The organism is Enterococcus sp. DIV0174 (genome assembly GCF_050529065.1).
Classification (GTDB): domain Bacteria; phylum Bacillota; class Bacilli; order Lactobacillales; family Enterococcaceae; genus Enterococcus_B; species Enterococcus_B thailandicus.
Genome location: NZ_CP172881.1, coordinates 1,152,575 through 1,267,917, shown reverse-complemented (window position 1 = coordinate 1,267,917; position 115,343 = coordinate 1,152,575). Strand labels below are relative to the sequence as shown.

General features: G+C 36.8%; 105 protein-coding genes, 2 pseudogenes, 1 CRISPR repeat array and 1 riboswitch (1 of these 109 cut by a window edge). Of the genes and pseudogenes, 13 read left to right on the top strand and 94 right to left on the bottom strand.

Annotation, left to right across the window (positions count from 1 at the left end; all coding sequences use genetic code 11):
* Positions 1-323: 323 nt before the first annotated feature.
* Entirely contained in the window at positions 324-581 is a 258-nt protein-coding gene (locus tag IGJ93_RS06110) for a hypothetical protein (RefSeq protein WP_071868327.1), read from the bottom strand.
* A 133-nt stretch (positions 582-714) separates the two neighbouring features.
* Positions 715-1,939: a CRISPR direct-repeat array (repeat unit 36 nt; unit sequence GTTTTGGAAGCATTCAAAACAGCATAGCTCTAAAAC).
* Positions 1,940-2,279: 340 nt separating this feature from the next.
* On the opposite strand from IGJ93_RS06110, the gene IGJ93_RS06105 reads away from it, so the two are divergent.
* Positions 2,280-3,023 carry a TraX family protein gene (locus IGJ93_RS06105; protein ID WP_071868427.1) on the top strand — a complete coding sequence of 248 codons (744 nt, stop codon included), beginning with the start codon at positions 2,280-2,282 and terminating at the stop codon, positions 3,021-3,023.
* A 50-nt stretch (positions 3,024-3,073) separates the two neighbouring features.
* On the opposite strand, the gene IGJ93_RS06100 is transcribed toward IGJ93_RS06105, so the two are convergent.
* From IGJ93_RS06100 to IGJ93_RS06065, 8 genes are all read right to left on the bottom strand, one after another.
* The gene (locus tag IGJ93_RS06100) at positions 3,074-4,597 is read right to left on the bottom strand and encodes a zinc ABC transporter substrate-binding protein AdcA (protein ID WP_285700351.1); all 1,524 of its coding nucleotides are present in this window, start codon (positions 4,595-4,597) and stop codon (positions 3,074-3,076) included.
* A 39-nt stretch (positions 4,598-4,636) separates the two neighbouring features.
* On the bottom strand, positions 4,637-4,735 hold the full coding sequence (locus IGJ93_RS06095) for a putative metal homeostasis protein (RefSeq protein ID WP_285700348.1): 99 nt from the start codon (positions 4,733-4,735) through the stop codon (positions 4,637-4,639).
* A 13-nt stretch (positions 4,736-4,748) separates the two neighbouring features.
* Positions 4,749-5,795, bottom strand: a complete 1,047-nt coding sequence (locus IGJ93_RS06090; protein WP_071868325.1) for a CobW family GTP-binding protein — start codon at positions 5,793-5,795, stop codon at positions 4,749-4,751.
* A 28-nt stretch (positions 5,796-5,823) separates the two neighbouring features.
* Positions 5,824-5,988 carry a 50S ribosomal protein L33 gene (rpmG, locus tag IGJ93_RS06085; protein ID WP_256869270.1) on the bottom strand — a complete coding sequence of 55 codons (165 nt, stop codon included), beginning with the start codon at positions 5,986-5,988 and terminating at the stop codon, positions 5,824-5,826.
* A 7-nt stretch (positions 5,989-5,995) separates the two neighbouring features.
* Positions 5,996-6,373 (bottom strand): hypothetical protein, encoded by a 378-nt coding sequence (locus tag IGJ93_RS06080; RefSeq protein ID WP_067481878.1) that lies wholly within the window; start codon positions 6,371-6,373, stop codon positions 5,996-5,998.
* 12 nt (positions 6,374-6,385) lie between these two features.
* Positions 6,386-6,559, bottom strand: a complete 174-nt coding sequence (gene rpmF / locus IGJ93_RS06075) for a 50S ribosomal protein L32 (RefSeq protein ID WP_067481876.1) — start codon at positions 6,557-6,559, stop codon at positions 6,386-6,388.
* Between the two features lie 32 nt (positions 6,560-6,591).
* The gene (rpsN, locus tag IGJ93_RS06070) at positions 6,592-6,861 is read right to left on the bottom strand and encodes a 30S ribosomal protein S14 (RefSeq protein ID WP_071868324.1); all 270 of its coding nucleotides are present in this window, start codon (positions 6,859-6,861) and stop codon (positions 6,592-6,594) included.
* A 325-nt stretch (positions 6,862-7,186) separates the two neighbouring features.
* Positions 7,187-7,570, bottom strand: a complete 384-nt coding sequence (locus IGJ93_RS06065) for a VOC family protein (protein ID WP_067481872.1) — start codon at positions 7,568-7,570, stop codon at positions 7,187-7,189.
* A 347-nt stretch (positions 7,571-7,917) separates the two neighbouring features.
* Here IGJ93_RS06065 and IGJ93_RS06060 point away from each other — a divergent pair, with 347 nt between their 5' ends.
* A complete protein-coding gene (locus tag IGJ93_RS06060) occupies positions 7,918-8,943 on the top strand; it encodes an NADP-dependent oxidoreductase (protein WP_176694884.1) in 1,026 nt (341 codons plus the stop codon).
* A 167-nt stretch (positions 8,944-9,110) separates the two neighbouring features.
* Here IGJ93_RS06060 and IGJ93_RS06055 read toward each other — a convergent pair whose 3' ends face one another.
* From IGJ93_RS06055 to IGJ93_RS06015, 9 genes are all read right to left on the bottom strand, one after another.
* Positions 9,111-10,145 (bottom strand): amidase family protein, encoded by a 1,035-nt coding sequence (locus IGJ93_RS06055; protein WP_075491494.1) that lies wholly within the window; start codon positions 10,143-10,145, stop codon positions 9,111-9,113.
* A gap of 159 nt (positions 10,146-10,304) precedes the next feature.
* Positions 10,305-11,534, bottom strand: a complete 1,230-nt coding sequence (locus tag IGJ93_RS06050; RefSeq protein ID WP_071868321.1) for a phosphopentomutase — start codon at positions 11,532-11,534, stop codon at positions 10,305-10,307.
* 7 nt (positions 11,535-11,541) lie between these two features.
* Positions 11,542-12,696 (bottom strand): YhfX family PLP-dependent enzyme, encoded by a 1,155-nt coding sequence (locus IGJ93_RS06045; RefSeq protein WP_393968564.1) that lies wholly within the window; start codon positions 12,694-12,696, stop codon positions 11,542-11,544.
* A gap of 1 nt (position 12,697) precedes the next feature.
* On the bottom strand, positions 12,698-13,051 hold the full coding sequence (locus IGJ93_RS06040; RefSeq protein ID WP_071868319.1) for a hypothetical protein: 354 nt from the start codon (positions 13,049-13,051) through the stop codon (positions 12,698-12,700).
* A 61-nt stretch (positions 13,052-13,112) separates the two neighbouring features.
* On the bottom strand, positions 13,113-14,036 hold the full coding sequence (gene yhfZ / locus IGJ93_RS06035) for a GntR family transcriptional regulator YhfZ (protein ID WP_284591135.1): 924 nt from the start codon (positions 14,034-14,036) through the stop codon (positions 13,113-13,115).
* 10 nt (positions 14,037-14,046) lie between these two features.
* Positions 14,047-15,144: an aminotransferase class I/II-fold pyridoxal phosphate-dependent enzyme gene (locus IGJ93_RS06030; protein ID WP_284591134.1), complete on the bottom strand. Its 1,098-nt coding sequence runs from the start codon at positions 15,142-15,144 to the stop codon at positions 14,047-14,049.
* A 12-nt stretch (positions 15,145-15,156) separates the two neighbouring features.
* A complete protein-coding gene (locus IGJ93_RS06025; protein WP_430597036.1) occupies positions 15,157-16,029 on the bottom strand; it encodes a phosphotriesterase family protein in 873 nt (290 codons plus the stop codon).
* 15 nt (positions 16,030-16,044) lie between these two features.
* Complete coding sequence (locus IGJ93_RS06020; protein ID WP_071868315.1) at positions 16,045-17,361, bottom strand: YhfT family protein; 1,317 nt, start codon at positions 17,359-17,361, stop codon at positions 16,045-16,047.
* Between the two features lie 21 nt (positions 17,362-17,382).
* Positions 17,383-17,745: a DUF2620 domain-containing protein gene (locus IGJ93_RS06015; protein ID WP_071868314.1), complete on the bottom strand. Its 363-nt coding sequence runs from the start codon at positions 17,743-17,745 to the stop codon at positions 17,383-17,385.
* Between the two features lie 495 nt (positions 17,746-18,240).
* On the opposite strand from IGJ93_RS06015, the gene IGJ93_RS06010 reads away from it, so the two are divergent.
* Positions 18,241-18,723: a MepB family protein gene (locus IGJ93_RS06010; RefSeq protein ID WP_284591132.1), complete on the top strand. Its 483-nt coding sequence runs from the start codon at positions 18,241-18,243 to the stop codon at positions 18,721-18,723.
* 116 nt (positions 18,724-18,839) lie between these two features.
* On the opposite strand, the gene IGJ93_RS06005 is transcribed toward IGJ93_RS06010, so the two are convergent.
* The 12 genes from IGJ93_RS06005 to IGJ93_RS05950 all read right to left on the bottom strand — a co-directional run bounded on the left by IGJ93_RS06005 (position 18,840) and on the right by IGJ93_RS05950 (position 36,869).
* Positions 18,840-19,199 carry a YxeA family protein gene (locus IGJ93_RS06005; protein ID WP_067481871.1) on the bottom strand — a complete coding sequence of 120 codons (360 nt, stop codon included), beginning with the start codon at positions 19,197-19,199 and terminating at the stop codon, positions 18,840-18,842.
* A gap of 556 nt (positions 19,200-19,755) precedes the next feature.
* Positions 19,756-20,457 carry a YcjF family protein gene (locus IGJ93_RS06000; RefSeq protein ID WP_284590720.1) on the bottom strand — a complete coding sequence of 234 codons (702 nt, stop codon included), beginning with the start codon at positions 20,455-20,457 and terminating at the stop codon, positions 19,756-19,758.
* Between the two features lie 539 nt (positions 20,458-20,996).
* Positions 20,997-22,388 (bottom strand): hypothetical protein, encoded by a 1,392-nt coding sequence (locus tag IGJ93_RS05995; protein WP_284590719.1) that lies wholly within the window; start codon positions 22,386-22,388, stop codon positions 20,997-20,999.
* Entirely contained in the window at positions 22,385-22,954 is a 570-nt protein-coding gene (locus tag IGJ93_RS05990) for an RNA polymerase sigma factor (protein ID WP_270660058.1), read from the bottom strand. The genes IGJ93_RS05995 and IGJ93_RS05990 overlap by 4 nt, the downstream gene beginning before the upstream one ends.
* A 585-nt stretch (positions 22,955-23,539) precedes the next feature.
* Complete coding sequence (locus IGJ93_RS05985; RefSeq protein ID WP_086270966.1) at positions 23,540-24,925, bottom strand: glycoside hydrolase family 32 protein; 1,386 nt, start codon at positions 24,923-24,925, stop codon at positions 23,540-23,542.
* 32 nt (positions 24,926-24,957) lie between these two features.
* Positions 24,958-26,361 carry a sucrose-specific PTS transporter subunit IIBC gene (locus IGJ93_RS05980; RefSeq protein WP_067481864.1) on the bottom strand — a complete coding sequence of 468 codons (1,404 nt, stop codon included), beginning with the start codon at positions 26,359-26,361 and terminating at the stop codon, positions 24,958-24,960.
* A gap of 135 nt (positions 26,362-26,496) precedes the next feature.
* On the bottom strand, positions 26,497-27,480 hold the full coding sequence (locus IGJ93_RS05975) for a LacI family DNA-binding transcriptional regulator (protein WP_270344537.1): 984 nt from the start codon (positions 27,478-27,480) through the stop codon (positions 26,497-26,499).
* A 181-nt stretch (positions 27,481-27,661) separates the two neighbouring features.
* The gene (locus IGJ93_RS05970; RefSeq protein WP_430597035.1) at positions 27,662-29,380 is read right to left on the bottom strand and encodes a class I mannose-6-phosphate isomerase; all 1,719 of its coding nucleotides are present in this window, start codon (positions 29,378-29,380) and stop codon (positions 27,662-27,664) included.
* 19 nt (positions 29,381-29,399) lie between these two features.
* Positions 29,400-32,051: a glycoside hydrolase family 38 C-terminal domain-containing protein gene (locus IGJ93_RS05965; RefSeq protein ID WP_430597034.1), complete on the bottom strand. Its 2,652-nt coding sequence runs from the start codon at positions 32,049-32,051 to the stop codon at positions 29,400-29,402.
* 15 nt (positions 32,052-32,066) lie between these two features.
* Positions 32,067-34,043: a fructose-specific PTS transporter subunit EIIC gene (locus IGJ93_RS05960; RefSeq protein ID WP_430597033.1), complete on the bottom strand. Its 1,977-nt coding sequence runs from the start codon at positions 34,041-34,043 to the stop codon at positions 32,067-32,069.
* On the bottom strand, positions 34,030-35,187 hold the full coding sequence (locus tag IGJ93_RS05955; RefSeq protein WP_218658230.1) for a glycerate kinase family protein: 1,158 nt from the start codon (positions 35,185-35,187) through the stop codon (positions 34,030-34,032). Before IGJ93_RS05955 ends, IGJ93_RS05960 begins: the two co-directional genes overlap by 14 nt.
* Entirely contained in the window at positions 35,184-36,869 is a 1,686-nt protein-coding gene (locus tag IGJ93_RS05950) for a sugar phosphorylase (protein ID WP_067481852.1), read from the bottom strand. The genes IGJ93_RS05955 and IGJ93_RS05950 overlap by 4 nt, the downstream gene beginning before the upstream one ends.
* 120 nt (positions 36,870-36,989) lie before the next feature.
* Here IGJ93_RS05950 and IGJ93_RS05945 point away from each other — a divergent pair, with 120 nt between their 5' ends.
* Entirely contained in the window at positions 36,990-37,739 is a 750-nt protein-coding gene (locus IGJ93_RS05945) for a MurR/RpiR family transcriptional regulator (RefSeq protein WP_067481850.1), read from the top strand.
* Between the two features lie 150 nt (positions 37,740-37,889).
* On the opposite strand, the gene IGJ93_RS05940 is transcribed toward IGJ93_RS05945, so the two are convergent.
* The 5 genes from IGJ93_RS05940 to IGJ93_RS05920 form a co-directional block, all read right to left on the bottom strand.
* On the bottom strand, positions 37,890-39,455 hold the full coding sequence (locus IGJ93_RS05940) for a phosphatase PAP2/LCP family protein (protein ID WP_067481846.1): 1,566 nt from the start codon (positions 39,453-39,455) through the stop codon (positions 37,890-37,892).
* Positions 39,456-39,471: 16 nt separating this feature from the next.
* The gene (locus IGJ93_RS05935; protein ID WP_071869335.1) at positions 39,472-40,650 is read right to left on the bottom strand and encodes an FtsW/RodA/SpoVE family cell cycle protein; all 1,179 of its coding nucleotides are present in this window, start codon (positions 40,648-40,650) and stop codon (positions 39,472-39,474) included.
* Positions 40,622-41,770: an FtsW/RodA/SpoVE family cell cycle protein gene (locus IGJ93_RS05930; RefSeq protein WP_071869336.1), complete on the bottom strand. Its 1,149-nt coding sequence runs from the start codon at positions 41,768-41,770 to the stop codon at positions 40,622-40,624. Before IGJ93_RS05930 ends, IGJ93_RS05935 begins: the two co-directional genes overlap by 29 nt.
* Before the next feature lie 115 nt (positions 41,771-41,885).
* Positions 41,886-42,053, bottom strand: a riboswitch (M-box (ykoK) riboswitch).
* Between the two features lie 479 nt (positions 42,054-42,532).
* A complete protein-coding gene (locus IGJ93_RS05925) occupies positions 42,533-45,271 on the bottom strand; it encodes an FtsX-like permease family protein (protein ID WP_311798155.1) in 2,739 nt (912 codons plus the stop codon).
* A 10-nt stretch (positions 45,272-45,281) separates the two neighbouring features.
* Positions 45,282-45,983: an ABC transporter ATP-binding protein gene (locus IGJ93_RS05920; RefSeq protein WP_071869338.1), complete on the bottom strand. Its 702-nt coding sequence runs from the start codon at positions 45,981-45,983 to the stop codon at positions 45,282-45,284.
* Between the two features lie 166 nt (positions 45,984-46,149).
* Here IGJ93_RS05920 and IGJ93_RS05915 point away from each other — a divergent pair, with 166 nt between their 5' ends.
* Entirely contained in the window at positions 46,150-46,701 is a 552-nt protein-coding gene (locus IGJ93_RS05915) for a TetR/AcrR family transcriptional regulator (protein WP_067481836.1), read from the top strand.
* A 1,199-nt stretch (positions 46,702-47,900) separates the two neighbouring features.
* A complete protein-coding gene (locus tag IGJ93_RS05910; RefSeq protein ID WP_071869339.1) occupies positions 47,901-48,491 on the top strand; it encodes a DUF4352 domain-containing protein in 591 nt (196 codons plus the stop codon).
* 179 nt (positions 48,492-48,670) lie between these two features.
* Here the strand turns inward: IGJ93_RS05910 and IGJ93_RS05905 are convergent, their stop codons facing one another.
* From IGJ93_RS05905 to IGJ93_RS05845, 13 genes and pseudogenes are all read right to left on the bottom strand, one after another.
* Positions 48,671-49,528 (bottom strand): aldo/keto reductase, encoded by an 858-nt coding sequence (locus IGJ93_RS05905; RefSeq protein WP_067481832.1) that lies wholly within the window; start codon positions 49,526-49,528, stop codon positions 48,671-48,673.
* A gap of 44 nt (positions 49,529-49,572) precedes the next feature.
* Positions 49,573-49,887, bottom strand: coding sequence for a carboxymuconolactone decarboxylase family protein (locus IGJ93_RS05900; protein ID WP_071869340.1), 315 nt, complete (start codon positions 49,885-49,887; stop codon positions 49,573-49,575).
* 15 nt (positions 49,888-49,902) lie between these two features.
* Positions 49,903-50,316, bottom strand: coding sequence for a cupin domain-containing protein (locus IGJ93_RS05895; RefSeq protein ID WP_086270972.1), 414 nt, complete (start codon positions 50,314-50,316; stop codon positions 49,903-49,905).
* A 160-nt stretch (positions 50,317-50,476) separates the two neighbouring features.
* On the bottom strand, positions 50,477-51,358 hold the full coding sequence (locus IGJ93_RS05890; protein WP_218658226.1) for a LysR family transcriptional regulator: 882 nt from the start codon (positions 51,356-51,358) through the stop codon (positions 50,477-50,479).
* Between the two features lie 455 nt (positions 51,359-51,813).
* Complete coding sequence (locus IGJ93_RS05885; protein ID WP_071869341.1) at positions 51,814-52,590, bottom strand: NAD(P)H-dependent flavin oxidoreductase; 777 nt, start codon at positions 52,588-52,590, stop codon at positions 51,814-51,816.
* The gene (locus IGJ93_RS05880) at positions 52,583-53,377 is read right to left on the bottom strand and encodes an SDR family NAD(P)-dependent oxidoreductase (protein WP_311798154.1); all 795 of its coding nucleotides are present in this window, start codon (positions 53,375-53,377) and stop codon (positions 52,583-52,585) included. Before IGJ93_RS05880 ends, IGJ93_RS05885 begins: the two co-directional genes overlap by 8 nt.
* Positions 53,370-53,696, bottom strand: coding sequence for a hypothetical protein (locus IGJ93_RS05875; RefSeq protein ID WP_270492546.1), 327 nt, complete (start codon positions 53,694-53,696; stop codon positions 53,370-53,372). Before IGJ93_RS05875 ends, IGJ93_RS05880 begins: the two co-directional genes overlap by 8 nt.
* Positions 53,647-53,994 (bottom strand): hypothetical protein, encoded by a 348-nt coding sequence (locus IGJ93_RS05870; protein ID WP_067481818.1) that lies wholly within the window; start codon positions 53,992-53,994, stop codon positions 53,647-53,649. Before IGJ93_RS05870 ends, IGJ93_RS05875 begins: the two co-directional genes overlap by 50 nt.
* The gene (locus IGJ93_RS05865; RefSeq protein WP_430597032.1) at positions 53,991-54,356 is read right to left on the bottom strand and encodes a hypothetical protein; all 366 of its coding nucleotides are present in this window, start codon (positions 54,354-54,356) and stop codon (positions 53,991-53,993) included. The genes IGJ93_RS05870 and IGJ93_RS05865 overlap by 4 nt, the downstream gene beginning before the upstream one ends.
* Complete coding sequence (locus IGJ93_RS05860) at positions 54,311-55,099, bottom strand: beta-ketoacyl synthase N-terminal-like domain-containing protein (protein ID WP_430597031.1); 789 nt, start codon at positions 55,097-55,099, stop codon at positions 54,311-54,313. The genes IGJ93_RS05865 and IGJ93_RS05860 overlap by 46 nt, the downstream gene beginning before the upstream one ends.
* Before the next feature lies 1 nt (position 55,100).
* Positions 55,101-56,411: an AMP-binding protein gene (locus IGJ93_RS05855; RefSeq protein WP_311798153.1), complete on the bottom strand. Its 1,311-nt coding sequence runs from the start codon at positions 56,409-56,411 to the stop codon at positions 55,101-55,103.
* Positions 56,408-56,977 carry a biotin transporter BioY gene (locus IGJ93_RS05850; RefSeq protein ID WP_082294073.1) on the bottom strand — a complete coding sequence of 190 codons (570 nt, stop codon included), beginning with the start codon at positions 56,975-56,977 and terminating at the stop codon, positions 56,408-56,410. The genes IGJ93_RS05855 and IGJ93_RS05850 overlap by 4 nt, the downstream gene beginning before the upstream one ends.
* A 695-nt stretch (positions 56,978-57,672) precedes the next feature.
* Positions 57,673-58,782: pseudogene (locus IGJ93_RS05845) on the bottom strand (type I restriction endonuclease); the annotation flags it as partial.
* A gap of 647 nt (positions 58,783-59,429) precedes the next feature.
* Here IGJ93_RS05845 and IGJ93_RS05840 point away from each other — a divergent pair.
* Positions 59,430-59,768, top strand: a pseudogene (locus IGJ93_RS05840) (tyrosine-type recombinase/integrase); the annotation flags it as partial.
* A 64-nt stretch (positions 59,769-59,832) separates the two neighbouring features.
* Here IGJ93_RS05840 and lepA read toward each other — a convergent pair.
* A complete protein-coding gene (gene lepA / locus IGJ93_RS05835) occupies positions 59,833-61,668 on the bottom strand; it encodes a translation elongation factor 4 (protein ID WP_071868438.1) in 1,836 nt (611 codons plus the stop codon).
* A 147-nt stretch (positions 61,669-61,815) separates the two neighbouring features.
* Between lepA and IGJ93_RS05830 the strand changes: the two genes are divergently transcribed.
* From IGJ93_RS05830 to IGJ93_RS05820, 3 genes are read left to right on the top strand one after another with little or no spacing between them, the layout of a single operon-like run.
* Positions 61,816-63,036 carry a GNAT family N-acetyltransferase gene (locus IGJ93_RS05830; RefSeq protein WP_067481808.1) on the top strand — a complete coding sequence of 407 codons (1,221 nt, stop codon included), beginning with the start codon at positions 61,816-61,818 and terminating at the stop codon, positions 63,034-63,036.
* Between the two features lie 26 nt (positions 63,037-63,062).
* The gene (locus tag IGJ93_RS05825) at positions 63,063-63,554 is read left to right on the top strand and encodes a nucleoside 2-deoxyribosyltransferase (RefSeq protein WP_071868439.1); all 492 of its coding nucleotides are present in this window, start codon (positions 63,063-63,065) and stop codon (positions 63,552-63,554) included.
* Complete coding sequence (locus IGJ93_RS05820) at positions 63,551-64,222, top strand: hypothetical protein (RefSeq protein ID WP_430597030.1); 672 nt, start codon at positions 63,551-63,553, stop codon at positions 64,220-64,222. The genes IGJ93_RS05825 and IGJ93_RS05820 overlap by 4 nt, the downstream gene beginning before the upstream one ends.
* 77 nt (positions 64,223-64,299) lie before the next feature.
* Here IGJ93_RS05820 and clpB read toward each other — a convergent pair whose 3' ends face one another.
* From clpB to IGJ93_RS05635, 37 genes are all read right to left on the bottom strand, one after another.
* Complete coding sequence (clpB, locus tag IGJ93_RS05815) at positions 64,300-66,909, bottom strand: ATP-dependent chaperone ClpB (protein WP_071868441.1); 2,610 nt, start codon at positions 66,907-66,909, stop codon at positions 64,300-64,302.
* Between the two features lie 172 nt (positions 66,910-67,081).
* Complete coding sequence (locus tag IGJ93_RS05810) at positions 67,082-68,140, bottom strand: lysylphosphatidylglycerol synthase transmembrane domain-containing protein (protein WP_271027372.1); 1,059 nt, start codon at positions 68,138-68,140, stop codon at positions 67,082-67,084.
* 10 nt (positions 68,141-68,150) lie between these two features.
* Positions 68,151-68,423 (bottom strand): DUF1294 domain-containing protein, encoded by a 273-nt coding sequence (locus IGJ93_RS05805; RefSeq protein ID WP_067481798.1) that lies wholly within the window; start codon positions 68,421-68,423, stop codon positions 68,151-68,153.
* A 61-nt stretch (positions 68,424-68,484) separates the two neighbouring features.
* Positions 68,485-69,381 (bottom strand): diacylglycerol/lipid kinase family protein, encoded by an 897-nt coding sequence (locus IGJ93_RS05800; protein WP_071868443.1) that lies wholly within the window; start codon positions 69,379-69,381, stop codon positions 68,485-68,487.
* 197 nt (positions 69,382-69,578) lie between these two features.
* Positions 69,579-70,817 carry a peptidase T gene (gene pepT / locus IGJ93_RS05795; RefSeq protein ID WP_430597029.1) on the bottom strand — a complete coding sequence of 413 codons (1,239 nt, stop codon included), beginning with the start codon at positions 70,815-70,817 and terminating at the stop codon, positions 69,579-69,581.
* 15 nt (positions 70,818-70,832) lie between these two features.
* Entirely contained in the window at positions 70,833-71,954 is a 1,122-nt protein-coding gene (locus tag IGJ93_RS05790) for a Nif3-like dinuclear metal center hexameric protein (protein WP_270660303.1), read from the bottom strand.
* Positions 71,951-72,652: a tRNA (adenine(22)-N(1))-methyltransferase gene (locus IGJ93_RS05785; RefSeq protein ID WP_285700207.1), complete on the bottom strand. Its 702-nt coding sequence runs from the start codon at positions 72,650-72,652 to the stop codon at positions 71,951-71,953. Before IGJ93_RS05785 ends, IGJ93_RS05790 begins: the two co-directional genes overlap by 4 nt.
* Positions 72,653-73,248: 596 nt before the next feature.
* Positions 73,249-73,668, bottom strand: coding sequence for a hypothetical protein (locus IGJ93_RS05780; protein ID WP_067481788.1), 420 nt, complete (start codon positions 73,666-73,668; stop codon positions 73,249-73,251).
* Positions 73,669-73,697: 29 nt separating this feature from the next.
* Positions 73,698-74,624, bottom strand: coding sequence for a primosomal protein DnaI (gene dnaI / locus IGJ93_RS05775; RefSeq protein ID WP_067481786.1), 927 nt, complete (start codon positions 74,622-74,624; stop codon positions 73,698-73,700).
* The gene (locus tag IGJ93_RS05770; RefSeq protein ID WP_071868447.1) at positions 74,624-76,006 is read right to left on the bottom strand and encodes a replication initiation and membrane attachment family protein; all 1,383 of its coding nucleotides are present in this window, start codon (positions 76,004-76,006) and stop codon (positions 74,624-74,626) included. The genes dnaI and IGJ93_RS05770 overlap by 1 nt, the downstream gene beginning before the upstream one ends.
* A gap of 13 nt (positions 76,007-76,019) precedes the next feature.
* Complete coding sequence (gene nrdR, locus IGJ93_RS05765; protein ID WP_067481782.1) at positions 76,020-76,520, bottom strand: transcriptional regulator NrdR; 501 nt, start codon at positions 76,518-76,520, stop codon at positions 76,020-76,022.
* A gap of 269 nt (positions 76,521-76,789) precedes the next feature.
* Positions 76,790-77,122: a hypothetical protein gene (locus IGJ93_RS05760; RefSeq protein WP_067481780.1), complete on the bottom strand. Its 333-nt coding sequence runs from the start codon at positions 77,120-77,122 to the stop codon at positions 76,790-76,792.
* A 191-nt stretch (positions 77,123-77,313) separates the two neighbouring features.
* Positions 77,314-77,955 carry a dephospho-CoA kinase gene (gene coaE / locus IGJ93_RS05755; protein ID WP_086271013.1) on the bottom strand — a complete coding sequence of 214 codons (642 nt, stop codon included), beginning with the start codon at positions 77,953-77,955 and terminating at the stop codon, positions 77,314-77,316.
* Positions 77,919-78,755 (bottom strand): DNA-formamidopyrimidine glycosylase, encoded by an 837-nt coding sequence (mutM, locus tag IGJ93_RS05750; protein ID WP_067481778.1) that lies wholly within the window; start codon positions 78,753-78,755, stop codon positions 77,919-77,921. Before mutM ends, coaE begins: the two co-directional genes overlap by 37 nt.
* A gap of 24 nt (positions 78,756-78,779) precedes the next feature.
* On the bottom strand, positions 78,780-81,425 hold the full coding sequence (gene polA / locus IGJ93_RS05745) for a DNA polymerase I (RefSeq protein ID WP_067481776.1): 2,646 nt from the start codon (positions 81,423-81,425) through the stop codon (positions 78,780-78,782).
* Positions 81,426-81,544: 119 nt separating this feature from the next.
* Positions 81,545-82,228 carry a Bax inhibitor-1/YccA family protein gene (locus tag IGJ93_RS05740; protein WP_071868449.1) on the bottom strand — a complete coding sequence of 228 codons (684 nt, stop codon included), beginning with the start codon at positions 82,226-82,228 and terminating at the stop codon, positions 81,545-81,547.
* Entirely contained in the window at positions 82,221-82,706 is a 486-nt protein-coding gene (locus tag IGJ93_RS05735) for a MaoC family dehydratase (protein ID WP_071868450.1), read from the bottom strand. The genes IGJ93_RS05740 and IGJ93_RS05735 overlap by 8 nt, the downstream gene beginning before the upstream one ends.
* Positions 82,707-82,863: 157 nt before the next feature.
* Positions 82,864-84,198, bottom strand: coding sequence for a UDP-N-acetylmuramate--L-alanine ligase (gene murC / locus IGJ93_RS05730; protein ID WP_067481770.1), 1,335 nt, complete (start codon positions 84,196-84,198; stop codon positions 82,864-82,866).
* Positions 84,199-84,327: 129 nt separating this feature from the next.
* Entirely contained in the window at positions 84,328-85,089 is a 762-nt protein-coding gene (locus tag IGJ93_RS05725; RefSeq protein WP_071868451.1) for a YdcF family protein, read from the bottom strand.
* 27 nt (positions 85,090-85,116) lie between these two features.
* Positions 85,117-85,587 carry a SprT family protein gene (locus tag IGJ93_RS05720; RefSeq protein WP_071868452.1) on the bottom strand — a complete coding sequence of 157 codons (471 nt, stop codon included), beginning with the start codon at positions 85,585-85,587 and terminating at the stop codon, positions 85,117-85,119.
* 3 nt (positions 85,588-85,590) lie between these two features.
* Complete coding sequence (locus IGJ93_RS05715; RefSeq protein ID WP_071868453.1) at positions 85,591-87,771, bottom strand: Tex family protein; 2,181 nt, start codon at positions 87,769-87,771, stop codon at positions 85,591-85,593.
* Between the two features lie 159 nt (positions 87,772-87,930).
* Entirely contained in the window at positions 87,931-88,665 is a 735-nt protein-coding gene (locus tag IGJ93_RS05710; RefSeq protein WP_067482418.1) for a metallophosphoesterase, read from the bottom strand.
* Between the two features lie 115 nt (positions 88,666-88,780).
* Positions 88,781-89,722: a rhodanese-related sulfurtransferase gene (locus IGJ93_RS05705; protein ID WP_071868454.1), complete on the bottom strand. Its 942-nt coding sequence runs from the start codon at positions 89,720-89,722 to the stop codon at positions 88,781-88,783.
* A gap of 193 nt (positions 89,723-89,915) precedes the next feature.
* The gene (locus IGJ93_RS05700) at positions 89,916-90,287 is read right to left on the bottom strand and encodes a VOC family protein (RefSeq protein WP_067481760.1); all 372 of its coding nucleotides are present in this window, start codon (positions 90,285-90,287) and stop codon (positions 89,916-89,918) included.
* A 304-nt stretch (positions 90,288-90,591) separates the two neighbouring features.
* A complete protein-coding gene (locus tag IGJ93_RS05695) occupies positions 90,592-91,983 on the bottom strand; it encodes an L-cystine transporter (RefSeq protein ID WP_067481758.1) in 1,392 nt (463 codons plus the stop codon).
* 216 nt (positions 91,984-92,199) lie between these two features.
* Entirely contained in the window at positions 92,200-92,586 is a 387-nt protein-coding gene (locus IGJ93_RS05690) for a DUF1149 family protein (protein WP_067481756.1), read from the bottom strand.
* Positions 92,587-92,641: 55 nt separating this feature from the next.
* The gene (locus IGJ93_RS05685; RefSeq protein WP_067482417.1) at positions 92,642-93,259 is read right to left on the bottom strand and encodes an HAD-IA family hydrolase; all 618 of its coding nucleotides are present in this window, start codon (positions 93,257-93,259) and stop codon (positions 92,642-92,644) included.
* A 42-nt stretch (positions 93,260-93,301) separates the two neighbouring features.
* A complete protein-coding gene (locus IGJ93_RS05680) occupies positions 93,302-93,970 on the bottom strand; it encodes a 2,3-bisphosphoglycerate-dependent phosphoglycerate mutase (RefSeq protein WP_067481754.1) in 669 nt (222 codons plus the stop codon).
* A 12-nt stretch (positions 93,971-93,982) separates the two neighbouring features.
* Positions 93,983-94,432 (bottom strand): hypothetical protein, encoded by a 450-nt coding sequence (locus tag IGJ93_RS05675; protein ID WP_067481752.1) that lies wholly within the window; start codon positions 94,430-94,432, stop codon positions 93,983-93,985.
* A gap of 51 nt (positions 94,433-94,483) precedes the next feature.
* Positions 94,484-95,155 (bottom strand): hypothetical protein, encoded by a 672-nt coding sequence (locus tag IGJ93_RS05670; protein ID WP_067481749.1) that lies wholly within the window; start codon positions 95,153-95,155, stop codon positions 94,484-94,486.
* Between the two features lie 247 nt (positions 95,156-95,402).
* Positions 95,403-96,065, bottom strand: a complete 663-nt coding sequence (locus IGJ93_RS05665) for a DUF624 domain-containing protein (protein ID WP_067481747.1) — start codon at positions 96,063-96,065, stop codon at positions 95,403-95,405.
* Between the two features lie 34 nt (positions 96,066-96,099).
* Positions 96,100-96,840 (bottom strand): carbohydrate ABC transporter permease, encoded by a 741-nt coding sequence (locus tag IGJ93_RS05660; protein WP_370629930.1) that lies wholly within the window; start codon positions 96,838-96,840, stop codon positions 96,100-96,102.
* 122 nt (positions 96,841-96,962) lie between these two features.
* Complete coding sequence (locus IGJ93_RS05655; protein ID WP_067481743.1) at positions 96,963-97,859, bottom strand: carbohydrate ABC transporter permease; 897 nt, start codon at positions 97,857-97,859, stop codon at positions 96,963-96,965.
* A gap of 103 nt (positions 97,860-97,962) precedes the next feature.
* A complete protein-coding gene (locus IGJ93_RS05650) occupies positions 97,963-99,240 on the bottom strand; it encodes an ABC transporter substrate-binding protein (RefSeq protein WP_071868458.1) in 1,278 nt (425 codons plus the stop codon).
* Between the two features lie 36 nt (positions 99,241-99,276).
* Positions 99,277-100,410 carry a glycoside hydrolase family 88 protein gene (locus tag IGJ93_RS05645; protein ID WP_075491048.1) on the bottom strand — a complete coding sequence of 378 codons (1,134 nt, stop codon included), beginning with the start codon at positions 100,408-100,410 and terminating at the stop codon, positions 99,277-99,279.
* A complete protein-coding gene (locus tag IGJ93_RS05640; RefSeq protein WP_075491046.1) occupies positions 100,398-102,212 on the bottom strand; it encodes a DUF2264 domain-containing protein in 1,815 nt (604 codons plus the stop codon). The genes IGJ93_RS05645 and IGJ93_RS05640 overlap by 13 nt, the downstream gene beginning before the upstream one ends.
* Before the next feature lie 4 nt (positions 102,213-102,216).
* On the bottom strand, positions 102,217-102,558 hold the full coding sequence (locus tag IGJ93_RS05635; protein WP_095803558.1) for a hypothetical protein: 342 nt from the start codon (positions 102,556-102,558) through the stop codon (positions 102,217-102,219).
* A 205-nt stretch (positions 102,559-102,763) separates the two neighbouring features.
* Between IGJ93_RS05635 and IGJ93_RS05630 the strand changes: the two genes are divergently transcribed.
* A complete protein-coding gene (locus tag IGJ93_RS05630; protein WP_067481733.1) occupies positions 102,764-103,843 on the top strand; it encodes a LacI family DNA-binding transcriptional regulator in 1,080 nt (359 codons plus the stop codon).
* Between the two features lie 160 nt (positions 103,844-104,003).
* Here IGJ93_RS05630 and IGJ93_RS05625 read toward each other — a convergent pair whose 3' ends face one another.
* The 3 genes from IGJ93_RS05625 to IGJ93_RS05615 form a co-directional block, all read right to left on the bottom strand.
* Positions 104,004-105,677 carry a hypothetical protein gene (locus IGJ93_RS05625; RefSeq protein WP_430597028.1) on the bottom strand — a complete coding sequence of 558 codons (1,674 nt, stop codon included), beginning with the start codon at positions 105,675-105,677 and terminating at the stop codon, positions 104,004-104,006.
* A gap of 2 nt (positions 105,678-105,679) precedes the next feature.
* Positions 105,680-106,528, bottom strand: coding sequence for a hypothetical protein (locus IGJ93_RS05620; protein ID WP_067481729.1), 849 nt, complete (start codon positions 106,526-106,528; stop codon positions 105,680-105,682).
* Between the two features lie 170 nt (positions 106,529-106,698).
* Positions 106,699-108,705 carry a beta-galactosidase gene (locus tag IGJ93_RS05615; protein WP_430597027.1) on the bottom strand — a complete coding sequence of 669 codons (2,007 nt, stop codon included), beginning with the start codon at positions 108,703-108,705 and terminating at the stop codon, positions 106,699-106,701.
* Between the two features lie 111 nt (positions 108,706-108,816).
* On the opposite strand from IGJ93_RS05615, the gene IGJ93_RS05610 reads away from it, so the two are divergent.
* Positions 108,817-109,500, top strand: coding sequence for an AraC family transcriptional regulator (locus tag IGJ93_RS05610; RefSeq protein ID WP_430597026.1), 684 nt, complete (start codon positions 108,817-108,819; stop codon positions 109,498-109,500).
* Entirely contained in the window at positions 109,487-109,615 is a 129-nt protein-coding gene (locus IGJ93_RS05605; RefSeq protein WP_430597047.1) for a helix-turn-helix domain-containing protein, read from the top strand. Before IGJ93_RS05610 ends, IGJ93_RS05605 begins: the two co-directional genes overlap by 14 nt.
* A gap of 180 nt (positions 109,616-109,795) precedes the next feature.
* Here the strand turns inward: IGJ93_RS05605 and IGJ93_RS05600 are convergent, their stop codons facing one another.
* The 5 genes from IGJ93_RS05600 to IGJ93_RS05580 all read right to left on the bottom strand — a co-directional run.
* Positions 109,796-109,924: a hypothetical protein gene (locus IGJ93_RS05600; RefSeq protein WP_067481724.1), complete on the bottom strand. Its 129-nt coding sequence runs from the start codon at positions 109,922-109,924 to the stop codon at positions 109,796-109,798.
* Between the two features lie 115 nt (positions 109,925-110,039).
* Positions 110,040-110,168, bottom strand: a complete 129-nt coding sequence (locus IGJ93_RS05595) for a hypothetical protein (protein ID WP_269446956.1) — start codon at positions 110,166-110,168, stop codon at positions 110,040-110,042.
* Positions 110,169-110,390: 222 nt separating this feature from the next.
* Entirely contained in the window at positions 110,391-112,013 is a 1,623-nt protein-coding gene (locus tag IGJ93_RS05590; protein ID WP_430597025.1) for a glycoside hydrolase family 13 protein, read from the bottom strand.
* A 9-nt stretch (positions 112,014-112,022) separates the two neighbouring features.
* Positions 112,023-115,190 (bottom strand): TIM-barrel domain-containing protein, encoded by a 3,168-nt coding sequence (locus tag IGJ93_RS05585; RefSeq protein ID WP_285700843.1) that lies wholly within the window; start codon positions 115,188-115,190, stop codon positions 112,023-112,025.
* Between the two features lie 57 nt (positions 115,191-115,247).
* Positions 115,248-115,343 carry the 3' end of an ABC transporter substrate-binding protein gene (locus IGJ93_RS05580; RefSeq protein WP_067484414.1) on the bottom strand. It continues 1,149 nt past the right edge of the window, so only the last 96 of its 1,245 coding nucleotides appear in the window; its start codon lies off the right edge, out of view; the stop codon is at positions 115,248-115,250.

The following is a 115,343-nucleotide window of genomic DNA, read 5'->3' as shown; positions in this document are numbered from 1 at the left end:
TATAGCAAAAACAAATTATAAAAGCGTTTTTAATACGTTATAATAATATTGTACGAATAAATTATCCCTATCTTCCAATTCAATTTATTCGTATGATATCTTCTCATGTTAGTTATTCCCAAATATTTACCCAACAAAAAAACCACCAACTAGTTGGTGGTTTTTTGTTGAAATTGGTATCAAAAAATCAGTTGATACTTTTCTGACGAATATTGGATAATTACTGCAAACTCTTTTCCTTCAAATGGCTCAGTTGGGTACCATTGATAAACACAGCTATTATTATTTGGGAAGCATTCAAAACAGCATAGCACTAAAACAAATCATGAAAAAAATATTACCAATAATAGCACGCCTATTGTTATGACTAAATCCATAATATTTTCAATCCATACTGGAAATAATAGGCCTTTATAAGGTGACCAAAAAGGGAAACGATATTTTTGGGGGACAGTGAAACTTAACCCACCAGATAGCGCCCAGATAAACAAAGCTAACAATAAATTGTGTTTCATAGCAAAAAAAAGACTTGCAATTAAAAGAAAAAATTGAAAAAGTCTAATAAAACCCAAAGATTTCATCGCCCATCTCCTCATTATATTAAAAACAATCTCTGTTATTCTATTTATTGCAACAATAAATGAAGACAGAGATTGTTTTCCAGTTTAAATTATCAATTTACCAACGATGATCATATTGTGAAGACCATCTTGATTTTTGGAAGCATTCAAAACAGCATAGCTCTAAAACTTATTACTGTAAATACATAATTTAATGTCAGTTTTGGAAGCATTCAAAACAGCATAGCTCTAAAACGTGCAACTTATATAATAGTGGTTTGTCACAGTTTTGGAAGCATTCAAAACAGCATAGCTCTAAAACCACTAGGTAACGACACAATGGAAATGATTAGTTTTGGAAGCATTCAAAACAGCATAGCTCTAAAACTTATTTTAAATAATTTTGAAATTTGTGAATGTTTTGGAAGCATTCAAAACAGCATAGCTCTAAAACTATCTGCCTTAGTCCTAATGCCTTTGCGTAGTTTTGGAAGCATTCAAAACAGCATAGCTCTAAAACAATGAAGCTATGTTTCTGTATAACGAGTTTGTTTTGGAAGCATTCAAAACAGCATAGCTCTAAAACGTCATTTGCATAAGCTTTTCTTTCAGCACGGTTTTGGAAGCATTCAAAACAGCATAGCTCTAAAACCTTATATGCCCGCTTGGTTTGACGCAGACCGTTTTGGAAGCATTCAAAACAGCATAGCTCTAAAACAAAACGCCCTCATTAGAAAGATAATAACCTGTTTTGGAAGCATTCAAAACAGCATAGCTCTAAAACTTATAAATGAATTTAATCGGGTACAAGCATGTTTTGGAAGCATTCAAAACAGCATAGCTCTAAAACGCAACACCATCCTTATTTTTCATGTGCCAGTGTTTTGGAAGCATTCAAAACAGCATAGCTCTAAAACTTTCGTCTACAATCTACAATGTGACCACCAGTTTTGGAAGCATTCAAAACAGCATAGCTCTAAAACAAATTCCACAGAGCCCCGTTTTCTTTTTCCGTTTTGGAAGCATTCAAAACAGCATAGCTCTAAAACCATATCAAATAGATATGATAAAGCTTTTACGTTTTGGAAGCATTCAAAACAGCATAGCTCTAAAACTAGCAAATTCTATCTCAGGAATTTGGGACGGTTTTGGAAGCATTCAAAACAGCATAGCTCTAAAACAGATTTGTCGATAAACGTGCGTTGGTACGGGTTTTGGAAGCATTCAAAACAGCATAGCTCTAAAACACTTCCACACAGTTAAAACCATTCAATTCAGTTTTGGAAGCATTCAAAACAGCATAGCTCTAAAACAGCGATTTGAAAATTATGCGATCACTCATTGTTTTGGAAGCATTCAAAACAGCATAGCTCTAAAACCTCGGCTCAAAATTTTTGAGGTTCCGTACTCGCACTATTTGCCCATAGCAAGGCTTCAGTTTGGATGCTTCTATTGGTATCTATTTATTTAGATTTCAAGGATCTTTTTTATTAGTATACCATGAATTCACTAGCCCAACTACCCAACTCTTTCCTCATAAAGACCAGTATATGATCGATAACAAAAAAATCTCTTGTGACAAAATTGTTCGCTCGTTCTATATTACTTCACTAGCCTTTCAATCAATCATATTGTTAACATATAGTTATTATTAGTTAGGAGGAATTATTTTTGACGATTGATACACCCAAAAAAGGCCTATCAACATTTGATTTAAAGATGTTAGGCATTGTCTTAATGTTTATTGATCATATCCATCAGATGTTTGTTCCATTTGGAGCACCTAACTGGCTAGACTGGTTTGGTAGACCTGTCGCAACAATTTTCTTTTTTGTCAGTGTTATTGGCTTTAGTCATACGCACAACAAGAAAAAATATATGTCAAGACTCTACCTGTCGATGGTTCTGATGACCTTATTTACCTTTACTCTCGAAAAACTTGTGGGATATGATCAAGTTGTTTTGATGAACAATATTTTTAGAGATCTTTTTATAGGTACACTGATGATGTTCGCTATTGATCTTTTTGTCGAAGGGAAACATGCAACTAATTTGAAAAAAATGCTTGGTGGGACGATTCTATTTATTCTTCCAATCCTGTTTTCTTTCTTATTACCACTATTAATGGAAAGCCCCATGATTATCCAAAATCAATTTGTTTTTTTAACAATTACTGCGACTTTACCAGCGTTACTTTTGGCAGAAAACAATGTCATGGTACTGCTGATTCCTTTACTGTATCTCGCTAGAAATAATCGGCAAATCCAGTGTTTAATGATCGTAGTAGTTGCAACCATTTACTTTTTCTTAGGTTCTACGCAATGGATGATGATTTTTGCAATCGTTCCGATTTTGCTCTACAACGGTCAAAAAGGAAAAGGAATGAAGTATTTCTTCTATATTTTCTACCCTGCACATATTGCTATTTTGTATCTCTTATCTGCTTTCTTATACGCACACTAAAACAAAAACGAGGACCTCAAAAGTCCTCGTTTATTTGTCATAAATAGGTCTTAATGTGCAATCATTTCCTGTGCGATTTCTTGCGAAGTCAAATCAGCTGGATAAAAAGTGGGCCAGTTAGTTAGTTCATTGAAAAGCTTTTGCTGACTCTCTCCACCAAAAAAGACATGGAAATGTTCCGCTTTAACTGGTGCAATATTGTGATCGCTAAATTGCACATATTTAAATTCCCCAGCATCCTTGTCAGCCGTTTCAAAAAGGAAACGTACACCACGATTTCCCTTTTCATAATTTAAAATCTTGTAACCAGCATAGTTATATTCATATTGATGGTGCTCGCCATCGACAACAAAGTCAATCGTATGATCTGTGATCGTCATTTTATCAACAGTTGTTTTATAACCAGCTGTATAATAAGACTTATATTCTTTCGCAGTTTTATCTTTGTTTAATTTTTCTTTATAGTCGAAAACTTGATCTAAAGCGCCCTCTTTTAACAAAGGATAAAGTGATTGCCACTCACCTGCATAATCAGCTAGTGTTCGGTCTTTGACTGCCTCATCTTTGAAGTAACCATTGGCAACCGTCTTAGTCGATTCTGTTACGTTTTCTGGTTTGATTTCTTTGCCTGCAACGCTTGTTGTTTTTTCTAAAGCCGTCAGATTTTCTTTCATCACCGAGAGATAATCTTCTCCATTTGCTATTTGTTCTTTAGTTAAACTTTCGACAGGGTTTAGTACTTCGAGTTTAACTTTCGCTTCATCTGCTAACGTCTTTGCAATTTTATCCTCAGCATTTTCTTCAAAGTAGATGTATTTAATCTCATTTTCTTGAACATATTCTTTTAGCTCAGCTAGTCGACTTGGTGAAGGCTCTTGGTCTGGAGACAAACCTGCTATAGGAACTTGATTCAATCCGTAATCTAAGGCTAAGTAGCCAAAGGCAGCATGTTGCGTAACAAAGTTTTTTTGCTTAGCTACACTTAATTTTTCTGTGTACTCTTCATCTAGTGCTTTTAATTTTGTTAGATACTTTTCTGCATTTGTTTCAAAAGTTTTCTTTTTCTCGGGATAAAGTTGTTCTAACTGTTCCTTGATTGATGTCACTTCTTTAATTGCCATCTTGGGGGAAACCCACGTGTGCGGATCTAACTCATGATGATGCTCTTCTTCGCCGTGGTCATGATCGTGTTCTTCTTCACTTCCAGGTAATAACACCATCCCATTTGTTCCTTTAATTACATTGGGTGAACCTTTTTTCCAACTTTTCTCGGCTTGTGGCACCCAAGTTTCCATATTTTCATTATGATAAACAAAAACATCTGCATCATGAATACTTGCAATTTCTTTAGCAGATGGTTCATAATCATGTGGCTCCGTTCCAGCTGGAATCAGCAACTTGACTTCACCTTCATCACCTACAATGTTCTTCGTGAAATCATACATGGGATAAAAAGTTGTGATAACTGATAGCTTTTCTTTTCCGGTTTCTTTACTAGTTTGACCATTCGTACTGCACGCACCCAGCACGCTTACCAATAGTAGGCTAAATAAACCAACTTTCCATTTTTTCATTCAATTTCTCCTTTTCATTCAACTAGCTCGCTGTTTATTTCATTTATATTCTTTGATAATCTTTAATGCTCGTTTTCTTGTCTTGATGTTTGGACTTTTTAATCGTCGATACGCACTTGAAATGTCTGTTTTTTCCATTGATTTCTCCTTTTTACTGTTTATAAGCAATGCACAATTGATTAAAGGTTTCTTCTATTTCTTTTGATGCTAAATTTTTTCCAATGAGTACGATTTTTGTCGTTGATTTTTCTAGTGGAGTCAGTTGAAAGCGAACTTGCTGATTAACGCCTTGTACAGCAACTGCCAATTCACGATTTTCTAGCACAACAATTCCTTTGAAACGATACAACTCTTGATTAAAAAATAATAACCAATCAATCCAACGTATTAATGCGGCTTCATTTAATTCGCTATTTGCAGTCAACAAAACGGTTTGAAAACCATGATTGTTCTGTTGATGAACAGTTGTTGCATGTGTGTGACCCTGTAAATGAACTTTGTGGTGATGTTCTCTGTGATGCGACTCATTCGTCAATTCCATTTCAGTTTGGGTTGCTACCGGCTCGTTTAACACTTCGGTCGCCTGAAATTTGTCTAAGTGAAAAAAGTCGGTTGCAGAAATCGGCGCTGTTTCCGAAAAATAAATAAAATCAGCTAATGGATTGATTTCGATCAATCTTGCTAGTATTTCTGAACAATTGCTGACAGTATCTCCTTCTTTTAAAGCAAAGAAAATTCGATCCGCCAATGCGATTTGTTTCAGACTGACAGGTTCATTTTGATACATCGAACTATTTTGACTATCCACAACAGTTAAAAGACTATCAATATAATAGGTATTTCGCAGAACAGGTGTAGTTAAAATAGTTTGAATAATTGGCTGAGGATCAGCAATTCCTGTTGTTTCAACAATAATTTGTGACAAAGGAACTTGCCATTCTTTGGTTACTTCTTCAATACTTGCTAACGTTGTTATCAAATCTTCTCTCAGGCTACAACACATGCAACCGTTGTTTAATTGCAGGACATGTTCCTTGGTGTGCAGTAAGAGTTCGTGGTCGATTCCTGTTTGGCCAACCTCATTTTCAATAATAATTATTTCTTCTCTTGGTAGCTCAGTCGCGTTTAATGCCTGATTAATCAAGGTTGTTTTTCCAGCTCCTAAAAAGCCGGATACGATTGTTATCGGTATTCCCAAAGAAATCACCTCTCTTCTTCAAAAATGCTTACTTCATCTCTTTAAAAATTGCACGCCGACGTAATTTAGGTGAATATTTTTTTAGTACTAAACGTTCAGGTGTATTTCGTTTATTTTTACTTGTTAAATAAATTCGTTCACCTGTTTCTTCGCATGCTAGAATAATTGTTTGTCTCAATCGTTTCACCTTCATTTCTGATTTATCTTTCTGATAAAAACTGTTCAACTTGAACCTGTTCATCATAGTTAAATTTCCCTTGCTCAAGTTGGATCATCAATTCATTTTTCAATGAAACTGGTATCTCCCAAAAACCATCAATTTTTTGAAAAAGTTCTGTTTCATACGTAGTAAAAATTGGATAAATTGCTAAAAATTCTTCAAACGAAAGATCCTGTTCCTCATAAAAATCTCGAACAAGTCCTCTTTCAATTGCTTCGACTGTTGGATTACCATTCTCAGTAATAATCTGATTAGCGACCATTGAACGATAAAGATCCGTTTTACTGAAGTCTTCGTTACTATTTTTCTGATAAAATTGGAAGCTTTGTTCAACTAGTGGTGGATAAATAATGTTCATTCTAATCCTCCCTTATTCTTTGCCGCTTACTTTACGTCCTTTATAATAACCTTTAAGTGAAACATGGTGGCTACGACGATAATCGCCTAATTCTTCATCAAATGAAATTTCAGGTTTTGCTATTTTTAAATGCGCTCTGCGCAATTTTTTCTTTGCTTTTGATGTTTTTCTTGCTGGAACTGCCATTTTTTATTCCTCCAGATTTCTTTTCTTCTTTTTTACCAACTTGCTTTTTTTACTCCAGGTATCAAACCTTGAAGCGCTAATTCTCGGAACTTTATCCTGGACATACCAAATTTTTGCATGTACCCCCGAGATCTGCCATCTATTTGATCGCGTCGTTTCAAACGATTTGGGTTCGCATTTTTGGGTAGCTTTGCCAAACCTTCATAATCATTGGCAGTCTTTAACTGAAGTCGGATTTCTGCATACTGCTCAATCAACTCTTGTTGTTTCCTTGCTCGCGCGATTTTTGCTTTTTTAGCCATAAGTGGTGACACTCCTTTTTTTCGATTTGTCTATAGCAAAACGCAATCGTTACGATTTGACAACGACACTTTATCAAGTAAGTTTTACTTTGTCAACATAAAAATAACATGAAAATTTATTCAAATGAAGATTCGCACATGTATATGCCCATCTTGATAGTTATTTTTATCAAGATACAAGAAATAGAAAAACATTGTTTGCTGATGATTTGATAAACTTTATACAATTAGTCCAAAAAAAGTGTGGATTTTTACTTTGAATAAACAAAAAACAACCTTAGCACTGAACTAAAGTTGTTTTTTTATTTCTATTCTTTTTCGTTCACTATTTTGTCGGAAAATTCGCAAATAAACTGAGGAGATTTCCGTCAGGATCTTTAATAATTGCATAGCGTTGACCCCAAAAAGCATCCCATGGTTCTTTAAAAGTCTCATAGCCAGCATCACTTACTTTTCGATACATCTCATCAACATCTGCCACAGAGTCGCACAAAAAAGCTAATTCGATTTTGTCTCCAATTGTCTGCGGTTCGTATCCATAAATACCAGCAATCATTTTGCTAGTGTTTAAAGAAATTCGAATACCTTCATGTGCTAGCTCAACGTATTCTTCGGTAGTAGCTCCATTCGCGATGAACCCTAACAACGCATAAAATTCAATTGATTTTTCCATGTCTTTAGTAATGATGCCAATCATATCTAATTTCATCTTTCGCCCTCCTAAAAAACTTTTTTTGCTGAATCTATTGCCACTGTTCCCCTCAATTAGTCATCGCAAGCTCCTCTCTCTTGATAAGTATAAAGGGGAATCTTTTTCTTTCAAAATAGTTTCCTTCAAAACGTTCATAAGCCTTAAAAAAAACTAACTATCTAACGAAACAAGCCACCTAGATGAAAATTGTATAGGTGGCTCGTTTTTTTGGTCTCTTAGTTGTCGATAATTATTGGTTGACATTTTTAAACCAATGAACTAAACTCGTGAAAGTGATTCGTTCAAAAAATTGAACGATTAAATGAAACACGTATAAATTGGAGGAAATAACCATGAAAAACACAATGAAAGCCGCTGTTATTGATACTTACAAACAACCGACGCCTAAAATAAAAGAAGTTCCTATCCCAGACATTCGCTCGAATGATGTCTTAGTAAAAATCGTTGCTGCGAGCATCAATCCAATTGATATCAAAACCAAAGACGGTGGACTTAAGATGCTGCTTAGCTACGATATGCCTATTATTATGGGAAGTGACTTTGCTGGAATCATCACTGCCGTTGGCGAAAAAGTGACCAACTATTCAATTGGAGATGCTGTCTATGGTCGCGTTCAAAAAAATCGAATTGGAACCTTTGCCGAATACATTGCTGTCGATCAAGGAGCTATCGCCCTCAAACCTAAAAATATCAATTTTGAAGGAGCTGCTTCTATCCCCTTGGTTGGACTGACAAGTTACCAAGCGCTACATGATATTATGCAGATTCAGCCTGGACAAAAAGTCATGATTCAAGGTGGATCTGGTGGGATTGGAACGATTGCGATCCAACTTGCAAAATACTTAGGCGCCTATGTTGCGACGACTACTTCTGCAAATAATTTTGATCTCGTGAAATCATTAGGTGCTGATTATCCAATTAATTATCAAACAACAAACTTTGCAGAAGTTTTGCAAGATTACGATTATGTATTTGATACACGTGGTGGTGCAACATTAGAAGCTGCCTTCAAAATTATCAAGCCTGGTGGAAAAGTCGTCAGCATCGCAGGATTACCTAACTATCGCTTTGGTAAAGAATACGGTGTCCCTCTTTGGAAACAGTTTGCTTTCAAAATGGTGACACATAACCTAACAAAATTAGAAAAGCAAACACAAGCCTCTTATACTTTTCTTTTCATGAAACCAAGTGGTACACAGCTGGATGTCTTACGGCACTTGATTGAAGCAAAAATAATTAAACCGGTGATTGATCGAATTGTTCCATTGTCTGAAGTAGAAGAAGCTCTCAGCTATTCGCAATCTGGTCGCGCTACTGGAAAAATCATTTTGCAGATGACCGGTGATTCTGAAAATGAGATCCGTTCATGACTCGACTTATTTTTTGCAAAGGTAATTATCATCCAAGACATCACTGAAGAATCACTTTTTAAACAGCTAGTTAAGCTGCTTCTAAATTAGCATGTACAAAAAAAGATGGAAACAATCACTTGTTTCCATCTTTTTCGTTTTAGTAAAGCAACATTCTTGACCCATTGTTATGAACTATACCCCTCTTCAAAATAGGCATGATGATCTAAAAAATAATTAGCAACCAACGGATCTTCTTTTGCAATCAGCAGTTCAGCCAACTGAAAGACCGTTTTTTCTAGCCCATGTTGTGGTCTAGCGATAATTAGATACCCTGTTGCCAATTCGCCAGCAGGGACAATCAACCCTATAGCGTTGCACATATTTATGACGCGAACAAAGCCTTTTTTCCCTTGGACTTGTGTCGCTCTTGTCTGGGTATCAAAATGGCCAAAAAGGGTTTCACCCATACCATCAACATCAATTGGCCCCTCTTTTGAAACAATAATATCTACCTCAGTAAAAAGTGCCTCCACCTCATCAATCAGTTCTTCCCTACTTGCTTCGTATTTATACGCAAAATTTCTTGAACGAATGTCTGCGACTATTTCCCACGATGCCCACTTTTCTTTCTCGATATTAGCATCAATCGCTACTTTCACTTCTTTTTTTTCCATTTCTGTTTCAACAAATAAAGTGGCGACTTCTTCAACCAACTGTAATTTTCGACTGATAAAGCCAATGGACGGCGTGAAAACAACGTTATCTGTTGAAACTTTTTTATACATTTGAAAATCGACCCAGTTTGCGCCAAATGCTGGGTGAATCATTCCTATTAAATTCAACGTCGCTGCAGGTGAAAGCACAGAGCCACCACCATCTGTTCCTATACCAATATCATTGATACCTAAAAAAACATTCAATGCTGTTCCGCTAGAAGAACCCGTCATTGCTTTCCCCGTTAGTGGATTTTTCAACTGAAAATCAATTCCTCGTCCTTTGTGGCTTGCTTTATCTAATGTATGAAAATGAAAACCATTTTCTCCTAAAAATGCTAGCAAGGCAGGCGAAATCAATGTGGCTTGTTTGACACCAAGATAATAATCCTTATCAGAATTGATGTCAGAAATGCAGTTGGGGTAAACTTTCATTACAGAGTGATAAACATTTGCCATTGCCAGACTGGTCTTACTTGAATATTCTTGAATTCTTTTCATTTCCATACCTGAACCTCCATAAAATAGGAATAACCGGTGACCTAGCATCAAAAATAAACTACTGGCTTCGAAATTATTGCTCACATTTTTGTTAAATATTCATTTCTTCTTTTGCAAATGCTACTTATCGATCAATCATTAAAAGAAGACTGGCATTTAACTTTTTTAGTCAGATTTATGCTCAGTTGACATTAACTCTTTTAAAAATGAGTGACCGTTTTGTGGTGCATCCACTTGAAAATACTCGGATACTGTCGCTCCAACATCTGCTAAAGTCGTTCGTTCACCAATCGTTTTTCCTTGCATTTCTGGACTATAAATCAGTAACGGCACACGTTCTCGCGTATGGTTACTATGACCAATCGTTGGATCATTCCCATGATCGGCCATCACAATCAATATATCCTCCTGATTCAAGTAAGAAAGTAATTCGTTGATTCGTCGATCACTGACCTCTAGACGATCCGAATATTTTTCTACATCTTCAGCATGACCCGCCAAATCGGTTTCTTGAATATTCAGAGCAATAAAACCATGAGTTATTGCTTTCACTTCGTTAATCAAGGAATCAAACAGCATCTCTGTATCCACACCAGGAGATAAGCGCTTACTATTTGTCTGAATAATATCAGCAACTTTACCAAGAAAGGATACTGGGATTCCAGCTTTATCTAAAATCGTTGGTGTTTGGACATTCTTATCTATCCCATAACCTAAATGAACAACTTGATAACCATGATTATAAACACCTGATTCAGGTGCATCTACACCTGCAATTTCATTATTCTTGATTTTTCTTGCTCGTAACAAATCTGCTAAAGTAATTTGCTGACCACCAAAGGTAATTACTCGTGAAACTTGGACAACCTCTCGAACAGCATGACCCAACTCAGTCAAAGCTTCAAAAGAAATCAAATCCAAGCAAGCGGATACATTGTAAACTTGCCCATAATCTGTTTCTAAATTATCGCCCACTGTAGCAACTTCATTGACTACTAAGATCTGCGCTCCCAGCTCGCCTACTCGTCTGACGTTGTACCCGTGTTTTCGAAGATTTTCTTCAACAACATCGATTTTTTGATTGAACGGCTGAATCAATGGAACTTTTGGTGTTGTTCCCATAATTTCTTGGTGTCCTAAAAAAGAATCTGCTCCATAATGTGCTAAATTACTGGTTCCGTAGTTTGCAGTTTTTGAAAACTTATGATGCTCTATTTCATACCCCAACGCATTCATTAAACCAAGTTTCTCTAATGTTGGAAGATGGATTTTTTCGTTTTTTTCAATAATATGACCAGCGGTATTACTACCCAAATCTCTAGGGCGGACTTTTGCCACATCAGCCATTGCACCTACACCAAAACTATCTAATACAATTACGATAAATCTTCCCATTCTTCTTTCACCTTCTAATTAAATTTCCCAAGCTATCATAAATCCCTTCGATTTTTGGCATCCCCTTTTGGATACCAGAAACCACGGCAACGTCACTTCGGGTAACAAAAATTTGTGTGCGAAAAGCGGCGATGACGGTCGAACCAACTGCATGTTCTTGAGCAGTTGCTAAATAGTAATCAATGTTTTCATTACTAAAAGGTATCACGTCATCTTTTAGTAACTCGTCTTCCTCGGTAATCAGCACGGAGCCCAAATTTCCTCGTCGATAATAACCTCCACCATAAAAGTATGCTTGGCCATCCAGATTATGAGAAATCTCACTGACATATACCATCGCTGGTAGTTCAGGCAAATCCAACTTTGCATGCAAAGGCGTTGTCCCTGTCAAGGCATGTCCAGGTTCTCCCTGTGTTCCGCCCATTTTTTTAATCAAAGGAATGGTCTTATGACAAGTTGCGGATGGAATATTCACTTCTGTGATAACTACTCCTTCATGTTGTAAAATTTCTTTTGCTGCTCGAATGGTTCCGCTATTTTTTGTTGGGACTAATTGCGAAACACCATCAAATAAAAAACAAGGAAATGAAGTAACTCCTGCAATTTCAACTAAATCGGTTTCATTTGCTAGTTCAGCAACACTAGCCAGCTCAGCTAGATGAAAACCTCCAAACTGCCCCTCGTAAATTTGGTCATCGGGTTCAATCACTTTGATTAAAATTTTTTGTTTGATGACTAATTCAGTTGCTATAACAATAATTTGGCGTAAGGCTTCCAGTGAGTAAATCGTGATAAACTCTGTTCCATAGCTCATGATTTTTTTTAACAATTGTTGTGGTATTTGGACAAGATGACCAACATTTCCTAAGGGTAATCCTTGTTCCATCATAACTAGCGCCTCTTTGAAATCTACAACAACTGCTTTTTCAATTCCTGCATCATGGATTTTTTGTGCAACGTAAGGATTTCGACCAAATTGTTTCGTCATATAAAACAGTTCGATTTCCTGTTCCTTGGCATCACGTGCTAAACTTTTCGTATTTTTTTCAATCGTATCGAGATCCAAAATATACGTATCAGGAAGTATCAGTCCTTCTTGATGTAAGTTAACTGCTGCTTCAATTAATTTGGGATTTCTTCGGGTAGTAACATCTAAAAACATCCTACTCCTCCCTCAACATATTAATGATATGAAGGTAAAAATAGTCCAACTCAGCATTGGTAAACTGCTTTTCCTTAGCCATTTTTTGTAAATCCTGCCATAACTCTTTTGAATGAAGATATTTCGTATCTGCTTCGATTTCTACTCGAATAAAAGATTCCAAATCATTGATTGTTTCACTTGTTTTCCGACGCATGTCAGCCATTGCCAGATGTGTCAAAAACACATCTGCTCTTTGTTCATTTTGAATGATTTCATTTTTTAATAGGTAATCTAACACATGTAAGACATACTCATGTGTTTCTTGGTCGATGACATTTGAACTTAGCAATATCGTTAATTTCTCTCGAATCATGTTACGCCCCCTAAATTTCAACAAAGTTTTTATTTTTTGATGCTTTTTTTAGTAAGAAGAATTAGTATTGTGGAATGATTTTTCCAGCACAAACATCTTTTTGAATGGACAAGATTTTTTCTTTGTCTACACTTTTCTGGAAAAAAGCATTCATTGAAGCGTCATCTACATGTGTAATGATGACAGAAGTGCTCATATCTCTTTCCATCTGGCTGTCTTCCAATAAAACATGATGTAATCCCTGATGATTTTTATCACGTATTTCATCGTAATTCCAGATTCCCGCATCGATTTGACCATTTTGTAGTGCAGAGATAATCTGATGTCCTTGCATTTCAACGTATTCGACTTGCTCGTCTTTAATAATAGATTTGGTTAATAATTGTTGGTCAATTGAGCTATAATCAATAGCAATCTTCATATTTTTTTCGATTTGGTTTTGATTCTTATCTCGGAACAAGAGAACATGTTTGCTTAAGTAAGAACGGCTCCCGAAGTCCAGACTAATCTCAATTGGTTCACCTGTTGAGATTGCTTGCTCTGCCGCAAATTTTGAAATAACTGCAAAGCGATAGGTTTTATTAACGATTGAACGTACTCTTTCTTTCGAACCACGGATATAGGCGAGATTTAATTTGATATTATTTTCTTTAAACACATCGTAAATACCCGTCGCTAAACCTTCATACAGTCTCGAATACGGTAATGTCATCGTTCCTAAAATCGTATCGGACAACGCATACTCCTGTAAAATGCTATAGTTGATTTCTTCAATGAAGGTACCAAGGTGTCCATGACTTTTTACTTTGATTGCTTCTCTGTCCTTTAAGAAAGACAACGCATTTTGAATCGTCCCTCGTGCTACTTCATATTTGGTTTGATAGTCAGTCACGCTCGGTACTCGATCACCCTTTTTCTTCTGTAATAAATCAGAAGCTAAAAAATTCACGATAATTCCTTTTTTCTTTAAAAATTCTTCTCCCATAGTAAACTCCTTACTGTTGAACACTAGCCATTGCTTTTTTCAAAATACGGATAATCGTTTCTGCTCCTGCTCGATTTGGATTGATACGGATCATGGTGTCTTCTGCATCTGGATCAGCCTTCCTAAAAGTACCTGATACACGGTAAATCAACGGGGCAAATTCATATTTTGACTCTGCTCCAACTGGATTTGGCAAGGCACCATATTGGGTTGCTGATTCAATGACCTTTTTTGCAATGGGACTTGCTAGCTTCACTACGACTACTTTCGATTGTGCATTAACGACAAATGCCTCTTTCAATCCGACAACTTCTTGTTGATTGATTCGTTGGCAGACTTCTTCACCTACTTGAGCGGAAATGGCTAATGAAACAGGTGCGTAAACCATTCCTCTTATTACATCAATTGCTTCGTGACCTTGAACTTGTCCACCACCTGAATAATTTTCAGTTTTCAGTTGGTCAATCAGTGACTTTTCACCGACAATACAGCCAATTCCTTCGGGGCCTAATAATTTGAATGTCGAAAAACAAGCTAAGTTGCCACCGAATTGGCACCCAATGCCATTCGTTTTTAAAGCAGCATAATTATCATCCGTTAGAATCTTCACTTTTTGATCCAGCGAACGAATTTGGGTAATCAATGTACGCAGATCATAGGAATCAGCCATCTTTTGTCGTGTTACTTGAATTAATATACCATCTATTTGGTTTTCTTTTAATGCTGCTTCAACGTTAACCCAGTCATTAAAATCAGCATATACTAGCTTAATTCCTAGCATATCAATTGAAACTTGTGTTGTCGGGTAAACAGGTGCATCGTGAACGAGCAACGTTTTCCCCGTACCCACACTCGCGTGAAGTGCAAGTCGAATCGCATTCGTTCCTGATCCGCGAACCAGCATTGCAGCTTCTGCTTCGAAAAATTCTGCAAGAACTTTTTCAACTTTATTCGTTGTTTTTGGCTGATTCAAGCCTTTCACTACTCCAAGATCTCCACGAGTCAAGATCTCAGCGCCAGAAAAATGATTGGTCACAGCTTCAACTAGTTTGAATTGTAGCTCCATCGCTTCATCAAGCGATAAACTTGGTAAAGGAAATGTTTCCATTAAGTTTCACTCCTATTTCATAAAGGTTTGAGGATTGAAACGTAGCATCTTCTGGATGAATTGTTCAGAAACCCCATTTTCAAGTGCCAATGGAACAAATTGATCCAACAAGTAGGAATAACCAATTCCACCCTGATAGGTTAAATTTGATTTGCGAGTAATATCCATTGAAAGAAACACTTTGTCTTCGTATCCTCGTCTTTCGATTTCTTTTAACATTTTGGCTCTGACTAAATCTGGCTGATAGTTTTCTTTGCCAACCGTATCGAACTCAACATAGACTCCTTGATCCAACATCTCCAAAATATAATTAATATCTCCTGTTAAGTCTACATGACCAATAACGATTTTTTCTAAATTCGCATGTTGCTCTTTAAAAAAAGCTACTTGCTCATGACCATAAGTTCCTAATGTTGTATGGGTCGTAATCGGAACATTGGTTTGTTCTTGTGCGATGACTGAAGCGGTAAAAACTTTTTGTTCACGTGTAGTCATCAAGTTTTTACTTGTTCCTATCTCACCAATAATTTGTGCTTTGATTGAAGTGCCTGCAATTCCGTGTTCAATTTCATTCACCATAAATTCTGTCAACTCATCAATCGTTGCATCAGTGACAAATTCTGGAAGAAATTTATCTTGATAAAAACCCGTTGCTTGAACGACATTTATTCCAGATAATTCCGCAACCTTTTGTACATACGCTGGATTTCTTTTCATATCCATATTGGTCACGTCCACGATATTGCGTACACCTTTATTATACAATTTTTTGTATTCTGAAACAGTTTCTTCAAAACAATTCAGATTTGTATCATCAATATTCTTTAAGCGAGACAAATCAATTGTCGTGTGCTCATGCATATAAGTAATTCCATCAAGTAACATCTAATCTGATTCCTCCTAATTTGCAACGACTGGCACAAATAGACCAAGTAAGTAAAGAATATTAACAATCACGCCTAAACTAATTGCGGCAATTGGACCAACTGCTAACTCTACTACTGGTTTTTTTGCTTTTCTGTTCAACAGCATCAAGCCAATCACCCAGAAATAGCCAATGCCGGGAGCAATTTGTTCGGATGCCATTGCCCCACCAATTAGTAAAGCAACCTCTAAAACTTTGTTCATTGCTGTTCGAATGTATTCACCCATTTCGCGAATTCCCGGGAATTTATCCAAAGCTTTTGCCATCAATGTCAAAAGTTGTACTTCGACAAACATCAATAACGCACCAACGATAAACGCAAGGATTGGCTTATCATGTAATAATATTCCTGCTACAAAAACAAAAGTTGTTCCAGCCGGACTATAAACGCCGGTAACGATTGCTGTTGAGAAAACCAATGGAATAAAGCCAATTCCTCTAGCAAATGCGGCTAAAGCTGCTTCACTCATTTTTCCTTCAGAAAGTAAATTCAATGAAATTGGATCACCAGCGATAATCATTAAACTAGTCGCAGCCGCTACAGAACCACCTGTAATGGATAGCCAAATCCAATTTTTCTTGATACGATTCACACGTTCCAAAAAGACACTGACTAAACTTTCGTTTGAATTACTACCATCACTCTTGACCTGAATTGCGTAAACAATCATAAAAATCATTCCGACAAGTAAAGACATACCTTCTGCGCTAAGCGTCAAAGTTGCTCCATTTCCTAAGTTGAATGTACCGAAACGTTTAACAACAAATAAAGTTAATAATGTCGCACCAAAAGAGATTGCGCCTTTTTTAAATCCATGTTGGCTTGTAATCGCTACTGCCGGGAAAATACTAAAGGAAATGACTACAGGTGCCCCGACCGAAGAAAGTGCATCCATAAAGTTGACCGGCATCATCGCGAATAAATCAACGACCGCTTGAAGTCCTAAAACTAAACCAACCCCATAAAGTGCACCCACCACTGCCGAAATGATTACGCCTGTTTTTCCTTCGGGTGCCCAAGAGCCGATAATATCTGTCATCAATAACACACTATGAACTAATAAAATTGATGCACCAATCGACACTGGTATCCCAAATCCGATAACCAAACCAAAACTTAACGCAAAACTTGTCGCAGCAATTTCTTTTTTCCCAATTTTTCCCTCTAAAAACTCTGGTACGATTGGGCGCAAGCCATCATTAAAGACAGCAATTCCCTTGTTCGCTAATACCGCACATAAACCACCCAATGATGCGATAGCAATTAATTCAATTATTCTTGACGAATCCATCTTCTTTCCCCCACGATCATTCTATTGTTTTTTTAATTCATCCATAATGATTGGCACAACTACTTCTTTGTGTTGGGCAGTAAAGCCAAACGCTTGTTTACCAGAACGAACATTCTCGCGAATTTCTTCTTCAGCCATTACTTTCCCTGGCATTGAAACGGTTACACAATTGTCATGACCTAATAAAGCTAACGCCATTGCTAATGCTCCACCACCACCAGTATTGCAAGCCCCCACATAATAGTCGGCTTGACCATTTTTTACAGCCATCGCTGCATCCAAATCACTTTTCACAGTGATTTCGTACTTTCCATCACTGAATTTTTCAACTAATTCTTTCACTTCACTTTTATCAATTTGGCCACCTACTACGATTTTTTTCATCAAAAGTCCTCCTAAATGAATGTACATTTTTTTGTATATTGATACGTAATTAATAATTACAAACAGATTGTAACTGTGCCTGAACACAAATGCAAGCCCTTTCTTTTTAAATGTTTTTTATTTACTCACTTCTTTTCTACCTTTAAAATCGTTTTGAGTTATTTTACCTGAATCATTTTTCTTTATTCAAACCAAATTCATCACCTTCTTTTTTGCCGTTCATTAATGCTAGTTTCATTCATTTTTTCTTGAATTAACTAACGAATAAAGGACTTTGAATCTGGTTTCAGTTTGATAACCGTTGATTTTTTAAGCTCCTGAATCGGTCTTCTTGTGAATCCATTTGCTGATACTAGTTTTTATTTAATTAATGATACGTCATTTTCCTTGGTGAGCGAAAGAAAAAATAAAAGTTACACTCGAGGCATTAACATTGTAATGCCTTTCCCTCTATGAGAGAATTTCAGTTACAAAAACATTTAGGGAGGACCACCGTTGTATAAATCTTTGTGTTTCATCACTGAAAAATTGAATAACTTTTCTTTTGAAAATCTTCACTATGAAAGACAAAATGAAGAGTATGAAGGTACAACTTTTTCAATAAATACCCACACATTTCGTAGTCGACTCGCCAAATCAACCCCCAAGAAAAAAGGCTATTTTGTTGCGTTCTGGGAAAAGGACATTACTGATAAAAATCAACCATTCTTATACGAAAATAGCCCCGACAAACTGATTATTACTATTCTTGACGGACAACTATCCGGGCAATTTATTTTTCCGAAAGAGGTGTTACTAAAAAAAGGGATTCTCAAAAGCAAAACTTCAAATGGGAAAATCGCGATGCGAATTTATCCCACTTGGGTACACGATTTAAACAAGACTGCCGCTCGTACACAAGAATGGCAAATGAATCATTTTATTGATACTTCAATAACTGTTGACAAAAAAATGTTTAACTCTCTTTATTTTGAATGAGGAGAATTTTAAAAAAACTAAGTCAGCTCTATCTCAAAAAATAAGAGATAACTAACTTAGTTTTAGGTCATTTATCAATCAGAAATTAGTCCTAAATGTTTCATTGAATAGCTAATTCAAGGTTCATTTTTCTCTATAGTATCTAAAGCTTTGTCAGGAACCTTACTCTTTTCTACCTCTTCCCAACTTTTCACTCCGTCACTTTTTGTTACTTTTGCTTTCAAATAGGCGTCTTTTTTTAATGGTTTATTTCGATATTCTTTCATTTCTAAGTCGATTTTCTCACCATTTTTATTGACAAATACTTGATTATACTCAAAATATGAGCTACCTTCTTTATCTGTTTGTTTTTCAGGAGTTGTCGTGATTTTTGTATAGTAGACTTCTTTTTTTAATTCTCTATCATAAAACTGACATCCTGACATAACAAAAAGACTTGCTAACGCTAAAGTAAGTGTAATAAATATTTTTTTCAATGGCTTACTTCCTCCTATAGTTGATCTATTCAAATAATAATTCATTTTAGTTCAAGTAAACATTGAATCGAGAATGTAAGAGCTAACACTATTGAAAGAATAATATAACTATCATTATGTAATTGGTAATTTCTCGGTCAGATTTGTCTTCCAAGTTGATTACTCATCTCTTGAACCGGATGATCTCCAAAAATCAAATTTATTTAGCGATTGTTTCGATTATTCTCCAATTGAGAAAAAAAGACTATGACAAAAAATATTGACATAGTCTTTTCTTTTCGAAGCTGGACGCTTGGGGCCACAACCTCTATCTACGGTGCTCACCAAGCAACTTCTCGAAATAATTCTCAACTGTTCAAAAACATGAAAGGCTATTTTTGTCAGTTATTCTTTATTTTTTCGAAGCTGAACGCTTGGAGCCACAACCTTTATCTACGGTGCTCACCAAGCAACTTCTCGAAATAATTCTCAACTGTTCAAAAACATGAAAGGCTATTTTTGTCAGTTGTTCTTTATTATTTCGAAGCTGGACGCTTGGAGCCACAACCTCTTCTGGCTATTTTTTCTTATTTACTCCTTGAATCGCCTTGAACAAAGTATCAAACTGGCCTTTAAACGACATTACTTGATCAAAGATATCTTCCCCATCATTCAGCATTTTGACCGTCACCCAGCCAAGAGATTCTGTAATTGCCATCGCAACCACCGCATTGACCGCACCACCACTAATTGTTCCAACTACCGGAATAAATTTTAAGATATTGCCTACTGCACTACGGCCAAAGCTGACAACTACCAGTTCTTTAGTCAAACTTTTACCCAAACTTTCCGACCAAGATTGTCCAAATATTTTATGTAAACGTGCCATCATCGTTAACTGTACTGGAACTAATAAAAACGCGTCGGAAAACGGAATAGGTGATAAACCAATGATTGCTGCTGTTAAGGATGCCACATGAACCGTTGTATGACATTTTTTACGAGTTTCTTGATCGACATCTGTCAAAAATTCATCAAAAACGCCATCGAAACGACTTCGACTAGCAGCCGTCAACTTTAATGCTTTAGTCTTTGTACTATCAAAAGATTTCATGATGGCAGTAGAGATTTTACTTGGAAATTGTTTCAACACATCATTAAAGAACGATTGAAATTCTTCTTGTTCTTCCTGTGTATCCAACTCAGCTACTTCATTCCGTTTCTTTTCATTTGTTACCTCAAGCTGTTTCTTTTTTTGTTTATCCTTTTTCCCTAACATCTTTCATGACCCCTTTATCAAAAAATTACTAAAGAAATTGTAGCACGGAATACAATTTGGCAACAAGAAAACGTTCAGTACATGCCTGTTACGACCAAAAGTTTATCATTTATTTAAGTAAGCACACGTTTAACGTGCATTCCCGGAAGACTCATTTATATGGTAACTATATTCTTTGTAGATAAAGCTGAAACTGTTCACTCCTATCTTTTTCAAGCAACTCCTGTCTGAACACAAAAAAATCTCCCAGTCTTCATTTTTAAAATAAAAGCTGGGAGAACCATTCTTTAGCCGTAGCGTTTGTATCTTCTATTATTCCTTACTACGCTCCAAAGCACACTCATTAACTGACAGGAAAAGGAGCTGGAACATACATAAAAAAGTGCCTTCAATTTTCAAAAGTTAGACATTTGAAAGCACCTTTTATTTTGAAAAAATTTTTCGTAGTTAGCCTGAGCTAGTTGAATTATTTAAGGAACAATTGATCCGAGTGCCAATTAGTAGTTCGCTAATTAACACTTTTTCACATTAATTTTTCTTTACTTCTCTTCAGAAGTTGCTGAGTCCTTGGAATCTAAACTTAATTCACTCGCTCCAATTTTAATTGATTGGATTTCTTCGTTATCTTTTAATCCAAATTCATAACGAGAATGCATTTTTTTGCCTTCTTGGAAATGGCTCCTGTCTTCATCTAATCTGAAAGTTGTCCCATCTTTATAAGTCAATATAATCGGAACATTGATTAAACTCCCCGTATAGTCAAAGTCTAGTGCCAGCGGCGATAAAGTAATATTTTCTAAGAATACTTTATCCGTTGCCCCATCGATTTCTTGATCAGGCAAATTGGTGATTGGTAATTCTTTCGCCTCTTTCAATTGTATCAGCCAATTCCCTTCTTGATAGACACCCCAATTCCACCCGTTTAAAAGAAGTTTTGCTTGAGTTAAGTCTGCTTCTGAAATAGCAAAAACATATTCTTGATAATCAGATCTGCCAGTTTGATTATTATGCGTCCCCTCATCAATACTAAAGTCTACGATTGATTCTATTTCTTTTTCACCAATAGCCAAACTTGGAAAAACAGCTGCCATCTTAGGTTCATTTGGTATTTTTAGTTGGACATGTAATAAATTATCTTTGTAAGCAATATTGGAAATCGTAAAATTTCGGTCTAATTTTTCATTGACCTCCAATGGTTTTAATCCTTCCTTGATTATCTCGTCCCAAGTAACGCCTAGTTTTTTGGCTTCTTTTTCATCAAATCCACCACCTTGGCTTTCTTGTTTTGTTAAATCAATCCAAGTTTTAGCTGGTTTTACTATTTCTTCCCATTTTGGAGTAAAAGTTTTTATAAAGTTTTTTTCTTGACTTGCAAAAGAACGGATTTGAAACCCGGAAATTGGCGTAGTCTCTGCACCAATCGCGCTGGTAACTAATGTAGCAGTTTTCGTTCCTTCGTCATAATTGACCACTTGGGTATTCCCACCACTAAACATTTCCCAATCCTCGATGACTGTATCTTTTGCTAGCCGATCACCAGTTAAATCAGTTAGTTGGCTAACCAAGTATTGATTATTCCCATCTTTAAAAGAGGCAACAGCTTTTAGCCGTAATCCTTGATCCGTTACTTCTTGACTTAGCTTATCTGAATTTAACAATAAGATTTCTGTATCTGTACCAAACCTTTTTTTATAAGCTAACGACAAATCATCTCGAAAAGTAAATCCTACTAATAGTAAACCTAATGCTGCCGTTGATCCACCAATTATCCAACGTCTTTTTTGTTGTCTCTTTTTTCTAAACATATTCTTTTTTGTTACAAATTTATTCTTTATTTCTTTTTTATTTTTTTCGTGAAAGGGTTGATCAGTACATTTCAGTAATTCATCTAACTGTTCTTCAGTTAAATATTCTAAAGGATCTTTTTTCATCTATTTTCCACCTCTCTAAAAAAAGAATTTTCATTCACTAAGTGACGAAGCTTTTTACGCCCTCGATACAAATAATTATCAATTTCTTTACTCGTGAGTTTTGTGCGCTCTGCGATTTCCAGAGGAGATAAATCACAAAAGATTCGCCAAAACAATAATTGACGTGTGGGCTCGTCAAACGTCAAAATCAAGTTATACAGTTCTTGCCATGCTTCTTTCTCATCAAGTTCATCACTAATCAGTTGTTGTGCATCTTCATTTATTTCCGTCAATGGTTCTTGTTTAAATTTTTGGACTTTTTGCCATTTATTTCTGGTCATACTCTTTGTCATAATACACAAATAAGTTTTCAGACTACCTTTTTCTGGATTAAATTTTTCAGGATCTTGCCAAAATCGTAAGAAAACATCACTGATTATTTCTTCCAGATCCATGTTATTATGAACACCACTGCGAGCACCCACTGCCCATAATAATTTACTATAAGCTGTAATTAGATAATCGAATGCATCATCATCACGTTTTTTTAATCGTTGATAAAAAAGTTCATTTTCGATTTCTTCCATTTCTCCACCACCTACGCTAGTACTTTTCAAGAACACTATTAGCACACACTTCACTATCTTGTCCTATTCTCTCCTATAAAAAAACGAAATCAATCATTATTTTGATGAATACACTCGATGGAACTAGTTCTTTTTTCTATTAAGTTAACTGACTTTCTCAAAATATAACGCTTCACATAAAAGAGCTCTCCCAAATTCAACATATCTTCATCATCAACATTTTTGATTTCACATATAGTACAAATCATAAGGAACAATTTCCTCGCATAAAAATAAATTTTTCTAAATCATCGTCATTCACTTCTAATACTCATCATACCCAGTTATGTACAAAAATTCCCCAGTATATTTAAGTGCAATCATACGAATAAAAAGCCAACCAGGAATTACCATTCGCGCTAAAATTTCAACTACTACCTCTTAAAGAACATCCTCACTTCACACAAAAAGGGGCTGGGGCAAAAATAGTCTAAATAGAAAAAAAGCCTAAACTTCGTTTTTGAAAACGGTGATTTTAGGCTTTTTTGAATTGAAAAATGTGTTAAGAACAACTGGATTTTTCGTTTTGTCCCAATCCCTTTTCTTTTAACGGCAATCAAGCAAGCTGAAATGCACACCACGTCCTTGATTCTTTCCATTATATTTGAGTAATGGTTTCTCAAGGGCGAAAAAACGGGCTGAAGCTACTGCTACTCCATGGTTTACAAAAATTTCTACAGCGGATCCATCAATCATCAACTGAATTTCTTTCAATGGTTCATCTAAATGGTAATGACGAAATTCTTTTTTGCCGTCTTCCCAATTCGTTCGACTCAATTCCATCAGCGATTTTTTAGCATCAAATAGTAAAGAAAAACCAGTCGTTACTTCTACTTGGAAATCTTCAGCAAAAGAGTCAAAGGTCATAAGAATTTCTGAACCAAATTTCGCCAAAGGACATTTCCAGTCTCCCATCAACCCAAAAGTAGACTCTTCTCCGCGCAACTGTTGTAATTCTCGGATGGGTCTTTGATAAAGCCGACCTTCATGGAAGTTCAATTCACGAGGAATCGTTAAACAATGCACCCACTTTTCTGCAACTGTTGGTTGTGCTTGTTCCTTTTCAGGTGGCATTACGCCCATCCAACCATAGAGTATGCGTCGTTCATCAGCTGTTTCAAACGTTTGAGGTGCATAAAATTCAAATCCCCAATCCATTTCTACCAACTCATTTTCTGAAGCAATCTGCCATTCTTTCGTCAGTGGCAGATAGACCGTTTGATGAATATTTTGATACTGTTCTCTCTCCGCCGTCAATCCTTGTGGCGAATAAAGTAAGAGTTCTTGACCATCCACCTGAAAAAGATCAGGGCATTCCCACATGTAGCCTCTCTGAGAGATCTTATCCATTTCATTTGAATCAAAAAGTTCGCCATCAAATTGCCATTTTTTAAAGTCAGCGGACGAGTAACAGAGAATTGTTCCTTGCTCTGCTAAAGTTTGAGCCCCGAGCACTAAACGCCATCGATGTGTTTCATTATCAAACCAGACTTTTGGATCACGCACATGACGTGTATACCCTTGCGGATGTTCAAAAAGCGGGCCTAATTTTTTAAAATCTACACCGTTTTCTGAAACTGCCCAACACTGAAAACTACTTCGACTTCTATCAGGGTTAATCACATTTCCAGTATAGAATAAGTATAATTTGCCATCTTTTTCAATCGCTGATCCAGAATAAATTCCGTCTTTGTCATAAGGCTCGCTAGGAACCAATGCCACTGGCAAACGTTTCCAGTGAATCATGTCCTGAGAAACAACATGTCCCCAGGATTTATAATCATGTGAGCAGTCTTTGGAATTCCATTGATAAAAGAGATGATACGCTCCTTGATATTCAATCAATCCATTGGGATCATTCAGTAACCCTTCTTCTGGTGTACAATGGAAACTCAATGGATAACGGCTGTCCTTTACTCTACCATCTAACATCTAACTTTCACTTCCTTACTAAAGCCAATTGTCTATGCTTGTTCTAGCTCTTCTTCCATTTTTTCTTGGTAGCCAAACAAGTACGTCAAGACAAAAGCTACACTGATTGCTAAGATATTTACAAATAAATAAGGCAATAATTGACCGTTTAAATAAAGCAACGTTCCCGGAATAACTGTAATTGCCATTCCAGTACCAGCCAATTGCAACAAACTAGCTGCAAAACCACCCACAGCGCCACCAATCAGCCCCATGATAAATGGTTTTACATAACGTAAATTTACCCCGAAGATTGCAGGTTCTGTTATACCTAAAAAGGCTGATAAAGCAGAAGGAAAACATAATGCCTTTAATTTTTTCGATTTCGTTTTGAAGCCAACCGCTAAAGTTGCGCCACCTTGTGCTGCAATAGAACAAGTAATAATTGCATTAAATGGGTTCACACCTGTATTTGCCAATAGCTGGACTTCTAAGAAATTAAAGATGTGATGTACACCAGTTACGACGATTAATTGATTTAAAAAACCAATAATCAAACCAGCTAAACCAAATGGTAAAGCCAAAACAAATTCTGTGCCATTCAAGACCACCGTTTCAAAAGAATGAAAAATGGGGCCAATTACCATCAAGGATAGTAAGCTCATGACTAATAATGTAACAAAAGGTGTGACTAATAAATCAAAGGTATCTGGTACGGATTTATGCAATCTTTTTTCCAATTTTGAACCCAAGATGCCGGCAATAAAGGCTGGTAAAACAGTTCCTTGATACCCCACAATCGGAATAAAATTAAGTAACATAATCGGTGTAGCATCTCCAGAGGCTACTGCATAAGCGTTTGGTAAAGCAGGATTAACCAACATTAGTCCTAAAACTATCCCAATGATTGGACTACCACCAAAGACTTTAAATGTTGACCAAGCAACTAAAGCTGGTAGAAAGGCAAACGCTGTATCAGTTAAGACTTGCGTGTATAAAAGAAAGTCCGAATTGATTGCATCAGGTGTCATACCAAACAGTTGCAAAATTTGAGGCTGAGTAATCAATCCACGGAGTCCCATAAACAAACCAGTTGCAACTAAGACAGGAATAATCGGTACGAAGACATCTCCAAACGTACGAACCATTCGTTGAAAAGGATTTGCATTTTTTGTTGCTTCTGATTTCATTTCAGCTGTGGACGTTTCATGAGCGCCTAAACCGATAACCTCGTCATAAATTTTATTAACAGTTCCCGTTCCAAAAATAATCTGATATTGTCCGGAGTTAAAAAATGCTCCTTTGACTTTGGGAATGTCTTCTACCTTTTTTTTATCGATTTTACTTTCATCGTTGACCATCAATCGTAATCGAGTTGCACAATGCGCAACGCTTTGAATATTTTCTGCACCACCAACGGCATGAATCACTTCTGCTGCAATCTCTCGGTTTTCCATTTTGTTCTTCCTCCTCATTTTTATGGAACCGTTCCCGTTTTTGCTTAAAAAAATAATAAATAAAAACTCAATCCTTTGTGGAACCGTTCCCTTAATAACAAAAACAGCGTAACACGCAGATGTATGCGCTGTCAACTACTTTTTAACAGCACATACACTATTTCTGATAATCATTGTCGTATCAACAATTGTTTGTCGCGCAATCTCATTTCCTTGTAAAAGCTCAATCATTAAACACGCTGCTTTCTCGCCGACAAGTTGATGGTGAAAGTCAACTGTCGTTAACGGTGGATAGAGGTACTCACCAAAGGAGTAGCCGCCAAATCCAGCAACCGAAAGTTCGACACCAATAGCGATATTCAATTGGTTTGCAGCTTTGATTACCCCCATCGCCATACTATCTGTCGCACAGATAATCAAACTGGCATTCTTTTGAGGTAGCAATTCTAATCCTAACTGATAATTATCTTCTGGATAAAAAGTTGAAGGAACGATCTGAGGTGTGATTCCATTTTCAAGAAAAGTTGTCACAACCCCTTGTTTTCGATTGATTCCGACTGACAAATCATTTTCTGGTACACCGACATATAATACTTCTTTGTGACCATATTCCAACAAAGCTTGAGCAAGATTCACACCTGCTTGATAATTGTCATGGTCTACGGAATAGACCGCTTCATTAGATTGCCCGACAAATAAGATTGGCACGTCGATTGAATTCGCTACTTTGATGTGTTCTTCCGTAATTTCGGTTGCCAATAAAATAATACCAGCTACTTTGTTTTGCACTAGACTGTAGATACTCTCAATCTCGCGTTTGATTGCCAATTCAGTATTAGAAATCAGCATTTGAAATCCATTTTTCCGTGCAACCTCATCAATCCCATTCAAAATTGCCATGATTGATGGCGAAGTTAATCGCGGGGAAATTACTCCGATAAAATTACTTTTTTGAATCTTTAGATTACGGGCAAATTCATTAGGTGAATAATTATATTTACTGATGATTTTTTCGATTTTTTTTGCTGTTGCTTCACTAACATATCCGTTATTTAAATAACGAGAAACCGTGCTCTTCGAGACTCCGGATTCTTTAGCAATCTGTTTGATAGTAACCATTATTTCTCCTTATTCCTGTTTTTCTTTATGATACCATAAGAATGATCGATCAAATCACTTAGATTGTCATCTGTTTGCCTAAAAAATTTTATGCCAAACCTAAATAGTTTCCATCCGATACTATTTTTTTGTCCAGAGTAAATAAGAGAAGAGCCTACCGCATTTGCAATAGGCTCTTCTCTTATTTGATAAAAGCTTGAATTACTACTGAAGGATTTTTCCCGTTATTCTTAAAGGATACGTTCTGGCAATTATCTGGAATAATAAAGGTTTCACCGTAATGAATAGTGATTGGAACGAATTCACCATCATCACTGAATAACTCAATGGACTCCCCTTCAACCAAACAAAGCATATTTACCGAATCATGTGCTTCTAGCTTTATTTCACCTGTAAACGTATGTCGTCGAGTCTCAATAAATTCTAAGTCGCATAGCCCAGTTTTTTCGACAAGAGCTTGCTCGTTGCTTGAAAGAATCTCATTTAGTGAAAAAAGATTCGCTCGAACATAATCCTCATCAAATCGACGATCGACATTTTTTCGTCCATGTTCTAAATGAATTGGTCGAGGTTTACCGTCTAACCCCAAACGACCCCAATCCCAAAGTTTAAACGTGAAGATATATGGAGTAGCACTGATTTCAAGTACAACCGCGTTTGTGCCACCACAATGAATTGTTCCTGCAGGAATCGAAAAATGGTCGTGTTTTTGAACAGGAAAATGATTAATATACTTGGTATCATCAAATATATAGTTGCTATCTTTACTGGCCTTTTCTAGTTCGTTAAACAGCTCGTCTATGTCAGTATTATTTTTTAGCCCAAGATAGATTGAAGCATCTTCCTTCGCATCTAAAATATAATAGCTTTCGTTTTGCGTATAAACCATCCCAAACTTTTCTTGAATGTATTCCACCTTAGGATGAACTTGCAGGCTTAAATTTCCGCCGCCCATTGTATCAAGGTAGTCAAAGCGGATTGGAAATTCTGTGCCAAATAAAGCATATACGCGTTCACCCAACAGTTGGCTTGGGTAATTTCGTACGAGATTGATTGCCGGCATTTCATATTGCGCATTTTCTAATTCAAAAATTAAACTGTTTTCTTCTGGCACTCCATCAAATGCCCAGCCATAATTTGGGATTTCATCTGGAAGCTCAAATTTTTCTTTCATCCATTGCCCACCCCATGAACTTTGATCAAAGTATGGCACTAATCGAAATGGTCGCTGTACAGCTTTTTTTTGAATTGTTTCGTACGTCGCACGATCAATCATTGTCCACTTTTCATTTTTTGTACCATCAATATAAAAATCCGTTTGTGAACGCAACTGACTTTTTAGTTTGTCCGCAATTCGCCATTCAAAAAAATAGCCTCGTTTAAATTTCTTGAGCGCATCTGTTTCAGGCTCCGCCAACCAGTTGTTCAACCCTTTTCTGAATCGTTTTTGGATTTCCCAACGCGTGATGTCGAAATAAACAGTTATGTCAGGTGAAGAAGCTACCAAAGCAGCCCCTACACCCCATACGATAACTAATCCATTTGTTGCTTTGATTTCCTGTTGTACTTCAGTAATTGCGGAACAATCAAAATAATCGTTCATTTCTGCATGGGTCATCAAGCCGAAGACACGATCTTCTGTCAACTCTTTTGCCAACTCACAATTGATTTCTTTTCTTGGTCGAGTACATATTTCACTGTGAATCACCTTCTCTGGTACAAGTTCAGCCACCAGTTGATTTAAAAGTTGCTGATCTATTCCCGGGTATGTCTCGAAACAAATGATCTGTGCGTTTTTTTTAGTTATCTGTTCTTTTAAACTTGCAACAATCTCAGTGATTCCGACCGCTGCTGCAGCATGTTCTTGTACCTTGATTGTTGGTCTTAAATCGTAGGTCATGATTCCTTAACTCCCTTACTTATTTTAGACAAAGTGTTAGAAAATCTTTTGCTCCTAAAGTTTGTCCTTGAACGAAATCATTCAACACATTTTCTGCTAAATCGACAACCTTAACTGAGTCAAATCGATCCAAGTTCATTAATTTGATGGCTTCGTCTGTCTCATTTGGATTGAACAAGCGAATAATCATCCCATCCCCTGCCCACTCTTTTTTAGCAGTACTCATAAACAACTGTTTATTTTCTAATTTCAGCAATGAATCTTCGCTAGGAACAACGTTAGTTAGCGGTGGAATATTAAAACGATCTACCCGATTCAAATAAGAATTCAAGCTTTGTACTTGATAAAAATCTTGCGTTGTAAATAATTTTTTCGAAATTTCATAGGCTTCAGTTGGATCAAAGCGTCCTTCCCCAAAACTTACGAAATAGTCAAATGACATTTCCGTCAGCATCTGTCCATCTGGTGTTTCAACCACCATATTATTAATTCCAGAAGCACGTCCTGGACGCCATGCAAGATCATCTCGACCTAACAACCCATTGCTACGGAATAAAGTTACTGACAATCGTTCTTTTTCAGGTTCCACTTGATATTCTTTTATCATTCCTGTGTGGAAAGTAAAATGTGCCTTTTCATCAGATAGTGCAACAAAACTTTCTAATGGATAGATTGGCATTGGCTTTTCAACAAATCCTAATTCACGCCAATTTTCTTGATATGGATTAGTACTCAAACGTTCTAACGCTGAATACCCTTGATCTGCATGATGTTTTGCTAAATCTGTAACACCTGTTTTCCAGTTAACACGGACACGATGATCTAATACTTGATTATTCATTTGGTGAGTGATTCGGATAAAGTTTTCACCTGTGTAAAGCGAGACTTTCGTTTGGATAACAAACTCTACTTTTTCAGTTGACCGTTTTTCACCAGTTAGTTTTGCTGGCAATTTCACTGTATGCGTTAACTCCACAGATTGACACAAGTCATTCTTAGTTACAGTACCTCTCTCATAGTCACTAATGATGATTGCTTCATCACCACTTTTTAACGGTGAGTAATCAAAAGAATCTCCTGCATCCGCAGTATCATCAAAATGGAATGGGTCTTCTATTCTTTCTCCCGTTTGTAAATTTTCAATCACTAGGCGGTCAGCAAAATTAAATTTGAACGACTCGTTTTCAATGGAAGTTGTAGCTGATTTTTCCGTTGTACCGATTGTTACTCCTGATTGGTCCTCCATTAGGAGAGTAGTGTATCCCATCGCAGGAACTGAAACGTCTTTCAACAAAATAGTTGAGCGATAATACGGAAGGACCTCTTCTTCTTTCTCCCCTTTTGACGTCACAATGATTCTTTTACCTCCATCGAGACTGATTTGTTCTTTGACTACATATTCAATTGCTTCACCCGTCACCGTTCTGATACCAAAAGACGGTTTTGAACTAAACAGGACTAATTCACGTGTAAAAGTTTGTGTTTTGATATCTGTGTTAAATAACGTTACGACATCTTCTGTTCCTAATTGGCTACTGATAGCTCCTACCAGTTGACGCTTGACTAAATTGATCAAGTCTTTTACTTGACGTAAAGCACTGGTTAAGCGAACAACGATATCATGGTTCGCATCATCCGAATTTGATGCACCAATGCCGTTGTGGGCTTGACTATCAAAGATTTTTTTCCAAATTTGATCCAACCAATTTTGCGGGAACTTGATTCCGTGCTGTTGACCAATCAAACATAATGGTTCTAGTTCATGGATCAGCAGTTCCTCAACTTCAAAATTCAAACGTTTAATATCATAACGCTCGGAACGACATGTATTATGAATACGTGATTTTTGACAAGCGAGCAATTCCCCAGAAATCGTGTCAGGGAAATTATTATCATCCCAAGCAGCTGCCATAAAGGTTTCATAATCACTAAGTAGGAATTCATATGCTGAATCTAATTCATTTAATTGTTTCACTGTCTCAGGAAACGCTTGATTGATAATGACTTGGTCACCACCAGCCGGCAGCAAAATAGCATTGGTATCCTGATTTTTCCTTGCTAGCTCATCCAGAATAGGTAATAAACGTTGATTGACATAGTTCTCTTCTGTTGTTAAAAATTTTCCCGGACCGTAACCATAAAAAATATTATTTGTTTTAATTGTCTCTTTGTTAGGAGCTTCCCACAAAAAGTTCAAGTTCTTTGCAACCTGTTCGTTATAAACACCTCGTTGAAAAATGGAATAATCCATGCCAAAACGAGAGTAAATTGATGGTAAATAAGCATGTTGCCCAAAAATATCTGGTGCATAACCGATATTCATGGAATGGCCAAAGCTTTCTGCATATTTCACTCCATACAATAAATTACGAATAACGGACTCAGTCATCCCAAGCAATGCATCTGCCTGAGTGTACCAAGGCCCAATGAAAAGGCGCTTCTTTTCGACAAGAGCTAACAAACGCTCTTTATTTTCTGGACGAATTTTCAAATATTTTTCAACAATAGAAAATTGCCCATCAAAAGAGTAGCAAGTGAATGCCGGATCATTTTCTAACGTGTCAATTAAATAATCAAGATTTTCTACTAAAATAATATCGGAATCTTCTTGTGTGAAATACCACTCATGATCCCAATGTGAATGTGCCACTACGAATACTGTTTTTGTCATTAGTTTCCCCTACTTTTAAGCTTTTTTCGCTTCTTTTTTCTTAATCAAATAAAATCGAATAAAGATATTTCCTAAGGCGATGAATAAAACGCCGGCAATCAAACCGACAGCATATGCCCAAAAGTTCTCAACCAGTGGCCAACCCCAAACTGCAGGAAGCGGATACCACTGAACTGCTCCTAAAACAACAGCTAAAACTGCCCCAATCGATGCGCCAATCATATTGATAGGAATCGTGATCAATGGATTTTGCAAAGCAAACGGAATTGCGCCTTCACCAATTGCTAGAAAACCAAGAACCAATGATGTTCGGCCTGTTACGCGTAAATTATCATCAAATACACGACGACCAACGATATATTTATCTAAAATAGTTGCTAAACCAATACCGATTGGTGGAATTACGATCGCTAATACTCTTGGTGTCAATGGGAAAATTTGATCAGCTGCCATTCCGATTGCAACTGCACCGGCTGCTTTATTCACTGGCCCGCCTAAGTCAAACGCTGTTAAGCAAGCAATGATTGTTGAAAGCACTACTTTACCAGAATCTTGATATTGCATAACCATCTGCTGTAGCCAACCATTCAATCCACCAAATACTGGGTCGACCAAGAGATAATTGACAAAGAAGACTGCCAAAATGGATAGACCAGGAATAATCAACATTGGTTTCATCGCTTGTAAATTCTTGTGTAATTTCACATGTTCATTCAAGAATTTGCAAACATAGCCGGAAACTGCTCCTAAGATCAATGCGCCAAAGAAGCCAGAAGGAATGCCACCTTCTACACCCCATAAAGTTTGATGTAACCCTGCGGCAAATGCACCACCAATAAAACCAGAAGCTAGTGCTGGACGATCAGCAATTGAATACGCCATAAATGCTGTGAAAATTGGATACATAAAACGCATCGTCATGTTTCCCGTAAGCCCAATATAGTGAAGTAAGACAATGAGTTGATTTGCATTTGTAGCCATTTCGGCGTTACCGATTTCTTTACTCAATCCGAAGAAACTAGCACCAATTTGCGAAATCCCAATCATTACACCTGCCGCAACTAAGATTGGAATCATGTATGAAATACCAGTCATAACTGCTTGCATCAATGTACTCATTACGGAATCTTTTTTTGGTCCATAACTAGCATCACTACTAGACAGATCGTCGGCTGCTTTGACTCTACCGTCGGGTGTCGTAATCAATCGATCAATCATCGCAGGTCCATGTTTCAATGGTTCTGCAACTTTTGTTTGAATATAGGGAAGCCCCTTAAAACGTTCCTTACCTTTTGGTGCAATATCCGTTGCGAAAATTATGCCATCTGCAGCTTGAATCATCTCTGGTGTAATTCCGTCTTCGATGCCATTAGCACCTTGTTTCTCTACATGGATCGTGATTCCTTTTTCTTTAGCCGCTTTTTGTAATGCTTCAGCTGCCATATAAGTATGGGCAATGCCGGTCGCACACGCAGTTACAGCTAAGATGTTTTTCGCTGTCATTGGGACTACTTCCTCCATTTCGCTGTTTTGATTCGATAATAATTGCAGTATTTCTGTTTTTGTCCTTGCTTTTTTTAGTTGGTCTACTAAGACAGGATCCATTAATTTCACGCTTAGCTCAGATAAAATTTTCAAGTGAGTTTGTCCTTTTTCAGCGTCTGGAATGGCTAGCAAGAAAATCAGCTCAACTTGATTTGATGGGTCAATTGACGGCCAAGCTCCTGCCGGCATCGCTTTGTCCAAAGTAGCAATGGCTACGGCTGCTTTTGAAACAGTTGTTGATTTACCATGTGGAATAGCAAAACCATTCTCCATTCCAGTTTCAGAAATAGCCTCTCTTTCACGGACAGCTGCTAAAAAAGCTTCCTTATCAGTAACGATGTCATTACGAACAAAAGCATCAATCAAGTGATTGAAGACTTCCGCTTGTGTTTGCCAACTTTGATGAATAAAAATCAATGATTCATTTGTAATACTACTTAAATCCATGTCCTATTCCTCCATTTTTTGATAGTTGAAAAGCAGTAATAAAAATTTCAGATACCAATTCAGCAGCATTTTTCAAGGTTGTTGCTTTCTCCATCGCATCCGGTAAAGAAATTGGCTTTGTTTGAATCGAAAAAATTCCAGAAAATGGCGAAGATTCATTATTAGTTATACTTTTTTTTCCACAAATAGCAATCACTGGTTTCTGATACTTCTTAGCTAGTTCTGCGATAGCAAAAGGTACTTTACCAAACAAACTCTGTTGATCGATACTTCCCTCGCCGGTCACCACCACATCTGCTGTTTTCAGCCTGTCTTCAAAGTCAATCAACTCCGTAACCAATTTAAATCCTGCGTCCATTTTTGCTCCAAGAATAGCCAGTGCTCCTCCCAAGCCGCCGGCAGCTCCTGCACCTTGCAAAGTTGCTAAATCAATGTTTAATTCTTTGAGAATCGTTTGACTCAATTTTTCTGCATTTGCATCTAATTGCCGTATCTGTTCGGCTGTTGCGCCCTTTTGTTGAGAAAACACTTGAAATGCCCCTTGATTACCAAAATAAGGATTGGTTACATCATTTGCCACAATAATTGGTATGTTGGGGAATCTGATTGTTGAAATTTCAATTTCGCTGGCATCCAGTAATAAGTTTCCCTCTTCTAAATCGTTTTGTTGCCTGTCAAGAAATGTCGCACCAAATTCTTTCAGCAATCCCAAGCCACCATCAGTAACGCCCGATCCGCCCAATGTGATAATCACTTTTTGAAAACCACGTTGCTCTATTTCTTTAATCAGTAACCCGAGCCCTTTTGACGAAGCAGCTTTGACTGTTTCAGCACTTGGTTTAATCAAGTCCAAACCCATCGTATCAGCAGACTCAATTAGTGCCTGCCGTTTTCCCTCTGCTCTAAAGCTAAGCACTTTGGCATTGATTGGTTTTCCCATTAGATCAATCGTTGGTATTTCTAAAATTTTCCCGTTTAAAGAATGCTGAACACTTGCTAATGTACCTTCGCCACCATCTGCAATCGTAATTTCTGTTGTACTTTCCACAAAATCAAGTTGATTCAATTTTTCAGCAACAGCACGATTCAGTTCAATTGAGCTAGCACTTCCTTTGAAGCTATCAATAGCTATGAGAACCTTCATTGTTGTTCACCAACTTTGATCCAAGCAATGCCGTATGGTGCTAATCTAAAATTGTTGTCCACTTCTGTCTGAGTTAGAACATTGATTCCATTTAAGCCTTCGACTATTTTTTCAGTACCAGTTACATTGGTCAAAGAAATAATTTCAGAGCCATCTTTAGCCGTTCGTTTGAGTGCAAACACTTGCTCATCTAAATGTAGTACTTCCTGTTCCCCATACGGAGAAAATGCTTCATAATTCTGACGCTCTTTCAGCAGTCTCGTGATTCCTTCATAAACTGTTTTGCGATAAGAATCTATGTCTAATTCCGTAGCTAATTGTTTTGTCTCAATTTTTTGTCGATTGATTCGCCGATTAATACCTGATTCCTCAACACCTTGTAAATCCCCACGCGAACCAAAGATGGAATGATAATAAATTGCGGGGACGCCTACAAAGGAAAGCAAAATATTGTGTGCGGCAATCAACTTTTTGGCTGCGAGTTGATCTGTATCTTCTGACGAACGTAACGCATCGCCATAATTGATATTCAATTCATAAACTGTTTGTGACCCATCAGGATTACTCTTATACGAAACTTTCCCTTGATTGTTCAACACTCGTTCAACAATTGTTTCTCGCTCGGTATCATCTAGGATTCCTTCCACTGGTCGCATCCCAATCCCATCATGTGAAGCCAAAAAATTAAAGAACGTTGCTTCATCTGAAAGAGCATGGATTGTGCTCGCCCACTCAGCTAACTTTTGTGTATTCTCTTGAATAAACGAAAACAGAACTAACGGCGGCAATGGAAACTGATACACTTGATTCGCTTCATTATGACCATCACCTAGATACGAAATGTTCTCTTTGTGAGGGACATTTGTTTCAGTAATAATTTGTGTATTTGGTGAAAAGTGATTCAAGAGTGTTCGCCACATTTTTACGATTTCATGTGTTTTGGGTAAATGCATACAAGTCGTTCCCGAATCTTTCCATAAGAAACCAATGGCATCTAAACGAATGGACGACGCACCACGAAACGTATATTCAAGTAAGACTTCGGACAAACGTGCTAACATGATTGGATCTTTTGGATTGACATCCACTTGATCATCACTAAATGTGGTCCAAACCTTCTTCTTTTCTCCTTTATCAGTTGAATACTCATGGAACAACGGAGAAGTTCTTGGTCTAGTAACATTTGTGGTATCAAACTCTTCTTGATACTCAACAAAACTTTGTTCAAAACCTATGTCATTGTTTAAAAACTTTTTGAACCATTCACTCTTAGCTGACATATGGTTAGCAACAAAGTCATACATCAAACGTTTCTTCTGCGCTAACTTTTTGATGTCATCCCAATCACCCAGCGCTCGATTGATTGTTAAATAATCCGTCACAGAAAAACCATCATCTGAGGTAAATGGAAACATAGGTAGCAAATGAACATCTGTGATACTGTCATCCAGATATGTCTGGACTACCTCCCTTAACACTTTTAGTCCTTTTTCATTGCCATTTTGAAAACTATCACCATAAGTGATTAGGTATGCATTTGATTGATCGATTGCTGGATTTTCAGTAAATTCTTTCGTAGCGTATTTTTCTAATAAATCAGTAAAAAGTTGATTCGCTTGATCGAGATCTTGCTTACTTGTGTATATTTTTTCTAGATGTGTTGCTATTTTTTCTGTTATCATAAATCCACCTCAACAAATAATTAAAAGCCCTTTCATTCATTACAAACACAGTTATATCACAAAACCGTATTAAAAAAAGTTCAGAAAGCGTATAATTATACGCCAAGGGGGAGATACAAGATGGGTGCTATTGAAAATTATTTTGTAACTGATATTGGAAATCTATCTGAAACTGAGAAATATGTTTTTTATTATTTGGACGAACATCCTAATCTAGTAAAAAAACTTACTTTATCTGAAATTGCTGAGAAATTAAACACATCAAATACCACGATTATTCGAATGACCAAAAAGCTTGGGCTAGATGGCTTTTCCAATTTTAAATACTTAGTAGAAAGAATTGTCAGCGACACACAAATTGTTCCGCAAAAGGATCTGGCTGAACGATACCGCTCTTATCTAGATGCAGTGATAACCGGTACCGATTTAGACAAATTAACGTACATTGCGCAAAAAATCCACGGTGCTTCCACACTCTATGTTGCCGGCGTTGGCATAACAAAGCCGATTGCAGAGTACGTCGCCAAGCGATTTTTACAGCTAAATAAGTCCACACTTTATACCTATGAATCACATCTGATTGAGTTGATGCCAACGTTTACCAAAAAAGATGATATTGTTCTCTTTTTATCGATGAGCGGTGAAACAAAAACAATTATTCAAGCCGTAAAAAAGATGAACTACGTTGAACGAGTTGATCTATTTTCTATTACGAATAATGGTAATAGTACGCTAGCTAAGTTAACTGATGTTACGCTAAGCTCTTCCATGCCAACAAATATTTATGAAAACTATGACATTACTTCTCGCTCTGCACTAATGCTTCAAGCTGATTTATTGATTGAAACTTATTTGGGGCTTTATTTTTAATTATTGAGAGTTAGTCTAGATTCCTTTCATTAATCAATAAAGTTATCTACTGAATAAAATTCCCACGAAAAAGATAGGCGTTACCTAGCTTTTTCGTGGGGAATTTAAGAAATTACTTTTTATTCACTGACCTCTGCTAAAATTTCTTCCTTACATGTTCAATTGTTTATGCAATAAATCTTTTACTCTTTGGACTTCTTCTTCTGGTATTCTTTGATAAGATATTCCATCATTTCCAGTGATTCCATCTCCCGTAAAGCCCTCACCTTGGACTTGTTCACTTTCAATAGTTGTTAAGCAAGAATAATAACCTGTTAAGATTTTTTGCATTTGATCGAAGGTCAGATCCGTCTTCCCATTCTCTCCAATACCGTCCATAATTTTCTGATAACTAAAAACGCTTTTCGTTGATAACATTTTGTCGATCAACAATTCCATTACTTCTCGTTGTCTACCTTGACGCCCATAATCACCTGTAGGATCTTCATAACGCATTCGCGAATATTGTAAGGCTTCCCAGCCATCCAAATGTTGCTTTCCTTTTGGAAAATCAATTCCTTCAGCCGAAAAAGCAAAATCATTATCCACAGTGACTCCACCCACTGCGTCTACCAGTGTCTGCAACCCGTCCATATTGACCGACACATAGTGATGAATTGGAATGTCTAAAAACTTTTCAACCGTATTCATAATCATTTCTGGTCCGCCAATTGAATGTGCATGATTGATTTTATCCTCGTAATCTGCTCCAACGATTTCCACAAACGAATCTCGTGGAATACTGACTAAAGTTGTCTTCTTTGTCTGATTATTCAAGGTTGCCACCATAATTGTATTTGCCCTGTAGTCGGTTTTTCTTTTCGAATCATTCGCAATTCCCAACAGCAAAATACTCATTGGTTCTGAAGCTTCTGGTGCCTTTGTATTTCCTTTTCGTTCAACGGGCGAATACATTGAGTCTGCCATCTTTTGACTACTGTGATAAAAGCGCAAAGCAAAGACACTCAAACCAGAAACAATGATAACTAGAACAGTAACAAGACTTAGTAAAATTTTTTGCCACGTTGAAAAATGACCTTTTTTAGTTTGTTGAATAGTTAATGTTTCTTGTCGCAAGTATGGATAAAAAAGTCCGGCTGTTCCAAAAGTAGTACCGTATCCAAGCAACAATCCAGTAAAAACATCACTGAAATAATGGACACCCAAATAAATGCGACCACCAGCAATCATAACGAATAAGAAACAGAAACCCAGCTTGATTGATAGAGGAATCTTTTGACTACTGAAAGCATAAACCACAATCATGGAACAAATAAATGTCATGATCAACGCAGAGTGGCCACTCGGAAAACTATAAGAAGAACGTGCAAGATATTGTAATTGATCTGGGCGTGCCCTTTGGATCAACTGTTTTAAGACATAACCAATACCACTAACCAATATAAGATTTCCAAAACACCAGATTGCTAATGATTTGCGATTCGTTTTTAGTAAGAAAATTGCTATTACACCAAAAATGAGTACCATTGGAACAATTGTTGCCACTTTCGCTAACATGCCTACAAAAACAGTTACATAAGTATTGTCTGGTAATCGATATTGGATGAAGATTTGATCCACATGATTAAGCCATGATGCATTCATCATAACCCCTGTTGTAACAATGATTAGTAAAATCCATGCAACAGTGCTATTTAAAAACAATTTCTTTCGCATAAAGTATCCTCACTTTTTATTCTTTTATTTTGTTCATAACAAGCTCTTTTTTCTTGAATCCCATCGTGACGCCCAGCCCAATTCCCAGCACAATCAACGAAGTGCCGCCTTGGCTTAAAAAGGGTAATGGAATCCCAGTTAGTGGTAAAATACCAATTGCTGCGCCGATGTTTTCAAAAATTTGAAACATCAATCCAAAAACAAACGCCACTGCAAGGTAAAGGTTCGCTTTATTATTGGTTCTCAAAGCCGCAGAAAGTATTTGATAAAACAAATAGAAATACAGAAAAACGACGAATGCCGCGCCCATAAAACCAAAGCCCTCACCAACTACAGTGAAGATCATATCTGATTCTCGAACTGGCACATACACAGAGATTCCGCTAATCCCACGTCCAAATAATCCACCGCTACCAATCGCATAAAGACTTTGAACTTGCTGATATGCAATCGTGTCACTATATTGAAATGGATCAATCCAAGCACGAACACGGTCTAATTGATAGGTCTTAAAATGTAAGGAATAAAGTAACTTGTTTCCCCATTCGCTGAACACCAGAACTAACAATGTACTACCTAATGTTGCACCGATACCTGTAATAATCGTCAAAATTTTCCAATGCACGCCAGCAATAATAAACAACGCACCTAGGATTGCAATAAAGACTAAACTCGTTCCAAAATCTCGCTGCATAAACATCAACAAAAAGGTTGGCAAACTGTACATAGCAATCTTGACTAAATAACGCAAATCACTTTTCAAGTCTCTAGTTAAATTTTTTTGAGACCATTCCATTTCATAACTAACTGTCAGCCGTACCATAAAAAGAATAAAACTTAGTTTCATCAACTCAGAAGGCTGAAAAGAAAACGAGCCAATTCGCAACCACCGTTTTGTGTTTGTTAAAGCATACATTGCTGGATCATAAAACCAGTATAAGAGAGCCATTAATCCAAGTGATAACACATACAAAATCGGTGCATATCTTAGTAAGGTTGATACAGGAATCCTGCTGGTGACAACTAGCAGGATAAACGAGACAAGACAAAAAATCGTTTGCTTTAGAATAACACGCCTGACATCAACCCCATCCAAATCAGCAGCTATCGCTTGCACTCCTATACTCATCAAATAAAAAATGAAAATCGGCAAAAACAGAGAATAGTTAAACTCGTTGCTCAAACGCTTGATCATTTACACTTACCTCCGAGGAAAATTTTAGGCAGATTCCTAAAGCAATCGATAAGAACAAATAACTTGTTCCTCCGTAACTGATAAACGGTAGTGGAATTCCAGTCATCGGAATCAGCCCTAAGATACTTGCAATATTGATACTCGTTTGTAAGAGCAACAAAGTGCCAACGCCAAAATAAATCAGACTAATTTGTTGACTGGTTTCTTTTGCTGCTAACATAAACAATCGAAGAATGATTAAAAAAAGAAGTCCTAAAACAATTAGTCCGACGATCATTCCCAGTTCTTCTACTAAAATCGAATAAATAAAATCTGTTTCTGCCACTGGTAGATAACCTTTTTTTGTAATACTATTTCCTAACCCTCGACCAAAGAAGCCACCATTATATAACGCATAATAGGAGTTACTCATCTGAAATCCTTTTCCATACGGATCTAAAAATGGATCTCTCACTAACTGAATACGGTCATAGGTATGCATGAACAAATTTGGTAAAAGATCATGATTACCTAGAAAAAGGATCATTCCACCTACCACTGCAACTCCTGCAATTGTTGCTAGAAAAAGGCCAATTGAAACTTGATAAGGCAATTGTGCTGTTGTAATGATTACTAGTGCGATTCCCCAAAGAATGATTGCTCCTGTCACTTTTGGTTGAAATAAAATCAATAGTCCACTAAATAAAACTAAAACATAAGGTACCCACATTTCCTTCTTCGTCCGTTCAATCCGAAAAAAATACGCCAGATAAAGAATCAATGCTACATTCGTTATTTCAGAAGGCTGAAATTGAATACCAGCTAATGAAACCCATCGCTGTGCTCCGTTGATATTTACGCCAATGACATAAACCAAAATCAAACTAACGATTCCCAAGCCTAGCAGACTTTTGGCAAGGAATCCTTTTAATAAAATTTTCTTTTTTAGCCGATAGATTCCCGCAATCACAAACCAGCTCATCCCCATAAAAATAGCTTGTTTATAAAATAGCGATAATGCATTTTGCCCCTCAGCTGTCAGTCTGTACGAACTTGCACTGAACACAAGTAAGAGCCCGACTACACTCACTCCCAAATAGGGCAATAATAATAGCCAGTCGATCGTTTTTCTTTTTCTCACAATGTTCTCTCTCCTTTTTAAGCACTTGGTTAAGACGGGAGAGAAACAGTAAATAGCCTCAAAAAAAGGACACCAAACGTTAGCTAAAAAAACTAACAAATCTGGTGTCCCACACAATTAATCTCATCGTCTGAGTTTTAGCACTAAACAACGTAAAGAATTTCTCTTAGCTATTTTATGAAAAGCCTTAATCCGACAATTCCTATTTTACACATTGGCGTCTTTCGACGTTTCTGCGCAATAGCCTGTGTTTGTTTAGGAGCCTCACCTAACAAGTTTACTTATATTTATTTAATTTCATAAAAAGCTTACTTTTTTTTTCAAGGAATATCAAAATAAATCGTAAAAAAACGAATTTTCTTTAGAGTTGCTTATGAAATCATTTAGAAAAAATTTATATTTGATCAAAAATGAGACCATAAACAGACGAATTTGTAGTGAATGACTTTAAAAGAACAGGCAGGTGTGCTACTTCTGATTCTGTCAAAGTGTATCTTTCTACTGTTGTCAGTCCAGCAGCCTATAATTAAACTGGCAATTCTTTTTTGCATTTATGTTATCAACTTGATTAAGTTCTTCCAAGTAGCAGATGAACTTCTGTTTAAAACCTAAAAGATTTATTTTGTATCAAATTAATTTATCTGATGTCCTTCATTCATAACCAATCCAGCACTCACACATTTTTGCTTTTTTAAACGCAACTTTACGTTACAAAAAAAGTTTTGTAAGTGACTTAATAGCTACTTACAAAACTTTTTACTTTTATTCATTCGATTTCAAAGCACTAATCATATCAATTTCTTTTAACTTTTTATGGGTGATAAACATCACGATAGCAGAAAAGATGACCGTCAATGCGCCCGAAACGAAATAACCCATTCCCGGAATCAAAAGTGGAAAAGCCATATTATCGGCACTAGCCATCGTAATAATGAACCAGGTCAAGACCTTACCAACACCGCATCCTAATAAAATGCCTACCAGAGTAAAGATAACGTTCTCTCGAATGATATACATCGTAACTTCTCCGTCAAAGAAACCTAAAACTTTGATTGTTGCCAACTCTCGTTCCCTCTCCGACACATTGATGTTCGTCAGATTAAACAAAACAACAAAAGCTAACGTGCCTGACAAAACGATAAAAATCAAGACAACTGGTCGTAAATTCTCACTAGCAAAAGCTTGTTTGCTTGCTTGCGTACTCATAAAAGTCGTTGTTGTCACTTGATTAGTGTCTTGCAATTGATTTGCTAATTTTTCTTCCTCTTGAGAAGACATCTCATGACTTTTGAAGAGTACAGTATTTTCAGTGAAATCTTTATTAGTTACTTTTTGATAGTAATTTTGATCCATAAAGATTGTATTACCAAGGTAATTTTCTACGATTCCACTAACCTTTATCTTCATTTTTTTTCCTTCGTTATCTTGAATCGTCAAATTACTGCCTATTTTAGCATCGTAAGCTTTCGCAATACCTTCCGTGACAACTGCGCCATCATCGGTAATCTTTACAGCTTCTTTTTTATTCGCTTTTTTCAAGGTGAAATAATCCTTGGCACGATCCGTATTCTTAAACGCGTACAACGATGCACTTAGATCACTGGCCCCTTCTTTTTTAAATTTCACTTGATCAGCAAAAACACTCATACTTTCTTTGACTTTGTCATCAGCAGTCAGCACTTTATTCGCCTTTTGGACATTTGCTTCGTCTTCCAAAGTAACGATTCCTTGAAAGTGACTCAGTTGCTTGAACTGAACATCCACAACACCACCAATAGAATCTTGTAAACCAAATCCAGCAACCATTAAGCCCATACAGCCTGCGATCCCAAGAATCGTCAAAATTGCTCGAGCTTTATAGCGGAAAAGATTTCTGTACGTCACTTTTTGGTTAAAACTCAATCGGCTCCATAAAGGTGTAATGTATTCTAAAAGAATTCTTTTTCCGGGCTTTGGTGCTTTAGGCATCAAAAGCGCCATAGGTTTTTCCCGTAAATCTTTGATCAAGATATAAATAGTGGCAGCAACGGTTGCAAAAAGAGCCGCAAGTATTGCCACTAAAATCGGCCAAGGCCAAAAATCAGTCGGGTAGTTTTCAAAAACATAATTTTTCTTCAGCATAGTGAAAACAACAGGTGGCAGTCCTTTCGTTCCCACAATAACTCCAAAAACCGTTCCGATAGTCCCTGTCATTAAGGCGTACAATAAGTATTTCTGTGAGATTTCACTATTTCGATAGCCTAACGCTTTCAAAGTACCAATCTCTTTTCGGTCTTCTTCAACCATACGTGTAATAGTAGTAAATGTAATCAAGATGCCAATCAAAAAGAAAAAAACTGGAAAAACATTTCCAATCGCATCAATTCGGTCAGATAGACTAGTAAATTCTGTAAAACCAGGATTTGAACTTCTTTGAGTCAGAATGTAGTTGGGTGTTTTAATGGCTGCGACATCTTTTTTCGATTCGTCAATCTTCGCTTGCGCTTCTGTTAATTTTTGTTGGTTTTCCGTAAGCTCATCCTGTTTTTCAGCAAGTGTTGTGGCTGCCTGTTCCAGTTGGCTTTGTGCTGAGGCTAACTGGTTATCAGCGACAGTTTGACCGTAAAGTATCTCAAGTTGTGCTTTTTGTTGTTCCAACTGTTGTTGTTGACTGCTCAATTGTTCTTTCGCTGTGTTCAGTTCATTTTGCCCATCACTCAGCTTTTGTTGATTTTCTTGTAACTCTTGTTCTCCTTTGACAATCTCTTCATTAGCCATATCTTGTAACTCAGTTTTTCGTGGCTCTTTGCGTTCATCAAAAAGTTTTTGTAATTTTTCCTCGTTATCGATCATCTGTTTCTTATAAACATCGGACATCATGTCTGTCTCTTTCAAATCGGAGAAACGCAAATACAAAATAGAATAGGTTTCACTAGCAAAAGCTGTTTCAGGTAAATAGACGTAACCATCGATCATCCCATCTCCCACAGTCGTAACGCCGCGTTCTTTTTTATCCACATATATGGGAGAAGCCACATAACCTGTGACTGTAAAAGTCTCATCTTTTAATTGGTTATCTTTGATCGTGATCTTACTGTTCAGGGGGTATTGTTCTTTTAAGCTCTCATCCATCAACAACTGCTGATTATTTTTGGGATAACTTCCCTGCAGTAGCGTCAGTTTATTTTGCTTTTTATCCTTAGCATAAGAATAAATCTGTAAATTACGATCTTGCTGTTCTTCCACATAAGGAAAACTATAGCCTAGTTCTCCCTTGGCGCCCGCAACTTTTTCGGCAATAGCCAAATCCTCATTTGTCAGACCAGCTGTTCCTTGAATTTGCAAATCCGAAACGTTATGGCTAGTAACAAATTCTTGGACAGTTTTTTCAAGATTCGGTCCAATAGACTTGATTCCTACAAATAATAAGACACCCATGAAAATAATCAAAATGATCGCGATAAAACGTCCTAGACTTTGACGAATATCTCGAAAGATACTACGAATATAGAGATTTTTCATTTTTATAACCTCACCACTCAATCTCAGCCACAGGCAATGGATTTTTATTAATTTCCACGGAGCGGACTTTAGCATCATTGATCCGAATAATTCGATCTGCTATAGGTGCGATTGCCGAGTTATGAGTAATTAAAAGTACCGTCCGACCTTGTTTTTTAGCTACATTTTGTAACAACGTCAACACCTGTTTTCCCGTTTCATAATCAAGCGCTCCTGTCGGTTCATCGCAGAGTAAAATTTTAGGATTTTTTGCCAACGCACGGGCAATTGCTACCCGTTGCTGTTCCCCACCGGAAAGCTGAGCTGGAAAATTTTTCATTCGTTCACCAAGGCCAACTTGGCGTAACGTTTCTTCCACATCTAAGGCGTCTGGTGATACAGCAGTAGCTAACTCTACATTTTCTTTTGCAGTCAAGTTGGGAACTAGATTGTAAAACTGAAAGACGAATCCTACATCCGTTCGCCGAAACTCTGTCAATTGTCGGTTATTAAAATTGGCGATATCCATCCCATCAACGATAATCTGACCTTCATCAGGAGTGTCCATTCCACCTAGGATATTTAATACCGTTGATTTACCAGCACCACTAGGACCTAAAATCACAGCTAATTCACCTTCTTCAACTGAGAAACTGATGTCATTATTAGCTGTAATGGTTGTATCTCCCATTTGATATCGTTTAGACTCATTTTTCACTTCAATATAGCTCATGTTTATTCACCTCGTCATGTTTTCAACACCCTGTTGATTATATACTTTGTTGTTAGTATAATCGTTTCAAGAACTCATGACAATATGCAAAGATCTTGGAGTTGTCATTGAGTAGACAAAAAATATTGAATTGTTCAATAAATGAAAAATGAAAGGATGTATGCTCATGGCTGGAATCAAAAATAATCGTCGGACTATTTATACAAAAAAGATAATCAAAGAAGCTTTTTTGGAATTGTTGTCCGAAAAAGAACTCCAAAAAATTACTGTTACCGATATTTGTAAAAGAGCAGATGTGAATCGCGGGACTTTCTACAATTATTACACAGATACGATAGATCTTTTCCACCAAATCGAAGCACAACTTATCGAAAAAATCCTTCCCTTAATTAAAATTGACAGTGATGAAGAGTTGGCGTCATGGCTAAGTCGACTAATCACTATCTTAAAAGAAGCACAACCACTTTCTTCTATTTTGACCCGTAATTATCAGAATAGTCATCTAATCAAAGCTATTTTTCAAGAGGTCCACGAGGTAGCCATTGAGAGTTTTGCCACTAGATACCATGAAGACGATCCACGATTGCTTGAATACTATTTCACTTATTTTGTCAGAGGTGTTCTGGGAACAGTCGAGGAATGGTTGATTAACGATGATGGAACCAGTGCCGATGATCTGAGCCGAGTTTTGGCCCAAGTTTTACCTTCGGAAGAATAAAAAAATTCTTTTTGATCTACTAATAAGTCATTAGCAAATGCTTATCAGATCAAAAAGAATTTTTTAGATTAATGTTATTTTACCTGTATATAAGATGAGAGAATATTCAAACCAACTATGACCTCTTGAACACTCAGTTGAGGAGCCAAAACAAGAAGCTCTTTAGTGAAACTTGAAACACCATCCAATAGTTATCCTATCAACTAATCGGACAACTTTGTCAGTATTTTTAGGTTACTACGGTTCATGGCACTTAATATTAACCATAGCCAAATTTTATTTTTATTCGAAGGTAATGATCAATCACTCAAATGTTCAAGAAATTGTTTCAAATCTTCACAATCTATATGAAACCTTCGCCGATACTTTTCTTAATCAAACACTTCAAGGAAATGTTTGAACCTATAACCGTTAGAATCTATAAAATGATAATTTTTGATTTATATTTTAAGAAAATAACATCATTGGATTTTTCTTAAAATATTAAGCCAAACACTATATCGTACGACTGTCACTTTTCTTTTTCAACAATTTCATCTATTAAACTCAAAAAAAAAAATCGATATATCCGTATAAAAATCATATTTTTATATTTTTCCTTTTATGTTGATGGTATAATAATTGTGGAAAAAACAACCTTGGTAGGCTTTTTACTTATGGATAATCATGATTTAATCAATAACATAATCTGACTTAAGTAAATGAGTTGAACTCAAACTGAATCAGGAAAGAATTTGTTAGAAATAAGATTGAAAGCGTTCCAAGAAAAGTCACTACAGAAAAACTTCAAAAACTTGCCGATATTTTTGAAGTTACTACTGATTACTTGCTAGATATAAACTAGGCACTTGAACGGGCAGCTAAAAAGTCTAGTTGAACTTGAACAATTGCATGATTCAAAGGTTAGTATCGTATATGGCATAAACTCTTTTACCTGAGTAAAAACAACATACTAAAGATGTTCCGACTCGACTGCCCTATTCTGGGAGTTAAAAAATGATAGTGATAAGGAAAGTTACATTTTTTCTCTACAATTGTCTTTTAAAATCAGTATATAGCTTTTCAATTTAATTTTGGTAGTTAAGAATTATATTCAAAACTTTGTGGGGAAAGTTAAATTGTATGTACTTCTTTAATTATAAAGGCGACTATCGCTGCCTGCCTATAAACGGGAGTAATATATTTTTGGAGGAGAAAAAATGGCAAAGAACAAAGTTACAGGTGAAGATGGTAAAACATACGTTATGAAAGAGAAAAAGCCATTCTATAAAAGAGTTTGGTTTTGGATTCTAGTAGTGATTGTTGTATTTATCGTTGGTGGTGCATTAGGCGGTGGAAATGATAAAAAAGCTGCCAGCAAGAACGGTGGAGAAAAAGTCGAGAAAACTTCTTCTTCAACATCTGCTTCAAAAGAAGAAACAGAAAATTTCTACAACGTTGGTGATACCGTTAAAGTTGGCGATGCTGAATATACTTTAAATACAGTTGAACTTACAGATGAACGAAATCAATTTGATGAAACACAGCCAGCTCAAGTAGTTAAGATTACTTATACAATGACAAATAACGGTGATGAAGACTTACCTGTTGGCATGGATGTTGAAGTTTACGGTCCTGACAATAAAAAAGCTTCGACATATCCAAATGATAACACTATGGGTTCTGTTGCTCCTGGAAAATCAATGGACTGTACTGCTCACTTTGGTTTAAATCAGAACGGAGAAATTGAGGTTCATTTTAGCCCACTAGTTTCATTTGAGAAAGCGGCTAAATTTAAAGCGGCCGTTTAATGAAAAAAAAAGAAAAGCCTCAGGGCTTTTCTTTTTTTATCTAGAAAGAACATACATTCAATTTCGATATCTATTGAAAGTAGCCTTACTTCATTAGAAAAAATAAACTGATTTGAAAACAACGTATCAACCAATAATTTAGAGACATCAAAATATGATTGCAACAAAAAATGAACACTCTATTTTTTACTATAAACCGGAAAATTACTTGATTCACCATAGTCATCCATCATTTTGACTGATTTTAACTTTTCCAGATCTTTACTTGACAACTTAAAATCAAGTTCTCCATTCATTTTAATATGTTCTTTATTGGCAGATTTTGGCAAAGGTAACAGACCAAGTTCCAAACAATAACGAATCGCAAGTTGAGGAACCGAAACTTGATACTTTTCAGCTAACTCTTTTAGTTCCACATTTTTCATTAATTCACCGTGCCCCACAGGAGAATAAGCTTCAATCAAAATATCGTTTTTCTTACAAAAATCAATGAGGCCAAATGGGGTATTTGAGATATGTGCTAAAATCTGGTTGACTACTGGTTTTATTGTTGCATGTTTTAAGATATTTTCGATATCATGCTGGTTGAAATTGGACAATCCAATGGAGCGAATTTTTCCTTCTCTCACCGCTTCTTCTAACGCATGCCAGACTTCAATATTTTCTTCATCATAATTTGCTTCTCGAAATTCATCCCATGGTTGAGGGGCATGAATAATCATGAGATCAATTGTTTCTAATTCTAGTCTTGCTAAAGATTCATTGATTGATTTTGCTGCTGTATTGTACGTTTTATGCTCAGCAGCTACTTTACTTGTTAAAAAAATAGCTGAACGATCAATTCCAGAATCTCGAATTGCTTCTCCAACTCCACGCTCGTTTCCGTAAGCCTGAGCCGTATCAATATGGCGATACCCTAATGCCAAGGCATCTCCTACTACTTGGGCTACGACTTTATCATCAATCATCCACGTGCCAAATCCAACTTTAGGTATCTTCATCCCATTATTTAACAGATAATTTTCTTGTAAAATCATTATTTTTTCTCCTTTAAATTTCTAGTTTGACGATTATTTTAAATTTAACTGCCAAATATTTCTTTTGCCATTGAAAAGGCGCTCCACGCTTTAGGCCAACCAGCATAGAAAGCCAGATGCGTAATCAACGCTGTGATTTCTTCTTTTGTGACACCATTTTCTTTGGCAATTTTGAGATGAGCTTCTAGCTGAGGAGCGCCCAATGCTAAAAGCGCGGAGCAAGTAATCATGCTGCGATCATGGGCAGATAATTCGTTTTCTTTTGCCCACACTTCTCCAAAAAGTACATCATCATTTAATGCTGCAAATTGTGGTGCAAACTCACCTAGTTGTTCTCTTCCTGCTGTCTGCTTTTTCATCAGAGTGTTCCTCCTTTATTTAGTTAAATTTTCATACCATTGATTGTCCACTGGTTCTAACCATTCTGGAGTGCCGGCAGTAATTGCAAGATGCTCAAACCAGCTATCTTTCGTTGCTCCGTGCCAATGTTTAACACCGTCATGTGTCGTGATCACATCACCAGCTTTTAAAAGTTTTGCAGGTTTTCCTTCTTCTTGATACCAACCTTCTCCTCCAGTTACGAGTAATAATTGGAATCCATCATGGTGAATATGCCAATGATTCCGACAGCCCGGTTCAAAAGTCACATTGGCTACACCTACGCTAATTTTTGGATCAGAAATTAATCCTTGTAAGTAACTTTGTCCAATAAAATATTGCGCATAAGCATCATTTTTTTCGCCAATTGGAAAGATTACACCATTTTTCACTTCTTCATGTTTCACCATGTTTGTTTCCTCCATTCAAACATTCAACAATTTTATGAGCCAATGATTCTTGGGGTTCAAACTGCCGAATTCCTACTTCCAAATAAAAACGAGTTGTACGATTGATAAATTCATCGTACAACTCGTTTTTATTTGCGTCTAATGCTTATTGCATATACCTCTATGCCCCAAAAGCATGTTTGAAACGAGAAATAAATTCTTGAATAACCGGTGTTTGAATCCGTTCTTTCCACACTAACACACAGTTAGTCTTCACTTCTGGTTCCATAGGGATAAATACTGAATTTTCTAGCCGTCTTTTGGAAACAGCCCCTTCAATTGTGAGAGCGGCAGCTACTTTATTTTCTACCAGTGAAAAAATATTAAAAATCAAATTGAAATTTCCAACTATGTTTAAGTTTTCTAGAGCGGTGCCACTCCAAGTACTCAATAATTTTTGAATTTCCATCCGATTAGAACACAAAATAGGTAACCCAGCGATATCTTCTGGTTTTATTTTTTCATTATTTGAGATGACTAACTCCTTCGAAACTAAAAATCCCCATTTTTCTTCTCGTGGTAATTTTAAAACTTTTGTATTTTTAAGCGCAATTGGTTCTAATAGCACAGCTAAATCGACCAGACCTTTTTCCAAACGATCGCTAATATCATCACTTGTTCCTGTTACAATAGTAAAGTGGACATTGGGATAATCGCTGACCATTTCTTCTAACATCATCGCCACCGTATCAGAATTATCCGCCTCGACACAGCCAATTACAATTGTTCCTGTCAATTCTTTCTTTTTCTTATTGGAAAAAGCTTGCTCTAATTTGTCGTTTAGCTGAAGAATCTCCTCTGCTCGTTCTTTTAGAAAAACACCTTCCGGCAAAAGATAGAGCTGGTTTTTTTCTCGTTGAAACAGCGGCATTCCCACCTGTTCCTCTAATTCACGAATTTGTCTGCTTAAAGTAGGTTGCGTAATGTTCAATAATTTAGCCGCTCTAGAAATATTCCCTTCCTGTGCTACGGTCCAAAAGTACTTTAGTAATCTGATTTCCATGATAGACTCGCACCTTTCTTTTCCATCTTTATTATATCTGATTTTTAAAATAAAAATATTGTTTCATCATATGTATTATTTATCATCTTTAAAAAAATATGAATAGGACGAACAAAAGAGCCTGTCCTTTTCGTAAGCAAGTAAGCACATGCTTGAAAAGGCGGCTCCACAACAGTAGTTTTTTTACTGGGAATCTTCACAAGAAACTATTATCTTCCTTATGCATACAATCCATCTTGCTTCTTCACTCCGCATCTATCAATTATTTCTCCGTCAATACTCTGTGGCTCTTCAAAATATATTCTTTAAATAGCGGTAATATCTTTTACTTTTCATGATATAAGTTTAGTCCTTTTTTCAAAAGCATCTAATCTATCATAAATTTTTTGATTCCTTTGTACTTTTTTATCGGGAGCACACCTTTATTAAAACATTGATTGCTTTGTTACCTTAAGCTATTTTAGCTTTTTAATAATCTCAGAAACAGTAAGAATTTGATTCATCCTATCAATGCCAATTCCACATGGTAGATAGTTCTCTTTTACTCTTACTGCCCGAAATTTTTTCCCACTAGATTTTGTAAATATCTCTGATTTGATCTTTTTACTCAGCAATAACTTTTTACTGTTTTCTAATAATGAAGACTCTTGACTAAGCAGAAAAACAGTCCCCAATTGAACGCCTGCCGCTCCTACTTGCAATTTCTGTTGTATGTCTTTATTTGTCATGATGCCACCAGCTGCAACAACTGGTATCTTAGTCATCGCTAAGGTATCTAAAAGTAAAGTTTCCAGTTTCGTATTTCCAATATGGCCCCCTGCTTCATTTCCCTCCACGACAATACAATCTGTCCCACTGTCAATTACTTTTGTTGCTTGGCGTTTGCTACCTACAACCGAAATAACTTTTCTGTTATTTTCCTGCAATTTTTGAATAAGACCTGGTTTAAATCCAGCGCTAAGACTCACAATAGGGATATTCTCAGAAAGAATTACTTCGATTAATTCATCGCTATTCACTTGTTGTAACATTACGTTACAGGAAAAAGGCCGTGTTGTTTTTTCTCTCACCTGTTGGATTTCCTTTTTTAATTGTTCTCCAGTAAGTCCATAAGAAGACAAGGTGCCTAAAGCTCCCTGATTTGAAACCGCTGCTACTAATGAAGAATAAGAAACTTGAGCCATTGCCCCTTGAATAATTGGATACTTCAAATCAAATAAGTCTTTAATCATTCTCTTTCTCCATAGAAAACGATACTTTCGCATTTGGTTTATAAACTTCGATTTTCAATCCATTAAGGGAAAAAATCTTTCCTGTACCCAGCTTGCTATAATTAGAAAGCGCATAAATACTTTGGGCAACTTCTTTAGGAGAACCTATTTTCCAATCATCTGGGAACAATTCTCCCGTGTTCTTACAGTTTTGAGTCATTTTTTCGATAATTGGGCTTGTCATATCTGTCAAAGCTGCCGGAGAAATAGCATTTACTTCGATTTCATATTTTTTTCCTTCTATAGCTAGGCTTTTACTTAAGCCAATTACCCCTGCTTTACTCCCTGCATAATTGGCTTGACCAAAAGCTCCTTCCAAACCAGATAAAGAGGTCATAAAAAAGATTGTTTTCCGTCCTGTTTGCTTTTTCATTTGTCGAAAGACCTCTTGAGTCATTCCAAAAGCACTCGTAAAGTTCACGGAAATGACCTCTGTCCATTCTTCTCCTGTCATCTTTCCAAAAGATTTGTCTTGGCAAATACCGGCATTAAAAATATATGTATCGATTCGGCCAAATTTTTCAATCACTTCTCGAACAAACTTCCGACTTAAGTCTTCATTACGAATATCTAATGTTTTTACGTGCAACTTGTCTTCGGGAAAATCTACATAGGTTTCTCTTAATGATTCGGTATTGATCTTTTCACTTGAGAAAGTAGCTACAGAATAGCCATTTAGCAAATAGGTCTCTACTAATCCACGGCCGATTCCTTTTGTACCTCCAGTTATTAACGCGACTTTATTCATGTTCAAAAACACCTTCTCCTATTTTTTTATTGAAAGACCATACCTCGAACTGTTGGTTATCACTTAAATATACGCTTATTTCTTCGCCAACCATGACCTTTTCTAAAAAATAATAAGTATATTTTCCAGTGATATTTAGGTTCAATTTTCTTTCAATCAAGCCTTCAATTCGAGCCATTAATTGAATTCCAAACACCACACCTGTATTATGAACAGGATTCTTATCCTTAGAAAATTCTTGATATTTTTGTAAGTCTGTCAGAGAAAAACTAAAGGTTCCCAGCAGTCCGAACATAGATCTTGGTTTGGCATTCTCCATAGAAAATCCCCTCCTTTTTAATCGTTAATAAGTATGTCCAAAAAGCAATGCTCGTTTTTTGCTGAACTTCTACTTTTTCAAGTGTAACTTCATAAGTTTGGTCTAATATGATTTTCTTTTTGATAACGACAGTTTGTTCTACTAATAAGTGCTCGTATTTTTCTAATTCTGAAACAGAAAAATAGCGCCACAATGTCAATAGGAAAGACTTGGGCCATTCTTTTCCTTCGTAATGAACTATGGCTTTATATTCAGCTATTTCATCTTTCCCAATTAAAATATTTTTACTGACTTTCATTGTGAACTTACCTTCCTAAGCATTAAAGTCGTTCCCTGTCCACCACCCACACACATCGTCACAAGTCCCTTTTTTAGATGGTCTTTTTGTTGTAATTCACTCATTAAACGCCTGACCAAGATAGTCCCTGTAGCACCAAAAGGATGACCATAGGCTAAGGCACCTCCAGATACATTTACGCGATTCTCTGGCCATTTTTCTAATTGAAAACATGCTAAAACTTGTGCTGCGAAAGCTTCATTTAATTCAATCCGATCCATATCTAACAAGGTCATTTCATTTTTCTTGAGCAGTTTTTCAGTAGCATAAATTGGCCCTAAACCAAATTTTTCAGGCAAAACACCAATTGATGTTCTAGACAATAACGTTCACTAGCGAGAAGTAAAAAAGCTGCCCCATCACTTAGGGGAGAGCTGTTCCCGGCAGTCAACGACCCTCCTTGACAAAAGGCTGAGGGCAAAGCACTTAATTTAGCAATCGTTGTTTTAGGTCTAGGACACTCATCTTCATGAAATTGATTGAAAGAAATAATTTCTTTTGAGAATACCTTGGCTGATTTAGCCTTTTGATAGTTCATTTGACTTTCATAAGCATATTGATCTTGCTTCAAACGATCAATCTGTAGACCTTCAGCTAATTTTTCGCAAGCAATTCCCATTGCAGGATCTCCGTATTCTGGAATACTTAAAGGAGCGCGTTCTAAAATGAATGGATTGCGACCATAGAGACGTGTGGGTCGCTCAATCAGCCATGGAGCACGACTAGTACTTTCCACACCACCACAGGCAATACACTCAGCCATTCCGCTTTTAATTTTTGCAGTGGCGACTAAGATACTCTCCAATCCTGAAGCACATTGGCGATCTATAGTAAATGCGGGGACAGTGATATCTAAACCCGATACCAGAGAAATTCGACGACTTACATTTCCTCCACCGCCAATGACATTGCCAGTAATTACCTCATCCACCCTAGTTAATTCATTTCGATTCAGTAATTTTTTTAATAATGTCCCCCCTAACAGTTCGGGTAATACTTCAGAAAACATACCACCATATTTTCCAATAGGTGTTCTTGCACCATCGATTATATAGATTCGTTCCATTTTATTTCTCCTGTATAAATCTTTTTTTCTTTCCACTTTCGTTATATTGAATTTCTTGGACTGAAAGTAAGGTATCAATTTTACCTTTTCGATAACTGTTTTCTTTGATAAATTCATTAATTGCACTCAATGCAAGAGGTTCATCTTTCCAAAAAACCTCCGCCAAAACACGTTCGCCCAATTCTGGGTCAGACACACCATATATCAAAGCATCCTTAATTTGGGGTAACTGTAAGACTATTTTTTCCAGATAAGCAGGAAATATTTTTTCTCCTTTTCGGTTAATACGTTTATCTTTACGTCCAAAGTAAAAAAGAACCTTTTCATATTTCCCCAAATCTCCAGTTTTAATCGTTTCCTCTGCTAAGATGATCTGTCCATTATTTAAATAGCCTTGAAAATTCATGGGACTTTTCACAGCAATTTCCCCAATCGAATCGTCAGCGTCTAGAATCGTCACTTGCACTTTAGGAAAGAAATTGCCTAGGCAATTTCTTTCTGGAAGCTGCTGATCATTGTAACTAATAAAACTTGTTTCTGATGTTCCATAAAAATCAAATAATCTTGCTTCAGGACATTTAGAGGCAAACGTTTTTCTTTGATTTTCTGTGACTGATTCCCCACCCAAAATCACATCAAATGTACCAAACATTGGCTTCTCCATTTTTTCAATCCAATAGTTAAAAACCGTCGGTACTGAGAAAATTTGACTATCATTGAGAACAGCCGGATTTGATGCAAGACTACTTATTTTTCTTATTCCTAATAAATAAGTTTGTCCTGAACATAATGTTTGTAACAATGTATAAAGACCTAATGAATAATGAAGTGGCGTCAAACAGGTCACATAGTTTTTTTTTGCAAAAACGGGGACTGAATGAAAAATGTTGAGACTGTTAATCCAGCTTTTTTGATTACGAATAAACCCTTTTCTCTCTCCCGTTGTTCCAGAAGTAAATCCGATAAAAAGTGTGTCTTCTGGAAATAAGATGGGCTTATTATTTGTTTGAAAATGACAAATTTCTTTCGTCCATAAAATAGAAGAGGAAAATTCACCTATAAGTTTGTTTACCTGTTCTTCTGGTCTTTGATTTGAAATAGGAACAAAAATTTTTTTTGCCAAGATACAAGCAATTAATTTATAAACGGTTTCCGGACACTCATCCATAGGAATAAAAACAATCCGTTCTTCTTCTTTTTGAATTTTCTTCTGATAAGAACGACTCATTTGTTGTAGTTTCCCATAATTAATGAATTGCTCATGATAAATGATAGCTGTTTTTTCTTTGGATATATTGGAAAAAGGAATCATTTAGCTTCTCCAGAAACAGTATATTTTTTTAGTCGTTGGTAAATAATAGCCGCGATTATCGATTTTCCAATGTCGATTGGAACAAAAAAAGCTGCCATTTTTAACCCTGTCCACAAAGACTGATGACTAAAATAAGCTAAAGTGAAGCTCCCCAAAATATTGATGAACAAGGCACCGCCTACGATAAAAGCTAATAATATTTTCCAGTAAGTGTCACTACCAATTTTTTCCAATATGGGACAAATTATAAAACCGCAAAGTAAAAATCCAATCAAAAAACCGCCACTAGGACTAAATAAAACTGCTAAGCCACCACGACCGCCAGAAAGGATTGGCACACCCATAAATACTAAGGCTAAAAACATGCCAATCGTGATTGTTCCATATTTCTTGCCTAAAAATCCAGCAGTCAACATAATAATCATATTCTGTAAAACAACTGGAACTCCAATAGCTGGGACAGGAATAGCAATCATCCCAGAAACGATGATTAAGGCTAAAAATAAAGCCATTTTTGTCAATATTTTTACATCAAATTCCCTTGTAGATTTCATCTTTTTATCCATATCACACTTCACATTCCTCTATATTAAGTTTATTGACCTAATCCAATTCTTCTTCCGGATGCACTATTTTAAATTTCTTTTATTGTTCGTTACATCTGGTTAACCAAATAAAGATTAAAGGTTAACGAAATAGTAGCATAGATTTTCTGCGCTGACAATCGGATTTTGAATTTAAACCTTTTTAAAGAAAAATGACTTGTCCTTTCCATTAGTAATCCCCTCATTGATTGAGACCGCCTAAAGGATTTGGTAGAGCAATCTATCTGGACATGTTGTAATTGAGTGAGAATAAATAAAAACCTAATTTTGTTTGCTGAGTAATTGATTTAACGCCCCTTAGCGCTATATCGAATTGATCAGACAAGCGTATTCTACTTGGGCACAACGCTATGTAAAACTGACTAAAGTTACTAAAAAATAATATTTTTTATTTTAGCTAGATAATTCTTTTTTGTAGTTTTTTATCCAATATAACTCGTACTCGTTTTTTAGATACATTTGCGACGCCATGAAATTGTACTCTTTTGTTAGATAGCTCACTTGGCACCACACCACGGCTATAGTTTGGTTAACATTATCATCGAACTATGTACTAGTATACATAAACTATTTATTGGTTATTAGGTCCAATGGTAAAGAATGATTTTAGCTTGCTGTCAATTCAACTAATAATTTCCATTCTATGCATGCAATTATTGCTGAAAATCAGTAATAGAAAACTGTTTTTCAGGCATATCTGAAGCGTAAAGACGCTTAACTAGATTATGTGTGTTCTCTGTTTCATCGATATCAATCGTGTCGTTTTCTGCATAGGAAAGAAAACTTGAAGCTGTCTGTTGGTCCAAATCTCTTCTATCGACGACAAAAATCGTTTTTTCAATTGCTGGAATTTGAAGCAGATTGCGAGCAACTTTGTAACTTGTTAAAGTTTTCCCGCTACCGGTAGTATGCCAAATATAGCCAGATTGTTGACGACCACTAGCTTTTTTGACGGCTTCAATTGCATGCACTTGGTATGGTCGAAGTAAGATCAGTGATTTTTTATCATCATCAATTACTGAATATTGCATAACCATCTGATGTGCTCGAGGAATAGATAAAACTTGGTCTGTAAAATCATTTAATGAAACAACTGGCCGATTGTTTTTATCTACCCATTTTGTCAAGAACTGATCATTTATCTTAGATTCTTTAGCAGCAGCAATGTATCTTGTCTCAGTAGCATTAGAAACGACGAACATTTGCAAAGTAGAGTAAATGCCTCTAAATTTACCTTCGGCGTCGTATTTTTTTATTTGACGAAAGGAATCCATGAATCCTGTTGAACGATTCTTTAGTTCGATATGAATCATCGGTAACCCATTAATTAATAAGGTCACATCTAAACGGCGATCCGCATCTTTCGTATCAATTTTATCTCTTAGTACCTGATTGACAACCTCATAACTAGATTTCCCACCAGCTACATTGTCTCGCCAGAGGACCTCTAGTCGGATTGTTCCTAGACTCGCATCTTCTCGCTGAACTTGAACTTTTGCAATGCCATTCTCACCCGCAATCCATTTTGCGGCTTCATAATAATTTACAAAATTTAGTTGGTTTTGAATTTGAAGCTTTTCTTGCTCAGTCAATGGATTGTCGTCCAGTACTCTTACATTATTCTGTTCTAACTTCTCAAAAAAATTTTGCCATAATAAATTATCGGTGTTTAAATCTTTCCGATAAGTCCATTGGCTCTCACCACTTGTTAACTGCTCGATAAGTTGTTTTTCAATATCCGCTTCGCTTGTGTACTCGCTGCTCATTTTTCCAACTCCCTAAATATAGGATTTTCACTTTATCGCATCGTAAGTATAAAAGAATCCATGATTTAATTATAACATGAATATTTTTAGCCCCTAAAAAAATATTATCTAAACAATCTTTTTAGCCAACTACAACTAGAGAATTGCTTCTGGATTAGTCCCGCGCGTGTACACAGTCTAATAACTAGTTCTTGTTTCTGACATTAGGAACAGTTAAATCTTAGAATAGTATCAATCTCAGCTGTTATTCGAAGAATTAATATCATTCTTACTGTCACTTATTATCTGTAGCTGTGAAAAGGAGTTCAGATTTTATCTTGTTGTCAGCGCAAGTTAGATGACCTACAACAAATCTTCACAAAAATGATGAAAGAGTGCCGAGAGTACGAATCGCTGATTAAAAAAAGATTGGCAGAAACGTAAATTAGGAGATTATGAGTGTTTTTATGATAAAAAAACTCACTAAAATGATCTGTGGTTTAAGATACAACTTTTTAATAGCCTCTGAAGGACGTAACACTCACTTACCCATGAAAGTAGATTTTTTAATAACTACCAACTGTTCATTCTTCAGTTTTTTATTGTTTAACTGGATATAAATACTCTTGTTTGCGGATACTACCTTTAACTCGATCATCTGCTGCATAAAAAAGCAACTAGAAAATCGAATGAAATATGGAAAATGGTATCACGATTCTAATGCCATATGCACAAAAGAAAACGGTGAACCAGTAACGCCCAATTCTATTAAATGGTCTGCAAGTAAAATAAAGAAAGATTTGAACATAAAGTTTAATTTCCACTCGCTATGTCATACACACGCAACCATGTTACTAGAAGATGATATAAAACCAAAAATTATTCAAGAACATCTGGGACACTCACGCATCTCAACCACTATGGATACCTACGCTCATGTTACAAAAAAAATGAAAAAAGATACTATAGATATATTTGAAACAATGTTAAAAGACAGTATGATTTAATTTTCCCCATACAGCCGTGGAAAAACGCAACAAAAAGGGTCTAGCCCAATGGCTAGACCCTTTGCTATTTCTTCGGCTCATCCTCATCCATTTTCAGAACAGCCATGAACGCTTCCTGAGGGACTTCGACACTACCGATTTGTTTCATTCGTTTCTTACCTTCTTTTTGTTTTTCAAGAAGCTTACGCTTACGAGAAACATCCCCACCGTAACATTTTGCTAAGACGTTTTTACGCAAAGCTTTAATGTCCGAACGAGCCACGATTTTTTGGCCAATTGCAGCCTGGATTGGGACTTCGAATTGTTGTCTTGGAATCAGTTTTTTCAGCTTTTCAACGATTGCTTTTCCACGTTCGTAGGCAAAGTCACGATGGACGATAAAGCCAAGTGCATCGACTTTCTCACCATTTAATAAGATGTCCATTTTCACTAGCTTGCTCTTTTGATAACCTGACATTTCATAATCAAGAGAGGCATAACCTTTCGTACTTGATTTTAATTTATCAAAGAAATCAAACACGATTTCAGACAATGGAATGTTATAAACAACATTCACACGATAATCATCTAGATAATCCATTGTAATAAATTCACCACGTTTGCGTTGCGACAATTCCATAACTGCGCCAACAAACTCATTAGGAACCATGATTTGTGCTTTTACAAAAGGTTCTTCAACATCTTGAATAGTGACAGGTTCTGGAAAGTCAGCCGGATTATCTACAACAATCGTTGAACCGTCTGTCTTGTTCACATGATAAATTACAGATGGCGCCGTTGTAATTAATTCTAAATTAAATTCACGTTCCAATCGTTCTTGCACTACATCCATGTGCAGCAATCCTAAAAAGCCGCAACGGAATCCAAAGCCAAGTGCTTGTGACGTTTCTGGCTCGAATTGTAACGCAGCATCGTTTAATTGCAGTTTTTCCAATGCTTCACGTAAATCATTATAACGAGAAGTTTCTATCGGGTACAAACCACAATAAACCATTGGATTCATTTTACGATAACCTGGAAGAGCTTCCTCAGCTGGATTGTCAGCAAGTGTAACGGTATCCCCAACACGCGTATCTTGCACAGTCTTGATGCTGGCAGTAATGTAACCTACATCGCCGACCATCAAATAATCTCTGGCAACTGCTTTCGGTGAAAAGACACCAACTTCTGTTACATCAAAAGTTTTCCCATTACTCATCATTTGAATTTTATCACCAGGTTTTACTACTCCGTCAGTGATCCGAACATTTAGAACGACACCACGATAACTGTCGTAAACAGAGTCAAAAATCAATGCTTTCAGCGGTGCTTCTAAGTTACCAGTCGGTGCAGGAACGTATGCTACGATTTGTTCAAGAATATCTTCAATCCCAATTCCAGCTTTCGCGCTAGCTAGTACAGCTTCACTGGCATCAATTCCGATTACATCTTCGATTTCTTTACGCACGCGTTCTGGATCTGCCGCAGGTAAATCAATTTTATTGATAACTGGTAAAATTTCCAAATCGTTGTCTAAAGCTAAATAAACATTGGCTAATGTTTGTGCTTCAATCCCTTGCGCTGCATCCACGACCAACACTGCCCCTTCACAGGCAGCCAAGCTTCGTGAAACTTCATAGGTGAAGTCGACGTGTCCCGGTGTGTCGATTAAATGGAAAATATATGTTTCTCCATTTTTTGCTGTATAGTTTAATTCAACTGCATTAAGTTTTATCGTGATACCACGTTCACGTTCGAGATCCATTGAGTCTAACAGCTGATCTTGCATTTCACGAGACGTCACAGTGTGCGTCATTTCTAAAATACGATCGGCCAACGTTGATTTTCCATGGTCGATGTGAGCAATAATCGAGAAATTACGAATTTGCTCTTGGCGGTGCTTCATTTTATTTATATCCATAGCGTCTCCTCTTTTCATTTAATCAGCACTTTCCATTATACCAACGAAATACAGGAATTTAAAGCCTTTTTCATTAGTGACCGTTTAGAAGTTTTTTTTCCTAAGTTTTGTTATACTTAAATCAATCAAATAAATGGAGATGAAAGAATGGATCAAAAAGATTTCAGAGAAAATCTTGAGTTAAAATCAGTTACGGAGGAAAACGTAGATCAATTTAACGAATTGTTGTCCTATGTTTTTCAAGTAACAGAGTCTGATATTGAGGAAAGTGGATTTGAAAGTAAACGAGAATTCATCAAATCAAAACGCCCTATCTTAGAACTATCCGAAGTATTTGGTTGGTTCTATGATAACCAATTGATTTCACAAATCGCTATCTACCCTTGTGAAGTCAACATTCATGGTACGCCTTATTTAATGGGTGGTGTCACAGGAGTCGGTACTTATCCAGAGTATGCGAACCACGGTTTAATGCAAGACTTGATTGTCGTTGCTTTAGATAATATGAGAAAAAAGAAACAATGGATTTCTTATCTTTACCCTTATAATATTCCGTATTATCGTCGTAAAGGTTGGGAAATCATGTCAGATAAACTTTCCTTTAAAATACGTGATACACAATTGCCTAAACAAGTTCCCGTTAACGGAATGGTTGAACGCTTACCAGTGGATCACGAAGATGTTTATGCTGTCTATGAAAAATTTGCACGTCAAAATCATGGCGCACTTTTTCGCAGTGGTTTTCACTGGGAAGAATATTGGCGCTTTGAAAATGAAGAAGAACGAACGGCTGCTGTCTACTATGGAGCCAATCAAGAACCACTTGGTGTCTTGTTCTATTGGGTTGCAGAAGAAGTATTTCATGTAAAAGAAATGTTTTATTTGAATCAAGAAGCACGCAACGGTCTATGGAATTTCATTTCTGCACATTTCTCTATGATTTATTGGGTAAAAGGTGACATTTATAAAAATGAACCACTGGCTTTCTTACTTGAAGACAGCCAAATTACGGAACAAATCGAACCTTACTTTATGGCAAGAATCGTTGATGTCAAAGAATTTTTACAAAAATTTCCTTTTGCTAGCACAGCAAAACCATTTCATTTCGTTTTGACAGATCCGATTGCACCTTGGAATAACGGCGTCTTTGGTTTGATTTGGGATGAAGAAGATCAAGTACAAATTCTTAATGAACCAATTGGTGAAGCTGTTTACTTGGATATCCAAACTTTGACTTGTTTGATGATGAATTATCGCCGAGCTGCGTACCTTTCTCGAATCGAACGAATCATAACTGATAAAGAAACTTTACGGTCACTTGAGCGAATCATTCCAGATACAGAAGCTTACTTTAGTGACTATTTCTAAAATATAAAATAAAGGATGAATACACAATGAACATTTATTTTGCTGGACCTATGTTCGCTAAAAGCGACCTTTTATATAACGCTAATCTTGTTGCTCAAATTCGTGAGATTTCACCAAAAATTACTGTTTATTTACCACAAGAAAATGAAGCAATCAATGACAAAATAGCTTACGCAGACAGTCAAATGATTGCATTGGCAGACACCGAAAAAGTCTTGGAAAGCCAATTAATGGTTGCTTTACTCGATGGATTAACGATTGATGCTGGAGTGGCATCTGAAATTGGTGTTGCTTATGCAAAAGGAATCCCTGTGATTGGTTTATACACAGATACTCGTCAACAAGGTGGAACACACCCTAAAAAAATTGCTGCTTTACAAGAAGTTGCAGAAAACCAATTTCATTATCTAAATCTTTATACTGTTGGGTTGATCAAATTGAATGGTGAAGTGGTCGCTTCAGAAACCGAATTATTGAAAAAAATTGAAGAATATTTATCTGAGGGGGCATCTCAATGATTATTAATGAGTTAAAAAAAGTACAAACTGCCCTACTGGCTTTTGGGGTATTTGTTGTTGGCTACAATATTTTTGAATTTGTTACGCAAAAATATTCTACTACGCAAGGAATCATATTTATCGTCGAGTCCTTAGCTGGTATCGTTTTGATTTTCTTACCACAAATTATTTTCAAACTATTTAAAATAAGAATTCCTGCTGCTATTGTTTTGTTTTATTGGTTTTTCCTTTTCATTTCTGTCTTTTTAGGAACAGGGTTACACTTGATTAGTATCATTCCTTTTTGGGACAAGATTCTTCATGCAGTTAGTCCAATGGTTCTGACAGCGTTAGGTTATGGTTTGATTGGTTATTTAATGAAAGATGCGCCGATTGAAAAAACCAGTCCTTGGTTATTTTTATTATTTGGTTTTGCTTTTGCTGGAACGTGTGGCGTTTTTTGGGAATTCTGGGAGTTCCTTTGCGATCAATTTTTAGGAATGAATTTACAAAGATTTGCAGCTTCAAATGGAACTTTATTTATTGGTCGAGCTGCGCTGATGGACACAATGGGTGATTTGTTTACGAATACAATGGGTGCCTTGTTCATGGGAATCTTTGCTTGGACGAACAGCCGAAAAAATTTGGCTTACTTCAAAAGTTATCGTTTAGAAAAAGCGAAGAAATAAATACTAACTTGCTTATTTGCACTGATACCATTAAAAAACACTTCAATCGAAATGATTGAAGTGTTTTTTTCATTCATTTATTCTTCTTCTGGCAATTCTTCTGTTGAAAATTGGAGTTTCCCAGCAAGAAAATCAATCGTAACTTTTGATTTTGGTAAAACATGACCTGCAACGATTTCTTTTGCTAAAGGTGTTTCCACTTCTTTCGTAATAAAACGTTTCAATGGACGTGCCCCGTAAGCTGGCTCGTAGGCAGTTTCTGCAATCCAAGTTCTTGCTGCTTCGCTGATTTCTAATTGAATCTCTTGATGTTCTAAACGACGAGCTAATTGAGCAACCATCTTGTTAACGATTCCCTTAACATTTTCCAAACTCAATGGTGTAAATAAAATCGTATCGTCAATTCTGTTCAAGAATTCTGGTTTAAAGTTTCCACGCAAAATGGTACGTACTTGTTCTTCCACTGCTTCTGGAATTGTTCCTTCTGCTGTTACACCTTCTAACAATAATTGTGAGCCAATGTTACTTGTCATAATCAACACAGTATTTTTAAAGTCGACCACTCGTCCTTTGGAATCTGTCAAGCGCCCATCATCTAACACTTGTAATAAAATATTAAAGACATCTGGGTGTGCTTTTTCGATTTCATCAAGTAAAACAATCGTATATGGATTGCGGCGAACAGCTTCAGTTAATTGACCGCCTTCTTCATAACCAACATAGCCTGGAGGAGCTCCAACTAACCGTGATACTGAATGTTTCTCCATGTATTCACTCATGTCAATTCGAACCATATGATCTTCAGAATCAAATAAGTTTTCTGCCAATGCTTTAGCTAACTCAGTCTTCCCTACCCCAGTTGGACCTAAGAATAAGAATGAGCCAAGTGGACGATTTGGATCTTGCAATCCAGCACGCGAACGAATAACTGCATCGCTTACGGCATCAACTGCTTCATCTTGCCCAATAACACGTTTATGCAATGTTTCATTTAGCTTGATTAGTTTTTCGCGTTCCCCTTCAACTAACTTAGTTACTGGAATACCTGTCAATCGACCGACAACTTGAGCAATTTCATTTTCAGTCACAGATTCTTGAACCATTTTGATATCATCATTTTTTGCTTTTGCTTCTAATTCTTTTAATTCTTTTTCTAGTTGAGGAATCGTTCCATGACGTAAGACAGCTGCACGTTCTAAATCATAATTATTTTCCGCATCTTCTAACTCATGTTTGGCTTTGTCGATTTCCGCACGCTTCGTTGAAACAGTATTGACTTCTTCTTTTTCTGTTTCCCATTGCATCTTCATTGCATTTGCTTCTTCACGTAAATCAGCTAGTTCTTCTTGTAGATTTTTCAAACGCTTTTTACTTGCATCATCTGATTCTTTTTTCAATGCTGCCTCTTCGATTTCTAATTGCATTAATCGACGAGTCACTTGGTCAAGTTCCGTAGGCATCGAATTCATTTCGACACGAATCGTAGCACTTGCTTCATCAATCAAATCGATTGCTTTATCTGGTAGAAAACGATCTGTTATATAACGATCTGATAAAGTAGCAGCTGCAACTAAAGCATTATCATGGATATTGACCCCATGGTGAATTTCAAATCGTTCTTTCAATCCACGTAAAATACTAATGGTATCTTCAACAGTTGGTTCCTTAACCAGTACTTTTTGGAAACGACGTTCCAAAGCTTTATCTTTTTCCATATATTGACGATATTCATCCAAAGTTGTTGCACCAATCAAATGCAATTCGCCACGAGCAAGCATTGGTTTTAGTAAATTTCCAGCATCCATACTGCCTTCTGTTTTTCCAGCACCCACGATATTATGGATTTCATCAATAAATAGGATAATTCTGCCTTCACTTTTTGTTACTTCTTTCAAAACAGCTTTCAATCGTTCTTCAAACTCACCACGGAATTTTGCACCCGCAATCAATGCCCCCATATCTAATGAAAAAATAGTTTTATCTTTCAAGTTTTCTGGAACATCTTTGCGAACGATTCGCTGTGCTAATCCTTCGACAATCGCTGTTTTACCAACCCCAGGTTCCCCAATCAAAACAGGATTATTCTTTGTTTTTCGTGAAAGAATTCGAACGACATCTCGAATTTCTTCATCACGTCCAATAATCGGATCCATTTTGCCACTACGGACTTGTTGCACTAAGTCAACACCGTATTTTTCTAATGCTTTGTATTGTTCTTCTTGATTTTTTGAGGTCACTTTTTCCCCTCCTCGCATATCTTCAATATTTTTTCGAAGTTCTTTTTCTGTAATTCCTTGTTTAACTAAATAAGTTGTTAAAGGATAATGTTTTAATTTCATCAATGCTAGGATAACGATTTCTGTTGATAAAAATTCATCTCCAAAGATTTCTTTTAATTGGTCTGCTTCATTTAACAAGCTAAATAAATTTTGGCTTAAATTTTGACCATACTGAATATTTCCACCTGAAACACTTGGATATTCATCTAGTAATCGGTCAACTTCGCGTTCAAATTGATCAACATCAACTCCCGCGTCCGTATAGAAATTTCGTCCAAAATGACTTGGTTGTAAAAAAATTTTCCAAAGATGCGCAATATCAATTTCTTGATGTTTTCGCGTCACAGCAACTTGCTGCGCTTCTGCAATCGCTTCTTGAAGCGTAGTTGTCATTTTTTCAATATTCATATAAACTACCTCCTATATTGAAAGTTCAAGGATGATTGTTTCTTACCCATCAATCCTACAAGAAACATTATACTCTTTTGGTCAACATTGGTCAAAAAATAAACTCTGACATTCAAAAAAAAAAATCTAAAAGTAAAAGAACAATTACTTCTGTTCTTCACTTCTAGATTTTTTACATTTCTTCTCGGCTAGACTCGCTGACTTTTTCTCGTCTAACTTCACTGATTTCTTTTTTGATAACTGCACGTCGTTCAACAAGGACATAGAACATGCCATAAATAAATGGTAAGACAAATGAACTAAAGCGATACAATAATAACGAAGATACCGCATCAACTGTTCCGACAAGTGGGCGGAACAATAACAAATAGACAAATTCAAAAGAACCGATACCACCTGGAGTCGGCAACACCCCCGCTAAAACCACAGCAAAACTAACAAAAGAAAAAGTTAGTAAGAAGTCCACTGATGGGTGATTCTCAACTAAAGTCAGATAAGGAATGATGTACCAGAAGAGTAGCTTGACTAAATTCCAAAAATAAATCCAGCCCAGTGCTGTTCGATCTTTTACGATTGTCTGCACTGTTTCGCGTAACGAATAAATTTGGATATTCCAATTATCAACTAGTGCTCGTGTCTTGTTTCGTTTACACAGTCGATTAGCTATTTTTACAAATAATACTTGAACATTGATACTCATTGATAAAACTAACAAGGCACTCACAATAACAATTGTTAAAATGATCCCTGCTAAAATAAAAGGAATCATTTTTGGCGCTTTTGTATAAAACAATGAAAACTGAATCAGTAAACCAATTATCGCGTACGTAATTACCGCCATCTTGTACATAATCATGTGTAAAGCTGTTACCCCTACGCCTTGCGAAAACCTCATTCCTTTTTTGTTATAAAAGTAGACTTCAGAAATCAGGGTTCCTGTACCAAAAGAAACAATTCGATAAAATGCAACGTAGCAGGAAGTCCAAAAGCCATCCTTTGTTGAAAACTCTGGAGCAAAAGGTTTCGCAATTTCTTTAATGGAACGGCCTTCCGCGATCTGGTAAATCGTTCCCAGCAAAAGAACACCAAGCAATACAACAAGACTTGTTGATAATAATTCTGCTAAAATATCCGCTAAAGAATGCTGAATCAAATAGTAAATGATACCGAGAATCAACAAGAATAATAGCAAGTTTAAAAATAATTTCGTTTTTGTTCGTTTATTCGACATCCGTTACTCCTTAATGGAAAAAATAAATCAAAATCACATCAACAATCACGCCGACAGTAAAGCCAATCGTGAATTTTTTCTTTAATGTCTTGTGGTGAAAAACTTTGCGAGCAATCAATCCACCTAGACCACCGCCAAGCAGGCTAACAAAAATCAAATTGCTCTCAGGAACGCGCCATGCACCAACTCTTGCTTGGTGTTTATCATAGCCCATCAGACAAAACAAATACAAATTAACAATAATCAAATAGAACCATAAAGGGTTGTGTATCAAAACTTCCATCTTTTCTCCTTTTCAAATCGTACTTTTTAAGATTACCCTAAACTACTATTGAATGTAAAGACTATTTATTTTTTGGTACATAAACAACCAACCCTTTTGGTATTACTGTCATTTTAATTGGTAGATTATCTGTCGTTTCTCCATCTGTTCGAGTGCCCACTTTCTTTTCACTGGCCAGTCGCAATTCACTTGTTGTATAGTAATCAATTCCCGGAACAGTATAAAATTTTCCTCGTAGAATACGAGGTAAGTAAAAGACGTAAGAAAAGAAGTTCAATTTTGGAATGATTGTTACATGGAATTTCCCATCATCAGGACTTGCTAAATCATCAAAATTTGTATACCCACCTACTGAGTTCGTCATGGTAACAGTTAGTAGCTGAGCTTTTTGCTCCCACTTTTTATCATCCGTTTGAATCGTTAAACGATAGCGACGTTTTTGCACGACCAGTTTAATGAATCGTTTAGCAAATGCCCAAGGCCCAAATTTTTGCTTTTCTTCTTGGCTCACACGCATTGCTGTATCAGCCAGTAACCCAACCGTTAACGTTGAAATAATGACTGAATCATTGACTGTTCCATAATCTATGGCTTTCGTCTGTGCAGTTAAAATGACATCTGCTGCTGCCTTTTTTTCTAAAGGAATTTCCAATACGCGAGCAAGATTGTTTACCGTGCCTCCTGGCAACAAACCAATGTGATAATTTTCAATCGTCTTTTGAAAGGCTTTAACGATATGATGAATCGTTCCATCGCCGCCAATGATAATCAACGTATCTGCATCAAAAGATTCAGCTTTTTCAATCAGCGTTTCATCACGAATTTCAGGTCCTGTTTGAGTTAATTGAATCTCTAAGTCTGGTTGCTTATTCTTCGCATATTGTTGAAACCATTTAGCCAACTTCTCTCCTTCATCTTTTCCTGAACTTTTGTTATAAAATACTAGTAGTTTTTTCATAGTTATCGCCACCTTCTACCCTATTTTACTTTTTTTTGCCAAAAATGAAAAAAATTGAGATCATTGTTTTGATTTTTATTAAAAAATTGAAAGAAAGTGTCCGCAACAAACACGTATAAAAAAGTTGGGGCAAATGATTTACTCACTTGCCCCAACTTTTTAGGTTTACTTTGATAAATTCAATTCACATCATCAAATTACTTTTTATCTTTCGCATTCAACTCAGCAATTTTTACAATCACATCAGTTGCTTTTTCCATTACTTGCAACGAAACAAATTCAAAGCGCCCGTGCATGTTTTCGCCACCAGCAAAAATGTTTGGTGTTGGAATACCCATATAAGAAATTTTTGAGCCATCTGTTCCACCACGAACGGGTTCAATCACAGGTTTGATGTCTAGATCAAGCATTGCTTGTTTAGCTAGTTCAACAATGCTCATATCTTTTTCGATGATTTCTTTCATATTGTAATATTGATCAAACATGTCAACCTTGATTCGTTCTTGGTCAAATGCTTGATTCATTTTTTCTTGGATACTTGAAATCAACGCTTTACGTGCTTCAAATTTTTCACGATTGTGATCGCGAATAATATAACTCATTGTGGCTTCTTCTGGGTTACCTGTTAATGTCATTAAATGGAAGAAACCTTCATATCCTTCTGTTTTTTCAGGAACTTCATCTGCAGGAAGCCGGTTGTGAAAATCAATAGCTAATTGTAACGCATTAATCATTGTATCTTTCGCTGTTCCAGGGTGAACATTTTTCCCAAGAATCGTTAAATTGGCTTGCGCTGCGCTAAATGTTTCATACTGCAACTCACCTAGTGGGCCTCCGTCAATTGTATAAGCAAAGTCCACATTAAATTGGTCAACATCAAACTTGTCTGCACCGACACCAATTTCTTCGTCAGGACCAAACGCCACTTTGATTTCACCATGTGGAATCGTTGGATTTTTAAGCAAGATTTCCATTGCAGTCATGATTTCGGCAATTCCTGCTTTGTCATCTGCACCAAGTAATGTACTACCATCTGTTGTAATGAGTGTTTGTCCTTCATAATTTTTCAAGTTAGGAAAATCTTTGGTATTCAACGTGTATCGTCCTGCTTCGTCCAAAACAATTGTTGATTCACCATCATAATTTTCAATGATTTGTGGATTAACACCAACTGCATTGAAATCTGCTGTGTCCATATGGGAAATAAAGCCTATTGAACGAACAGGATAGTCTACATTACTTGGTAAAGTTCCCATTACAAATCCATTTTCCTCATTGTAAAAAACATCAGATAATCCTAGTTCTTCTAATTCTTTTTTGAGCTCTTGCGCAAAAGCGATTTGTGTAGCTGTTGAAGGTGTCGTTGTGCTTGTCGCATCTGAGCGTGTTTCAGTTTTCACATATTTTAAAAAACGTGGTAAAAGATTTTCATACATAATATCTGCCCCTTTTTAATGAAATTGGAATGGATTGGTATTCGTTTCAGAAACAAAAAAATCAAGATCCCATTGTTCTTCTTGTTTCCAAGATTCAAACTTTTCAACAAATTTTTCTTTGCATAATGACTCGATATAATGACCAGGATCAATCGCAATCAGACCTGCGCTTTGCATGTCTTGTGCTGTATGATAATAGAGATCACCTGTAATGTAAACATCTGCGCCTTGCTTCAACGCAGAAGGATAAAACTTTTCACCACTTCCACCGCAAATCGCAATTCGTTGAACTCTTGGCTCAGTTAGTTGTGACGGTACAACCACACGTAAGTCATCGACTTGAAGTGCTATTTTGACTTTTTCAATGAATGTTGTTAGGTCTAACTGTTTTGGCAATGTTCCGACACGTCCTAATCCAAAACTTTGTGCTGGTGCATCAATCGAAAACAAATCATAAGCGATTTCTTCGTATGGATGATTCTCTCTCATTACTTGAAGAATAGTTTTCTCTATTGTTTCTGGAAAAACCACTTCCACTTTTGCTTCTTGCACTTTTTCTGCTTTACCAGACGTTCCAATCGCTGGATGCGCTTGTTGGGAAGGAGTAAAACGACCTTGCCCCACGGAGGTAAAACTTGCGCCTGAATACTCACCTAGTTGGCCTGCGTCTGCATTTGCAAGCGCTTCACGCATGATTGTCGCATCCTCAACAGGTAAATAAACTGCTAATTTTTTATACCCTACTTCATGTGTTTTCACTAAATAGTTCTCGACTTGAACACCTAGTCGCTCACAAAACCAGTCATTTAACCCGTCCCAGATAATATCCATATTTGTATGTGCAGCGTAAACAGCAATATCATGTTTCAATAAATCTGTATACATTTTTTCTTGCGGTTCATCCGTAGTCAACTGCTTTATTGGACGAAAAATCGGTGGATGCTTGGCAATCAGTAAGTCGATTTTTTTAGCAATTGCTTCTTCGACTACTTCAGGACGAACATCTAACGTCATCATGACTCTTTGAATTGGTTTATTCAATGTGCCGATTTGTAGCCCGACTGGATCTCCTTCTTCTGCGAGCCATTGTGGACAATACTGTTCAAAGCGATTAATGAACGTTTGTGCATTAATCATCCTAACACCTCCTGAATCTGTTTGATTTCAGTTTCAAATTTTTGTTGGCGTTCGCTGATTTTATCTCCTTTATTTGCTTCAATCATTTGCTGAACGATTGCTTCGCGCTGTGCAAGCTCTCTTTGCCATTTTACTTGGAAAATCTCACTCTTCATTTGTCGTAAAATAGGTCCAAACATCAAATCTTCTGGAGAATAAATTACTGGACTAGTAGCTTTTTCCGCTACAATAATCTCGTAGATTTTTTTATTTTCTTCCAAAATAACTTCTTCAATAATCTGATATTGGTTTTCTTGTAACCAGACACGAAGCGTGCGCTCACCAATATTTGGTTGAAGGATCAAGCGTTCTTTTTGATTTAGGCGTGTTTTCCCTGCTTCTAAAATATCACGAATCAATGCGCCGCCCATGCCAGCAATCGTGATAGCATTAATTTCATCTGATGGTTCAATTGCTGCCAAACCATTCGCCAAACGAACAACAATGCGCTCTTCCAAGCCATCTTTTCTCACTTGTTTTTGTGCGGACTCAAATGGACCTTTCACCACTTCACCAGCAACTGCAAACTCAATTTTTCCTTTTAACATCAAAGCAACCGGTAAATAGGCGTGATCTGAGCCAATATCCGCTAAACGAGCTTTTGCAGGGACAAACTCTCCTACAGTAGCTAGGCGTTGCGACAACTCTAAATGGTTCATAACTTCACTCCTTTTCCAATCATTATAGCATTTCCTCTATAAAATAAGGAGAGAGATGTGACAGAAAATCCTTTTTTCCACCAGACCAACCCGATTACTTCTAGATAAAATGAATGTAAATAAATGGTAATGTGGCATCACCTAAAACAAAACCAACAATAATTACCAGCAAATAGGTTTTCATTGGACGAAAACACTGAGTGATTCCTCTTTAGATCGCGTTTTGCGTGTTAAGAAGATTGCTAGTTTTTTGGCTCTTAGCTATTTCCTCTTGGTGGTATCGTCTTCCTTGAAAGTGATAGATCAATTCACCAAGAACCAGACTGTAAATTGATTTTTCTACATACCTAACTTCAAATTTTTTGTTCCGAATTCCTAAATAAGATAAATAACCAGAAAGAATTAGAAAAAAAGAGTAAACTGTGGCAGGAGCATTTTCCATTGCTAGATCTAACGTTAGACTAATTTAGCTGCATCTACGGCACTTTTCACCACTTCCGCACTGTAACTCTCAATTTTTTCACGAAACAGAAAAACCGGTTTCTTCACTTCGTCACTTGTACGAAATGAAAAAACCGGTTGGTTTGCTTCATTAATTATTGGATAGCTAAAACTTGAATAATTGAATTTCCTGGAATTTGCGGTGGTAACGACATTGTCATCACAGGTTGTTTAGCCAAGGTCAACTCGACTTCTGTTCCCTCAGACAATGCGTCCAGGTTAGGTTTGATTTTATCTGTTGGCGCATTTAAGATGACACCGTCATTCGCAAATGAGGTCCCAATATTCTCAGGATCAATTTTTGCCTTGACGTCAATTAATTTCACACGAACGATTTGATCCTCATCGTCGCTTTCAGTCACTTCTTCAACAGTCCCAGTAAAAACACTTTGATCTTGTGCCAACGAATTAGAAGTCGTTTCAGCTGTTTGTTCATCATTAGTAGACTGATTCCCACAGGCGGTCAATAATAAAAAGGTTGTCGCTAAGGTTAAGCAAGATACTATACGCTTCATAAACCACATCTCCGTTCTTTTATTCACTTTTAGCCGTTTCGACGATTTTTCCCAGTCATCTCGATTTCTTTTGTTAGATAACGAATACGTTCCATAATACGTTTGGCCTTTAAAGGTTCTTCATCGCCACGTTGTGTGACAGACAAATGTTTTTCTAACTCATCCATCGTAAAGTTTGATGAGAAAAAGGTCGGTAGTTGTTCTTGCATTCGATATTGCAAAATAACGCCAAATACTTCATCACGAATCCAACTACTCATGGCATCGGCCCCAATATCATCCATCATTAAGATAGGGGAACGTTTTACCGCATCAAGTTTATCCGAAACTTGGTCTTTACCAATTGCTTGTTTCATTTCAACTGCAAATGTTGGAAAATGAACGAGTGTCGTTGTATACCCTGCAACAGCTAAGTCGTGTGCGATTGCACCTAATAAATAAGTTTTTCCAATACCAAAGCTTCCAACTAAATATAGCCCTTTGTGATAGCCTTTAGGATCCTTTGTGTATTGTTCCACAAAATTAAATGCTTCAAAAAAGGCATCACTACGACCACTTGTTTGCTCAAATCCTTCAAAGGTAGCCGTTTGAATATCTTTAGGCATATCCATTGCTTTCACACGACTACGGATTTCTTCTTGTTTTTGTCGAGCAATTAATGCTTCAGTCGGCACATAGGTGACATCCACATAATGAAAGTTCAACACTAGTTTTGGTTCATATCCTGGTGCAATCATTGTCGGATCATTTTTCTGATATTTTCGCTTTTCTTGAACAAATTCATAAAGTTTTGCATAGCTTTTTTCAATATCTGCTTGTGTTAAACGTTCTTGATGTTCTGCCAAAAAGGCTTGAACATCTGAATCATTCAATACTTCTTGAATCATTTCGGCATACTTTTCTTGGTAGTTGCGTTTACTGATGATCTTTTTTAATTCTCTTCCAACATCTTCCATTAGTTGTCACCCTCCTTTTTAGCAAGATATTCTTTAAAGCGCCGATCAATTTCCGCTTGTTTTTCTTGACTGATTTTCTTCTCGTCTTTTGGTTGATTTACCCAATCAGGTAATTTTTCTCGGCGTACGTTTCGACGAGTATTTGTGTAATTTCTCGTTTGCTTTTTCTCTGCGCTTTCTTGGCTTTTCTTTTTAATATGAGCAATCGCATCTTCTGCTGTCATAATTTTCTGTTGTGCCCATTCGTTAGCAATCGTATTGACATAGTTTGTCCCTAAACTTGCTTGATTTTTGATAACTAATACATAGTTCAGCAACACATTGATGACACTACTTGGAAGTCCCGAACGAGAAACAAGTTCTTGCATCAACCACGTTTCTGATTTAGATACATAGCCATTTTTTTCTTTTTTGATTGACTCTAAGTATTTCATTGGTGGAACACTTTGGGCCTCTTTAATCAACTGCACAGAGGCTGCAGACAACTGTCCTTGTTTCGTAACTGGTTCAGCCTTTGTGGTTTCGGTAGTGGCTGAAGTTTCTACAGGCACTTTAACCACGGATGATTGACTAACCGGGTTTGCTAAAAAGATTTTTTGAAGTTCTTTCAAAGACACTTTTTGTTCTGTGAAGTCGTATGCTTCAACGATTTTTTCACCTAAAGCTAAGTCATCCAAACCATACAATTGCTGATACATTTCGAGTTGTTTGATAATTGATTCCTCTGGTTTTTCAATATGTTTCTTTTGTAACCAGTTTGTTAAAAAAGCCCAATCAATCGTACTTTTTTCAGACAATCGCTTGGTTTTTGCTTGCTCAGTAAATGTTTCTTGCAGCTTTTCGATTTGCTGTTTATCAGCGTCAAATGAAGCTTCATTGAATTGATATACTTCTAAAAATTTTTTGGTTTTTTTCTGATAACCTTCTGTTGAAAATTTTTTTGGCTCGAAACGCTTGACTAACTGGTCGAAGCGACGCTCGCCAACCTTTTCTAATAGTAAAAAGCTTAAAACAGAATCCATAAAGAACTGTTTCACCGACATTGGTTCTAACAATTCATAAAGAAAGCACGTTCCTAGGCTAGGATCTTCTTTGTAATAAACATCTAATAAGCCAATTCCCTCAAGTTTTTTTCGTGCTTCGTAAAATTGAGGAATACCACAACCAAGACTACTCAATAAATCTGCGTGAAGTCCTTCTGGTCCTTGGCCAGTTTCTAAAGAAATTTCTGTCAAAAGAGTAAGGTAAAGACTAAGCGCTTCTCCCCCAATCAAGGGTTGGTAAAGATGTAATAACGCATTTCGGCTTTCTTCTTTTAAAGGACTTTGCTTTCTTCCTTGGTAGATATTTTTTGGTTGAAGCTCTTTCCAAGCATTTTCCAAGGAAATGCCCCCTTTATTCTGTACTTTCGTCTTCGTCATCTTTGGATTTGTTATTTTCTTTTGCCTTCTCCACGATGTCTTGTAGTTCTTTTAGGAACACGGACATATCTTTAAATTGACGGTAGACACTTGCAAAACGAATATATGCAATCTCATCCAAATTAACGAGATCTTCCATGACATATTCTCCAATTAAATTGGTTGATACTTCATTTTCTCCTAAACTTCGAACCCGATTTTCCACATGGTTCACAATTTGCTCCATTTGTTCCATAGCAACTGGACGTTTTTCAGCTGAACGAATCAGCCCTCGCAAAATCTTATCTCGATTAAATTCTTCACGTTCACCGTTTTTCTTAATAACTAGTAATGGTGCAGCTTCGATTCTTTCAAATGTTGTAAAACGAAATGAGCAATTTTCACACTCACGTCGACGACGAATCGCCCGACCATCATCTGCTTGACGGCTATCAATAACACGGGAATTATTATGTTGACATCTTGGACATCTCATTTAGTTCACCTCATGTATCATTTAAGTTTTATAAAAAGAACATTCTGCTCTTTCATAGTTAGTTGCATTATAACATGAAACTTTTATGTTAAGCGACTTTCCCAGCTAAAAAGATGCAGTTTCCATCATTAATAAAGCGTTTTTATTCATTTTTCGCAAAAAATGAGCTGTGACAAAATTTTATCACAACTCATTTGCCGGTTGAAACGAAACTGTGAATGATTTTTAATTGTCTGCTTTTGAACGCATTACTTCATGCTTTCTAAAAACTACAATTTTTCTTCAATACCAGTATAATGTTTTAACCGTTGCTCTTCGATTTTTTGTTCATCAGGGATATGTTCAGCATCTGGGAGTGGTTTTTTTGTTCGATCAGACATTTCTTTTTTTCGTTCTTGTGTTAAATCTTGTTGGCGTGCTTCTTTTTCTGCTTGTTGATCTTCTAATTCAGCAATTCGTGCTTTGTATTGGTCTGCGTTCTTTTTACCGACTTCAGCTTGTGCACGACCCTCATCTTTTAATTCATCTTTATCAAGTAACTTACCAATTTTTTCTTTGGCAGATCCGACAACTTTATCTTTTTGATTCTTGATATTGCCCATACAAATCCCTCCCTTATTCTTATCTTTAGCATAACAAAAATAAACAAGATACTCAAAATATACGACTAGCTAATCCTTTCGTCCACGCGATTAAACGCGTGATTTTCATTTTACATGCTTTGCAAACAACTTAAAGTCACTAAAATAAAAAGCAAAGCACTTCGTTCAACCGACGAAGCACTTTGCTTATTTTATTTTTCATTTGTGATAAACGATTGTTGTTTTAACCACAACTCAACTTGTTGAACCAACGCTTCCTTTGTCTGAGTATTATCAAACAAAAAGTCAGCTCGTTCTTTTTTCGTTTCAATCGACCATTGCGTCTTTATTCGTTTCAACGCTTCAGCTTCTGTCAACTGATTTCTTTTCATCAATCGTTCGAGCTGAATCGCTTCTGTGGTATAGACAACTGCTACAGCATCCATGTAACGTTCATAATGTCCTTCAAACAACAAAGGAACATCAACAACAACCAAAGGATTATGCTGTTTTTTTTCAGCAATTTGTTGTTTGATACGTCCGCGAATAAACGGATTTAACACACGATTTAATGTTTGGCGTAATTCGTTATCCGCAAACACGATGGCACCTAATTGTTTTCGATTTAGCGTACCATCTTCATTTAAGATCTGTTTACCAAACACTTCAACGATTGCAGACAAACCAGCGGTTCCAGGCTCGACGACTTCTCTTGCTACTACATCACCATCAATTACTGGAATCCCATGCTTTTTAAAGACTTCAGCAGCTGTACTTTTACCTGTTGCAATGCTTCCTGTTAAACCTAAAACAAAACCTACTTTGGTATTTTCAGTTGCTGACATTTTGGACAATAGTGAGTCCCCCTTTGTGCAACTTTTGTTTTGACGATTGGTGTTTGACAACGCACACATGGCTGGCCTGTTTGACCATAAACATGAAGTGCCATTTGAAAACTACCTGCTTCACCAAGTGCGTTGAGATAACTACGAATGGTTGTTCCACCTGCTTCCACCGCTCTTCCCAATACATCAATGATTGCTAAGCGAAGTGCTGCAATTTCTTTTCCTTTTAATGTATTGGCGGGCTGCTCTGGATGGATTTTTGCTTCCCATAATGCTTCATCTACATAAATATTGCCTAATCCCGTGACTAAGCGTTGATCCAATAGCAACGGTTTGATTGCTTTATGTGATTTTTTGAGACCTGCTTCAAATTCTGCCAAAGTAAATAACTCTGGTAGAGGTTCTGGACCTAACTTCATGATTCCGCGATAAGAATCACTTTGTCCTTTTGCCACCAGCGTCATTCGACCAAATTTACGAACGTCATTATAACGAAGCTGACTGCCATCATCAAAAAAGAAAATGACATGAGTATGTTTATCTAATGGTTGATTTTCTTCCACAAAGGAATATTTTCCTTCCATTCGCAAATGAGAAATCAACTCGTAATTGGTTAAATGAAAAATCAGAAACTTGCCACGACGTCCAATTGATTCGATGGTTTCACCAATCAACGTTGCTTCAAAAATCGGTGCTTCTGGTTGTTCAATAATTTTGGGCCACAAGACTTGCACTTTTTGAATCTTTTTTCCTGTGACCAAACGTTCTAGCCCTTTACGGACCGTTTCAACCTCTGGTAATTCAGGCATGTTTCTTCTTCACCTTTTTCTTTTTTATTTGGCTTCGTACCATGTTTTGCCCCAACTACTATCAGTAATCAATGGCACATGTAGCGAAACAGCATTTTCCATTACTTCTTTGACTAATTGATCTAATGCTTCTAATTCGTGTTCCGGAACTTCAAAAACTAATTCATCGTGTACTTGTAATAACATTGTTGCTTCTAGTTTTTCTTCTTTCAATCGTTTCGCCAAATCAATCATCGCAATTTTTAAAATATCAGCTGCGCTACCTTGAATTGGTGTATTGATAGCCGTCCGTTCTGCAAACGAACGTAAGTTAAAGTTTCTTGAATTGATTTCTGGTAAATAGCGACGACGATGATAAAGTGTTTCCACAAAGCCCTGATCTTTTGCTTCGCGAACAATACGTTCCATGTATGATTTCACGCCAGGGTATTTATCAAAATAAGTGTCGATATATTGTTGTGCTGCTTTTCGGGAAATACCAAGATTTTGCGATAAGCCATAATCCGAGATACCATACACAATCCCAAAGTTGACAGCTTTTGCTTGGCGACGCATATTTGGTGTTACGTCCTCTGCCTTTTCAATCCCAAAGACCCGCATTGCCGTACTTGCATGGATATCTTGACCTTCCAAAAAGGCAGCTTTCAGATGTTCATCATCAGAAATGTGTGCTAATACACGTAACTCGATTTGAGAGTAGTCAGAAGAATAAATCAACCAATCTTTTTTTCTTGGAACAAATGCTTCACGGATTTTCCGACCTTCTTCTAAACGAATCGGAATATTTTGCAAGTTCGGATCAACTGAACTCAAGCGACCAGTTTGGGTCAGTGTCTGAACGTAACGAGTATGCACTTTACCATCAGATTGGATCACTTTTAATAGCCCTTCTACATAAGTTGACTGGATTTTTGCAATTTGACGGTAGACTAAGATGTCGTCAACGATTGGTGCTTGTTCTCTCAGTTGTTCTAACACATCCACCGCTGTTGAATAACCTGTTTTGGTTTTCTTAATAACAGGCAGGCCCATTTTTTCAAACAGGATAACACCTAATTGTTTAGGTGAATTCAGGTTGAACTCTTCGCCAGCTTCCGTATAAATTTTTTCTTCAATTTCTTTTAGACGCTCCGAAAATTCAATCTTCATTTCTTGTAAACGTGAAGCATCGACTTTAATTCCACTAATTTCCATTTCTGCCAAGATTTGTGACAGTGGTAGTTCCATTTTATAAAACAAGTCTGCTTGATTTTTTTCTTCTAGCTCTTTGTTCAAAATTGGTGTCAGGGCATTGATTGCTGCAACTTTACGAGCAAGATGCGCAAAGAAAACTTCTTCCTCTTCCGGTAATCCTTTTTTGGCACCTTTTCCATAAACCGCTTCGTCTGATTGGATATCTTGATAGCCATAATGTGCGGCTACTCCTTCGATATCACTGCTTTTATCGTTAGTATCTAACAAATAAGAGCCCAAAAGAACATCAAAATCAATTCCTTGTGTCTTGCCAGTATAACGGTTCAAGGCAACATATGTCCGTTTGGCATCATAAACTTTTTTCAGGCGTGTTCCATCAGTCAACCACTCTTTAAATGCGTCGCTTTCGAAAATACTTAGATCATTGGTCACATAAATTTTTTCTTTTGTCCCCCAAGAAACGCCGACAATGTCTTCTGTATGATAATTTTCGCCTAACATTTCGACATAAAGTGCCATGTCTGTAGTAAACATTTCTGGTTGATACTCCGTCACTACTTCAAATAGAACATCTGCCAGCTCGGGCTCTTCCTCATGGATATCAAGCTTAGCTAAAAATTGCTTAAATTCCATTTCTTGATAAAACGGAACTAATTTTTCTAAGTCTTTTCCTTCATATTTCAATGAATCAATTGTGACATCAACAGGTGCATGTGTGTTGATTGTAGCTAATTTTTTGGACAGAAAAGCTTGTTCTTGATCATTAATCAGGTTTTCCTTCATCTTGCTTTTTTTCATTTCAGCAATATGTTCGTAGACGCCTTCGACTGAACCATATTCTTTCAACAATTTAATCGCTGTTTTCTCACCAATTTTGGTTACGCCAGGGATATTATCAGAAGCATCACCGGCTAGTCCTTTCATGTCGATAATTTGTTTAGGCGTCAATCCATCATACTTTTCTGCGATATGTTCTGGTGTGTAACTTTCAATATCGCTCACACCTTTCACGGTAATGTCTACTTTGATAGCATCAGTAGCTAACTGTGTCAAATCTCGATCTCCTGAAAGAATAACAACATCAAATGCTTCTTTATCTACTTTTTCTGCCAACGTACCAATAATATCATCGGCTTCATAATTTGGTAGTTCATAATATTTTACGCCTAGCCCTGTTAACAATTCACGAATGTAAGGCATCTGTTCTTTAAATTCACCAGGTGTTTTTGAACGTCCACCTTTATATTCAGCGTACATCTCTGTACGGAAAGTTGTTTTTCCTGCATCAAAGGCAACTAATACGTGTGTTGGTTGTTCTTTTTGCATCACATTCTCAAACATTGTGTTAAAAGCGTAAATTGCATTGGTATGCAACCCATTTCGATTTTTAAAACGTTCTAGTGAGTTATGCAACGCGAAAAATGCGCGAAAGGCGACGCTATTTCCGTCGACCAATAATAATTTATTTTTTGTCATATCAATTAGCTCCTCATCCGTAAAGTTCTTATTTATTCTAACAAAGAATGTCTTGGAAAGCGAAAAGAAAAAACGGATAGGAGAAAATGTTTATCTCCTACCCGTTTCAATGTTAAAAATTAATTGTTTCGTCCAAAAATTCGTAGAAATGCAAGGAACAAGTTGATAAAGTCTAAATACAATTGAAGAGCCATGAACACTGCCACACCACTGTTTGCTGTTCCATTACTTTGAATGTACACTTTACGAATATTTTGATTGTCATAAGCAGTGATTCCAGCAAAAATCAAGACTAACAAGATTGAGATGAAGAAATCGACTGCACTACTATGAAGTAAGAAAATATTGACAAACATGGCAATGATCACACCGATCAATGCAGCTAATCCTGCGCGACCAATCCCACTCAAATCTTTTTTAGTAACCATTCCCACAATTGACATCCCGATAAACATGCCTGTTGCAGTCAAAAATGCTTGCGTAATTGTTCCAATATCATAAAAAGCAAGCGTCACAGCCAGTACCAAGCCATTTAATAATGAATAGGCAATAAAGCCACCAATAGCTAAACTTGGATTTTTTTGAGCCTTTGCACTTAAAACCAATACTAAAATGATTTGAACAATCCAAAGTCCCATAAAACCTAATGGAAAGCCATTAATAAATGTTGCTACTTGTTGCGGAAAAACTGAGAGTGCTAAGTATGAAGTCAATGCACTTAACGCCAATCCCACACCTAGGAAGCCATACACTTTAGAATAGAAACGATTGATTCCTTCATTTGCTACGCTTTGATTATTCATTTAGTTCACCTTCACTTTCAAATTCAATTTCTAGTTCTGGGTCAGCAGGTGGCTGAACCATTACTACAGCATCGAGTACGCGATTCCCTTCCCCATTTTCTGCTTCAACAGAAATCGTAACGACGTCTTTCATTTTATCTACTTTTATGACCTCAAATTGGAAAGTCAATGTTTCGTAGTGGAAAACTGGTTCAATAAAATTCACAGAAAAATTCACAACGTGTGAGCCTGGACCAGGTAAATGCTTAGAAATAGCACTTGTAATGATACCCATTAACATCACAGATGGCACAATTGGTTGTTGATACTCCGTTTTTTGTGCAAAATCATGCTGAATGTATAATGGATTAGCATCATTCGTCAATCCTAAATAAAGCAACAGTTGATTGTCTTCAATTGATTCTGTTAAAGACAACGAGTCGCCTTCCTCTAACTCATTTATTGTTTTTCCTAATTTTCTCGGCTTACCTATATTCAAAATAGAAACCCTCCAGTTTTATTTTACTCAAGAACAATTGTACCAAAACCAAGCAAAAAGGCAAGTTATGGAAACCGCACTTTTTATATACAAGAAAGCAGCCAAAAAGACAAAACTTTTTTGGCCGCTTTTGATTGATTTCGTCATTTGTTAGTGATTACAAGACGTTTCTTGTAGTATTGCTTAATAGTTTTTCATAGGCTTGTTCAAATTTTTGAACATCACCAGCTCCCATAAAGATAACAACTGCATCATGGTAGTCTAACAATGGTGAAACGTTATTTTCTTTCAGAACTTGCCCGCCTTTTTGAACTTTTTCACCTAGGTCTTCGATCTTAACATCACCTTGTTTTTCACGAGCTGAACCGAAAATATCACATAAGTACACGCGGTCTGCTAAATCTAATGCTTCAGCAAACTCATCCATCAACGCAATTGTTCGCGTAAAGGTATGCGGTTGAAAGACAGCAATGATTTCTTTATCTGGATATTTTTGACGTGCACCATCAATAGTTGCACGAATTTCTGCTGGATGATGTGCGTAGTCATCAACAATTGTCATGTCTGAAACGATTTTTTCGCTGAAACGACGTTTTACGCCAGGGAAAGTCAACATTTCTTCTGACACTTCTTTAAGGTCTAAGTCTTCAAAGTAAGCAACAGCGATTACGCTTAAGGCATTTAGAATATTATGTTTTCCAAAAGCAGGAACCACAAAATGACCGATAAATTCGTCTTCATGGTACACATCAAAAGCTGAACCAGTTGTTGTTCGTTCAATATTTCGTGCTTGGATATCATCATTTTCGCTAATTCCATAGTAATAAATTGGCACGTCTGCTTCTAATTTTCTTAGATATTCATCATCACCATACGCAAAAATTGCTTTTTTCACTTGGCGAGCCATTGTTTGGAACGCGTTGTGTACATCTTCAATACTTGTATAGTAATCAGGATGATCAAAATCAATATTTGTCATAATCACATAATCAGGTGAATAAGCTAAGAAGTGACGACGATATTCACAAGCTTCAAATGCGAAAAATTCTGCACGTGGATCGCCATGTCCAGTACCGTCACCAATCAAATAACTTGTTGGGCGAACGCCTGTCAACACATGTGAAAGTAAACCAGTTGTACTTGTTTTACCGTGTGATCCAGTTACCGCGATACTTGTATAGTTTTGAATAAAGTCACCAATAAAATCATGGTAACGAATCACTTCAAGACCAAGTTCTTTGGCACGTTGAATTTCTTCATGAGTGTCAGGAAACGCATTCCCTGCGATGACTGTCATACCTGGTTTAATGTTATCTGCGCTAAATGGCAAGATTGTTATGTTTGCTTTTTCTAAATCTCTTTGTGTAAAGAAATATTTTTCAATATCTGATCCTTGAACATTTAGTCCTTCTTCATGTAATACTAGCGCCAATGAGCTCATTCCTGAACCTTTGATACCAACAAAATGATATAATTTTTCTTGATTTGTCATTTGAATCCTCTTCTCTTATCTATCATCCATTATTCATTCACATATTCAACACGTTTTTCATTATCTTATAAACAAATAAAAATTTCAACCAAATTTATTCGCAAACGACGTTTCTTACGAAATAATGAGTTACGTACGACAAAATTGCCAATTTGTCTGGGTCAAAATTTCTTGATAAGCTATCCAAATTTCTTTTGGAACTTCGACATGATTAAGGTAACCTTTCCCCTTAGGACCATAACCATGTTCATCATCATGTAAGCGAGCAATCTCTCCAAGCACTAATGACTTAAAGTAATTCAATGGCCACTGATTATCTAATTCTGGTTGTTTAAATGTCATAACAGCATTTGATCCTTCCTCGTGCCAACGCTCCAATTGTGGAACAATTGGTACATAATTTTCAAATTCAACGGCTGTGTTTCCCCAAACTTTTTCAAAAGTTGCTCTTGTTCGTCGCTGTAGTATAGGATCATTCATCAGTAAAACTTTTTGTGGAGATAACTGCATCTTTTGCAGTTTATCTAACGCAAATTGAGCATTTTCTCCAGAATTTGTAGAATGTGACTCAACAAGTAACTGCGCATCTGAAAAATGATATTTTTCTTTTAAATAGCAACGATACATCTCGCTTTCGCTAAGCGTTTCTGCAAATAAAAATCCTTGATCCGCAAAGTTTTTACGAAGTACAGGCGTCGCATGGCCAACCCCGCCTACTAAAAAAAGATGAGCAATCTGTTTGTTTCGTAAAAGGTCAGCTGCATGATCAACCAAAACTGGTAACCCGTTTCCTGCAAGGATTAGTAGCGGAGCTGTTTGGTTTGGTTCTTCTGAACTCGTAGCTGGCTGATCAGCTAAAAATGCTAGTAGCAGATTCCAATTATCAATCATTTCAACGATACTCCTTTATCTATCTATTTAGTCATTATCGTCATTCGGTCGTTTTGTTTCTTGCCAAACTAATTTTCCACGACAGCGTCCACAACGAAAACGTTTTGTATCAATTTTTCGTTTCCGATAAATCATTGTCTGACAACGTACGCATTGATAACATTCAATTTTACTAGCTTTTTTTGCTACAGCAGGGGCATAACGCAATCCACCAGTCTGTTGCAACAACTGTTTAAATTCACTATCTCGGTGACGATAGCCTCTCCCTGCTAAATGCAAATGATAATGACATAACTCATGTTTAATGATGCCGACAATGGTTTGTTCATCAGATTGAGCAAACAGTGTCGGGTTAAAGTCTAAATGATGATCATTCAAATGATAACGCCCGCCAGTTGTTTTCAGGCGTGCATTAAAAATAGCTTCATGCATAAACGGTCGTTGAAACCACTCAATCGAAATGGCTTCAACTAGCGTTTGTAATTCTTCTTGTGTCACTTTTTACTCCTCATAAGGCGAAAGCATAGTTAAACTAATACGACCTTTCTTCACATCGACTTGTTCGACCCATACAGTTACGACATCCCCAACAGAAACCACATCTGTTGGATGCTTAACAAACTTTTTACTTAATTTTGAGATGTGAACGAGTCCATCTTGCTTAACCCCAATATCCACAAAAGCACCAAAGTCGATAACATTTCGGACAGTCCCCTTTAATTCCATACCTGCTTTCAAGTCTTCCATACTTAAGACATCTTGGCGCAATAACGGTGCGGGCATTTCTTCCCGCATATCACGACCAGGTTGTGTCAACCCTTCTAAAATATCCGTCAAGGTCTCTTCACCAATCTCCATCGTTTTAGCTAAAGCTTCTGGTTTTAATTTTTTCAAGACTTCTGTTGCTTCAGAGGTTCCCAAATCTTTCTCAGTTAATTGATTCATGGTTAAAATTTCTTTTGCTACTGCATAACTTTCTGGGTGAATACCAGTATTGTCTAGTACATTTTTTCCATCAGGTATCCGTAAGAATCCAATAGCTTGTTCGTATGCTTTTGGCCCTAATCTTGGAACTTTTTTCAATTGTGTACGTGCGTTGAACGCACCATTTTCATCACGATAAGTAACAATATTTTGCGCAATTGTTTTATTCAACCCGGAGATATGCTGTAGCAATTGTGGGCTTGCCGTGTTTACATCCACACCCACTTGGTTAACAACTGTCTCAACAACAAAGTCTAATTGCTCTGCTAATCTTTTTTGAGAAACATCGTGTTGGTACTGCCCAACACCGACTGCTTTCGGATCAATTTTTACTAATTCTGCCAATGGATCTTGCAAACGTCGTGCAATTGAAACAGCACTTCTTTCTTCAACTTGTAAATCAGGAAATTCAGTTCGGGCAACTTCGCTCGCAGAGTATACAGAGGCACCAGCTTCGTTGACAATTGCATAGTATGCTGTGTGATCCACGTTTTTTAATTGCTCCGCTACAAATAATTCTGATTCTCGGCTAGCTGTTCCGTTTCCGATTGCGACCATATCCACTTGATATTGATTGATTAGTTTTACAAATTGACCTTTTGCTGCTTCACGTTTTGCTTGGGCAGCTGGTTTGTGTGGATAGATTACTTCGATTGCTAGGACTTTCCCTGTAGCATCAACTACTGCTAATTTACACCCCGTACGATAAGCCGGGTCGAAGCCTAACACAACTTTTCCTTTTAAAGGTGGTTGCAATAATAAGTTACGCAAATTTTCACCAAAAATCGCAATAGCTTGTTCATCCGCTTTTTCAGTTAACTCATTGCGAACTTCACGTTCAATCGCTGGAGAAATAAACCGTTTGTAACTATCTTGATAAGCTTCACGCACATAACTTGCAGCAGGTGACGCTGGATTACCAACTAATTGACGTTCCAAATAATCCATTACTGCTGTTTCGTCTACTTGTAGATTGACTTTCAGAATGTCTTCTTTTTCTCCACGATTTGTTGCTAAAATACGGTGAGAAACCATTTTATGAACAGGCTCTGAAAAGTCGTAATACATCTCATAGACACCTTTCTCGTCTACGTCTGCATCTTTTACTAAACTTACATAACTACCTTTATTATAAGTATAAGAACGAATCCATGTTCTAAATTTAGCAGTATCGCTGACTTGCTCTGCAATGATTTCATGCGCACCTTGTAACGCATCCTCTACAGAAAAAACTTCTTTTTCTTCATTAATAAATGTTTGTGCATAAGTTTCAACTTTCTGGTCATTCAATTGCAATAACCATTCAGCAAGTGGTTCTAATCCTTTTTCTTTGGCAATCGTTGCCTTTGTACGGCGTTTTTGTTTATATGGACGATACAAGTCTTCTACTTGTTGCATCTTGACTGATTGAACGATCCCGGCTTCTAATTCAGGAGTCAACTTTCCTTGTTCATCAATTAAGCGTAAAACTTCCACTTTTCTTTTTTCTAAATTTTCTAAGTATGCGTAACGTTCTTCGATTTCCCGAATTTGGACTTCATCTAAGCTCCCCGTCATTTCTTTTCGGTAGCGTGCAATGAAAGGAACCGTATTTCCTTCACTCAATAAATGAAGAACCGTTGTTAATTGTTTTGTGTTATAGCTTGCCAATTCTTTTTGCACAAGCTGGATAATTGTTTGATTTAGCTTTTCTGTCATTGAGATGTTCTCCTTTGATTTGTTAGTCGCTTGTCTATTTTAGCATACTTTTTTTATGGAATAAAAACGGATGGAATTACAGAATAAAAAAGCATAGAACACGTCGTCCTACACTTTTTAGTAAAATTGATACTTGTTGTTCATGTACAACTATCTAAATTAAAAATCTGGTTGCCACGGTCCTTGATTGTTTTGATACTCAATATCTTGTACAATTCCTTGCTCATCAAAAATCACGCCATGAATGGATCCTCCAAAAACAGCACCACCATCAATTCCAATTTTATTGTCACTTCGCCACAAGTCCGTTGTTTGCATATCGCCATGCAACATAGGTGTAATTGTATGGCCAAAAACGATTGTCTTACCCGTTTGATTTTTCCCGTGATGAAAGGGTTCACGAATCCAAATAAAATCTCTTGGACTAGTTTCTCGCCAATCTTTTTTCGTTAAATCTACTCCTGCATGAACAAATAAATACTGTTTCCATTCAAAATACAATGGCCTCTCCACTAAAAATTGAATCAGTTCATCATATCTTGAACGAATCATCATTGCAATTTCCGTCGGAGAATATTCTTCTGTTGCACCTGGATGTAGTAAACTTTCAAAGGTTTCTTTACCACCATTACGCAAATACGCGTCATACCAATCTTCTGGAGAGTGTAAAAATTGCAAGAAATATTCCTCATGATTTCCACGCAAATAAATGGCTCCAGTTTCTTTTGCTAATTTCATTCCAAGTAAAAAACATTCTTTTGTTTTCGGTCCGCGATCGTTTAAATCACCAATCAAAACTAATTGATGAATTGTTGGATCGTACTCACGTACTAATTCTTGAAACAATTCATATTCTCCATGAACATCGCTGATTGCATAGACCAAAGATTTCATAACCATCGCATCCTTTCCTAAAAAGTATAGCGTAACTTTGCAAGTGATTCCAACAAAAAAAGAGCTAAAAGAAAAACAAGTTTGTGCTTTTCTTTTAGCTACTATATTAATTGATTTATTTAAAGTTTGCCGCCACGGTTTCTGTAATTTCTGTATCTGTTAAAGAATGCTCTTTAAGGTAACGATTGTGTGGATGTTGCGCGCATTCTTTTGAGCATGCGCCTAGATGTCGCGCTTCATTTTCTGCCGAAGTCAAAAATTGGCGGTTACATTCAGGATTTGAACAATTCACATAGCGTTCACATGGTGTTCCGTCAAACCAATCTCTACCGACAACTTGTTTATCGACATGATTGATTTCAACTGCAATTCGTTCATCAAAAACATACATTTGTCCATCCCATAATTCGCCTTGAACTTCAGGATCTTTTCCATATGTTGCAATTCCACCATGTAACTGTCCAACGTCTTTGAAACCTTCTCGAACTAACCAGCCAGAGAATTTTTCACAACGAATACCACCTGTACAATAAGTAACGACACGCTTGTCCATAAATTCTTCTTTATGATCGCGAATCCATTGTGGGAGTTCTCTAAAGCTACGGATTTCTGGTCGAACAGCTCCACGGAAATGACCTAAATCATATTCGTAATCATTTCTCGCATCAATCACAACAGTTTCTTCATCAAGGATTGCTTCTTTAAATTCTTGCGGTGATAAATAAGCGCCTGTGGTATCTTTCGGATTGATATCATCCTCTAGTTTGAGAGAAACCAGTTCCGGACGTGGACGAACAAACATTTTTTTAAACGCATGCTCAGGACTTGGATCGACTTTGAAGAAGGTATCTGCAAAACGTGCATCTGCTTTCATTGCATCCATATAAGCATTCGTATCTGCAATTGTTCCTGATAACGTGCCATTAATCCCTTCCGTTGCGACAAGGATTCTCCCCTTCAAGTTCAATGACTTACAAAAAGCTAAATGTTCCTTTGCAAACATTTCTGGGTCTGCAATTGTTGTGTAATTATAATAAAGTAAAACTTGGTAATCCATACTGTGACATCCCTTCATTCTGATGATTCCCAAATAGTATAAGAAAGGATCAGGCATTTGACGATTTATTTGCTTGTGCATTTTTACGCAAGACTGAATAATTATAAAGCTTTAGGTTTACATAATTATTTTATTGTTCAAAAAAAAGAACCTTTTGCAGATTCTGTGACACATCCTCTACAAAAGTGTTCATTTATTTGCCGGTCACTGCAAAATAATTACCGTCTGGATCAGCAAAATTAAAAACATACTCTTCACCAATTTGAACAAGATCACCTAGTGTAACTTTGTTTGCTTGCATTTTTTTATATAAACCAAAGACGTCTTCACTTGCAAACATTAAAGATGGTGAATTTGACGCAACCTCTGGTGAATGTGCTTCAATAAATTTACGATCGTATAAAACTAATTTTGCTTGTGCATCAACTGCTGGGCCAATCTCAACAATCAATGTTCCATCCATTTCTTGACGATCCAATTCTGCAAAACCATTATCTGTCCAAAATGCTGCATTTTTTTCAACATCGTCGACATAAAGCATAATTTTTATTTCATTTGTAAACATCTTGTTCCTCCTAAAACCATTTTAAATGGTGATTAATCGTTGCTAGTTTACCATATACCTTCTATAAACTCTAGGTTTGTTTATTTAATAGAATTTTCTTATTTCTTTTTCACGTTTTCACTTTTCGGAATATTTATTTCTTGAAAACGAAAAAAGGTTGAGACAAAAGTAACCTAAATAAAAAAACGCCTAAAATTCGTTTTTTGAAAACGTTGGTTTTAGGCATTTTTTTAATTGAAAAATGTGTTAAGAACGATTGGGTTTCTAGCTTTGTCCCAATCTCTTAAGTTGTTGTTCTTAGACTTTATGCATTTACGTCAATAACTTTTGTCTCATCATTGATGACGTCACGATCCAAATCATGGATACGAGCACTTGTAACAATTCCAGCTACCATACTACCACTAACGTTTGTTGCAGTACGAGCCATGTCAATCAATGGTTCAACAGAGATAACTAAACCAACGATTGCTACTGGTAAATTCATTGCGCCTAACACAATCAATGAAGCAAATGTTGCTCCTCCACCGACACCAGCGACACCAAATGAACTGATTGTTACGATTGCTACTAACATCAAAATAAATTCTAAACTAAAGACATTAATACCTGCTGCTGGTGCAACAATTGTTGCCAACATTGCTGGATAAACACCGGCACAGCCATTTTGCCCAATTGACAAACCAAAACTTGCTGAAAAGTTCGCTGTTGCATCGTCAACACCAAGTGCTTTCGTTTGTGTTTCAATATTCAATGGTAATGCACCCGCACTAGAACGTGAGGTAAAAGCAAAACTCAATACAGGAAAAGCTTTTTTAAAGTAGCTGATTGGGTTCACTTTGACTGACATTAAAATGAGCGAATGAACGATTAACACCGCAAATAAAGCAATATATGAAGCTAACACAAATTTTCCTAAGTTCACAATTGCAGCGAAGTCACTTGTAGCCATGACGTTTGTCATCAAAGCAAGTACACCATACGGTGTTAGGCGTAGAACCAATGTAACGATTCGCATAACTATTTTATATAAACTATCAATCAAATCTGAGAAAAAGGCTGCCTCTTTTGGTGCTTTACGTTTAACACCAAGGTATGCAACCCCAACAAATGCGGCGAAAATCACGACACCAATTGTACTTGTTGGTCGGCTTCCCGCTAAATCAGCAAAAACATTTTTAGGAATAAATGATAAGATTTGTTGAGGAATAGATAAGTTTTCAACTGTTTCTTGTCTAGTAGCTAATTCAGCAATACGTGCTGTTTCAGCTGCTCCCTCAGTAAACTTTGCACCTTGTAAATTAAAGAGCATCGTTGTCCCAATCCCGATCAATGCAGAGATTGCTGTTGTCGCTAACAAAGTTGTTAAAACTGTTGCGCTGATTTTACCTAATTTTTCCGAAACTTTCATTTTGGTAAACGCGCCGACAATTGAAATGAAAACCAATGGCATAATTAGCATTTGTAAGAAAGCAACGTAGCCATTTCCAACGATTCCAATCCATTCCATTGATTGAGTGACGACTTGATTATCAACCCCAAAGATAATTTGCAGTAGACCGCCAAAAACGATCCCGATTCCTAGCGCAGTAAAGACGCGCGTTGAAAATTTAGTATGGCGCTTTTGCATACGATAAAACACATATAATAATGCCGCAAAAACTAGAACCACTAAAACTGTGATGAGTGTTGTCATTTTTTTCCTCCTTAAAATTTTTTAATGACAAGTCCATCAAAGGAAGTAAAGGTTCCCGGGAATAACTCTTCAACTATTCCCCTGAAAAAAATTTGTATTTTTTCAGTGACTTGTTCATTCTAGCTCATTTTTTGCCAAATGGCATTCATTTTGCTTACATTTAGTAATAGAAAAAGAGTAGTAGCGATAGCTTTAAACTATCACCACTACTCTTTTTTATGCTTCTTTTTCTGATTGAAAATTTAATTTGACACCTGGTTCATCTAAAGCAATTTCTGTAATTTCATATGCCATTCGACTAACAATGTCAAACAAAGGAGCGACTAACTCATCCACTTCTTCTTGTGTCACATCTGCCTGTCCCTGAACTTTACGATTCAAAATGTGGTTGATTTGACTAACACTTCCAGATAATACATATTGGTCGAATACTAAGCGAAACTCTAAACGAGCACCCACAATACTGTGTTCTTCTGGATAATTTTCAATCGTTTCATTCAACGGCGAAAAACCAACTTTTAAGTCAGTTTGGATTTCTTGATCTTTAGGCTTTTGGTCATAGTGAAAAGCCTCAACAACTTCTTTTTGTCTTCTAATTTCCATATCATCACTCCTCTATAAAAATTATAGCATATGAAAATTGAAAGCGGACAATATTTTAAATAATCTCTGGCAACTCAATGATTTGCTTCAGTTCATTCACAACATAAGTTGCGGGAATATCACCTAAAAAATAATCAATGTCATATAAACAAGTTGTAATTCCCGCGTTATTCCCTGCTTCAATATCTAAACGGCGATCACCAATCATCATTGATTCCACTTTTTGTAAGTGAAAATTTTGAATGATCGCATTTAAGGAAGATGGATCTGGTTTCCTAGGGAATTCTTGGTCTATTCCAACGACCGATTCAATTAACTCGTCTAAGCCAAAGTCTTTTAAAAGCCTCCAAGTCGAATCAGTTAAGCGATGCGTTAGGATAAAGTGTCGTCCGCCACGCGCCTTCAAGTTTTCTAGAACTGTCTTTGTGTCTTGAAATGGCGCTGACACTTCGCGACTTTTTGTTTCATACTGATGAAATAACGGCGTGAATTTCTCCTCTGACAACTGATAGTTTTGCCGTAATTGACTTGTCGAGTATTTTTTCATCACAAAATAGAGTTCCTTTTTATCCGCTACAATCCCAAAATCCTGTAAGGCACGCCACGCTCCATCAACCATTGCCGGATACGTATCGAATAATGTACCATCAAAATCCCAAATAAAATTCTTTATCAAAGTTCCTGCTCCTTTTTCCATACAAGTCACTCAAAGTTTTTATAAAATCTTTTTATCAATGATTGTTAGGTGCTCGTCAAATGTATATTGGATTGGTTGTGCATTTGGAATATCAATCGTATCCATTAAATCTTCTGGCACATCCTCCAAGTATTTCGTTAACGCACGCACACTGTTTCCGTGTCCGACAACTAAGAGGTTTTGTTGCTCACGAAGTCTAGGTGCAAGCGAATCTTCCCATAACGGGATTAGACGTTTAACCGTCATTTCTAGGCTTTCTCCACGGGAAACCAAACGAGGATCTAAAAAATCATACCTTCGATCAAATTGATTTTCCTTGGCAAGTGGCGGGACTTCACGATAAGCACGACGCCAAATTTTGACTTGTTCTGCCCCGTAGATGTCTTTCATTTCATCTTTATTTTTTCCAACTAGTTCACCATAATGACGTTCATTTAAGCGCCAGGTTTTGGTAATCGGAATCCACAATTGCCCCATTTCCTCTAAAGCGAATTGAGATGTTTTAATTGCCCGTTTCAAAACTGAAGTGTAGACAGCATCAAATTCTAAACCAGCTTCTTTCATTTTATTCCCAGCTTGGCTCGCTTGTTGCATACCTTTCGCAGTCAATGCCACATCTAACCAACCCGTCCAATAATTCATGAAATTCGCTTCACTCTCACCGTGACGTAACAAAACCATTTTCATTATTTCCACTTCCTATACGTTTGTTTCAAATCGTGTACCACACTTTTTGCATGTTACTCGAATCTTTCCACGGCCTTGCGGAGCACGTTGTTTTTGTTGGCAATTTGGACAAGAAAAAAACGTATACGTTTGGTAAGCCGTTTTCTTATTTGTCTTTGTTTTTCTTTTAGTGACTGTTTGAAAAAAGTTGCGTACCATTTGCCATTTTTTTAAAAAGCGCTGATTTTCATTCAATCTTGGATAGATTTTAGTTGATAAGAAGCGATAAAGCAAAAGTCCTAAAAACACTAACGAGAATAATCTGCCAGATTCATAAGGCAACCAGCGACTAAATAGACTAAACAAAAGCGACAAGATTAATAAAAAGCGATTCAGTTCATCAAATTTTGCATATCTTCCTTTCATTAGTTGTTGATATTTTTGATACATTTTAATCATTCGTTGTAACCAAACTTGAGCCATTTTTTCCTCCATTGACTATTTAATAGAATAAAAAGTGCAAAAGGAAAAGCCCTAATTGGCTTTTCCCATAGTTATTTGATGTAGCATATTTCGATTTTTTGTAAAATCGATTACGATTACTTTTTTCTCTTCAGCTCGTTTGACTACCCGAAACGTGTCTGCTAAAGGTAATGAAAGTTTTCGCGATGGTACTTGTTGAACTTGCAAATAACGATGAACCAGTGATAAAATCTGCGGAAATTGAATAGATGTATGTATCAGATTAGGATACTTTTTCAAAAGTTGTGTGGTTTTCAAAAGGTTCCTTTTTCTGCTAAGCGGTTTTAAAAAACTTTTTAAAATCTTCTGTTGTCGTTTAAAAATCGAAAAAGAATCTTCCTCATCGACTCGATAACGCATCTGATGTTGCAATTCAGCTGTACTTAAATGCACGATACCTTCCTCAATTTCCACGTCAAGACCTGTTGGAAATAAATCCGCGGTTACTCGATCCCACTCTGTTAATGAGATTTCGATAGACTCTTTGACCGGTAGATCAAGTTCCTTTTCAAAAAAAGCTAGGATACCTGACGTGCCTTTCGTTTGATAAACTTCCCCTAAGGTTAATCCCTCTAAATGGAATTCTGGTGAAAAATGCAGCAACGTTTTTTCTTCATTTAACTGAACATAAATAAAAGTTGAACGTTCAACTGATTCATCTTTTAAAACAACTAAAAAATTCATTTTTCTCCTCCTTTACTTCCTTTTTAAAATAGCATACTTCTACTAAAATGTCAGAAAGATTCTAGGATTTTTCCAAAATTTTATTTTTTCGTAATGAGTTGTCAAAAATCAATAAAATGACTCTTTTACTTAGGAAAGAAGCTGATTCATTTAGTCAACAAAATAGAGACTGAAACAAATCTTCGTTCCAATCTCTATTAAATAATTATCATTCGTTCTAAAAAATGACTGGCATCACCAGTTTCACCTACAGAATCCCACGATAATGCCGCCCACAATTCAAATAGATTAGTCCAAAGAAGAAGACTGGAAAGAGTGTAAACCCAAATTGTGGTTTCAAGATCATCATGATTGGCACAATTCCAACCAGCACAGCATTCAATAAGCTGATGTACCATTTCTTCAACGCCACATATGTAGCCACTTTGAGAAGCACCGTTACAGATGCTTCGGGATTCTTTACCTGAAAATAATAACTGTTTAACTGAATGGCTACAAGTAGAATCAATAAAAGAAACAGAAATGGAACAAGCCATCTACCATATGTTACTTGGCTTAAAAACAGAATATCACCACCAACAATCAAACACCCTAACCACCCGACGCTCCCTAATAAAAAACTTTTTTTCCAAAACAGAAAATAAAAATGAAAGTAGTCTTTGAATGGTGCAACTTCTTTTTCCTCTCGCCACTTATTGATCCAAGCCATCAAAGCCAATGCTGCTGGCAGAAAGAAGACAGAAGCCCCTAAAAAGAAGAAGAGGTTCCTCACATCAATTGCTGAAGTGATGGTAACTAAAAAGAATGGAAAACTGACAAGCATAAAGCTCAAATTTCCTGCAAGAAAAAGATAGGCCCAATGAAATAACTTCATATAAATATTCGTTTCAAAACTCTGTTGCTTAAACATTCACATCACTCCGATCTAACGACTCATTTATTCATCAGCCTTTCACGCCAGAAGAAGCAATTCCTTCTACAAAATATTTTTGCATCGCCAAGAAGACGATTGCCACTGGCAAAATAGATAGCACAGACGCTGCCATAATCAATGCATACTCGGCATCAAACAAACCAACAAACATTTTCAGTCCCAATTGAATTGTTTTGTTTTCAGTTGAAGAAAGATAAATGAATGGTCCCATATAGTCATTCCAAGTGTTAACAAAGGTGATAATCGTCAGACTAGCTAGTGCCGGTTTGGTTAACGGTAAAATGATTTTTCGATAAATCCCCCACTCAGTCAAGCCATCAATTCGAGCACTTTCACACAAAGAATCAGGGATACTACTATAATACTGTTTTAATAAAAATACCCCGAATGCGTTAAACGCTTGTAACAAAATCAAAGAAAGCAGCTTATCTGTCAATCCTAATTGTCTCATCATGATAAATTGGGGAATCATATAGGATTGCCAAGGAACAGCGATTGTCCCTATATAGGCCAAAAACAAAAAGTCTCGACCTTTAAATTGTAGTTTAGAAAAACCATACGCAGCAAAACTTGACGTAAATAGTTGGATTAATGTAATAACAATACTTAAAATTGCAGTGTTTTTAAAAAAAGTTAATAACGGAATTCTTGTCCAAATCACTGAATAGTTTTCTGGATGCCAAGTTTTCGGTATCCATTGGATCGGAACAGTGAATACGTCATTATTTGCTTTGAAAGAAGCGGAGAGCATCCAGATAAATGGCACTAATGTCAGCAAAGCTAAAATCGTTAATAAACAAATCACCAGTAAATGGCTAGTTGTTTGTTTTTCTTTGGTTCCTGTCACAGTTGTCGTTTTCATGATTCCCCTCCTTAAACTCGTTCTTGGACTTGATTCCATTTGAACTGAATCACTGTAATCGCTAAGACAATCACAAATAGAATCATCGCAATTGCAGAAGCATAACCGAAATTAAATTTGACAAACGCTTCATTATAAACGTGGTAAACCAAAACATTCGTCGCTCTACCAGGCCCACCATCCGTCATTACTTGCACCAAATCAAAAATCTTGAAGCAATTAATGACTAACATGATCGTTACAAAAAAGGTTGTCGGTCTTAGTGCAGGAACAGTGATATTGACAAATTGTTTCCATTTATTCGCACCATCCATCGCGGCAGCTTCATAAAGTTCTTTTGAAATACTTTGCAATCCAGCCAAATACAAAATCATATAATAGCCCATTCCACGCCAAACACTCACGATAATAATTGCTGTTAGTGCCCACTGTGAACTAGATACCCAACCCGGAGGATTCGCAATAAATAGTTTTAAAAATTGATTGATTGGTCCCATTGTTGGATGAAAGAGCATATTCCAAACAACTGCGATTGCAACCAAAGACGTCACATAAGGAAAGAAGAAGGCTGTTCTAAAAAACTTCACTCCACGAATTTTTTGATTTAATAAGATTGCCAGTCCTAACGAACAAACCAATGTTAGCGGAACCACGCCAATCGTATACAAAAAAGTATTTTTCAATGAGATCCAAAAAGTTTCGTCCGTCATCATTTTTGAAAAATTTTTCAATCCAATGAATTCTGGCGTGCTGAATGAATCCCACTTCATGAATGCGAGAATCAACGAAAATACAACTGGTATCAGCGTAAATAACAGAAAACCAATAAAATTTGGTGCAATGAATGACCACGCGATCAAAGTATTTTTTCTTTTTAGCTTTGAGACAGGATTTGCTTTATTTTCCATATCTGATTGTTAAAAAGCAATAACTTTTTAACCTTTCCCCCTTTTTATCTAAGAGATGCGCCATTTTTGACGCATCTCTGTTTTCAGTTATCAAATGAAGCCTTTATTCAACTTCTTGTTCGACACGTTTTTTCATTTCCCCAACCGCTTTTTCTGGTGTAACATCTCCAACTAGGATCAATTCATGTTCTTCTTGAAGAATTTTATCAATGGCTGGTCCATTTTCATCAATTGGGAATTCAATTGCGATTTTTTCTGGATCGAATGCTTTTTGAGAAACTTCATCTGTTGGCATTCCTTCACGACCAAAGTATAATTTATTGATTTCGTCTGTTCGATAAGAAGGAACAACACCTACGCCCGCAAGGATTTCAGCGCCTTCTTCTCCGGAACAAAAATCAAGGAATTTTTGTGCTAATTCTTGTTGTTTTGAATTTTTGTTGATGGCAAAAGCAGTTGGTGAACCAAATGTTTTGATTGCTTTTCCTTTTTCTTTTTGTGGAATCTCAGCAATGCCCCATTCAACGTTTGTTTTTCCTTCATCAAGATTTGTTAACAATGCGCCCATATACCAAGTACCCATATACATCATGGCAGCTTTTTCGTTTTCAAATTGTGACTGATAAGTGACGTTTGTTGATTTTGCAGTACCAAAATCCATCTGTGCTTTTTCATCTTGCATACGCAACATCCGTTTGTAATCATCGACTAAAAATTTATAATCTGGTTTTGCTAAGTTTTTATCATTTTGAGCAGCTGAGATTGCTTGCAAAGTTGAGCGCCAAGTATGCTGATAAGCACCATAAATTTGTTCATCTGGTTTCGATAATTGTTTTGCAAGTGCTTCATATTCTTCCCAGGTTAAGTTGTTCGGATATTCAAGACCTGCTTCGTCAAACATTTTCTTGTTATAGTAAAGTACCCAAAAGTCTGTACGATAAGGTTGCGCATAATTTTTCCCATCAATCTCATACATTTCATAGCTTTCCTTCGCAGGTTCCGTTTCTAGTCCATCAATATGATCTGTCAAATCAACTAATTGGTCACGTAAAGCGTAAGTCGAGTACGAAAGTAGATTTTTCATCGTTAAAATATCCGTTGTATCCCCACTAGAAAGCATTGTTGTCAATTTCGTATCATAATCATCTGATGCAATATCAACTGCTTCGACTTTGACTCCAGGATTCTTTTCTTCAAATGCACGAAACAATTTATTGAACTCTGGCGTTGTATCATAATTCCAAGTTGTGACTGTCAAAGTTGTATCGCCTGAATCACCACCATTTTTTGCGCTAGCTTTGTCGCCACCACCACAAGCAGCCAACAAACCTAAAGTTCCTAGTAACACACCAGCAGTGATTCCTTTTTTCCATCGCTTCATTTTATTTCCTCCATTTTTATAATAAAAATATTTTTATTACCAAACACTGTACCAACTTTTTGCCAACCGAGTTAGCGCTTCCAAATAATAGTAATCGCCCCAAATCATACATTCATTAACCCCTTTATTGGAGTTCTTATCATAAACACCTTCGAGTAACAGGCCATTTGAGCGTTCACTCTTTTTACTTGTGTACTTTTGGGCTAAAGCTTGCATGATTTTGATTGCTACCGCTTCGTATTCTTCATGCTTTGGATCAGATAAAGGTAATTGTTTAGCTAATTCCAGCAGCCCGCAAACAGCAATCGCCGCTGCGGAGCTATCTCTTTCTTGCCCACTACCATCATTGAATAATAAATCCCAATAAGCGACTTGATCTTTTGGTAACTGGCTAATAAAATAGTCAGCGACCGCTTTCGCTGTTTCTAAAAATTGATAATCGCCGGTGTGATTGTAGCTTAGCGTAAAGCCATAAATTCCCCAAGCCTGTCCTCTCGCCCAACAAGAATCATCGGAGTAACCTTGTTGCGTTTTGCCTTCAATTGGTTCACCTGTTTTCACATCAAAATAGTAGGTGTGAAACGTCGTATTGTTTGGCCGAACGATATATTTTTGTGTTTGCTTCGCATGTGCATAAGCTGCTTTTTTGTAGGATTCATCTCCTGTTTGCTCAGAAGCAAAATACAGTAAAGGTAAGTTCATTAAGCAATCAATAATCATTCGTCCACGTTGCGCTGGGTCATTAAGGTTTCCCCAAGCTTGAATGATTTGAGCAGTTGGAGAATAGCGTTCCATCAATAAATCTGCAGCTTGAATTGCCAGTTTTTTTGATGCCTCATGTTTGTTGACTTGATAATCCGCTACGGCAGATAAACTGTATAAAAAACCAATGTCATGGGTTTCTAACTCAATTTTATTTTCTAATCGATGCTTGAACGAAGCCATTTGTTTTTCAATCGTGGCATCAAATTCCGTGGCGTTCGTCAGCTCTTTTGCCAAAAACAACATGCCAACCCAAAAACTGGCTGTCCAATCGATATTTTCTTCTTCAGGATAGACCAATCCTTCACTTGCTGCTGGTGGAACTGTTTCTTGAAACGTTTTGAGATTTTCGCGAACTTTGTTGACAGCAAACTCGATTTCTTCTTGCAACCACTCTAATTTTTCCATGCTTTCCTCCTAGTGCCTAAAGCTACTTCGATTCTTTTTTCATTTTGTTGGACTTTTACTTGCTCATTACTGATTTCAATTGTTGGTTTTTCCATTTGCTCTTCCGGTAGCAAACCGGCAACAAGTGAAACTAAAACTGTTTTTCCTGGCGAAATGTTTGCTACTACATGTGGAAGTGCCGTTCGTGGATAAAATAAATTCGTATTCGGCTCGGTTCTGACAATAGCAGCCTCTTCAAATCCCAAAAGCCCTTCAATTCGCGAAAGCCCAATCGGTGAAGCTACCTCTGCTACTCCCCCTTCTGCCACTGGAAGCTCACTCGTGTAGGGTGCGCTAAATCCGCCATCATAAGCTCTTAATGCTTCTTTAGTCTCAATTTCATGAATACGAACATGACACGTTTCTAACGGAACAATGGTTGAAACAATGGACACATCACTCCATGGATTCCATTCATGAACAATTCGATCAGGCAAAATAGCAAAATGAGTATCCAAACCTTTCGACCTGAAATAATGACCATCTTTTGCCAACGCTAACACATTGTCGTAAGCACCTTCGTAATACCAATAATCTTGCTTAGGCACACTAAAACCAAATACTGTTGAATAAACGAACTTACTATATTTAGCATGTGGATGATTTTGGAATTGAACAAATTGTCCCGCAGGAAAAGCTTGAAGATGTGTTAACTCTCGATTGTATTGATAAAAGTTTTTACTTTCTGGAACAGCTAAAAAGCGTTCGTCAATCGTAAGTGGTTGTTCTTGTGCTTGCCAATAAGGATGATCAGCTGGGACAGCTAATAACAAGAAACTTTTCAATGCCCAATAAGGCGAGCCAAATCCGTTATAACCTTCGGCAAAAATAAGATTTTCATAATGATAGCCAACCGTTAATAATCCATCTGTTGAAAAAATTTCTTGTGCCCACCAGTTTTTCATGTGGCGATTAATCAATCCTTTGATTTCTCCCCACGGCAACGCCTCCACATCCGCAAACACTAACGCACTAAAGAAAGAAACTTGCGCAAATCGATACGTCAAGCTTCGACCAAATGGGATAGCTTCTCCTTTTGCATCAAACCAATGCTTGAATGTTTGGGCAAAAAAGGTTGCACGCTCTTTGATTACTGCTACACGTTCAGGATCTTCTTCTGCCATAAAGCGAGCATAAACTAAACTATAGTAATGAATGGCAAACGAAATATAATAATCAAATTGTGTTTCTTCTCCATCACAGTACCAGCCATTTTTCTGATAAAATTCTTCCACAACCATAAAATCGCTTTCAATTTGTTGTTGCGAGTATGACATGTTGCACTTTTTCATCGCAACATTGACTAAAATCCGAAAAAAGTGCCAATTATTTCGAGGGATTTCTCGTTCATTTACCTGAATCAACCATTGATGCAGATTTGCTTGCTCTTTCTCTGTTAATTGATCCCACGTTTTTTCTTTATTCAATAATAAAAATAAACTCAATGATGCCATTTCAACAATCAACTGGTCATAATCAGTAACTGTTCCCCAATAAAATGGACTGTCAGGATTTGTGCCTGCTGTGATTCCTTGAAGGTATTCTGCTAACAAAACGTTCTCTTCTGCAGAAGTCAAAAACGGACCCAATCCCCAAAGTGGTCGAAGGAAGGCTTCGACTTCTCGAGTTGATTCAGTATAAACTGTTCCATGACTGCCTAGTTTTAATCGTCCTAAATTTTTTTTACTAAAAAATGGTTCTAATGGTTCAACTAATGCTACAAATTGATTACTTATTTCTTCTTTTGTTAAAAAAGAATCCATACTTTTACTCCTTTTCAATGATGATTCCTTTGATAAAACCGTAATACTCACCATATACGGTCACTTGATCGCCAATTGAGATTGTTTCTTTCTGTTCATTAAATATTTGATAGTTGCTTGAACCACTTCTCAAAATAAAACGATCTCCTTGCAAAATGGTTTTGCCTCCATCTGAGCGAATGATTTTTCCCTCTAATTGAATGAACGCATGCAAAGGAACTTCTGTATTTTGCAACTCTTGTTCGGTATAGCGCTTTGCTTTTTGCCTAAGTTCACGCGTCACTTCATTTGTAAATTGATTGTTCTGCGCGGTTTCTTGACTCCCTCCACAACCTGAAAAGACCACGATAAGTACTAAAATGTGGAGAAAGGTTAAAAATTTTCCTATCTTTTTACCTCCTTTATCTCATCAAAGCTATTATTTTACTAAATTTTACCTTTTATAACTAAAAATTTCAATAGTTTTTTTGGTAAAAAAAAGAAAACTTTTTCTTGTGTTTCTTTTTCGAATCTTATACTATAAATAAAGACAATCAATTAGGAGGGAACACATGGCTACGATTACTGATATCGCAAAAGAAGCTGGGGTTTCGATCTCAACTGTTTCACGCGTATTGAATTATGATGCAACTCTCTCCGCTACTGAAGAAACGAAGAGAAAAATTTTTGAAGTTGCAGAGAAATTGAATTACACAAAATATAAAAAGAAAAATCAAGCAAAAGCAGCCGCTCAGCGAAACGTTTTGCATGAAGAGTTAGAAGGCTCAGCTGGTTCTATCGGATTTATTACTTGGCGTTCAAATGACGAGGAACTCGAAGACATTTATTACCTATCAATCCGTATGAGTGCAGAAAAAAAAGCAGTTGAATTAGGTTACAATGTCGTGAACTTTTCACCAACGGATTTGAGTAATATTCAAAATGTTGACGGCGTTTTAGCCATCGGAAAATTTACAAAAGAAAAAATTGATGAACTAAACGAGTTAGCTGCTAATCTTTGCGTTATTGGAACAAATTTTCCGCTATCAGAATATGACTGCATCAATACGGATTTCACACAAGCAACAGAAATTGCAATCAATCATCTGCTTGAATTAGGCCATAAAAAAATTGCATTTATTGGAGCAGAAGAAAGTCAAAATCTTCATGGCTATTGTCAGTACAAGACGCCTACTACCCTCACTTACTTAAGTATGATGAAACATTATGGCTTATTTGATGCGTCTTACTTTATCGTGCAGGAAAATAGCCAATTGAATGTGAAAAATAGTGAAGAATTAACCAAACAAGCTTTGCAAAGCTGGGGGACCGACCTACCAACAGCAATCTTGGCTGCCAATGATGCCTTTGCAATTGGAATCATTCATACGCTAACGGCGCAAAACATTTCTGTACCAGATGATATTAGTGTTATGGGCATCAACGATATTTCTATTTCGCGCTATATCACTCCACCACTTTCTACTGTCAAAGCCTACACCGAAGAAATGGGCGAGGTCGGCATCAGCACATTGCATGAACGAATCTTGACACCCACAATCGCCAAACGAATCTTTTTGGGTACTGAATTAGTCGTTCGAGGATCAACCGCTGCACCTAAAATAAATGAAAAGAGTCAAGAAATTAAATAGAGCAAAAAAAGTTGGGACAAAAGTTGCCTAAATAAAAAAGCCTAAAATTCGTTTTTGAAAACGTTGATTTTAGGCTTTTTTAATTGAAAAATGGATTAAAGACAGTTGAATTTTTAGTTTTATCCCACTCTCTTTTGCGTTTTTTTCTAAAGGAATCTTGCTAGTGGACTAACTTCATTTTGACTACCACTTCTGCTTCCATTGAAATAGTATACGTTGTCTGAATCAAGGTTGCCTGACAAGTGTTTCCTTCATGGTCGTGGTACATTTTTTTCAGACAGTCAATTTTTTTTACTTCCTCCCCAAAAATCAATTCACAGGTCTGGCGTCCTTTGATGCTGACTGTTTGACCGTTCCTTTCAACTGGATATGTCGTAACAAAACTTTCAATGATTTTATTTCCAGCTTTTTTCATCCTGAAATAATCACGTAATTCCAACGTGCTTTCTTCTGGAATCAACACTAAACTTCGCTGAAATTGTTTCAGATTTGCGCTTGGCTCATAAGTCTTCGTCAAATCAAGTGAAAAGCGTTTTCCTTTTGGCGTATCAATAAATTTGGTTGCTGTGGCTGCCACTGCACCAGCTTGTTGGCAGCAATCGTTAATGATTGGCAAGGAATGACCTGATGCATTATTTACCAAATACTGGTAGCGCTTTTCTTCATCAAAGTAATCTTTCGTATACTCTCCCGCCCCTAGATCCGTTAAAAATAATTCATTTGGTGTTCCAAAAATAAAGTGCCCCAAGTCGATGTGATTATGGCTTTCCTCGTTGTGTCCTCCTTTGGCAGCGAAGAATAAGTCTTGAGCTTCTGATTCAAAAATGCCCCATTCCACATCTGAAAAATAATGCATAATAGTTGGTCGCTCAACTTCCGTTTTTTCCGTCCAAATCAAATTACGATAAAGTTGTGCAAACCGATAGCAATGATCGAAATCAATCTCATTCACCTTTACTACATCAGGTATTGGTACTTGAAATACCTGATGGCAAAAACTAAGTAAACCACTAGGCAACTCAGTAAAATTGTAGTCTGAAAATGGCAAGGCTTGTTGATTTTTTCGAACGACATAATACGGAAATGCAGCTATTTCTTTGACTTTTGGCAAATTCAAATAGGTTTCGTCCCCTAACATATCTGCTAGTTTTTCCGCAAAATAAAGGTAATAACCAAATCCATAACTCCAATACCCCACACCTTCTTCACACGCACCATCCAACGCAAAACCTTTTAGATAAGACTGTAAACTATGGTCTACTTTTTGAAGGATTGCTCCTTGCCTCACACTGTTTTTTTCCAGTAAAGATAGAGCAGCCATCCCAATGCATCCACCAATGACGCCGCTCCAATTGTTCTTTTTCTCTTCCCATTCCCAATGATTTTCTTCAAATGGTCGGAATAGTCGTTGGTCGATTTCTTCTCTGATTCTATTTTGTGTCAGTAAAGTAAATTCTGCACCCATTAATTCCATAATTTCGGCTAAGGTTTGGGCTGTTTCGGCAGTAAACAAGTCAATCCACCAAACGGATGATTGCTTAAACGGATTTTTTTCCACTGGTAAATGCGCGGGCAACGCCCAGGTATATTCATTACAGATTTCCCAAATCACTTGCTCCAGTAACTTCTTCGTTTCCTGCTCATGAGTAGTCATATATGCCAGTGCCAAAATCGCCAACTGTCTCCTTCTGGCAAAATAAGCAGTTTCAAAGACTAGTCGATTGCCGGTTTCCAAGTAGGAGACATATCCATCAAATGGCAAAGGTGTAATGGTCGCTGTTGCCACATAAGCCTTCGCTTCTTTTTGGATACTTTGTAAATAGGTCTCAATCATTTTTAATTCTCCTCAATATTCACGTTTCGACCAAAGCACTCAATCTGAGTTAATGCTGGAAAAGGTGAATCGTCATCTGCTTGAATTAGTTCTTCAAAAGTGACCGTTGTGACTCGTCGTTGGTTGAATTCAAACGTCTGTGGTCTCGCTGTCTTTGTTGTCTGAAAAACTTCTTTTGTCCCATCAGAAAAGCATAAAGAAACCTGCGTCCAATAACTATCATGAGGAAAATCAGCTCGCCAAGTAAAAACTACTTTATCCAACTCCACCTCGCGCCCAAATAAAATGGTCAATGCCGCATCTTGTTGTTGATTGATGCCCCAAGATTGAAAAGGATACGAACCATGTGAGTGATTGGCGTAAATACCATCAATCGCATTGCACGCAAAAAATGTTGCGTCGTTTCTCGTTTCGACATTTGCCTCAGCGTGGGGATAACTTCCGGTAAATACCTTTTGATCATGTGGATTCAATGCCAGATTTTGATACATAGTTATTTCTTCAGCAGTCGCTACTCGGGCACTCAGATAATGACTTTCTCCAGCAAAACGCTCTTTAGGACGCGCTGCTAGCACGTTAGGCAGAAATGAAATTGGATAGCTCCAGCTATTTCCTGATAAATAAATAAGTGAAGTAGCTAATGTTTCATCTAGCTTAACCATTAAATAGGTTTCTGGTTGATCCGCTTGAACCACAATTTGGTCACCTTCCTGATACTTAAAATTTCTCATTGCAAGGTGAACGAGATTTTCCGCTGAATCGGTTAAAGGCATCTCTTTTCGTTCTTCACCGCGTGCTGCTGTGCGAAGTTCGCCTGCTTTGTTTTGGATGGCAATTGTTAGTTTTGTCATTATGTTCTGCTCCCATCTAGCTCATTCTTAGCTACTATTTTAGCTACTATTTAGCTATTATTTTATTAGCTATTATTTTAGTTATCACTTTATTTAATTATTACCTTACTTAACTGTTATCTTAGTTACTATTCTTGGTTACTATTCATTCAACCCATTCAATTAATAAGTTATTGTGACTCTTTCACTATCAAGACTTCATATGCCTTTACAAGATACTCTGCTACTAGAGATGTTTGCTTTAACAAGTCTTTTTGACCGATAAATTTTGTTGGTAATTTTTGTGATTGATCTGACAAATTAATGATAAAATAAAATTTTTGCCTTCCTTTTTCACGATAAGTGATTTCCAACGCCGTTTCTTCAGCAACAACTGGTTCAACCTTGGCACTTGCACAAGCCTCATTTAACACTTTGGCTAGTGAATTCGTATCTAACTGTGTACCAAGATAATAAGTTTGTCCTTTTCCAAAGGAACACTTTGTAGCAAACGGTTGTCCTGCATAAAAATTATCCGTGTAACTTCCCAGACTTTCAGCTGTTTCTAGATGTAACAAATCACTCACTAAGGTTGCCGTTCCAGTTTCGCCATCTGCAAATTGAATTTGATTCGATTGTTCAGGAGCTAAAGCATCCAGCTCTTCCACCCAAATACCTGTTAGCTTCCGCAACGGCCCAGGATATCCACCCAGTAAAACGTTATCCGACTGGTCAACAATTCCACTCATAAAAGTCGTCACGAAGGTTCCACCTGCACGAACAAAGTCTTCAATTCGCGAAACGATCTCTCCTTTTATCATGTAGAGTACTGGTGCTAAAATGAGTTCGTACTTTGAAATATCACGGTCAATTGGAATCAAATCAACCGGAATATTTTGCTGATAAAAATAAGCATAGACTTGCTGAATCTGCTCAACATATTTCAAATTTTGATTCGGCCCGCTTGTATATTCCAACGCCCAATAATTATCCCAATCAAATAAGATGGCTACTTTCGCTGGACACGTTGCTTCTACCAGCAAATCTCCAAGTGATTCCAACTCATTCCCTAGTTCTGCCACTTCTCTAAAAACTCGTGTATTCGTTGTTCCAGCGTGTTCAATCACTGCCCCATGGAGCTTTTCACACCCGCCAATGCTTCGACGTAACTGAAAATATTGAATTGTGTCTGCACCGTGTGCAATCGCTTGATAACTCTGAGCGCGCAACTCTCCCGGTTTTTTCAATGAATTATACGGTTGCCAATTTTGCTGACTTGGTGTTTGTTCCATAAGCATAAACGACTGATCTTTCAATCCTCGCATCAAATCATGACCAAGTGCTACTGAACTCCAAGGGGTATTATAGGCAGGATAATTATCCCAAGAAACAAGATCCATTTCTTTTGCCCATTTGAAATAATCTAACCCTTTATAAGTACCCATCAAATTCGTTGTTACTGGTGTTTCTTGATCAAATTGTCGAATGGCTTCACGCTCTGCTTTAAAATTAGCCAATAAACTATCTGAATTAAAACGCATATAATCAACCGACAAACCCGCAAAAGCAGTCTCTTCCTCATTCATTGCATCACCTAAACAATTGGGCACCACAATTTCATCCCAGTCATAAACACTATGTCCCCAAAAATTTAAATTCCAAGCAGTATTTAAAGCTTCGATTGTTTGATACTTTTTCTTTAGCCAAATCCGAAAAGCCTTCTCGCAATTTTCACAATAGCAAATTCCCCCATATTCATTATTGATATGCCAAACAGCTAATTGAGGTACGTCGCTGTATCTCTCTGCCAGTTTACCTGCTAATCGCGTTGAAAAGTGCTGATAGACAAGACTATTCGGACAAGCATTATGACGTTGTCCAAAGCGATGGCGGCGTCCTTCAAAATCGACCCGACCAACTTCCGGATATTCTTTATATAACCAAGCTGGCAATGCTGCAGTTGACGTTCCTAGAACGATTTCAATATTTTCTTTCGCCAATTGATTCATGATTTCATCTAATTGTTCAAAATCATAAACATCTTTACTTGGTTGGATTTTCGCCCATGAAAACACATTGATTGTCGCAGAATTGATCTTTGCAGACTTAAAGATTTCCATGTCCTCGAGCCAAATTTTTTTCTCCCACTGCTCAGGGTTATAATCACCACCATAGAATATTCGTTTTATTTTTTTCATTAATGACTGCCTCCTTTTCCTTCTCATATCCATTGTAAGCGTCATCACAAATCAAATGTATAATATGTTAAACTAAAAAATATAAGATTCCGAAACAAGGAGGTATTCATTTTGACCATTTATTTCAATTTGTCGATTCGACAATTACCCATTAGCATCGAAAGTATTGGAACCAATTGGCAGCAAGTAAGTTTGCAACGCACACAAGGACATCCTTTATACCATTGGTTACAAACAGAAACTGGGGCTGGAGAAATCTGGATTGAAAAACAAAAATTGACATTAGCAGCAGGCGAAGGCGTATTGATTTCCCCTTTTGTCCCCCATGCTTACTATCCACTAACTGATGATTGGCAAACGAATTTCGTCACTTTTGATGGGCACTTAAAAAATCATTTAGATCTGTTAGTCGGAAACGAACAGTTTCTTTTAGCAAAAGACACCGAGAAGTTTCAGTTCTCCACCCAAATTGAAAAAATGATTGCTGCTTTTGAAGCGAACACCGATCACTTGGCTCTTTCAGTTTTGTGTTATCAGTTTTTACTCCAATTGAGTCAACCACAAGAGAACATGCAGATTGATGAATTATATCAAAAGTATGTTCTTCCAAGTCTCAATGAGATTCAAGCAAATTACGCACAGCATCTAACAATCGATCAAATCGCCCAAAAACAATTCATCACCCCTCAATACTTTAGTCGCCTTTTTAAAAAATTCATGGGTAAAAGTCCTTATCAGTACTTGATAGACTTTCGCATTCGTCAGGCAAAAAAACTTCCTAATCAATCAACCTGATCTATCGATTCAACTCGTCGGCGAACGAGTTGGTTTTGATTCTACTAGTCAATTTATTAACACGTTTAAAAAGAAAACAGGCTATACACCTAAAAATTTTCGCAAATTTTATTAGGAACGTTCAAAAAAATTTGGACTCAATGAGTCGTATCGAGAAGTAAGAAAATTCTTGGGCGAGTACTCCGCCAATTTTGAGCGTATTCTACTTGCTTTTTAAAGAAATAAGTTTTCAATCTGTTTATACAAAAAAGGAGTTATGACAATTAAGTTGTCATAACTCCTTTTCATTTACCAATTACTTATTAAAGATTTTTGGTCCTTTACGCATATTTCGGCGATCATTTTTAGGTGTATCTTTTTGTTCTGATCTACCTCCGCCTTGTTTCTTTTTAATCAATTCTAACATTTTTTCTTTTGAATTCATTTTAATTCCACCTTTATTTATCCTGCAACAGCAGCAACTTTCTCCTTGTTTAATATACAACAAAAAGCAAGTAAAATCATTCTTTTTTTCGGCGTGGCTAAAAAAGAAGTACAAATCAGTCAACTACGCGTGCTGTTGACGGACCACAATAACTTACAACTGCCTTCAAGAACGAGCAATCTCCTGCTAATTTTTGGTTCTTAGCGAAGAATCCTTGTCTCCCCACAATGATTGCAAAAGACATTCTTGAGTAATAACTCTTGACGGACTTTCGGAATTTTTGTCCATTCTTTTTTACCTTGAACTGACATCAACTACGCCTCCTTCTATTTTTCAGCTTATTTTGTTAGGTTAATTTGCTGTGTGTAGAGGCTTTTGACTTTTTGTTTCGTGCGTAAAATGTTTGTGACTGACTAAAGTCATGAAAAAATCTCTTTGGGAAATCCCAAAGAGATACTCTTTTTTATTATAGTCGTACAGCAAAAGCTTCGTAAGGTCGTAAGTTGATCTCTCCGGTTAATGATTCACTTGTTAGCTCATAATTAGCAACGAGCACTTCTTTTGCTGGAGTCGGCATTCTGAACTCATTCAACTCTTCACTAATATTCGTAACAACTAACCATTTTTCAGCGCCCAATTCACGCGTATAGGCAAAAACTTTTTCTGGTGTGTCTTCCAATAATCGATACGCACCCCAAACAACGATTTCATTTTGTTTGCGTAGCTCAATCAATTTTTGATAGGTATAAAAAATCGAACTCGAATCTGTTAATGCTTGTTCCACATTGATCACTTGATAGTTTGGATTCACATGTAACCATGGTGTTCCTGTAGTGAACCCACCGTTTAGACTGTCGTCCCACTGCATGGGGGTACGTGCGTTATCTCGTCCTTTTGTATTGATTGACCGAATAATTTCTTCTTTGGTATAGCCTTTTTCAATTCGTTCATGATACATATTGATGGTTTCAATGTCTTCTGCTTCTGAAATGTCAGAAATCGGATAATTCGTCATTCCAATTTCTTCTCCTTGATAAATATACGGCGTCCCTTTCATCATGTGCAAAAGAATCGCAAACATTTTGGCACTCTCTACTCGATACTGTTGGTCGTTTCCCCATCTTGAAACGATTCGCGGCAAATCATGGTTATTCCAAAATAAACTATTCCATCCTTCGTTTCCTAAAGAAGTTTGCCATTTTGACAATACTTCCTTCAACTTGGTTAAATCTAATGGTGCTAAATCCCATTTTTCTTTTCCTACTTGTTGGTCTAAGCCAACATGTTCAAATTGGAAAACCATAGATAGTTCATTTCGCTTTGGATCAGAATATCGCTTCGCAATTTCTGGCGTGGCACCCCATGTTTCGCCAACCGTTAAGAGATCTTTTCCACCAAACGTTTCAGTATTCATTTCCTGTAAATATTCATGAAGTCTTGGTCCATTTCCTGTAATTTCTTGATCTGGAAGTTTGCCTATCAAGTCAATCACGTCCATTCGGAATCCGCCGACGCCTTTTTCAATCCAAAAATTCATCATGTCATAGACTTCTTGACGAACTTTTTCATTTTCCCAGTTTAAATCCGGTTGTTTTTTACTAAATAAATGCAAGAAATATTGTCCTGATGCCTCATCAAATTCCCAAGCAGAACCACTAAAAGTAGAACGCAGCTCATTAGGCACCTGACCGGCAACAGGGTCACGCCAAATGTAGTAATCACGATAAGGATTTTCTGGACTCTTGCGTGCTTCAACAAACCAAGCATGTTCATCTGAGGTATGATTGACTACCAAATCCATAATGATTCGGATATTTCTCTTTCTTCCTTCTGCAATCAATTCTTCCATATCCGTCATCGTGCCAAACTCACTCATGATTTCTTCGTAATTACTGATGTCGTACCCATTATCGTCGTTCGGTGATTGATAAACAGGTGAAAGCCAGATAGCATCAATCCCTAAATTTTCTAAATAATCTAATCGCCGAATGATTCCTTGTAAATCGCCAATTCCATCTCCATTTGTATCTTGAAAACTACGTGGATAAATTTGATAAACGACTGAATTTTGCCACCATTTCTTTTTCATGATTTCCTCCTATAGACAAATTAATTCAATATCCATTGGCATTTCTTTATTTATCGTTACTTTTTGGTTAATCTTACTCACTTGCAAATCAAAAGTATTACCTAGATGATCTGTAATTGTCTGATTAAAATCTGTTGTAGCAGTAACTAGTAATGTTGCATTGGTATAGTTAGACAAATCATTTCCAATTGACTCACCAATTCTTTTTGACTCACCTAAATTTAGTAAAATGACTGAATTTTCTTTCACGTAAACTGGAATTTGATTCATTTCCGCATGAACAATAATCGTCTGTCCGCCTGCTACTTTTTCTTTTGTCCAGAAATCAATCCATGTTCCTCGAGGGAATGTCACTTGCCTTGAAGTTGCACTTTCTGTAACAATTGGTGCAATCAATAGCGATTCTCCAAACATGAACTGATCATAGCAATCTTCAAAATTTTCTAATGGATAGTCAATTTGCATCGCTCGCATCAATGGCACTTTATTGGTGACTGATTTGACGGCTTGGTCATAAATATACGGAAGTAAATTCATTCGTGTATTCGCAAAGAAACGATACACTTCAATCACTTCTGGTGTATTGGTTCGCTCCGCAATATTCCACGGTGTGCGATCTTGATTGTACTCCCCCTTACTTTCTGCATGATATTGCATAATTGGGCAGAACGCTGCCATTGAAGAAGAACGCATAAACAACTCCGCCGTGGGAATATCTCCATTGAATCCCGCTAAATCCCAGCCCCAAAAAATGACACCTGACATCCCAGAATTGATTCCTGCAATCAATTGTCGCTTAAACGCATCAAAAGTTGAACGTTCATCTCCCGCCCAATGTGCCGGATAAGCGTGCGCACCTGTATAGCCAGAGCGACTAAAAGTAATTCCTTGGTTTTGTTGCGCAAAATCATAATAAGCTTTGATGTATTCTTTAGGATAGCGATTGCGCATTTGACTTCCTGTACGACCATCGGCAAAAACAAGATCAGAACCATAAACCATTTCGCCGCCATCTGTTTTGAAACCATCTACACCAATGTCAATCAGGTACTGACGTTTTTCAAACCACCAACGTTTCGCCTCCTCATTCGTAAAATCCAATAATAAGCTATCTGTAAACCAATTTTCTGGAATCCGATAAGGTGAACCATCTGCATTTTTGACAACATATCCCTTTTCAATCATATATGCCTCGTCTTGATCTTTTAGGGGATGTTTTTGCTGATTCAAATATTTTTCAATTGGTATTTGCCAAAGAATAAATTTCAGACCATTTTTATGACAATCTTCAATCAATCGTTTCGGATCTGGCCACCTTCCCCACGCAGGAAATGTTAACTGATCATATGAATAACTTTGTTCTGGAGGAAGTAATGGGTACTGTGCATCATTAAACATATAATAGGTTGTTTCATCACTCCACTGTTCTAAAACGATTACGGTTGCAGGAATGTCATACCTAGTCGTTTGCTCAAGTTCATTTCGAACCACGCTCTCCCGATCCCAATTATTGCTAGACATCCACGGGCCTAGTGCCCAACTAGGAACCATGACCGGTTCTCCAGTGCAAGTCATATATTGTGCAATCATTTCTTTCATTTCACCATGTAGCAAATGGATTTCCGCTAGGTTTTCTTCTTCACTTGTTTCAACATAAATTGTTATTTCTTTTGGGTCATTCTTTTTTAAATCAAATCGAGTATAAGAATCTGTTGCGAAATATAACCCATAACCGTCATTGGTGAAATAATAAGGCATCGGCATATAGGTTCGAGTTCCTTGATCTCGATATTGATTGTAAACAAAACAATCGATTTCATTCCCTAATTGGTTGATTGAATTATAACGTTCGCCAAAACCATAATATAAGTTAGCCTGGTCTTGCAGACGTAGCGTTACCCCCTTTGCTCCCTTTCCAGCTAGTTCATGCAAAGTCAAACAATTTTCAGAAAAATAAAAAGGCAATTTTTCTTTTTCGTTCGGTAAACAAATCGTATTTTTATCATTAATACTGGCAAAGCAATCCTTCAATTGAACTGAATCCAACTGTGGTTCTATTTGACTTAATGTCAACTTATCCTCTTGTAATTTTAAGAATAAAGACTGTTCCATATTCTTCGTTAGATAAACATTTTCATTTTTGTTTGAACCAATAAACTCGATTTTATTGAATCCCCAATGTTTTTGGATTATTAATTCATAACGATCAGAGGTTTCTACTTGATGATTTTCTGCAGTAAAGAAATAGCTGCCACCAGAATAAGTTTCAGGAATCTGGACATGTGCTTGATAAATTCGCAGCGTGTCATTAATTAGTGTACAAACAATTTTTTCGGCAAGCCCTTCAATCGTTAAAAAGATTTGAGTAACATTTTTACTATTTACTTGAACATCAAACGTACACGTTTCTCCCACTGTTGGGTAATGTGGGGTGCGCTCGTAAGGTAATTTTTCATACACATTTCCATTTCCTAAAGGCTTATGAATAAAGGGACTGGTTGATAAACTTTCTTTTTTCTGTCGAAGATAGGTGTCCAATAAGTCTACAAATACTTCATTTTTGTCCGTTTGTTCCTTTGCGTGCATCAAATAGTTTTCAGCCTTCACAAAATCATACTTTTCAGTAAAATAAATACCTAGTAAAGCTGCCTCATCTTTCGACCACGTCGTTTTACGGGAAACCAATTCCTCCATTCCAGCTACCATAATCAAATCTTCTGGCGCAAAAAGGCCAAATGGCAAGACGCTCAGTACTAAATCAACAGCAGGAGTTGCTTGTTTCACTGACGAGATCAGCGTTCCACGACGAATCAAGTGATCAAATATATAATCACGTATTTCAGTTATTTCTTTTTGTAAATCATTCTGGTGATATTTATTTTTGACTTCTGACAAGGTAATATAGTAAATAGCTAAATTAGATGTGTAATTGTCACTCTCTTCACCAAAAACATTTGTCACTTCTTTTGCCCAGTCTTGCTGAATTCGTTTAACAATTCCAAAATCAGTATCATTAAGATGTACTTCTGCTTTCATTTTTACCCACACTGTCGCAGCTGCAATCGGTAACTTTTCTTGTTCGCCACTTAAATCAGCGATTGCTTTCAAATTAGCTGACTGATTTAGTACATCCGTGTAATGCGTTAAAATTTGAGCGAATTTTGGCTCTAGCTCCATGAATAATCCCTCTCCTACTCTTGATATCAGTAGTTTTCTTTTTCAAAATTTGTTTACTTATTGGAATTCTGTTTGCAATTTATCCAGCGCTTCTTTAGCAGATTCTTCCCCTAATAGCACTTTTTGAAACTCTTTATCTGCGCTATCGCTAAC

Coding starts and splice junctions, on each gene's coding strand:
- IGJ93_RS05955 (WP_218658230.1), bottom strand. CDS start 35,187: ATGAAGGTTCTCATAGCTATTGATAGCTTCAAAGGAAGTGCTAGCTCA.
- IGJ93_RS05625 (WP_430597028.1), bottom strand. CDS start 105,677: ATGATTGAGACCTATTTACAAAGTATCCAAAAAGAAGCGAAGGCTTAT.
- IGJ93_RS05980 (WP_067481864.1), bottom strand. CDS start 26,361: ATGGAAAACCGAGAGATTGCAGCAGAAGTGATTCATGCCGTTGGTGGT.
- IGJ93_RS05650 (WP_071868458.1), bottom strand. CDS start 99,240: ATGAAGCGATGGAAAAAAGGAATCACTGCTGGTGTGTTACTAGGAACT.
- IGJ93_RS05885 (WP_071869341.1), bottom strand. CDS start 52,590: ATGATTAAAGACTTATTTGATTTGAAGTATCCAATTATTCAAGGGGCA.
- IGJ93_RS05940 (WP_067481846.1), bottom strand. CDS start 39,455: ATGCGAAAGAAATTGTTTTTAAATAGCACTGTTGCATGGATTTTACTA.
- IGJ93_RS05875 (WP_270492546.1), bottom strand. CDS start 53,696: ATGGAGAATGCCAAACCAAGATCTATGTTCGGACTGCTGGGAACCTTT.
- IGJ93_RS05740 (WP_071868449.1), bottom strand. CDS start 82,228: ATGAATAATCAAAGCGTAGCAAATGAAGGAATCAATCGTTTCTATTCT.
- IGJ93_RS05595 (WP_269446956.1), bottom strand. CDS start 110,168: ATGTCTTTTGCAATCATTGTGGGGAGACAAGGATTCTTCGCTAAGAAC.
- IGJ93_RS05915 (WP_067481836.1), top strand. CDS start 46,150: ATGGCTGGAATCAAAAATAATCGTCGGACTATTTATACAAAAAAGATA.
- IGJ93_RS06045 (WP_393968564.1), bottom strand. CDS start 12,696: ATGTTTTTAGATGTTACTACCCGAAGAAATCCCAAATTAATTGAAGCA.
- IGJ93_RS06015 (WP_071868314.1), bottom strand. CDS start 17,745: ATGAAAAAAATCGTAGTAGGTGGCCAAATTGATAAAAGTGAAGTGAAA.
- IGJ93_RS05585 (WP_285700843.1), bottom strand. CDS start 115,190: ATGGAGCTAGAGCCAAAATTCGCTCAAATTTTAACGCATTACACGGAT.
- clpB (WP_071868441.1), bottom strand. CDS start 66,909: ATGAATATTGAAAAAATGACAACTACGCTTCAAGAAGCGATTGCAGAA.
- IGJ93_RS05805 (WP_067481798.1), bottom strand. CDS start 68,423: ATGGAAGTTTTGATACACAACCCTTTATGGTTCTATTTGATTATTGTT.
- IGJ93_RS05670 (WP_067481749.1), bottom strand. CDS start 95,155: ATGAATTTTTTAGTTGTTTTAAAAGATGAATCAGTTGAACGTTCAACT.
- IGJ93_RS06050 (WP_071868321.1), bottom strand. CDS start 11,534: ATGGGAAGATTTATCGTAATTGTATTAGATAGTTTTGGTGTAGGTGCA.
- IGJ93_RS05965 (WP_430597034.1), bottom strand. CDS start 32,051: ATGACAAAAACAGTATTCGTAGTGGCACATTCACATTGGGATCATGAG.
- IGJ93_RS05700 (WP_067481760.1), bottom strand. CDS start 90,287: ATGTTTACAAATGAAATAAAAATTATGCTTTATGTCGACGATGTTGAA.
- lepA (WP_071868438.1), bottom strand. CDS start 61,668: ATGGATATAAATAAAATGAAGCACCGCCAAGAGCAAATTCGTAATTTC.
- IGJ93_RS05990 (WP_270660058.1), bottom strand. CDS start 22,954: ATGGAAGAAATCGAAAATGAACTTTTTTATCAACGATTAAAAAAACGT.
- IGJ93_RS05680 (WP_067481754.1), bottom strand. CDS start 93,970: ATGAAAATGGTTTTGTTACGTCACGGTGAGAGTGAAGCGAATTTCATG.
- IGJ93_RS05620 (WP_067481729.1), bottom strand. CDS start 106,528: ATGACAAAACTAACAATTGCCATCCAAAACAAAGCAGGCGAACTTCGC.
- IGJ93_RS05800 (WP_071868443.1), bottom strand. CDS start 69,381: ATGAAAAAACTACTAGTATTTTATAACAAAAGTTCAGGAAAAGATGAA.
- IGJ93_RS05690 (WP_067481756.1), bottom strand. CDS start 92,586: ATGGAAATTAGAAGACAAAAAGAAGTTGTTGAGGCTTTTCACTATGAC.
- nrdR (WP_067481782.1), bottom strand. CDS start 76,520: ATGAGATGTCCAAGATGTCAACATAATAATTCCCGTGTTATTGATAGC.
- IGJ93_RS05880 (WP_311798154.1), bottom strand. CDS start 53,377: ATGAATAAAGTCGCGTTAATAACTGGAGGTACAAAAGGAATCGGCCGT.
- IGJ93_RS05925 (WP_311798155.1), bottom strand. CDS start 45,271: ATGAAAAATCTCTATATTCGTAGTATCTTTCGAGATATTCGTCAAAGT.
- IGJ93_RS05960 (WP_430597033.1), bottom strand. CDS start 34,043: ATGGATTTAAGTAGTATTACAAATGAATCATTGATTTTTATTCATCAA.
- IGJ93_RS06000 (WP_284590720.1), bottom strand. CDS start 20,457: ATGTTAGGGAAAAAGGATAAACAAAAAAAGAAACAGCTTGAGGTAACA.
- dnaI (WP_067481786.1), bottom strand. CDS start 74,624: ATGGAAGATGTTGGAAGAGAATTAAAAAAGATCATCAGTAAACGCAAC.
- IGJ93_RS05855 (WP_311798153.1), bottom strand. CDS start 56,411: ATGATTCCTTTTTCCAATATATCCAAAGAAAAAACAGCTATCATTTAT.
- IGJ93_RS05895 (WP_086270972.1), bottom strand. CDS start 50,316: ATGGTGAAACATGAAGAAGTGAAAAATGGTGTAATCTTTCCAATTGGC.
- IGJ93_RS05920 (WP_071869338.1), bottom strand. CDS start 45,983: ATGAGCTATATTGAAGTGAAAAATGAGTCTAAACGATATCAAATGGGA.
- IGJ93_RS05810 (WP_271027372.1), bottom strand. CDS start 68,140: ATGTCGAATAAACGAACAAAAACGAAATTATTTTTAAACTTGCTATTA.
- IGJ93_RS05825 (WP_071868439.1), top strand. CDS start 63,063: ATGAACATTTATTTTGCTGGACCTATGTTCGCTAAAAGCGACCTTTTA.
- IGJ93_RS05870 (WP_067481818.1), bottom strand. CDS start 53,994: ATGAAAGTCAGTAAAAATATTTTAATTGGGAAAGATGAAATAGCTGAA.
- IGJ93_RS05905 (WP_067481832.1), bottom strand. CDS start 49,528: ATGATTTTACAAGAAAATTATCTGTTAAATAATGGGATGAAGATACCT.
- IGJ93_RS05715 (WP_071868453.1), bottom strand. CDS start 87,771: ATGACAGAAAAGCTAAATCAAACAATTATCCAGCTTGTGCAAAAAGAA.
- IGJ93_RS06095 (WP_285700348.1), bottom strand. CDS start 4,735: ATGGAAAAAACAGACATTTCAAGTGCGTATCGACGATTAAAAAGTCCA.
- IGJ93_RS05655 (WP_067481743.1), bottom strand. CDS start 97,859: ATGGAAAATAAAGCAAATCCTGTCTCAAAGCTAAAAAGAAAAAATACT.
- IGJ93_RS05665 (WP_067481747.1), bottom strand. CDS start 96,065: ATGTTTAAGCAACAGAGTTTTGAAACGAATATTTATATGAAGTTATTT.
- IGJ93_RS05600 (WP_067481724.1), bottom strand. CDS start 109,924: ATGAATTCAAAAGAAAAAATGTTAGAATTGATTAAAAAGAAACAAGGC.
- IGJ93_RS06080 (WP_067481878.1), bottom strand. CDS start 6,373: ATGAACATTATTTATCCACCACTAGTTGAACAAAGCTTCCAATTTTAT.
- IGJ93_RS05850 (WP_082294073.1), bottom strand. CDS start 56,977: ATGGATAAAAAGATGAAATCTACAAGGGAATTTGATGTAAAAATATTG.
- IGJ93_RS06105 (WP_071868427.1), top strand. CDS start 2,280: ATGTTAGGCATTGTCTTAATGTTTATTGATCATATCCATCAGATGTTT.
- IGJ93_RS06030 (WP_284591134.1), bottom strand. CDS start 15,144: ATGGAAACATTTCCTTTACCAAGTTTATCGCTTGATGAAGCGATGGAG.
- IGJ93_RS05890 (WP_218658226.1), bottom strand. CDS start 51,358: ATGGAAATCAGATTACTAAAGTACTTTTGGACCGTAGCACAGGAAGGG.
- yhfZ (WP_284591135.1), bottom strand. CDS start 14,036: ATGGGAGAAGAATTTTTAAAGAAAAAAGGAATTATCGTGAATTTTTTA.
- IGJ93_RS05975 (WP_270344537.1), bottom strand. CDS start 27,480: ATGGTTACTATCAAACAGATTGCTAAAGAATCCGGAGTCTCGAAGAGC.
- IGJ93_RS05675 (WP_067481752.1), bottom strand. CDS start 94,432: ATGGCTCAAGTTTGGTTACAACGAATGATTAAAATGTATCAAAAATAT.
- IGJ93_RS05705 (WP_071868454.1), bottom strand. CDS start 89,722: ATGGATTACCAAGTTTTACTTTATTATAATTACACAACAATTGCAGAC.
- IGJ93_RS05640 (WP_075491046.1), bottom strand. CDS start 102,212: ATGGATTCTTTTTTAACAAAAGAAGAAATAAGTAATCAATTTGTAGCA.
- IGJ93_RS06065 (WP_067481872.1), bottom strand. CDS start 7,570: ATGAAATTAGATATGATTGGCATCATTACTAAAGACATGGAAAAATCA.
- IGJ93_RS05900 (WP_071869340.1), bottom strand. CDS start 49,887: ATGAAAAAGCAGACAGCAGGAAGAGAACAACTAGGTGAGTTTGCACCA.
- mutM (WP_067481778.1), bottom strand. CDS start 78,755: ATGCCTGAATTACCAGAGGTTGAAACGGTCCGTAAAGGGCTAGAACGT.
- IGJ93_RS05725 (WP_071868451.1), bottom strand. CDS start 85,089: ATGATTGATAATTGGAATCTGCTACTAGCATTTTTAGCTGATCAGCCA.
- IGJ93_RS05970 (WP_430597035.1), bottom strand. CDS start 29,380: ATGACCTACGATTTAAGACCAACAATCAAGGTACAAGAACATGCTGCA.
- IGJ93_RS05910 (WP_071869339.1), top strand. CDS start 47,901: ATGGCAAAGAACAAAGTTACAGGTGAAGATGGTAAAACATACGTTATG.
- IGJ93_RS05590 (WP_430597025.1), bottom strand. CDS start 112,013: ATGAAAAAGAAATGGTGGCAAAATTCAGTCGTTTATCAAATTTATCCA.
- IGJ93_RS05790 (WP_270660303.1), bottom strand. CDS start 71,954: ATGATTAATGCACAAACGTTCATTAATCGCTTTGAACAGTATTGTCCA.
- IGJ93_RS05985 (WP_086270966.1), bottom strand. CDS start 24,925: ATGTTAGATGGTAGAGTAAAGGACAGCCGTTATCCATTGAGTTTCCAT.
- IGJ93_RS06060 (WP_176694884.1), top strand. CDS start 7,918: ATGAAAGCCGCTGTTATTGATACTTACAAACAACCGACGCCTAAAATA.
- IGJ93_RS06100 (WP_285700351.1), bottom strand. CDS start 4,597: ATGAAAAAATGGAAAGTTGGTTTATTTAGCCTACTATTGGTAAGCGTG.
- IGJ93_RS05615 (WP_430597027.1), bottom strand. CDS start 108,705: ATGAAAAAAATAAAACGAATATTCTATGGTGGTGATTATAACCCTGAG.
- IGJ93_RS05785 (WP_285700207.1), bottom strand. CDS start 72,652: ATGAACCATTTAGAGTTGTCGCAACGCCTAGCTACTGTAGGAGAGTTT.
- IGJ93_RS05710 (WP_067482418.1), bottom strand. CDS start 88,665: ATGAAATCTTTGGTCTATGCAATCAGCGATGTTCATGGAGAATATGAA.
- rpsN (WP_071868324.1), bottom strand. CDS start 6,861: ATGGCTAAAAAAGCAAAAATCGCGCGAGCAAGGAAACAACAAGAGTTG.
- IGJ93_RS06025 (WP_430597036.1), bottom strand. CDS start 16,029: ATGTTACTTGATGGAATTACTTATATGCATGAGCACACGACAATTGAT.
- IGJ93_RS05950 (WP_067481852.1), bottom strand. CDS start 36,869: ATGATAACAGAAAAAATAGCAACACATCTAGAAAAAATATACACAAGT.
- murC (WP_067481770.1), bottom strand. CDS start 84,198: ATGACAAATCAAGAAAAATTATATCATTTTGTTGGTATCAAAGGTTCA.
- rpmF (WP_067481876.1), bottom strand. CDS start 6,559: ATGGCAGTTCCAGCAAGAAAAACATCAAAAGCAAAGAAAAAATTGCGC.
- pepT (WP_430597029.1), bottom strand. CDS start 70,817: ATGTATGAAAATCTTTTACCACGTTTTTTAAAATATGTGAAAACTGAA.
- IGJ93_RS06020 (WP_071868315.1), bottom strand. CDS start 17,361: ATGGATTCGTCAAGAATAATTGAATTAATTGCTATCGCATCATTGGGT.
- IGJ93_RS05695 (WP_067481758.1), bottom strand. CDS start 91,983: ATGACAACACTCATCACAGTTTTAGTGGTTCTAGTTTTTGCGGCATTA.
- IGJ93_RS05660 (WP_370629930.1), bottom strand. CDS start 96,840: ATGCTCTCCGCTTCTTTCAAAGCAAATAATGACGTATTCACTGTTCCG.
- IGJ93_RS06040 (WP_071868319.1), bottom strand. CDS start 13,051: ATGATTCGAGAGAAATTAACGATATTGCTAAGTTCAAATGTCATCGAC.
- IGJ93_RS05645 (WP_075491048.1), bottom strand. CDS start 100,410: ATGGAAAAATTAGAGTGGTTGCAAGAAGAAATCGAGTTTGCTGTCAAC.
- IGJ93_RS06110 (WP_071868327.1), bottom strand. CDS start 581: ATGAAATCTTTGGGTTTTATTAGACTTTTTCAATTTTTTCTTTTAATT.
- IGJ93_RS05630 (WP_067481733.1), top strand. CDS start 102,764: ATGGCTACGATTACTGATATCGCAAAAGAAGCTGGGGTTTCGATCTCA.
- rpmG (WP_256869270.1), bottom strand. CDS start 5,988: ATGAAGGTGAAACGATTGAGACAAACAATTATTCTAGCATGCGAAGAA.
- IGJ93_RS05760 (WP_067481780.1), bottom strand. CDS start 77,122: ATGGGCAATATCAAGAATCAAAAAGATAAAGTTGTCGGATCTGCCAAA.
- IGJ93_RS06055 (WP_075491494.1), bottom strand. CDS start 10,145: ATGGAAATGAAAAGAATTCAAGAATATTCAAGTAAGACCAGTCTGGCA.
- IGJ93_RS05935 (WP_071869335.1), bottom strand. CDS start 40,650: ATGATCAAGCGTTTGAGCAACGAGTTTAACTATTCTCTGTTTTTGCCG.
- IGJ93_RS05780 (WP_067481788.1), bottom strand. CDS start 73,668: ATGAAGCGTATAGTATCTTGCTTAACCTTAGCGACAACCTTTTTATTA.
- IGJ93_RS05860 (WP_430597031.1), bottom strand. CDS start 55,099: ATGGAACGAATCTATATAATCGATGGTGCAAGAACACCTATTGGAAAA.
- IGJ93_RS05995 (WP_284590719.1), bottom strand. CDS start 22,388: ATGAAAAAAGATCCTTTAGAATATTTAACTGAAGAACAGTTAGATGAA.
- polA (WP_067481776.1), bottom strand. CDS start 81,425: ATGACAAAAAATAAATTATTATTGGTCGACGGAAATAGCGTCGCCTTT.
- IGJ93_RS05830 (WP_067481808.1), top strand. CDS start 61,816: ATGGATCAAAAAGATTTCAGAGAAAATCTTGAGTTAAAATCAGTTACG.
- IGJ93_RS05820 (WP_430597030.1), top strand. CDS start 63,551: ATGATTATTAATGAGTTAAAAAAAGTACAAACTGCCCTACTGGCTTTT.
- IGJ93_RS05945 (WP_067481850.1), top strand. CDS start 36,990: ATGGGTGCTATTGAAAATTATTTTGTAACTGATATTGGAAATCTATCT.